General features: G+C 69.2%; 105 protein-coding genes and 1 rRNA gene. 47 read left to right on the top strand and 59 right to left on the bottom strand.

All coding sequences use genetic code 11. The features are described 5' to 3' along the window. The 4 genes from ABZV40_RS27490 to ABZV40_RS27505 form a co-directional block, all read right to left on the bottom strand. Window positions 1-544, bottom strand: a 16S ribosomal RNA gene (locus tag ABZV40_RS27490); the annotation flags it as partial. 389 nt (window positions 545-933) lie between these two features. Continuing rightward, window positions 934-2061 carry a HAMP domain-containing sensor histidine kinase gene (locus ABZV40_RS27495; RefSeq protein ID WP_355447426.1) on the bottom strand — a complete coding sequence of 376 codons (1128 nt, stop codon included), beginning with the start codon at window positions 2059-2061 and terminating at the stop codon, window positions 934-936. A 4-nt stretch (window positions 2062-2065) separates the two neighbouring features. Continuing rightward, window positions 2066-2749 (bottom strand): response regulator transcription factor, encoded by a 684-nt coding sequence (locus ABZV40_RS27500; protein WP_355447429.1) that lies wholly within the window; start codon window positions 2747-2749, stop codon window positions 2066-2068. Between the two features lie 46 nt (window positions 2750-2795). Next, window positions 2796-3236, bottom strand: coding sequence for a MarR family transcriptional regulator (locus ABZV40_RS27505; RefSeq protein ID WP_355447431.1), 441 nt, complete (start codon window positions 3234-3236; stop codon window positions 2796-2798). 64 nt (window positions 3237-3300) lie between these two features. Here ABZV40_RS27505 and ABZV40_RS27510 point away from each other — a divergent pair, with 64 nt between their 5' ends. Further along, on the top strand, window positions 3301-3690 hold the full coding sequence (locus tag ABZV40_RS27510) for a nuclear transport factor 2 family protein (RefSeq protein ID WP_355447434.1): 390 nt from the start codon (window positions 3301-3303) through the stop codon (window positions 3688-3690). On the opposite strand, the gene ABZV40_RS27515 is transcribed toward ABZV40_RS27510, so the two are convergent. From ABZV40_RS27515 to ABZV40_RS27530, 4 genes are all read right to left on the bottom strand, one after another. Beyond that, entirely contained in the window at window positions 3691-4332 is a 642-nt protein-coding gene (locus ABZV40_RS27515) for an SPFH domain-containing protein (RefSeq protein ID WP_355447437.1), read from the bottom strand. It abuts the gene before it with no gap. 230 nt (window positions 4333-4562) lie between these two features. After that, the gene (gene dxs / locus ABZV40_RS27520; protein ID WP_355447440.1) at window positions 4563-6467 is read right to left on the bottom strand and encodes a 1-deoxy-D-xylulose-5-phosphate synthase; all 1905 of its coding nucleotides are present in this window, start codon (window positions 6465-6467) and stop codon (window positions 4563-4565) included. Window positions 6468-6529: 62 nt separating this feature from the next. Beyond that, on the bottom strand, window positions 6530-7720 hold the full coding sequence (locus ABZV40_RS27525; protein WP_355447443.1) for a class I SAM-dependent RNA methyltransferase: 1191 nt from the start codon (window positions 7718-7720) through the stop codon (window positions 6530-6532). Beyond that, the gene (locus ABZV40_RS27530; RefSeq protein ID WP_355447446.1) at window positions 7717-9702 is read right to left on the bottom strand and encodes an APC family permease; all 1986 of its coding nucleotides are present in this window, start codon (window positions 9700-9702) and stop codon (window positions 7717-7719) included. The genes ABZV40_RS27525 and ABZV40_RS27530 overlap by 4 nt, the downstream gene beginning before the upstream one ends. 82 nt (window positions 9703-9784) lie before the next feature. Between ABZV40_RS27530 and ABZV40_RS27535 the strand changes: the two genes are divergently transcribed. From ABZV40_RS27535 to ABZV40_RS27560, 6 genes are all read left to right on the top strand, one after another. After that, the gene (locus ABZV40_RS27535; protein WP_355447448.1) at window positions 9785-10447 is read left to right on the top strand and encodes a TrkA family potassium uptake protein; all 663 of its coding nucleotides are present in this window, start codon (window positions 9785-9787) and stop codon (window positions 10445-10447) included. Continuing rightward, on the top strand, window positions 10447-11103 hold the full coding sequence (locus ABZV40_RS27540; protein WP_355447451.1) for a TrkA family potassium uptake protein: 657 nt from the start codon (window positions 10447-10449) through the stop codon (window positions 11101-11103). The genes ABZV40_RS27535 and ABZV40_RS27540 overlap by 1 nt, the downstream gene beginning before the upstream one ends. Next, the gene (locus ABZV40_RS27545) at window positions 11103-11306 is read left to right on the top strand and encodes a hypothetical protein (RefSeq protein ID WP_355447454.1); all 204 of its coding nucleotides are present in this window, start codon (window positions 11103-11105) and stop codon (window positions 11304-11306) included. The genes ABZV40_RS27540 and ABZV40_RS27545 overlap by 1 nt, the downstream gene beginning before the upstream one ends. A 97-nt stretch (window positions 11307-11403) precedes the next feature. Continuing rightward, window positions 11404-12876: an SPFH domain-containing protein gene (locus ABZV40_RS27550; RefSeq protein WP_355447457.1), complete on the top strand. Its 1473-nt coding sequence runs from the start codon at window positions 11404-11406 to the stop codon at window positions 12874-12876. Window positions 12877-13161: 285 nt separating this feature from the next. Then, a complete protein-coding gene (locus ABZV40_RS27555; RefSeq protein ID WP_355447460.1) occupies window positions 13162-15711 on the top strand; it encodes an AAA family ATPase in 2550 nt (849 codons plus the stop codon). A gap of 58 nt (window positions 15712-15769) precedes the next feature. Next, window positions 15770-18331: an AAA family ATPase gene (locus ABZV40_RS27560; RefSeq protein WP_355447463.1), complete on the top strand. Its 2562-nt coding sequence runs from the start codon at window positions 15770-15772 to the stop codon at window positions 18329-18331. 55 nt (window positions 18332-18386) lie between these two features. Here ABZV40_RS27560 and ABZV40_RS27565 read toward each other — a convergent pair whose 3' ends face one another. Together ABZV40_RS27565 and ABZV40_RS27570 are read right to left on the bottom strand one after the other, a co-directional pair. Next, window positions 18387-19139: a DUF3159 domain-containing protein gene (locus tag ABZV40_RS27565; protein WP_355447466.1), complete on the bottom strand. Its 753-nt coding sequence runs from the start codon at window positions 19137-19139 to the stop codon at window positions 18387-18389. Next, window positions 19136-19516, bottom strand: a complete 381-nt coding sequence (locus ABZV40_RS27570; RefSeq protein WP_355447469.1) for an OB-fold nucleic acid binding domain-containing protein — start codon at window positions 19514-19516, stop codon at window positions 19136-19138. The genes ABZV40_RS27565 and ABZV40_RS27570 overlap by 4 nt, the downstream gene beginning before the upstream one ends. A gap of 69 nt (window positions 19517-19585) precedes the next feature. Between ABZV40_RS27570 and ABZV40_RS27575 the strand changes: the two genes are divergently transcribed. Next, window positions 19586-20242, top strand: coding sequence for an alpha/beta hydrolase (locus ABZV40_RS27575; protein ID WP_355447472.1), 657 nt, complete (start codon window positions 19586-19588; stop codon window positions 20240-20242). Here ABZV40_RS27575 and ABZV40_RS27580 read toward each other — a convergent pair. After that, window positions 20239-20859 carry a DUF3710 domain-containing protein gene (locus ABZV40_RS27580; protein ID WP_355447475.1) on the bottom strand — a complete coding sequence of 207 codons (621 nt, stop codon included), beginning with the start codon at window positions 20857-20859 and terminating at the stop codon, window positions 20239-20241. The two genes, ABZV40_RS27575 and ABZV40_RS27580, sit on opposite strands and share 4 nt — an antisense overlap. A gap of 4 nt (window positions 20860-20863) precedes the next feature. After that, window positions 20864-21346 (bottom strand): dUTP diphosphatase, encoded by a 483-nt coding sequence (dut, locus tag ABZV40_RS27585; RefSeq protein ID WP_355447478.1) that lies wholly within the window; start codon window positions 21344-21346, stop codon window positions 20864-20866. A gap of 24 nt (window positions 21347-21370) precedes the next feature. Between dut and ABZV40_RS27590 the strand changes: the two genes are divergently transcribed. Continuing rightward, on the top strand, window positions 21371-21832 hold the full coding sequence (locus ABZV40_RS27590; RefSeq protein ID WP_355447481.1) for a DUF3093 domain-containing protein: 462 nt from the start codon (window positions 21371-21373) through the stop codon (window positions 21830-21832). A gap of 62 nt (window positions 21833-21894) precedes the next feature. On the opposite strand, the gene ABZV40_RS27595 is transcribed toward ABZV40_RS27590, so the two are convergent. Further along, window positions 21895-22194 (bottom strand): DUF4193 domain-containing protein, encoded by a 300-nt coding sequence (locus ABZV40_RS27595; protein WP_030464829.1) that lies wholly within the window; start codon window positions 22192-22194, stop codon window positions 21895-21897. Between the two features lie 442 nt (window positions 22195-22636). Here ABZV40_RS27595 and cei point away from each other — a divergent pair, with 442 nt between their 5' ends. Then, window positions 22637-23335: an envelope integrity protein Cei gene (cei, locus tag ABZV40_RS27600; protein WP_355447484.1), complete on the top strand. Its 699-nt coding sequence runs from the start codon at window positions 22637-22639 to the stop codon at window positions 23333-23335. Window positions 23336-23500: 165 nt separating this feature from the next. On the opposite strand, the gene ABZV40_RS27605 is transcribed toward cei, so the two are convergent. Beyond that, the gene (locus tag ABZV40_RS27605; RefSeq protein ID WP_355447487.1) at window positions 23501-24295 is read right to left on the bottom strand and encodes an inositol monophosphatase family protein; all 795 of its coding nucleotides are present in this window, start codon (window positions 24293-24295) and stop codon (window positions 23501-23503) included. A gap of 116 nt (window positions 24296-24411) precedes the next feature. Between ABZV40_RS27605 and ppgK the strand changes: the two genes are divergently transcribed. The 4 genes from ppgK to ABZV40_RS27625 all read left to right on the top strand — a co-directional run bounded on the left by ppgK (window position 24412) and on the right by ABZV40_RS27625 (window position 28075). After that, window positions 24412-25173 (top strand): polyphosphate--glucose phosphotransferase, encoded by a 762-nt coding sequence (ppgK, locus tag ABZV40_RS27610; protein WP_355447490.1) that lies wholly within the window; start codon window positions 24412-24414, stop codon window positions 25171-25173. 218 nt (window positions 25174-25391) lie between these two features. Further along, complete coding sequence (locus ABZV40_RS27615; protein ID WP_355447492.1) at window positions 25392-26723, top strand: RNA polymerase sigma factor; 1332 nt, start codon at window positions 25392-25394, stop codon at window positions 26721-26723. Window positions 26724-26937: 214 nt separating this feature from the next. After that, on the top strand, window positions 26938-27480 hold the full coding sequence (locus ABZV40_RS27620) for a helix-turn-helix domain-containing protein (protein ID WP_355447495.1): 543 nt from the start codon (window positions 26938-26940) through the stop codon (window positions 27478-27480). A gap of 412 nt (window positions 27481-27892) precedes the next feature. Next, window positions 27893-28075, top strand: a complete 183-nt coding sequence (locus tag ABZV40_RS27625; protein ID WP_189256324.1) for a hypothetical protein — start codon at window positions 27893-27895, stop codon at window positions 28073-28075. 60 nt (window positions 28076-28135) lie between these two features. Here ABZV40_RS27625 and ABZV40_RS27630 read toward each other — a convergent pair whose 3' ends face one another. The 5 genes from ABZV40_RS27630 to ABZV40_RS27650 form a co-directional block, all read right to left on the bottom strand. Continuing rightward, window positions 28136-29293 carry an ROK family protein gene (locus ABZV40_RS27630; RefSeq protein WP_355447498.1) on the bottom strand — a complete coding sequence of 386 codons (1158 nt, stop codon included), beginning with the start codon at window positions 29291-29293 and terminating at the stop codon, window positions 28136-28138. Between the two features lie 4 nt (window positions 29294-29297). Beyond that, a complete protein-coding gene (locus ABZV40_RS27635) occupies window positions 29298-30728 on the bottom strand; it encodes an ABC transporter permease (protein ID WP_355447501.1) in 1431 nt (476 codons plus the stop codon). A gap of 20 nt (window positions 30729-30748) precedes the next feature. Next, complete coding sequence (locus ABZV40_RS27640) at window positions 30749-31522, bottom strand: ATP-binding cassette domain-containing protein (protein WP_355447504.1); 774 nt, start codon at window positions 31520-31522, stop codon at window positions 30749-30751. A gap of 74 nt (window positions 31523-31596) precedes the next feature. Beyond that, the gene (locus ABZV40_RS27645) at window positions 31597-32721 is read right to left on the bottom strand and encodes a substrate-binding domain-containing protein (protein WP_355447507.1); all 1125 of its coding nucleotides are present in this window, start codon (window positions 32719-32721) and stop codon (window positions 31597-31599) included. Between the two features lie 196 nt (window positions 32722-32917). Next, window positions 32918-33493 (bottom strand): TetR/AcrR family transcriptional regulator, encoded by a 576-nt coding sequence (locus ABZV40_RS27650; protein WP_355447510.1) that lies wholly within the window; start codon window positions 33491-33493, stop codon window positions 32918-32920. 47 nt (window positions 33494-33540) lie between these two features. Here ABZV40_RS27650 and ABZV40_RS27655 point away from each other — a divergent pair, with 47 nt between their 5' ends. Next, a complete protein-coding gene (locus tag ABZV40_RS27655; RefSeq protein ID WP_355447513.1) occupies window positions 33541-34359 on the top strand; it encodes a class I SAM-dependent methyltransferase in 819 nt (272 codons plus the stop codon). A gap of 114 nt (window positions 34360-34473) precedes the next feature. Here ABZV40_RS27655 and ABZV40_RS27660 read toward each other — a convergent pair whose 3' ends face one another. Then, window positions 34474-36159, bottom strand: coding sequence for a DEAD/DEAH box helicase (locus tag ABZV40_RS27660; RefSeq protein ID WP_355447701.1), 1686 nt, complete (start codon window positions 36157-36159; stop codon window positions 34474-34476). A gap of 156 nt (window positions 36160-36315) precedes the next feature. On the opposite strand from ABZV40_RS27660, the gene ABZV40_RS27665 reads away from it, so the two are divergent. Then, window positions 36316-37419, top strand: a complete 1104-nt coding sequence (locus tag ABZV40_RS27665) for a YihY/virulence factor BrkB family protein (protein ID WP_355447516.1) — start codon at window positions 36316-36318, stop codon at window positions 37417-37419. A gap of 51 nt (window positions 37420-37470) precedes the next feature. Here ABZV40_RS27665 and ABZV40_RS27670 read toward each other — a convergent pair whose 3' ends face one another. After that, window positions 37471-37725: a DUF3039 domain-containing protein gene (locus ABZV40_RS27670; protein ID WP_355447519.1), complete on the bottom strand. Its 255-nt coding sequence runs from the start codon at window positions 37723-37725 to the stop codon at window positions 37471-37473. A 31-nt stretch (window positions 37726-37756) separates the two neighbouring features. On the opposite strand from ABZV40_RS27670, the gene ABZV40_RS27675 reads away from it, so the two are divergent. Together ABZV40_RS27675 and ABZV40_RS27680 are read left to right on the top strand one after the other, a co-directional pair. Next, window positions 37757-38647, top strand: a complete 891-nt coding sequence (locus ABZV40_RS27675) for a pseudouridine-5'-phosphate glycosidase (RefSeq protein WP_355447522.1) — start codon at window positions 37757-37759, stop codon at window positions 38645-38647. Continuing rightward, window positions 38644-39522 carry a sugar kinase gene (locus ABZV40_RS27680; RefSeq protein WP_355447525.1) on the top strand — a complete coding sequence of 293 codons (879 nt, stop codon included), beginning with the start codon at window positions 38644-38646 and terminating at the stop codon, window positions 39520-39522. Before ABZV40_RS27675 ends, ABZV40_RS27680 begins: the two co-directional genes overlap by 4 nt. Window positions 39523-39664: 142 nt before the next feature. Here the strand turns inward: ABZV40_RS27680 and ABZV40_RS27685 are convergent, their stop codons facing one another. Beyond that, window positions 39665-39979: a DUF3099 domain-containing protein gene (locus tag ABZV40_RS27685; protein ID WP_355447528.1), complete on the bottom strand. Its 315-nt coding sequence runs from the start codon at window positions 39977-39979 to the stop codon at window positions 39665-39667. A gap of 75 nt (window positions 39980-40054) precedes the next feature. Here ABZV40_RS27685 and ABZV40_RS27690 point away from each other — a divergent pair, with 75 nt between their 5' ends. The 6 genes from ABZV40_RS27690 to ABZV40_RS27715 all read left to right on the top strand — a co-directional run bounded on the left by ABZV40_RS27690 (window position 40055) and on the right by ABZV40_RS27715 (window position 47156). Beyond that, a complete protein-coding gene (locus tag ABZV40_RS27690; protein ID WP_355447531.1) occupies window positions 40055-41539 on the top strand; it encodes a helix-turn-helix domain-containing protein in 1485 nt (494 codons plus the stop codon). A 28-nt stretch (window positions 41540-41567) separates the two neighbouring features. After that, window positions 41568-43022, top strand: a complete 1455-nt coding sequence (locus tag ABZV40_RS27695; RefSeq protein WP_355447533.1) for a methyltransferase — start codon at window positions 41568-41570, stop codon at window positions 43020-43022. Continuing rightward, window positions 43019-43444, top strand: coding sequence for a D-aminoacyl-tRNA deacylase (dtd, locus tag ABZV40_RS27700; protein ID WP_355447536.1), 426 nt, complete (start codon window positions 43019-43021; stop codon window positions 43442-43444). Before ABZV40_RS27695 ends, dtd begins: the two co-directional genes overlap by 4 nt. A 249-nt stretch (window positions 43445-43693) precedes the next feature. Then, window positions 43694-44683: a sigma-70 family RNA polymerase sigma factor gene (locus ABZV40_RS27705; protein ID WP_355447539.1), complete on the top strand. Its 990-nt coding sequence runs from the start codon at window positions 43694-43696 to the stop codon at window positions 44681-44683. Between the two features lie 256 nt (window positions 44684-44939). Continuing rightward, the gene (locus ABZV40_RS27710; RefSeq protein ID WP_355447704.1) at window positions 44940-46595 is read left to right on the top strand and encodes a fumarate hydratase; all 1656 of its coding nucleotides are present in this window, start codon (window positions 44940-44942) and stop codon (window positions 46593-46595) included. Between the two features lie 204 nt (window positions 46596-46799). Continuing rightward, window positions 46800-47156, top strand: coding sequence for a glyoxalase (locus ABZV40_RS27715; RefSeq protein ID WP_355447542.1), 357 nt, complete (start codon window positions 46800-46802; stop codon window positions 47154-47156). Window positions 47157-47465: 309 nt separating this feature from the next. Here the strand turns inward: ABZV40_RS27715 and ABZV40_RS27720 are convergent, their stop codons facing one another. The 9 genes from ABZV40_RS27720 to ABZV40_RS27760 all read right to left on the bottom strand — a co-directional run bounded on the left by ABZV40_RS27720 (window position 47466) and on the right by ABZV40_RS27760 (window position 55881). Beyond that, window positions 47466-48263 (bottom strand): alpha/beta hydrolase, encoded by a 798-nt coding sequence (locus ABZV40_RS27720; RefSeq protein WP_355447545.1) that lies wholly within the window; start codon window positions 48261-48263, stop codon window positions 47466-47468. Then, window positions 48263-48781, bottom strand: a complete 519-nt coding sequence (locus ABZV40_RS27725; RefSeq protein ID WP_355447548.1) for a hypothetical protein — start codon at window positions 48779-48781, stop codon at window positions 48263-48265. The genes ABZV40_RS27720 and ABZV40_RS27725 overlap by 1 nt, the downstream gene beginning before the upstream one ends. A 94-nt stretch (window positions 48782-48875) precedes the next feature. After that, the gene (locus tag ABZV40_RS27730; protein WP_355447550.1) at window positions 48876-49358 is read right to left on the bottom strand and encodes a hypothetical protein; all 483 of its coding nucleotides are present in this window, start codon (window positions 49356-49358) and stop codon (window positions 48876-48878) included. Window positions 49359-49411: 53 nt separating this feature from the next. Then, window positions 49412-50539: a hypothetical protein gene (locus ABZV40_RS27735; RefSeq protein ID WP_355447552.1), complete on the bottom strand. Its 1128-nt coding sequence runs from the start codon at window positions 50537-50539 to the stop codon at window positions 49412-49414. After that, a complete protein-coding gene (locus tag ABZV40_RS27740; RefSeq protein WP_355447555.1) occupies window positions 50536-51795 on the bottom strand; it encodes a glucarate dehydratase family protein in 1260 nt (419 codons plus the stop codon). The genes ABZV40_RS27735 and ABZV40_RS27740 overlap by 4 nt, the downstream gene beginning before the upstream one ends. A gap of 13 nt (window positions 51796-51808) precedes the next feature. Continuing rightward, entirely contained in the window at window positions 51809-52711 is a 903-nt protein-coding gene (locus ABZV40_RS27745) for a 5-dehydro-4-deoxyglucarate dehydratase (protein WP_355447558.1), read from the bottom strand. Window positions 52712-52721: 10 nt separating this feature from the next. Beyond that, complete coding sequence (locus tag ABZV40_RS27750) at window positions 52722-53600, bottom strand: carbohydrate ABC transporter permease (protein ID WP_355447561.1); 879 nt, start codon at window positions 53598-53600, stop codon at window positions 52722-52724. Beyond that, a complete protein-coding gene (locus ABZV40_RS27755; protein ID WP_355447564.1) occupies window positions 53597-54436 on the bottom strand; it encodes a sugar ABC transporter permease in 840 nt (279 codons plus the stop codon). Before ABZV40_RS27755 ends, ABZV40_RS27750 begins: the two co-directional genes overlap by 4 nt. 128 nt (window positions 54437-54564) lie before the next feature. Further along, window positions 54565-55881, bottom strand: coding sequence for a sugar ABC transporter substrate-binding protein (locus ABZV40_RS27760; RefSeq protein ID WP_355447566.1), 1317 nt, complete (start codon window positions 55879-55881; stop codon window positions 54565-54567). Between the two features lie 124 nt (window positions 55882-56005). Here ABZV40_RS27760 and ABZV40_RS27765 point away from each other — a divergent pair, with 124 nt between their 5' ends. The 5 genes from ABZV40_RS27765 to ABZV40_RS27785 all read left to right on the top strand — a co-directional run bounded on the left by ABZV40_RS27765 (window position 56006) and on the right by ABZV40_RS27785 (window position 60538). Further along, entirely contained in the window at window positions 56006-56794 is a 789-nt protein-coding gene (locus ABZV40_RS27765) for an IclR family transcriptional regulator (RefSeq protein ID WP_236703245.1), read from the top strand. Window positions 56795-56838: 44 nt separating this feature from the next. Beyond that, window positions 56839-57666, top strand: a complete 828-nt coding sequence (locus ABZV40_RS27770) for an NAD(P)-dependent oxidoreductase (RefSeq protein ID WP_355447571.1) — start codon at window positions 56839-56841, stop codon at window positions 57664-57666. Beyond that, entirely contained in the window at window positions 57663-59168 is a 1506-nt protein-coding gene (locus ABZV40_RS27775; protein ID WP_355447574.1) for an aldehyde dehydrogenase (NADP(+)), read from the top strand. Before ABZV40_RS27770 ends, ABZV40_RS27775 begins: the two co-directional genes overlap by 4 nt. An 81-nt stretch (window positions 59169-59249) precedes the next feature. Then, window positions 59250-59519, top strand: coding sequence for a MerR family transcriptional regulator (locus ABZV40_RS27780; RefSeq protein ID WP_355447577.1), 270 nt, complete (start codon window positions 59250-59252; stop codon window positions 59517-59519). A 206-nt stretch (window positions 59520-59725) separates the two neighbouring features. Continuing rightward, window positions 59726-60538: a radical SAM/SPASM domain-containing protein gene (locus ABZV40_RS27785; RefSeq protein WP_355447580.1), complete on the top strand. Its 813-nt coding sequence runs from the start codon at window positions 59726-59728 to the stop codon at window positions 60536-60538. Here ABZV40_RS27785 and cpt read toward each other — a convergent pair. Continuing rightward, window positions 60493-61074, bottom strand: a complete 582-nt coding sequence (cpt, locus tag ABZV40_RS27790) for a chloramphenicol phosphotransferase CPT (RefSeq protein WP_355447583.1) — start codon at window positions 61072-61074, stop codon at window positions 60493-60495. The genes ABZV40_RS27785 and cpt overlap by 46 nt on opposite strands. Before the next feature lie 114 nt (window positions 61075-61188). Beyond that, complete coding sequence (locus ABZV40_RS27795) at window positions 61189-62508, bottom strand: NAD(P)-binding domain-containing protein (protein ID WP_355447586.1); 1320 nt, start codon at window positions 62506-62508, stop codon at window positions 61189-61191. A gap of 107 nt (window positions 62509-62615) precedes the next feature. Between ABZV40_RS27795 and ABZV40_RS27800 the strand changes: the two genes are divergently transcribed. The 4 genes from ABZV40_RS27800 (at window position 62616) to ABZV40_RS27815 (ending at window position 65596) form a co-directional block, all read left to right on the top strand. After that, window positions 62616-63302, top strand: coding sequence for a hypothetical protein (locus tag ABZV40_RS27800; protein ID WP_355447589.1), 687 nt, complete (start codon window positions 62616-62618; stop codon window positions 63300-63302). Window positions 63303-63312: 10 nt separating this feature from the next. Beyond that, a complete protein-coding gene (locus ABZV40_RS27805; RefSeq protein WP_355447592.1) occupies window positions 63313-64491 on the top strand; it encodes an RtcB family protein in 1179 nt (392 codons plus the stop codon). A gap of 72 nt (window positions 64492-64563) precedes the next feature. Next, window positions 64564-65148 carry a hypothetical protein gene (locus ABZV40_RS27810; protein ID WP_355447595.1) on the top strand — a complete coding sequence of 195 codons (585 nt, stop codon included), beginning with the start codon at window positions 64564-64566 and terminating at the stop codon, window positions 65146-65148. Further along, complete coding sequence (locus tag ABZV40_RS27815; protein WP_355447598.1) at window positions 65141-65596, top strand: hypothetical protein; 456 nt, start codon at window positions 65141-65143, stop codon at window positions 65594-65596. The genes ABZV40_RS27810 and ABZV40_RS27815 overlap by 8 nt, the downstream gene beginning before the upstream one ends. Before the next feature lie 70 nt (window positions 65597-65666). On the opposite strand, the gene ABZV40_RS27820 is transcribed toward ABZV40_RS27815, so the two are convergent. The 6 genes from ABZV40_RS27820 to ABZV40_RS27845 form a co-directional block, all read right to left on the bottom strand. Continuing rightward, on the bottom strand, window positions 65667-66008 hold the full coding sequence (locus tag ABZV40_RS27820) for a hypothetical protein (RefSeq protein ID WP_355447601.1): 342 nt from the start codon (window positions 66006-66008) through the stop codon (window positions 65667-65669). A gap of 152 nt (window positions 66009-66160) precedes the next feature. Beyond that, window positions 66161-69706 carry a hypothetical protein gene (locus ABZV40_RS27825; protein WP_355447604.1) on the bottom strand — a complete coding sequence of 1182 codons (3546 nt, stop codon included), beginning with the start codon at window positions 69704-69706 and terminating at the stop codon, window positions 66161-66163. A gap of 38 nt (window positions 69707-69744) precedes the next feature. Next, the gene (locus ABZV40_RS27830; protein WP_355447607.1) at window positions 69745-70512 is read right to left on the bottom strand and encodes a GntR family transcriptional regulator; all 768 of its coding nucleotides are present in this window, start codon (window positions 70510-70512) and stop codon (window positions 69745-69747) included. A 31-nt stretch (window positions 70513-70543) separates the two neighbouring features. Continuing rightward, the gene (locus ABZV40_RS27835; protein WP_355447610.1) at window positions 70544-71377 is read right to left on the bottom strand and encodes a glutamate ABC transporter substrate-binding protein; all 834 of its coding nucleotides are present in this window, start codon (window positions 71375-71377) and stop codon (window positions 70544-70546) included. A gap of 145 nt (window positions 71378-71522) precedes the next feature. Beyond that, window positions 71523-74156: a GNAT family N-acetyltransferase gene (locus tag ABZV40_RS27840; protein WP_355447707.1), complete on the bottom strand. Its 2634-nt coding sequence runs from the start codon at window positions 74154-74156 to the stop codon at window positions 71523-71525. A gap of 18 nt (window positions 74157-74174) precedes the next feature. Then, entirely contained in the window at window positions 74175-75347 is a 1173-nt protein-coding gene (locus ABZV40_RS27845; RefSeq protein ID WP_355447613.1) for an acetoin utilization protein AcuC, read from the bottom strand. 121 nt (window positions 75348-75468) lie between these two features. Here ABZV40_RS27845 and ABZV40_RS27850 point away from each other — a divergent pair, with 121 nt between their 5' ends. Next, on the top strand, window positions 75469-76071 hold the full coding sequence (locus tag ABZV40_RS27850) for a hypothetical protein (RefSeq protein WP_355447616.1): 603 nt from the start codon (window positions 75469-75471) through the stop codon (window positions 76069-76071). A gap of 89 nt (window positions 76072-76160) precedes the next feature. On the opposite strand, the gene ABZV40_RS27855 is transcribed toward ABZV40_RS27850, so the two are convergent. Further along, window positions 76161-77000 (bottom strand): sulfurtransferase, encoded by an 840-nt coding sequence (locus tag ABZV40_RS27855; RefSeq protein WP_355447619.1) that lies wholly within the window; start codon window positions 76998-77000, stop codon window positions 76161-76163. Between the two features lie 78 nt (window positions 77001-77078). Between ABZV40_RS27855 and ABZV40_RS27860 the strand changes: the two genes are divergently transcribed. Genes ABZV40_RS27860 through ABZV40_RS27875 form a run of 4 tightly spaced genes read left to right on the top strand, consistent with a single transcriptional unit; the run spans window position 77079 to window position 81955 of the window. Further along, window positions 77079-77774 carry an iron dependent repressor, metal binding and dimerization domain protein gene (locus ABZV40_RS27860; RefSeq protein WP_355447621.1) on the top strand — a complete coding sequence of 232 codons (696 nt, stop codon included), beginning with the start codon at window positions 77079-77081 and terminating at the stop codon, window positions 77772-77774. Continuing rightward, window positions 77771-78946, top strand: a complete 1176-nt coding sequence (gene galK / locus ABZV40_RS27865) for a galactokinase (RefSeq protein ID WP_355447623.1) — start codon at window positions 77771-77773, stop codon at window positions 78944-78946. The genes ABZV40_RS27860 and galK overlap by 4 nt, the downstream gene beginning before the upstream one ends. A 36-nt stretch (window positions 78947-78982) precedes the next feature. Next, window positions 78983-79945 carry a UDP-glucose 4-epimerase GalE gene (gene galE, locus ABZV40_RS27870; RefSeq protein ID WP_355447626.1) on the top strand — a complete coding sequence of 321 codons (963 nt, stop codon included), beginning with the start codon at window positions 78983-78985 and terminating at the stop codon, window positions 79943-79945. 6 nt (window positions 79946-79951) lie between these two features. After that, complete coding sequence (locus ABZV40_RS27875; protein ID WP_355447628.1) at window positions 79952-81955, top strand: S9 family peptidase; 2004 nt, start codon at window positions 79952-79954, stop codon at window positions 81953-81955. Here ABZV40_RS27875 and ABZV40_RS27880 read toward each other — a convergent pair. Then, window positions 81925-82968 (bottom strand): DUF4192 domain-containing protein, encoded by a 1044-nt coding sequence (locus ABZV40_RS27880; protein ID WP_355447630.1) that lies wholly within the window; start codon window positions 82966-82968, stop codon window positions 81925-81927. The genes ABZV40_RS27875 and ABZV40_RS27880 overlap by 31 nt on opposite strands. A gap of 182 nt (window positions 82969-83150) precedes the next feature. After that, window positions 83151-84950, bottom strand: coding sequence for a Xaa-Pro dipeptidyl-peptidase (locus tag ABZV40_RS27885; RefSeq protein ID WP_355447633.1), 1800 nt, complete (start codon window positions 84948-84950; stop codon window positions 83151-83153). Between the two features lie 106 nt (window positions 84951-85056). Here ABZV40_RS27885 and add point away from each other — a divergent pair, with 106 nt between their 5' ends. Then, the gene (gene add, locus ABZV40_RS27890) at window positions 85057-86058 is read left to right on the top strand and encodes an adenosine deaminase (protein WP_355447636.1); all 1002 of its coding nucleotides are present in this window, start codon (window positions 85057-85059) and stop codon (window positions 86056-86058) included. Then, window positions 86055-86369, top strand: a complete 315-nt coding sequence (cutA, locus tag ABZV40_RS27895; protein WP_355447639.1) for a divalent-cation tolerance protein CutA — start codon at window positions 86055-86057, stop codon at window positions 86367-86369. The genes add and cutA overlap by 4 nt, the downstream gene beginning before the upstream one ends. Here the strand turns inward: cutA and ABZV40_RS27900 are convergent. Next, window positions 86352-88289 (bottom strand): helicase, encoded by a 1938-nt coding sequence (locus ABZV40_RS27900; RefSeq protein ID WP_355447642.1) that lies wholly within the window; start codon window positions 88287-88289, stop codon window positions 86352-86354. The genes cutA and ABZV40_RS27900 overlap by 18 nt on opposite strands. Before the next feature lie 166 nt (window positions 88290-88455). Then, complete coding sequence (locus ABZV40_RS27905; protein ID WP_355447645.1) at window positions 88456-88581, bottom strand: hypothetical protein; 126 nt, start codon at window positions 88579-88581, stop codon at window positions 88456-88458. Window positions 88582-88879: 298 nt separating this feature from the next. Here ABZV40_RS27905 and ABZV40_RS27910 point away from each other — a divergent pair, with 298 nt between their 5' ends. Further along, window positions 88880-90187, top strand: a complete 1308-nt coding sequence (locus tag ABZV40_RS27910; protein WP_355447648.1) for a 6-phospho-beta-glucosidase — start codon at window positions 88880-88882, stop codon at window positions 90185-90187. An 89-nt stretch (window positions 90188-90276) separates the two neighbouring features. Further along, window positions 90277-90762 (top strand): signal peptidase II, encoded by a 486-nt coding sequence (lspA, locus tag ABZV40_RS27915; protein WP_355447651.1) that lies wholly within the window; start codon window positions 90277-90279, stop codon window positions 90760-90762. On the opposite strand, the gene ABZV40_RS27920 is transcribed toward lspA, so the two are convergent. The 6 genes from ABZV40_RS27920 to ABZV40_RS27945 all read right to left on the bottom strand — a co-directional run bounded on the left by ABZV40_RS27920 (window position 90734) and on the right by ABZV40_RS27945 (window position 95404). Then, window positions 90734-91399 carry an endonuclease V gene (locus ABZV40_RS27920; RefSeq protein WP_355447653.1) on the bottom strand — a complete coding sequence of 222 codons (666 nt, stop codon included), beginning with the start codon at window positions 91397-91399 and terminating at the stop codon, window positions 90734-90736. The two genes, lspA and ABZV40_RS27920, sit on opposite strands and share 29 nt — an antisense overlap. Continuing rightward, entirely contained in the window at window positions 91377-92342 is a 966-nt protein-coding gene (locus ABZV40_RS27925) for a DUF3500 domain-containing protein (RefSeq protein ID WP_355447656.1), read from the bottom strand. Before ABZV40_RS27925 ends, ABZV40_RS27920 begins: the two co-directional genes overlap by 23 nt. Beyond that, window positions 92342-93112: a Tat pathway signal sequence domain protein gene (locus ABZV40_RS27930; RefSeq protein ID WP_355447659.1), complete on the bottom strand. Its 771-nt coding sequence runs from the start codon at window positions 93110-93112 to the stop codon at window positions 92342-92344. Before ABZV40_RS27930 ends, ABZV40_RS27925 begins: the two co-directional genes overlap by 1 nt. Window positions 93113-93527: 415 nt before the next feature. Continuing rightward, window positions 93528-93956: a CBS domain-containing protein gene (locus tag ABZV40_RS27935; protein WP_355447662.1), complete on the bottom strand. Its 429-nt coding sequence runs from the start codon at window positions 93954-93956 to the stop codon at window positions 93528-93530. Window positions 93957-94098: 142 nt separating this feature from the next. After that, window positions 94099-94260: a hypothetical protein gene (locus ABZV40_RS27940; protein ID WP_355447665.1), complete on the bottom strand. Its 162-nt coding sequence runs from the start codon at window positions 94258-94260 to the stop codon at window positions 94099-94101. Between the two features lie 187 nt (window positions 94261-94447). Next, entirely contained in the window at window positions 94448-95404 is a 957-nt protein-coding gene (locus ABZV40_RS27945) for a hypothetical protein (protein WP_355447667.1), read from the bottom strand. A 315-nt stretch (window positions 95405-95719) separates the two neighbouring features. On the opposite strand from ABZV40_RS27945, the gene ABZV40_RS27950 reads away from it, so the two are divergent. Further along, entirely contained in the window at window positions 95720-96478 is a 759-nt protein-coding gene (locus ABZV40_RS27950) for a DUF4239 domain-containing protein (protein ID WP_355447670.1), read from the top strand. On the opposite strand, the gene ABZV40_RS27955 is transcribed toward ABZV40_RS27950, so the two are convergent. Genes ABZV40_RS27955 through ABZV40_RS27970 form a run of 4 tightly spaced genes read right to left on the bottom strand, consistent with a single transcriptional unit; the run spans window position 96475 to window position 101355 of the window. After that, a complete protein-coding gene (locus ABZV40_RS27955; RefSeq protein ID WP_355447672.1) occupies window positions 96475-97131 on the bottom strand; it encodes an EcsC family protein in 657 nt (218 codons plus the stop codon). The two genes, ABZV40_RS27950 and ABZV40_RS27955, sit on opposite strands and share 4 nt — an antisense overlap. Window positions 97132-97141: 10 nt before the next feature. Further along, a complete protein-coding gene (locus ABZV40_RS27960; RefSeq protein WP_355447710.1) occupies window positions 97142-97984 on the bottom strand; it encodes a tetrahydrofolate dehydrogenase/cyclohydrolase catalytic domain-containing protein in 843 nt (280 codons plus the stop codon). Next, window positions 97981-100467 carry a PEP/pyruvate-binding domain-containing protein gene (locus ABZV40_RS27965; RefSeq protein ID WP_355447674.1) on the bottom strand — a complete coding sequence of 829 codons (2487 nt, stop codon included), beginning with the start codon at window positions 100465-100467 and terminating at the stop codon, window positions 97981-97983. Before ABZV40_RS27965 ends, ABZV40_RS27960 begins: the two co-directional genes overlap by 4 nt. Window positions 100468-100518: 51 nt before the next feature. Then, the gene (locus ABZV40_RS27970; RefSeq protein ID WP_355447677.1) at window positions 100519-101355 is read right to left on the bottom strand and encodes an alpha/beta hydrolase; all 837 of its coding nucleotides are present in this window, start codon (window positions 101353-101355) and stop codon (window positions 100519-100521) included. A 45-nt stretch (window positions 101356-101400) separates the two neighbouring features. Here ABZV40_RS27970 and ABZV40_RS27975 point away from each other — a divergent pair, with 45 nt between their 5' ends. After that, entirely contained in the window at window positions 101401-101859 is a 459-nt protein-coding gene (locus tag ABZV40_RS27975; RefSeq protein WP_355447678.1) for a CGNR zinc finger domain-containing protein, read from the top strand. Here the strand turns inward: ABZV40_RS27975 and ABZV40_RS27980 are convergent. Next, on the bottom strand, window positions 101856-102737 hold the full coding sequence (locus ABZV40_RS27980; protein WP_355447681.1) for an ADP-ribosylglycohydrolase family protein: 882 nt from the start codon (window positions 102735-102737) through the stop codon (window positions 101856-101858). The two genes, ABZV40_RS27975 and ABZV40_RS27980, sit on opposite strands and share 4 nt — an antisense overlap. A 33-nt stretch (window positions 102738-102770) precedes the next feature. Continuing rightward, window positions 102771-103448 (bottom strand): SDR family oxidoreductase, encoded by a 678-nt coding sequence (locus tag ABZV40_RS27985; RefSeq protein WP_355447684.1) that lies wholly within the window; start codon window positions 103446-103448, stop codon window positions 102771-102773. A 70-nt stretch (window positions 103449-103518) separates the two neighbouring features. Between ABZV40_RS27985 and ABZV40_RS27990 the strand changes: the two genes are divergently transcribed. Next, window positions 103519-104307, top strand: coding sequence for a LysR substrate-binding domain-containing protein (locus ABZV40_RS27990; RefSeq protein WP_355447686.1), 789 nt, complete (start codon window positions 103519-103521; stop codon window positions 104305-104307). Here the strand turns inward: ABZV40_RS27990 and ABZV40_RS27995 are convergent. The 3 genes from ABZV40_RS27995 to nrdR all read right to left on the bottom strand — a co-directional run bounded on the left by ABZV40_RS27995 (window position 104282) and on the right by nrdR (window position 108261). After that, complete coding sequence (locus ABZV40_RS27995) at window positions 104282-104833, bottom strand: hypothetical protein (RefSeq protein ID WP_355447689.1); 552 nt, start codon at window positions 104831-104833, stop codon at window positions 104282-104284. The genes ABZV40_RS27990 and ABZV40_RS27995 overlap by 26 nt on opposite strands. 77 nt (window positions 104834-104910) lie before the next feature. After that, window positions 104911-107730, bottom strand: coding sequence for a vitamin B12-dependent ribonucleotide reductase (locus ABZV40_RS28000; protein ID WP_355447692.1), 2820 nt, complete (start codon window positions 107728-107730; stop codon window positions 104911-104913). Window positions 107731-107793: 63 nt separating this feature from the next. After that, complete coding sequence (gene nrdR / locus ABZV40_RS28005) at window positions 107794-108261, bottom strand: transcriptional regulator NrdR (RefSeq protein ID WP_053738461.1); 468 nt, start codon at window positions 108259-108261, stop codon at window positions 107794-107796. 305 nt (window positions 108262-108566) lie between these two features. Here nrdR and ABZV40_RS28010 point away from each other — a divergent pair, with 305 nt between their 5' ends. Next, window positions 108567-108986: a hypothetical protein gene (locus ABZV40_RS28010; RefSeq protein ID WP_355447695.1), complete on the top strand. Its 420-nt coding sequence runs from the start codon at window positions 108567-108569 to the stop codon at window positions 108984-108986. After that, the coding region (locus tag ABZV40_RS28015; protein WP_355447698.1) for a BTAD domain-containing putative transcriptional regulator at window positions 108959-112070 on the top strand (3112 nt) is incomplete at its 3' end. The genes ABZV40_RS28010 and ABZV40_RS28015, both read left to right, overlap by 28 nt.

The raw sequence follows: 112070 nt of genomic DNA on the forward strand, positions 1-112070 counted from the left end.
TACGCCCAATAATTCCGGACAACGCTCGCACCCTACGTATTACCGCGGCTGCTGGCACGTAGTTAGCCGGTGCTTCTTCTGCAGGTACCGTCACTCACGCTTCGTCCCTGCTGAAAGAGGTTTACAACCCGAAGGCCGTCATCCCTCACGCGGCGTCGCTGCATCAGGCTTTCGCCCATTGTGCAATATTCCCCACTGCTGCCTCCCGTAGGAGTCTGGGCCGTGTCTCAGTCCCAGTGTGGCCGGTCACCCTCTCAGGCCGGCTACCCGTCGTCGCCTTGGTAGGCCATTACCCCACCAACAAGCTGATAGGCCGCGGGTCCATCCCATACCGCCGGAACTTTCCACCAAAGATCATGCGATCCAAGGTCGTATCCGGTATTAGACCCAGTTTCCCGGGCTTATCCCAGAGTACAGGGCAGGTTACCCACGTGTTACTCACCCGTTCGCCGCTCGTGTACCCCGAAGGGCCTTACCGCTCGACTTGCATGTGTTAAGCACGCCGCCAGCGTTCGTCCTGAGCCAGGATCAAACTCTCCAATAAGGACTGTGTTTGATCGCTCCAGACGGAATATGTCTGGCAATCTGGTCTAACTTACTCAAAGGAATACCCCGACGAGGGGTATTCATATTACTGGCTGTGTTTCGGCACGCTGTTGAGTTCTCAAAGAACACGCGCTCACCGCAGTTCTTCTCCGAGGAGAGTCACTTCCGGGGCTGTGTCAAGCTTAGAAGTCTTTCGCCGCGCTCCGTTCCGGTGTTTCCCGGCCCGTTCCGCGCTGGCAGAGAGAAATTTACACGGGCGCCTCCCGAGATCCAAATCGGGGGTCACCGACCGAGTAACCGCAGGTCAGACGGCACACGGACGGCCCAAACACGGCAAGATCGACGCACAGTGTGACCGGGACCACGTCGACAATCTCGCCTCCGGTCCTAGCGAGGTGCGCTCGGCAGGTGCACGGTCACCGACAGACCACCCGTCGGCACGGCCACTGCCTGCGCAAACCCGCCGTGTGCGGCCACCGCGGCTCGCACGATCGAGAGCCCGAGACCCGTTCCGGACTGGCCGGTGCGGTCCTTCACCCCGCGGCGGAACGGTTCGAACAGCTCCTCGACGCGGTCCGGCGGGATGAGCTGACCCGACGACGACACCCGCAGCACGGACCACTGCGGCCCGCTCTCCACCACGGTCTCGATCCACCCGCCGACGTGGTTGTGCCGGACGGCGTTCTCCAGCAGGTTGCCCGCGATGCGCTCCAGCAGCGCGGGATCACCGACCGCGAGCGCCGGCCCACACCGGAACACCGCGCGCAGGTTCCGTGCCTCGGCTTCCGCGCGCACGGCCTTCCACGCGGACTCGACGACGGCCGAGAGATCGACCGGCTCACGCACCGCGAGCCCAATACCGTCCGTGCGCGCGAGCAGCAGCAGCGCGGACACCAGCTGCTCCGCACGCTCCCCCGCCGCACGCACGACTCCGGCCATGCGCCGAAGCTCCTCGACGTCGGCATCCGGATCGGACAACGTCACGTCCAGCTCCGTGCGAATCACCGAGAGAGGAGTGCGCAGTTCGTGCGACGCGTTCGCCACGAACCGGCGTTGTGAGTCGAAGGCGGCCTCAAGCCGGTCGAGCATCGCGTCGAACGTGTCCGCGAGCTCCGCCACCTCGTCCCGCGGCCCCTCCAGGCGCAGCCGGGACCCCAGCGACTCGGCGGACAACTGGCGCGCGGCACCCGTGACGTCGTGCAGAGGCTTCAGCACGCGGCCGGTGAACGTCCACGCCAGCACGGCCGCGGCCAGCACCATGCACGCGAACGCGATCAGCCCCGCGCGCAGCAGGTCCTGCCGGGCGGCCGCGGCCAGTGCGTCCGTCAACGTCTTCACGGTGACGGTGACGCCGTCCACCGTCACGCGGCTGTCCGACGGGAACGACGGCGAGGCGTCGAAGACCCGCCCGACCAGCGTCCACCCGAGGAAGAGCAGCACAGCACTCACCACCGCGACGAGCGCGGTGGTGAGGAGCGTGATCCGGAGCCGCAGTCCGGGTCCGCGCCTGCGCATGGGGCTAGTCCTCAGCTGGTCCGATCGACGCGCTCGGCACCCGGTACCCGGAGCCCACGACGGTGTCGATGATGCCCGGCTCGCCGAGCTTCTTGCGCAGGGTCATGACGGTGACGCGCACGGTCGTGGTGAACGGGTCCGCGTTCTCGTCCCACACCCGCTCCAGCAGCTCCTCGCTGCTCACCACCGAGCCCTTGGCGGCGAGGAGCACCTCGAGCACGCCGAACTCCTTGCGGGTCAGCTCGATCGGCTGACCACCGCGCGACACGGTGCGCCGCGCCGGGTCCAGTTCGACGTCCTGCGCGGACAGCACGGGAGGCGTCGCCGGCGTCGCACGCCGCGCCAACGCCCGTACGCGCGCTACGAGCTCGGGGAACGCGAACGGCTTCGCGAGGTAGTCGTCCGCCCCCAGCGACAGCCCGGCCACGCGGTCCTCGATGGTGCCGCTGGCCGTCAGCATCATGACCCTGGTCAGCGCGCCGGAGCTGAGGATCTCCTTGCACAGCTCGTCACCGGACATCCCGGGCAGGTCCCGGTCGAGCACGACGACGTCGTACCGCGTGACGGTCGACTTCTCGTGCCCGCTCTCGCCGTCGTAGGCGACGTCCACGGCCATGCCTTCGCGCCTCAGGCCGCGAGCGATCGCGTCGGCCAGAGGAGCCTCGTCCTCGACTACCAGAATCCGCACGCCACAAAGGTGCCACATCAGCCTGAGAAGGCGCTTAACGACACCTTCACGCTCGCTGGTGGTGGGTGAGCAACTGGGTGAGCAACCGCGTCAGGGTCTGCCGGTCCTCGTCCGGCAACGGTGCGAGCAGGTCGTCCTGGACCTCGCCGAGCGCCCGGTCCACGCGGCGCAGGTGCCGCGAGCCGGCCCCGGTGAGCGTGACCAGGTTGCGCCGCCGGTCCCGCGGGTCCTGCTCGCGCTCGACGAAGCCCTGCTCGGCCAGCTCGTTGACCGCCGCCACCACGTCGCTGCGGTCCATGTTGGACCGGCGGCCGAGCTCGGCCTGGCTGACCGCCCCGAACTCCTCCAGCACGGCCATGACGCGGAAGTGGTGGCCGCGCGCACCCACCTCGGCGAAGCACTCGGAGGCCAGCCGGTGCGCGTGCACGGCCAGCTGGGTGAGCAGCCAGCTCGGTTTCCCGGCCAGCCGCGCGGGGATCTCCACCATGACCTCGTCCTCGGTACAGTTGGTGACGCCAACGTTGGCGTCACCAATCATATGGGGGAGAAACGTGGACGACCGCAACGAGATCACCGACCTGTTCAGCCGCCTCTCGCACCTGCTCGACGACAAGCGGTGGGAGGACGCGCACACCGTCTTCACCCACGACGTCTCGGTGTACTCGCCCCGCAACGGCGAGCTGCACGGCCTCGACGAGCTCGTCGCGTTCATGCGCCAGGCCGAGGTCGCCGAGGAGCAGACCCAGCACGTGACCACCGACGTGGTGGTCGACGTAGATGGTGACCAGGCTGCTGCCTCGGCGAACTCGATCGTGTACTTCTTCCGCGACGGCCAGGCCCCGCACCGGACCAGCGGACTGCGGCTCGCCTGTGCCGCGGTCAGGACCGCGCAGGGCTGGCGGCTGCGCGAGTCGCGCACCACGCTCCGCTGGATGCGGTGATCAGGACTTGCGGGCCGGGCGGTCCACCACGACCGTCGAGGCCGTCTGCAGCGCACGCAGCTCCAGCAACGCCGGGTGCTCCTCCGCCAGCCGGGCCGCGTTGAGCAACGACCGCAGCGCCGCGGTCTCGCCGCGCGCCCGCTCCAAAGCCGCACGTCCCTCGGACGCCGCCACCAGCTCGGCGAGCGCCGCCCGGCGCAGCTCACCGGGCATCACGACATCGCGCACGGCCACGTCAGCGACCGAAACACCCAGCTCCTCGGCCCGCGCAGCCACACCGGTCAGGACCTCGGCAGCGATGGCGTCGCGCTCAGGGTCAATGGCGGAGTGTGCGCGCGTGAGCACCGCACCGCGCAGTGCCAGCTGCACGGCCGTGTAAAGCTCGGCTTCGGGACCAGACGCCTCGACGACGAACCTCGTCGGCGACGTCACCGCCCACCGGACGACGACCGTCACGCGGACCAGCACGCCGTCCGACGTCGGCACGTCCTGCGCGGCAGGGGTCATCGTGCGCGGACGGACGTCGACGCGGTGCAGCACGGCGTACCGCGGCAGCTTGTGCTGTCCGGGCTCCACTTCACCCACCAGCACCCCACGATCGAACCTGACCGCCCGCTCCCACGGGTACAACGTGTGCTTCATCGTCTCCACCTCCGTCCGGACAGACCACGACCCCGGCCGGCGAGGCGGCGAACGGGAGTCCACAAGGGACTCGCAAAGCTCGTCACCCCCGTGTGCGACCGGGGTCGTGGCTTTCAGGGATCGAACCTGATGCTTCATAAGGCACCCACCGCCCGCCTCGATCGCGGGACCCTGACCAGGGAGACCTGCCGGGCCGCAAAAAAGCGGGCGTGAGGTGGAGACTAGCCGACCTACTTGTCCGCGGGCGCGTCGATTTCCACGGGCAGGCACTCCAGGCGGGAAGCCCACTCGGTGACGCGACGCGCGACGTCCTGCGCGGTGATGCCGCACACCGCGAGCACCTCGCCACGCGACCCGTGGTCGTGGAACTGTTGCGGCAGAGCGATGTCGCGCAACGGCACGTCGACGTCGGCGTCACGCAGCGCGGCCGCGAAGGACGAACCGAAGCCACCGTGCCGGCCACCGTCCTCGACGGTCACCACGAGCTTGTACGACGCGGCCATCTCCACGAGGTCGACCGACATCGGGTAGATCCACCGCGGGTCGACGACCGTCACGCCGATGCCCTGGTCCTCCAGCCGTTGCGCGGCCTCAAGACCAAGCTCGCCCAACGCACCGACCGTCACCAACAGCACATCGGAACCGGACCGCCGAAGCACGTCAACGGAACCCACGCGCTCCAACGCCGGCAGGTCCGGACCGACGGAGGCCTTCGGGTAGCGGATCACGGAAGGCGCGTCCGAGATGGCCACGGCCTCGCGCAGCTCCTCGGCCAGAGTGGAGGCATCGCGCGGTGCGGCGACGTGGATGCCGGGGACCACGCCGCAGATGGACATGTCCCACATGCCGTGGTGCGACGCGCCGTCCGGGCCGGTGACGCCCGAGCGGTCCAGCACGACCGTGACGCCCTGCTTGTGCAGTGCGACGTCCATCAGCAGCTGGTCGAACGCACGGTTCAAGAATGTCGCGTAGATGGCGACGACCGGGTGCAGGCCACCGATGGCGAGACCGGCGGCGGAGGTCAGCGCGTGCTGCTCGGCGATGCCGACGTCGTAGAAGCGCCCGGGGAACGCCTTGGCGAACGCGTCCAGGCCGGTCGGTCCCTGCATCGCGGCGGTGATCGCCACGACGTCGGAGCGCTCGCGGCCGATCTCCACCAGGGAGTCGGAGAACACGTGCGTCCAGGTCCGGCCGGCCGGCTTGACGTCCTCGCCGGTGATCGGGTCGATGACGCCCGTGGCGTGCATCTGGTCCGCCTGGTGGTTCTCGGCCGGCGCGAACCCCATGCCCTTGCGGGTGACCGCGTGCACGATCACCGGGCCGCCGAACGACTTCGCGCGCTGCAGCGCGGACTCCAGCGTCGTCAGGTCGTGACCGTCGACCGGGCCGATGTACTTGAGGCCGAGGTCCTCGAACATCGCCTGCGGAGCCAGCGCGTCCTTGATGCCGCGCTTGGCGGCGTGCAGGGCGGCGTAGAGCGGTTTGCCGAAGAACGGCGTCTGCTGCAGCGCGCTCTTGCCCTTCTCCAGCACGCGCTCGTAGCCGGGACGCAACCGCAGCGAGGACAGGTGGTCCGCGAGACCACCGATCGTCGGCGAGTACGAGCGGCCGTTGTCGTTGACCACGATCACGACCGGACGCGTCTTGTCGGCCGCGATGTTGTTCAACGCCTCCCAGCACATGCCGCCGGTCAACGCGCCGTCACCGACGACCGCGACCACGTGGCCGGGCGCGCCGGTGATCTGCTTCGCCTTCGCCAGACCGTCCGCGTAGGACAGTGCCGTCGAGGCGTGCGAGCTCTCCTGCACGTCGTGCTCGGACTCCGACCGCGACGGGTAGCCGGACAGGCCGCCCTGCTGGCGCAGCCGGTCGAAGCCGTCGCGGCGGCCCGTGACGATCTTGTGCACGTACGACTGGTGCCCGGTGTCGAACACGATCGGGTCCTGCGGCGAGTCGAACACCCGGTGCAGGGCCACGGTCAGCTCGACGACGCCGAGGTTCGGGCCCAGGTGCCCGCCGGTCTTGGAGACCTTGTCGACCAGAAAACGCCGGATCTCGTCGCAGAGCTGCCGCAGCTCCGCCTCCGTCATCCGTTTCAGATCAGCCGGTCCGTGCACGGACTCCAGCAGGGTCACCACGCCCACCTCACTCCTCAAGACTTCGGCCCAGTCTACGGAGGCGCACCTGAGACGACTCCTCAGCCAGTGCCAGGAACGAGCAGCGCGATGCACTCCATGTGATGTGTCATCGGGAACGCGTCGAACGCCCGCAGCTCCGCGAGGCGATACCCCTGAACTGTGAATTCGGCCAGGTCGCGGGCCAGTGCCGCGGGGTCGCAGGCGACGTAGACGACCCGCTGCGGCCGCCGTCGTGCGACTTCAGCCACAACGACCTTCCCGGCCCCTTTCCGAGGCGGGTCGAGCACCACGACGTGAGGGTCCTCAACGGGCAGAGGGCGCGTGACGAGACGCTCGACCTTGCCCACCACCCAGTCGATCTGGGACAGACGGCGGAGGTTGCGGCGACCGTCCTCGACGGCGCCCGCGAAAGACTCCACGACCAGCACGGACCCGGTGTCGCCGACCTGGCGGGCGAGCACCGACGCGAACAGGCCGGCGCCACCGTAGAGGTCCCACGCGCGCTGTCCCGGTCCGGCCGCGGCCCACTCCCCCACGACGGACGCGAACGTGTCCGCGGCGGCGGGGTGGACCTGCCAGAAGCCGTCGGCGGAAATTCTCCACTTTCGTTGGGCGGCGGTCTCGACGGCGGTACCCGTTCCGGCGCGTCGCACGGTGTGTCGGCCGCGCACCTCACCCACATGCCGGTTTCCGTCACCGTCCTGGGTGATCGTCAGCTCCTGGGCGCGCCACCGCCGGTCTGCCACCGCCTCGACCATGCCCGGCCGGGAGATCACACAGTGGTCGACCGGGATCACATCATGGGAACGGGTGCCGCGGAACCCCGGCCGTCCGTCGGCGTCGACGGCCATCCGGATCCGGGTCCGCCACTCCAGCGGACCGCCCGGCAGCGCCTCCACGACCGCGTCCCGCTCGATCTTCGCCAGGCGGCTCAGCTGCTCGCGGACGACCTGGGCCTTCAGCTGCCGTTGCGCGTCCCACGAGACGTGCTGGAAGTCGCAGCCACCGCACATCCCCGGCCCGCTGAACGGGCACGGCGGCTCGACGCGGTCCGGCGAGGGCACCAGGATCTCGACGGCGTCCGCACGGCAGAACGATCCGCCGTTGTCCTCGTAGACCGAGGCGATGACACGTTCACCGGGCAGTGCGTGCCGCACGAACAGGACGCGTCCCTCGTGCCGTGCAACGAAGTGCCCGCCGTGTGCGACAGGCCCGACCTCGACCTCGAACTTCTCCCCAACCCAGCTCATCGGTCGTCGAGTCCCCTTCGGACGGCGCCCGGCGCGATGACGTCCTTGTCGCGGACCTTCGTCGACGACGCCAGCTGCCACGGCACGCTGGTGACCATCACACCCGGCTGGAACAGCAGCCTTCCCTTGAGCCGCAACGCGCTCTGGTTGTGCAGCAGCTGCTCCCACCAGTGGCCGACGACGTACTCGGGGATGAACACGGTGACGACGTCGCGCGGGTTGTCGGACTTGACGCGCCGCACGTAGTCGAGGACGGGTTTGGTGATCTCGCGGTACGGGGACTCGATCACCTTCAGCGGGATCTTGAAGTTCTCCTTCTCCCAGTCCTTGACCAGCTGGCGGGTGTCGCCGTCGTCGACGTTGACGGTGACGGCCTCCAGCACGTCCGGCCGGGTGGCCTTGGCGTAGGACAACGCCCGCAGCGTCGGCATGTGCAGTTTGGACACCAGCACCATCGCGTGGTTGCGCGCGGGCATCGTGCGCATCCGCTCCTGCTGGCGCAGTTCCTCGGCGACGGTGTCGTAGTGCTTGCGGATCGCCGTCATCAACGCGTAGATGGCGGCCATCGCCGCGATGGCGATCCACGCGCCTTTGGTGAACTTCGTGATCAGCACGATGATCAGCACGGTCGCGGTCATCACGAGACCGAACGTGTTGATCGCCTGCGAGCGGCGCATCCGGCTGCGCGTCTGGGCGTCGGTCTCGGTCTTCAGCAGCCGCTGCCAGTGCTTGATCATGCCGAGCTGGCTCAGCGTGAACGACACGAACACGCCCACGATGTAGAGCTGGATCAGGCGGGTGACCTCGGCGTCGAACGCGATCACCAGGACGACCGCGAACCCGGCCAGGAACAGGATGCCGTTGGAGAACGCCAGCCGGTCGCCGCGGGTGTGCAGCTGGCGCGGCAGGTAGCGGTCCTGGGCGAGGATCGAGCCGAGCACCGGGAAGCCGTTGAACGCGGTGTTCGCCGCCAGCACGAGGATCAGCGCGGTGACACCCGCGATGAAGAAGAACCCGGGCGGGAAGTTGTCGAAGACCGCGTGCGCGACCTGCGCCACCATCGTCTTCTGCTCATAGCCGGCGGGGGCGCCCGCGAGCTGCTCGTCCGGGAACTCGGCCATCTTCACGCCGGTCAGCTGGGCGAGCACGATCAGGCCCATCAGCATCGTGACCGCGATCAGGCCCATCAGCAACAGCGTCGTGGCGGCGTTGCGGGACTTGGGCTTGCGGAACGCCGGCACGCCGTTGCTGATCGCCTCGACACCCGTCAGCGCGGCACAGCCGGACGAGAACGCCCGCAGCACCAGGAACACGAAGGCGAGGCCCATCAGGTGGTCCTGCTCGGCGTGGATCTCGAAGCCGGCACTCTCCGCGCGCATCTGGTCACCGAGCACGAAGGCGCGGAACAGCCCCCACGCGATCAGCGCCATGATGCCGACCATGAACGCGTAGGTCGGGATCGCGAACGCGCTGCCGGACTCGCGGATGCCGCGCAGGTTGATCGCCGTGAGGATGACGATCGCCGACACCGCGAACAGGGCCTTGTGCGTCGCGACGAACGGGATGGCCGAGCCGATGTTCGCCATCGCCGCCGAGATCGACACCGCGACCGTGAGGATGTAGTCGACGAGCAGGGCGCTCGCCACGGTCAGTCCCGCCTGGCGGCCCAGGTTGACCGTCGCGACCTCGTAGTCACCGCCGCCCGACGGGTAGGCGTGCACGTTCTGCCGGTAGCTGGCGACGACGGTGAGCATGACCACGACCACCGCCACGCCCACCCAGGGTGCGATGGCGTAGGCGCTCAGCCCCGCCACCGACAACATCAGGAAGATCTCCTCCGGCGCGTAGGCGACCGACGACATGGCGTCGGAGGCGAACACCGGCAAAGCGATGCGTTTGGGCAGGAGGGTGTGCGCGAGGCGATCACTGCGGAACGGCCGTCCGACCAGGAGGCGTTTGGCAGCGGTGGCGAGCTTGGACACGGCCAGAGCGTAAGGGGTCCGCTCACCGGGACGGGCTAATGCTCGGTAGGTTCTGCGCAGAGTTCGCTTGAGGAGGCATGTCGTGCACGTGGTGATCATGGGGTGTGGCCGGGTGGGAGCCTCCCTGGCCAGGGCCCTCGAGCGGCTCGACCACCAGGTCGCCGTGATCGACAAGGACGGGCAGTCGTTCCGCAGGCTGGGCAGCGACTTCCACGGCCAGCAGGTCGTCGGCAACGGTTTCGACCGCAATGTCCTGATCGAGGCCGGGGTGGAGCGCGCGGGAGCGTTCGCGGCGGTCTCCAGCGGCGACAACTCGAACATCATCTCGGCGCGGGTCGCGCGCGAGACGTTCGGTGTCGAACACGTCGTCGCGCGGATCTACGACCACAAGCGCGCGGCCGTGTACGAGCGGCTGGGCATCCCGACCGTGGCGACCGTGCCGTGGACGACGGACCGGTTCCTGCGGATGTTGCTGCCCGAGGGCACGGCCACCGCGTGGCGCGACCCGTCCGGCACCGTGGCGGTGCTGCCGGTCGAGTTCAACGAGGACTGGGTCGGCCGCCCGGTGTTCGAGCTGGAAGCGGCCATCGGCGCCCGTGTGGCGTTCATGATGCGGTTCGGCACGGGTGTGCTGCCGGACGCCAAGACCGTCGTGCAGGCGGACGACACCATCTACGTGGCGGCGCTGTCCGGCACGGTCACCGACGTCGCCGCGGCGGCGCAGCAGGCACCGGAGGAGAGCTGATGCGGATCGCGATCGCTGGTGCGGGCGCGGTGGGGCGGTCCATCGCGCAGGAGCTCGTGCAGGACGGCCACCAGGTCATGCTGATCGAGCGGGACCGGACGCACTTCGACCCCAACTCCGTCGAGCAGGCCGAGTGGGTGCAGGCCGACGCGTGCGAGTTGTCCTCTTTGGAGGACGCGGGCATGCAGCTGTGCGACGTGGTGATCGCCGCGACCGGTGACGACAAGGTCAACCTCGTGGTGTCGCTGCTGGCGAAGACCGAGTTCGCGGTCCGTCGCGTCGTCGCGCGCGTGAACGACCCGACGAACGAGTGGCTCTTCACCGAGTCGTGGGGTGTCGACGTCGCCGTGTCCACGCCGCGGCTGCTGGCCGCGATGGTCGAGGAGTCCGTGACGATCGGCGACGTCGTGCGGCTGCTGACGTTGCGGCAGGGGCAGGCGAACCTCGTCGAGATCACGCTCGACGAGTCGACGCCGTTCGCCGGACGGGCGGTCTCGGAGCTGACGCTGCCCCGCGACGCCGCGCTGGTGACGATCCTGCGCGGCGGGCGGGTCATCGTGCCGCAGCCCGACGACACCCTCGAAGGCGGCGACGAGCTGCTGTTCGTCACCACGGCCGCGGTCGAGCAGGACGTCAAGAAGGCTCTCGGGTACTGATGATCGGCAAACGGGGCCGGGTGACCGGCAGGGTCGGGCCTGGCCTCGTGGGCGAGGTGATGATTTCGGTGCGGGGCGGCGCGGAGGCCTTTTACGCCTACCCCGCCGACGAATCAAGTGTGATTGAAATCGGTCAGCAAATCCTCGTCGTGGACTTCGAAGAACCCCGAACGGTCTACGTCGAGAGGTGGCGTCCGCTGTAGAGTTCTCCCTGGTGTGCCGGGAAGCCTGGTCGGCGACTTTGTTGTCGTGGGAGGCTTCCGGGCGAGGTCTCCCCGGACTGATAGGGGGACGGCGGAAATGGACGAAACTCTCTTATTCGGCATCGGTGGCGGCGTTGTCGCGGTACTGGTGCTCTTTTTGCTCCTGCGCGCTCTGTGGCGGGTGGCTGAGCCGAACGAGGCGTTGATCATCTCCGGTCTCGGCGCACGGGGACAGCGCGAGACCGCGGACAGCATGACGTTCAAGATCATCACCGGTAAGGGCGTGCTGGTGCTGCCCGGTTTCCAGACCGCGCGGCGGCTCTCGCTCGACACGCGGGTCGCGGACCTGCAGGTCTCCTGCGTCACGAGCCAGGGCATCCCGGTGCACGTGCGCGGCGTGGTGATCTACAAGGTCGGCGACGACTACGCCTCCATCGCGAACTCCGCGCGGCGGTTCCTCGACCAGCAGGACCGCATGGACGACAAGACGCACTCGCTGTTCGCGGGCCACCTGCGGTCGATCGTGGGCAGCCTGACGATCGAGGACATGCTGCACAACCGCGAGGCGCTCACGGCCCAGGTGCGGCAGTCGTCCGCGGACGAGATGAGCAAGCTCGGCCTGATCGTCGACTCCCTGCAGATCCAGGAGATCGAGGACACGACCGGGTACATCACGAACCTCGGCAAGCCGCACGCCGCGGCCATCGCGGCGTCCGCGCGCATCGCCGAGGCGCAGCGCGACCAGGAGGCCACCGAGGCCGAGCAGGTCGCCAACGCCAAGAAGGCCGCCGCGTGGCGCGACTCGCAGATCAAGACGGCGGCCTACCAGGCGGAGATCGACCGGGTGAAGGCCGAGTCCCAGCAGGCGGGCCCGCTGGCCATGGCGACCGCACGGCAGCAGGTCGTCGTGCAGGAGACGCGTGCCGTCGAGCTCGAAGCCGACCTGGCCGAGCAGAAGCTGCAGGCCCAGGTCCGCAAGCCCGCGGACGCCAAGGCCTACGAGACCCGGACCCTGGCCGACGCCGAACGCGACGCGCAGATCGCCCGCGCCGAGGCACAGGCACGGGAGATCGAGCTGCGGGCGGCCGCCGACGCGACTCGGGTGAAGGCCGCCGCCGTCGCGGAAGCCGAAGCGACGCGCGCCACCGGTGAGGCAGAGGCCGTCGCGGCCAAGGCCCGCGGTCTCGCGGTCGCGGAGGCGACCAGGGCGCAGGGTCTCGCCGAGGCCGAGGCGCTCAAGGCCCAGGGCCTCGCCGAGGCGGAGGCGATCAGCGCGCGGTCGTCGGCACTGGCCGAGAACCCCGACGCGGTCGTCGCCCAGCAGCTCGCCGAGAAGTGGCCGGAGATCGTCGAGGCGGCGTCGAAGGCGTTCGGGAACGTCGACCACATGGTCGTGTTCAACGGTGCCGACGGCGTGTCCGACCTGTTGACCAAGGCGTTGTCGATGGGTGGAACGGGGCTCGGCCTGGCCCGGCAGCTGATGGACGCGATGCGCTCCGACGGCAGCGCCTCGGGCATCGGTGACAAGGCCAACCTCGGCAACGGTGTCCCGACGAAGCTCACGTTGTAGGGGCGCCGGCGCTCGGCGAGCGTTGATATATCGCATGTTGGATATCGGATACTTGCAGGTCAGCGCATCCGACAGCCCCATGTGTGACGGTGCGATATATCGGATACTGGATATCGGTCGCGATATCCAGTATCCGATATCCGATATATCAGCGCGGTGGCGTCCGGTATCCCGCCGTGCCGGATTTCGCCGTCAAGGCATCCTCGGAGGGCCACGAGCCGTGGTCATGAGCGTGGACGTGCACTTGACGGGTATCTGCGCAACGGAAGCGAGCACTTACCAGCTGTGAGCGATCAGCTGCCCCTGGTCGGGCGCGAGGGTGAGCTGCGGGCCGCGCTGCGGGCGCTGGGCGCGGACGGCGCGGTGCTGCTGTCCGGTCCTCCAGGGGTCGGCAAGACGCGCCTCGCCGCGGAGGTGCTCGCCGCGGTGCCGCATCCCGTCGTGCGGTGCTACGCCACGGTCGCCACGTCTCGGATTCCGCTCGGCGCGTTCGCGTCGCTCGTCCCCACGGATCTGCCCGCCGGCCCGCACGGGCCGTCGATCCTGCCCGCGTCGTCGGTGCGCGCCGCCGCCGAACACCTCGCACGCGGCGGGCGGCGGGTGTTGTCCGTCGATGACGCTCATCTGCTTGATGACGCGTCGTTGTTGGTGCTTCAGCACGTTGTGCGTCACAGGTTGACGCGGGTCATCTGCACGGCGCGTCAAGGGTGGGGCATCGAGGGGATGACGGTCGTCCACGTCGACGCGCTCGACCAGGACCGCGCGGACGCGTTGCTCATCTCGGCGCTGGGCGGGCCCGCGGACGCCTCCACGCGGCACCTGGTGTGGACGAACAGCCAGGGCAACCCGTTGTACCTCAAGGAGCTCGTCGCGGCCGGGCGGCACTCGGGCGTGCTCACCGAGACCCAGGGCGGCTGGAGCTGGCGCGGGCCGCTGGAGCTGGGCGGGCGGCTCGCCGAGCTCGTCGACCTGACGCTCGGGCGCCTCGCCGAGCCGCAACGGCGGGCGTTGGAGCTGCTCGCGTACGGCGAACCGCTGGAACCGGAGCTGATGCCCGTCCCGCAGGACCTCGTGGACATGGGTTTCGTGCGCATCGGTGACGACGGACGCGCGCGGGTCGCACACCCGCTCTACAGCGCGCGTCTGAGGGCAACGTGCCCGACGTTGAGAGCCAGAGCGCATCGAAGAGCACTGGCCGACCGGCTGGAAGCGGAAGGCGCGGACCGGCCCGGCGACGCGGTGCGGGTCGCGACGTGGCGGCTGGACAGCGGCACGGCCGAGTCACCGGACGTGCTCGCACGCGCCGCCGAGCAGGCGTTGGCCGCGCAGGACTGGGAGCTCGCCGAACGGCTGTCCCGCGCGGCCGTGGCGCGTGGGGCGACCTCGCGCGTGGGGCTCGTGCTCGGACTGGTGCTGATGTATCAGCGGCAGTGCGCACAGGCCGAGGAAGTGCTCGCCGAGACGATGGCGGCAGGCGGCAACATGGTCGCGTTGCTCCAGGTGGGCTGTACGCGCGCGTTCAACCTGTTCTTCGGCCTCGGCGACGAGGCCGCGGCCATCGCGGTGCTGGACGAGGTCACCGCACGGGAGCTGCCGGCCGAGCTGGAGCACGCGGTGCTGTTCTTCGCGCTCACGTTCGCGCTGGAGTCGGCGCCGCTGCCGATCGCGCGGCTGGGTGGCGAGCTGCTCATCGCCGAGGGCGGCTGGGCGGCGACGGCGGGACGGCAGGTGCTGGCGTTCGCGGACCAGTTCGCCGGCCGCTACTCCGAGGCCATCGCCCGGATCGAGGACAACGACGAGGCGGTCGTGGCGGCGGCGGGGCGGTTCCCGTCGCTGGTGAACGCGGCGAAAGGGGTGCACAACGAGTGCATCCTGCGCTGCGGTGACCTCGCCGGGGCCGAGCTGCGGGCCGTGCGGGCGCTGGCCGAGGTGATCGAGGAGGACCGCTGGTCGGTCACCCAGGTGCCGCCGCGGGTGCTGCTGAGCCAGAGCGCGCGGTTGCGCGGGCAGGCGGCGTCGGCGGTGCGGATCACGGCCGAGGGCATTCCGGACTCCGGTGCCCTGCCGATGATGTGGGACGTGTTGCTGCTCGCCGAGTTCGCGGCCGGCGCGGCGCTGCTGGGCCAGTCCGACCGCGCGGAACGGGCGTTGGCGCGGGCCGAGGAAGGGCTGCGTCCGGCGTGGCGGATCGCGGGGTTCGCGGTGGGCGCCGCACGCTCGTGGGTGCTCGCGGGCGCGGGACGCGTCAACGAGGCGATGCAGGCCGCGTTGGACAACGCTGCCGACGCACGGGCACACGGCGCGCACTCCGAGGAGATCGGGTCGCTGCACGACGCGGCACGGTTCGGTGCGGACACCTCGCCACGGCTGCTGGAGCTGGCGAAGTCGCGCAAAGATCCGCTGACGACCGCGTACGCCTCGCACGCGCAGGCACGCGCGTTGCGTGACCCGGCGGGGTTGGAGGAGGTGGCGGCGGCGTTCACGGCGTGCGGTGCCACTTTGTACGCGGCCGAGGCGCTAGCGGAGGCCAGCCGGCTGTCCCGGTTGCACGACCGGCCGCGCGAGGCCGAACGGCTGGAACGGCAGGCTTCGGCGCTCGCGGAGTCGTTCGACGGCGCCACCACACCCGGCCTGGTCGTGACGAGCACGCTCGCCGCGTTGACGCCGCGTCAGCTGGAGATCGCGCGGCTGGCCGTGGCCGGGTTGACCAACGTGGAGATCGCCGAACGGCTGGCCATCGCCAAACGCACCGTGGACAACCATCTGCACACGACCTATGCGGCGGTGGGTGTCACCGGACGGAGTGGGCTGCGCGCGCTCTTCGGGCAAGGCTGACGTCAACACGCCCGAAACGATGTGCGCGCATGGACGAACCTTCGGCACACTGCGAGTTGTGTGGCCGTTCGTGGGCAGGGCGCGGGAGCTTCAGGACGTGATGTCCGCGCTCACCGAACCGAACGGCAGGGGCGCCGCGCTCGTCGGTCCCGCCGGAGTGGGCAAGACCAGGCTCGCGGACGAGATCGTGGCGCGGCTGGAGAGCGCCGGTGTCACCGTGCGACGTTGCTACGCGACCGTGGCGACGTCGACGATCCCGTTCGGGGCGTTGGCCGCGATGCTGCCTGCCGACATGCGCACGGCGAACCCGCTCGGTCGTGCCGTTGAGCACCTTCTGGCTGAACCGCAGCCGTTGGCAATCGTCGTGGATGACGCGCATCTGCTCGATGACGCGTCCATCGGCATGTTGCACCACCTGATCCGGCACGGACACGCACGGGTTCTGGTGACGTCACGGCCCGGTGAACGCGCCGAGTTGTGGCAGGAAGGGCTGCTGCAGCGGTACCCGATCGGGGACCTGTCCCGTGCCGAGTCCGACGAAGTGCTGGAACGCGCGCTGGAAGGCCCCGTGGAGACGCGGTCGTCGGCGCTGCTGTGGTCGGGCAGCACGGGAAACCCGTTGTACCTCAGGGAACTCGTGGCGTTCGGGCGCGCGGCCGGGTCGTTGCGCGCGACTGAGGGCATCTGGTCGTGGCACGGCGCGATCCAGCTGAGCGGACGGCTCGGCGAGCTCGTGCGGGAGAACCTCGGCCGGTTGGAGCCGTCGCACCGGCTGGCGCTGGAGCTGCTCGCGTACTCCGAACCGGTGGAGCTGGACCTGCTGGCGTCGCTGGTGCAGGAGGAGGCGCTCGACGACCTGGAGACCCGCGCGCTGATCCGGGTCGAGTCGTCGGGGCGGCGGTCCGTGGTGCGGCTCGGGCATCCCCTGTACGGCAGTCTGCTGCGGGCGACGTGTCCTCCCATGCGCGCGCAGTCGCACCAACGCGCGTTGGCCGCCTGTCTGGAGGCAACGGGAGCCCGTCGCCGCGAAGACCTCATGCGCATCGCGACCTGGCGGCTCGACGGCGGTTCGCCGATCTCGCTCGACCTGCTGGCCGCGGCCGCCGAGCAGGCGTGGGCCGCCCGGGACGTCGCTCTCGCCGAACGGCTGTGCCGGGCCGCGGTCGACGCGGGCGGGCTGAGCCGGGTCGGGCACGTGTTCGGCCAGGTGCTGATGCACGGCCGCGCGCCGGACCAGGCGGAGGCCACGCTGGCCGACGTCATGGCCGGCCCGTTGTCGGCCGCGGACCTGAGCCGCCTCGGTGCCACCAGGTCCCTGAACCTCTACTTCGCGCTGGGCGACGCGGATGCGGCGACCGCCGTGCTCGACCGCGTCGACGTGCCGGGCCTCCCGGACGAGCTGCGCGGCCTGCTGAAGGTCAGCCGCACCTTGCAGGAGGCCTACCGCGGTAACGTGGCCGCGGTTCTGCAGAGCACCTACGAGCCCCTCCCACCGCCCATGTCCGTCCACATGCGACTGGTCAGGGCGCTGTGCCTCGTCCACTCCGGCCGGTACCGCGAGGCCGGCGAGGAGGTCGACCGCTACGAGGCCGAGATCGTGGCACTGACCGGCGAGCCGGCACCGCCGGATCGGGGTGCGCTGCAGCTGCGCTGCTTCGCGCTGGCCTACGGCGGCCACCTCGCCGAAGCGGAGAGTCTTTCGCTGGCGACGCTCGACCTGTCGTTCGACGAGTTGGCCTTCATCGGCCCGACAACGCTCTACAGCGTGCTGTCGTTCTGTGCGCGCGTGCGTGGCCACGGCGCCCAAGCCCTGCGCATGGCCCGTGAAGCCAGTGCGAAGACGGAGAAGAAACCACTCACCTTCGACACGGTCGCGCTCGCGAGTCTCGCCTCGGCTGCGGCGATCTCCGGTGACACCGAGCTCGCCCGGCGGGCACTGGCCCGCGCCGAGAACGCACGCCGCCCGGTCTGGCGGCTGACCGGGCTCGCGGTGCCGCTGGCGCGCCCCTGGGTGCTCGCCGGCGCGGGCGACGTCCGCGGCGCCGCCGACGCGGCGATGTCGGCCGCCGACGAGTGCGCCGAACTGGGCGTGCACGGCAGCGAGGCCGTCGCCCTGCACGACGCCGCCCGCTTCGGCGTCGACACGTCCCTGCGCCTGGCGGCCCTCACGTCCACGATGGACGGGCCGCTGCCGTTGGCCTACGCGGCACACGCGACCGCCCTCGCGCACGCGGCACCGACGGTCCTGGAGGCCGTGGCGACCGATTTCCTGCGGGTGGGCGCCACTCTGTACGCGGCGGAAGCGCTGGCCTCAGCCGCCCGCCTGCACCGAGCCCAGGGCAACGTCCGGGCCGCGTCGCAGGCCTCGGCCCGGCAGGCGTTGCTGATGCGGGACTTCGACGGCGTCCGCACCCCGGCCCTGCGCGCGGACGGCCTCACCCACCTGACGCGCCGCCAGGTGGAAGTGGCCCGGCTGGCCACGTCCGGGCTGACCAACCAGCAGATCGCCGAGAAGCTGCACACGTCCAAGCGCACGGTCGACAACCACCTGCACGCGATCTACAGCGTGCTCGGCGTGACCGGCCGCGACGAGCTCCGCACAGTGCTCGGACCGGGCTGAACGACGCGGCCGACGCCCTGGGGGTGGCGCCGGCCGCGAAGAAACGGAACGCCGCTCAGTCCCTGGACTTGTCGCGGGACTCGGCGTCGACGACGCGCTGCAGCTCGTCCATGTCCGGCGTCAGCAGGTCGTCGGCGGTGCGGGCGAGCACCTCCTGCGCCTCGGCCTCGGCCGCGGCGGCTTCCTCGGCCTCCTTCAGGCGCTTGTCGGCCCTGCGGACCGCCCAGACCGTCGCGAGCAGGGCGACCGCCATCAGCGGGTAGCCCATGGCGAGGCGGGCGACGGCCAGCCAGCCGACCTGGTCGCCCTCGTAGAGCCACCGCTGCACCACGAAGCGGGCGAAGAACACCAAGGCCCAGACGAAGGTGGCGATGTCGTAGTCGCGGACGGTGGCCTTGTCGGCGCGCCACGAGCGGTCGCGGCCGTTGAGGAACGTCCAGAGCACGCCCGCGAGGGGCCAGCGCACGATGATCGACAGCAGGAACGCGCTGCCGTACACGACGCTCTGCCAGATGCCGAAGAGGAAGAAGTCCTTGGCCTCGCCGGTGCGGTACGCGATGAACGCGGCGACACCGACACCGAGGACGGCGGAGATCGCCGGCTGGACCGTGCCCTTGCGGACGGCCAGGATCACGCCGATCACGACCGCGGCGGCGAGAGCGCTGATGATCGCGGCCATGAGGTTCTTGGCGGCGAAGTTGACGATCACGAAGACGACGACGGGCAGCGACGAGTAGAGCATGCCGCTCACGCCGCCCATCTGCTCGAGGACGGTGGGCTGCTTTTCTTCGGTCTCAGCTGAAGTCATGAAGCGTTCTGCAACTCGTAATAGGGGTTGTAGAGCACCTTGCGCCCGTCGCGCACGGCGATGCGGCCTCGGGCCTTGATCGTCCGACCAGGCTCGATTCCGGCGATGCGACGGCGGCCGAGCCAGACGAGGGTCACGCCCTCGGTGCCGTCGTAGAGCTCGGCTTCCAGCGTGGCGATCGCGTCCCGGGGACAGAGCTCCACGCTGCGGAGCCTGCCGAGGACGGTGACCTCCTCACCGGACTTGCAGTCGCAGGCCTTCACCGCGCCGACGGCCTCCGCTTTTCGCGAGAGGTCGTCCGCGTCGAGCTCGGCTACGTCACTGGTCAAGCGACGCACCAAGCGGCGCCAATAGCCGCTCATCCCCGACTCCTGCATTGCTCAAGTGGCCCCGTGGTGTGGACCGTCTGTGAGTGAGGGTACGCACGAGGGCCGACAATCTCGGGCGTGCCTGTCGAGACCGTCGTCCTTCTGCCCGGAACCGCCTCGGACGAGGTGTTTGTCCGTTCCGTGTTCGCCGAGCCGTTGTCGCAGGTCGGCGCCGTTTTCACCGCTCCACGTGTTCGCACACTCAGTGAACGGTTGACGGCCCTCGAAAATGCCTTCACAAGCCACCCGATCGTGGTGGGTGGCGTCTCACTGGGCGCCCACGTCGCCGCCACCTGGGCCGTGCGGAACCCGGCGAAGTGCGCGGGACTGATCCTCGCTCTGCCCGCGTGGACCGGGCCCGCGAACGGCGCGCCCGCGGCCATGGCGGCGAAGGCCAGTGCGGAGATCGTCACGCGCCACGGCCTGGACGCCGCCCTGCGGGGCACGACCGGCTGGCTGCGGGACGAGCTGAGCAGGGCGTGGCGCGGCTACGGCGACCAGCTGGTGCCGCACCTCGAAGAAGCCGCCACGTCCGCGGCACCCACCCTCGACGAGCTGAAGACCCTCGACGTGCCGACGGGGATCGTCGGGTGCGAGGACGACCCGGTGCACCCGATCGAGATCGCGCGGGAGTGGGCGGACGCCATCCCGCGCGCCGTGCTCACGACGACGACGCTGGACGCCTACCCGCACGCGCTGGGGCGTGCGGTGCAGGCGTGGCACCAGGCGCGTTAGCCCTGTTGCTGCTGGATGTGCCGGGCGATCGCGTCCGGCAGCTCGATCGGCAGCGGAGTGCGGGGCGGCATCGGCTGTTCTCCGCGCACGACCACCGTGCCGCGCAGCATGTCCCGCAGCGCCGCGGAGTTCTGCGCGAAGTGCTCCTCCGGACCGGCCGCGACACCGCGCAGCATCCAGCGCGGCCCGTCGACGCCGATGAAGAGGATCTGCACGCCCTGGTTGCGCGCGGTGATCTCCTCGCCCCACTCGCCGTTCTCGCGGTTGATGCGGGCGCCGTCCTCCTTGAGGCCCTGGATCAGCTCGGCGCCGACCTCCTTCCACAGGCCACCCGACTTGGGCGCGGCGAACGCGCTCACCGTCAGCTGGCCAACGGACGTGAGGACGTGCACGGCGCGCACGGCACCGGTCTGCTGGTCCATCTCGACCTGCAGCTGGGCCTCGTCCGGCATCGGCAGCTGCACCGATCCCAGGTCGAGCCGCTGCACATCGTCACGGGGCGCCGCGGTCGAGTCCCACGGGCCCTCGACGTCCTCGTCGAACGCCTCGTCGTGCTCCGGACCGGTGTCGACCGCCCCCGCGGAGTGACGACCGCGCTTGCGGCGCCTTCCGAACATTCCACTACCCCTCTGACTGTGAGCACTGCGTGCGGGCGAGCACCGCGTGCCCGCCGGTCGAGCCATAGCCTCCCGCACCGCGTGCCGTCTCCGGCAACTCGGTGACCTCGCGGAACACCGCGTGCTCGACGCGTTGCACGACGAGCTGGGCGATCCGGTCGCCGCGCGACAGCGCGATCGGCTCACGGAGATCATGGTTCACGAGGCAAACGCGGATCTCACCGCGGTAGCCCGAGTCGATCGTGCCGGGCGTGTTGACCACGCTCAGCCCGGCGCGCGCGGCCAGTCCGGAACGGGGGTGCACGAACCCCGCGTACCCGTCGGGAAGCGCGATCGCGACACCGGTGCCGACCACCGCGCGCTCGCCTGGTGGAATGACCACGTCCGACGTGGTGACCAGATCGGCGCCCGCGTCGCCGGGACGGGCGTAGGCGGGCACGGGAACCCCCGGATCGAGCCGGGTCAGCAACACCTCGACGCTGGACACGGCGGCCGAGATTACCCTGACGACGTGAGTGAGACTGCCGTGACCGCCACTACGACCTTCCGCGAGCGCCTGTACGTGACGCCGTGGATCTGGCCGCTCCCGCTGCTGGCGGCGGGGCTGCTGGCCGCCGAGGTGCACATGGGCTTCCCCGGTGTCCGGTCCTGGCTGCCGTACGTGATCCTGCTGCCCCTGACGGTCGTGCTGATCGTGAAGATGGGGTCGGCGAAGGTCGAGGTGTCCGGCGGCGAGCTGAGGGCCGGCGACGCCCACATCCCGCTGAACCTGCTCGGCGAGGCCGAGATCATCGCGCCCGAGGACCGCCGCAAGGCGATGGGCCCGCACCTCGACCCGGCCGCGTACGTGGTGCACCGCGGCTGGGTGAAGCCGCTCGTGCGGGTGCGGGTGAACGACCCGGACGACCCGACGCCGTACTGGATGATCAGCACGCGGCGTCCGGAAGAGCTCGTCGCCGCGATCAAGTCCTGAAAGACACAACTGGGCGCCACCCGTGCGGGTGAGCGCCCAGTCTTGTTCGGCGGATTTCCCGCTCAAGCACAGTCGCGGCAGATGTACACGCCGTTGTTGTCCTCGGCGAGCCTGCTGCGGTGGTGCACCAGGAAGCACTTCGAACACGTGAACTCGTCGGCCTGCTTGGGCAGGACCTTGAACGTGAGCTCCTCGCCGGACAGATCGGCGCCGGGCAGCTCGAAGTTCTCCGCGCTCGCGTCCTCGTCGACGTCCACGACGCCGGACTGCGTCTCGTTCCGCCGGGCCTTCAACTCCTCGAGGGAGTCCTCAGCGAGTTCGTCCGCCTCGCTGCGACGCGGCGCGTCGTAGTCGGTCGCCATCTTCTTCACCCCTGCGGTCTACGGAGACTGTTCGTGTCGCTGGTTAACGCTCCAGCGCCCTCTTTTGTGCCCCACGTCAAGGTGACGTAGGTCTCCCTCACCCGGTGGCAAGCCAACCCCCTAGACGTGACCGTCGGCTTGATCCACATGTGTGCGGAGCGCGCAGAGGGTAGCTCATTGTCCGAGTGACTCGACATCGGGTTACCCCTTACCGACCGGACGGGTGACACAACCTTTCTACGCTGGACCGATACCCTGTGCGGGAGCACGTGAACCCCGGCGTGCAACCTGGCGCCGGACCGGTACCGTCCTGACTGTGAGCAATCAGGCCGGTGCGTTGGGTCACGCCCGCCGGGGCGCGCGACAGCCGGGCAGGGCCTAGGCTGATCACAGGGGACGGAACACGGGGAGGGCTTCGGACGTGGGACCCGCATCGGGAAGCTTGACGCCCTACAAGCGGCGTCGGCCCGTACCCGCGCTCGTCCTGTTCGCGGTGCTGTTGGTCAGTTCCGTGTTCGTGTGGGTGAAGGTGCTGGGCAACGCAGGCGACGTGGACGCGGCCATCAAGTGCAACGCGCCCGGCCACGTGCAGACCTCGAACACCCCGGGGGCCGACCCCGCGGCCACCACGACGGCGCCCGCGCCCGCCCTCGGCACCGTGCTGGAGCACGACGCGCTCGACCGCACCAACCCCGTGCCGGTCGGCGAGGTCAACTTCAAGGTCGTCAACGCCTCGACCCAGCGCAACCACGCCAAGACCGTCGCGACGCAGTTCACCGAACTCGGCCTGAAGCAGGCGGCCGACCCCGGCAACGACCCGATCTACCCGGCGGGCGACATGAACTGCCGCGGTCAGATCCGCTTCGGCGCCCCCGGCGCGCAGGCGGCCAGAACGGTCTCGCTGCTGGAGCCGTGCCTGGAGCTCGTGCGCGACGACCGCCAGGACGCCACCGTCGACATCGCGGTCGGCAAGAAGTTCGACGAGGTCAAGCCGAACAGCGACGCCCGCAAGGTGCTCGACCAGCTCAAGGAGTGGGCCGAGCAGCAGCCGGAGCAGCAGGGCGGCCAGGTCGCGGCGCCCACCCCGCCCACGCTGAACCCGGACAACCTGGCCGGCGCGCGCGACGTCAACTGCGGCTGACTTCCGCTCGGCATGGCGCTACCTCGCGCACATGGGGATTGATCTTCTTCGGGGTGAACGCGTCCGGCTGTCGACCTCGATCTCCTGTCCACGTTGACTGCACGGACACCCGTCAATGTTGACTGGATCAACATCGGTGTTGATCCAGTCAACATTGACGGTGGCTCAGACCTTGCCGAAACCGGACTCGACGAGCGCGTCGTGCATCGCGCCGGCGATGCCGGGCGCGGCCGCGAACGTCGCGTCCTCCCCCAGTTCCGGCGACGACCCCGGCAACCGCACGACGGCACCGGCCTCGGCCGCGACCAGCGCGCCGGCCGCCCAGTCCCACCGCCCCAGGCCGTGCTCGGCGTAGGCGTCCAGCCGTCCCGCGGCGACCGAGCAGAGGTCCAGCGAGGCCGCACCGGCCCGGCGCATGTCACGCACACGCGTCGCCATCGCCGCCCACGCTTCGGCCTGCCGCTGACGGCGTTCCGCCCGGTAGGCGAAGCCGTACCCGAGCAGCGACAGCGGCAGGTCCGTGGTGGCGGACACCTGCAGGGGCTCCCCGTCGAGAAAGGCGCCGTGGCCTCGTGCGGCAGTCCACACGCGACCCGTCGCCGGTTCCACGACCGCGCCCGCGACCGACTCGCCGTCGAGCTGCGCCGCGATCGACACCGAGTACCACGGGATTCCGTAGAGGTAGTTGACGGTGCCGTCGATCGGGTCGACGACCCACGTGAGGCCCTCCACGACGGTGCCGCCCTCCTCCTCACCGAGCACCGGCTCACCAGGGCGCAACTCGGACAGACGCGTCCGGACGAGTTGTTCTGAGGCGCGGTCCGCTTCTGTCACGACGTCTGTCGAGGTGCTCTTGGTGTCGAAGGACACGACGGCGGAGGCGCGCATGCGCTGAACAAGAGCGCCTGCTTCCCGTCCGATGGCTGTGGCGATGTCGACGAGTGGCCGGGGATCGAACACGACCGGTTCCCTCCTGCGTCACTAGCACGGGACTATCGGACAACGTCAGGCTAATGTCTGCGCACCACGGTTACTGAATCGAAGCCAGCAGGATCTAGTAGGAAGGACCACGGGGCATGGGCATCACCCGCGGGTTCGGTGTGGACATCGGCGGCTCCGGCGTCAAGGGCGGCCTGGTCGATCTCGAAGCAGGAGCACTGGACGGCGAGCGCATGCGGATCCCCACGCCTCAACCCTCGACGCCGCAGGCGGTGGCCGAGGTCGTCGCCGAGATCGTCGAGAAGTTCCAGTGGGACGGACCGGTCGGCATCACCCTTCCGTGCGTGGTCAAGCACGGTGTCGCCCTGAGCGCGGCGAACGTGGACAAGGGTTGGATCAACTGCGACGCGCAGGCTCTCTTCGCCGAACGCCTCAAGCGCAAGCCCGAGGACGTCGTCGTGATGAACGACGCGGACGCGGCCGGCATCGCGGAGATGTCGTTCGGCGCGGGCGTCGGCAAGGACGGGACCGTGGTGCTGCTGACGTTCGGCACGGGCATCGGCAGCGCGGTGTTCCTCGACGGCAAGCTTGTCCCCAACACCGAGTTCGGGCACCTGCAGGTCGACGGGCACGACGCGGAGTCCCGCGCGGCCGCCTCCGTGAAGGAGGAGAAGGGCCTGTCCTGGGAGGAGTGGACGCCGCGCGTCACCCGGTACATCAACGTGCTGGAAGACCTCATCTGGCCCGACCTGGTGATCGCCGGCGGTGGCGTGAGCAAGAAGGCGCACAAGTGGTTGCCGTTGCTCGAGGTGCGCACCGAAGTGGTTGCTGCTGCACTGAAGAACGACGCGGGCATCGTCGGCGCCGCGTGGGCGTCCGCGCACGGCGTCAGGCCGTAGCGGCCGTTCGACACCGAAACGTGTCCGACTGGATCTAGCTGCGAGAACGCAGGTGAGAGCGCCTCGATGGACCTCGGGGCGCAACACCGAGTCACCGACGTCGTTACAATGGAACGCACACCCGCCAAGCAAGATCGGCGGGGAGATCCCCTGAACTCTGGCGACCGAGGTTTCGCGCCCTCTGGTTTGCCTTGAACGACCGTCGCGAAAGGGCGTACGTGGCAGCCGCAGAAACCGCAACCCGACGCTCCAGCTCCGCCGCGAGCGCCGCCAAGACGACCAAGGCGACCGCGGCCGGCGAGGCCGAGGAGAAGCCGAAGCGCAAGACGACCGCGACGGCAGCGAAGAAGCCCGCCGCCAAGGCCGCCGGCGCCAAGACCCCGCGCAAGCCGGCCGGCAAGGCCGACCCCGCCGCGAAGGGTGCCACCAAGAAGGCCGACGGCGAAGAGCCGGAGGACATGGAAGGCGCTCCGGGCGCCGAAGACCTGGTCGACGACGTCGAACTGGTCGACGAGCCCGTCGTGGACGAGCCGGAGGAGGCGGAGGACCCCAAGAACGAGGGCGACTTCGTCTGGGACGAAGAGGAGTCCGAGGCCCTGCGCCAGGCGCGCAAGGACGCGGAGCTCACCGCTTCGGCCGACTCCGTTCGCGCCTACCTCAAGCAGATCGGCAAGGTCGCCCTCCTCAACGCCGAGGAGGAGGTCGAGCTCGCCAAGCGCATCGAGGCCGGGCTCTACGCCGCCGAGCGCGTGCGCCGCTCCGAGGAGGAGGCGGAGAAGCTCACCCCGCAGCTGCGCCGCGACCTGCGCTGGATCGTCCGCGACGGCGAGCGCGCCAAGAACCACCTGCTCGAGGCGAACCTCCGCCTCGTCGTGTCGCTGGCCAAGCGCTACACCGGCCGCGGCATGGCGTTCCTGGACCTGATCCAGGAGGGCAACCTGGGTCTGATCCGCGCCGTCGAGAAGTTCGACTACACCAAGGGCTACAAGTTCTCCACGTACGCCACCTGGTGGATCCGGCAGGCGATCACCCGCGCGATGGCCGACCAGGCCCGCACCATCCGCATCCCGGTGCACATGGTCGAGGTCATCAACAAGCTGGGTCGCATCCAGCGCGAGCTGCTGCAGGACCTGGGCCGCGAGCCCACGCCGGAAGAGCTCGCCAAGGAAATGGACATCACGCCGGAGAAGGTGCTGGAGATCCAGCAGTACGCGCGTGAGCCCATCTCACTGGACCAGACGATCGGTGACGAGGGCGACAGCCAGCTCGGTGACTTCATCGAGGACTCCGAGGCCGTCGTGGCGGTCGACGCCGTCTCGTTCACGTTGCTGCAGGACCAGCTCCAGTCGGTGCTCGCGACGCTGTCCGAGCGCGAGGCGGGGGTCGTCCGGCTGCGCTTCGGCCTCACCGACGGCCAGCCGCGCACGCTGGACGAGATCGGCCAGGTCTACGGCGTGACGCGTGAGCGCATCCGGCAGATCGAGTCCAAGACCATGTCGAAGCTGCGTCACCCGTCGCGCTCGCAGGTGCTGCGCGACTACCTCGACTAGGTCTCCCACTCGGGTATACGCAGAGATCCCCGCACCGGTTCGGTGCGGGGATCTTCTTTTTCTCGCCGTGACCAGGCGTGATCGAACGCATGCGAAAGATGAGTACCCATGTACTCATGTGCCGCCCATGCACCTCACGACAGCATCAGTGTGTGGCTGTGCCGGAGGGGTGCACAGGGACAGTTCCGGACATCGGAACGAGGGGGCAAGAAACATGGGCAGGTCTGTACTCGAAGGGGCGTTCTCGCTGCTGGACGAGCTGATGGACGCCGGTGAGCTGGGGCTCACGCAACTCGCCGACCGCTGCGAGATGCCGAAGACCACGGTGCATCGCCTTCTGGACCAGATGGAGGTGCTCGGCGCGGTCGAGAACGTGCGCGGCCGCTACCGCATCGGCGCGCAGATGTTCCGGCTCGGGCAGGCCTGGGAACCTGCGCCGGGCATCCTGCAGGTGGCGCGGCAGCCGCTGCGCGCGTTGTCCGCGACGATCAGGACGTCGACGATTCTCGCGGTCCCCCGGCGCGACCGGGTGCTCGTGGCCGCGGCGAGCATCGTGCGCGCGGAGGACGTGGCGCGGCTGCGTCCCGGCGCCACGGTGCCGGCGGGCATGGAGTTCGTCAGCGCTCCGGTGCGCACGCCGTCCAGCAGTGTCATCGGCACCGTCTCCGCGGTGCTCGACAGCGGCCGCAGCGCCGCCGCGCTGAGGGAGGCGGTCGGACACGCCGCACGGGCGATCAGCGCGGCCCTCGCGAGCTGATCGACTGAGCCGAACGGCCGTACGACCGGGAGTTCGATCACGGTGCCGCGTCCGAATCGTGGGACGTTCGTGACCTGTTCGCTGCGGGCGGACAAAGGCAACCGATATCACACTCCCGGTCGCACGCAACCGACCGAACAGCCCGAATCCACTGCTCCACCAGCGGCTTTCCGGTTGCTCACAGTGCCTGTCAAGACGGTGAACCGGTGGCGAACACAGGTGTAAGCCTGCTGCAGACGGGTAAATCGCAGAGTGACGCGAGTCGCCACGCACACGGGAACACTGACTATCGCCAGAACGTCTGTCAGAGTGGAGCCAGCGAGCACCGCGCACCAGCCAGGGGCGCCGTGGTCGCAGCTTGGTAAGAGGGCACCGAAACACTCAGTTCCGGTGCTGGGACGGAGGGAGATTCATCATGACTGCAGCACTCACCCGCCCCGAGTTGACCGCTGCCGACCGCTGCGACCGCTGCGGGGCTGCTGCCCAGGTTCGCGCCGTTCTCCCGTCCGGGGGCGAGCTGCTGTTCTGCGGGCACCACGCCCGTGCGCACAGTGAGAAGTTGCGCGAGCTCGCTGCTGAGATTCAGCAGGGCTGATCCACCCCACCTAGCCGCTCGGGGCGGAGATCCTTCACGGGATCTCCGCCCCCTTCGCTTCTACAGGGCGTCCAGGACGGGTTCGAAGGCCAGCTCGGCGGCGCCGATCAGCTTCGCGTCGCGGCCCAGCGGTGACGTCACGACCTGGGTTCCGCCGACCGCACGCGACACGAGGCTGCGTCGCTGCACGACAGCGCCCACCGAGTCCACGAGCGACGTCGGCAGCGCGGTGTAGAGGTCGCCCAGGACCACCAGTTCCGGGCCGAGGACGTTGACGATGTTGGCGAGCCCGAGGGCCAGCCAGTCCGCGAACTCACCCAGCGGCGAGGGGTCCTCCAGCGCCCGCAGCGCCGCCACGACGGCGCCGCGAGGCGCGTCTTCCGGCAGCCCCAGGGCCCGGCACAGCGCCGGTTCGCCGACCTCGGTCTCCCAGCAGCCGTCACAGCCGCAGTAGCACCGACGGCCGCGCGGGTTCACCACCATGTGCCCGAGCTCACCGACGTAGCCGCCGCTGCCGCGCAACGGTTGCCCGGACAGGATCACGCCGCCGCCGACACCGACGTCCGCGGAGATGTAGACCATGTCCGAGGACGCCCGCGCCGCGCCGCGCACGTGTTCGGCGAGCGCGCCGAGCTCCGCGTCGTTGCCCACCTGGACGGGCAGCTTCAGCACCGCCTCCAGGCGTTTGCCGAGCGCGACACCCGTCCAGTGCAGGTTCGGCGCCTCGTGCACCTGGCCGTCCGAACGCCGGACGACCCCCGGTACCGACACGCCGACCCCGACCGCGGTGACGTCGAGGTCGTCGGCCATGAGGCGCGCCGACTCGACGATGTGCGTGATGACCTCTCCCGGATCACGCGTCCGGTGATGCAGGTTCCAGCTGTCCCGCCCGAGGATCTCTCCGCCGAGGCCGACGAACCCCATCGCCACCTGCTCCACCCGCACGTCGATCGCGATGACGACCGCGGCGTGCGGCTGGGGCAGGACGAGCAACGAGGGGCGGCCCGCACCGCTGCGCAGGGCGGGCACGCGTTCGGCGACCACACCGGCTTCGGCGAGGCCGTCCACCAGGGCCTTGATCGTGCTGCGGTTGAGCCCGAGCTCAGCCGCGAGCGACGCCCTGGTGGACGGGCCGTCGACGTGCAGGCGACGCAACAGCGCCGTCCTGTTGTGCCTGCGGATCTCGTCTGGACGGGTGCCGGACGTAGGTCCTGTCACCTCGTCAGCGAGCCGCGTTGGCCGCCCGGCGGCGGGACAACGCGTCGACGCTCGCGGCGAGCAGCAGGACCAGGCCGGTCACGATGAACACGACCGCGGCGGGCTGCTTGAGCAGGCCCATGCCGTTCTGGATGATCGCGAGCACCGCGCCACCGATGACGGCGTCGCGCAGCCGGCCCTTGCCACCGAACAGCGACGTGCCACCGATGACGGCCGCGCCGACCGACAGCAGCAGCGTGTTGCCGGCACCGGCGTTCGGGTCGACCGAGCCCACCTTGGACGAGTACACGATCGCGCCGACCGCGGCAGCGGAAGACGCGATCACGAAGACGCTCATGCGGATCCGCTCGACGTTGATACCGGCGCGGCGGGCGGCTTCCTTGTTGCCGCCGACGGCGTAGATGTGCCGGCCGTAGCTGGTGCGGTCGAGCACGAACGTGCCGATGACCAGCAGCACGAGCACCAACGGCACCACGTACGGCACGCCTTCGATCACCACGAGGTTGCTCGGCGCGCGGTTCAGCGAGAGCGCGTAGGTGATGACCGCGGCCAGCACCGCGAGGGCGCCGATCTTGGCCAGCACCAGCGCCGTCGGCTGGGCCACGAGTCCCTTGCGCAGGCGGGAGAAGTGCCGCGTGAGCACGACCGCCGCGTAGCCTCCGACGGCGATGACGAACAACGCCCACGAGCCCAAGAAGTTCAGGTTGCCGTTGGCGACGTTGAAGATCGTGTCGTCGCGCAGGCCCAGCGTGCCGCCCTGGCCGATGAGCTGCAGCACGACACCGCCCCAGACCAGGAACAGCGCCAGCGTCACGACGAACGACGGGATGCCGACCTTGGCGACCAGGAAGCCGGTGATGCAGCCGATGGCCGCGCCGACGCAGACCGCGAGCAGCATCTCCAGCCAGGCGTTCGCGGGAATGCCGACGACCGCGATCAGGAACGCGACCAGCGACAGCGCCGCTCCGGCCCAGATCCTCATCAGCACCGCGAGCACGATCGCGACCAGCAGCAAGCCGCAGAACACGTAGAACACCGTGTCGCCCATGCCGCCGAGCAGGTTGCCGTTGTGGATCAGGTGCAGTGCCATCACCGACGCCGTCACACCGGACGCGGTACCGGCGGACAGGTCGATCTCGCCGAGCAGCAGCACGAACACCAGGCCCATCGCGATGATCGTGATGCTGGCGCCCTGCTGGAGCAGGTTGGCGAGGTTGCCGAGGGTGAAGAACGTGTCGGACAACGCGCTGAACACGAGGAGCAGCACGATGAGCCCGAGCAGCGCGGGCAGCGAACCGAGCTCGCCGCCGCGGACCCTGGCCCAGTAGTCGCGAACGGCCTCGCCCGTGGACTGGGACGTCGTGTCGATGCCGAAGTCGGAGATCGCGCCCTGTGCCGGGGTCTCCTGCTCGGACGTTTCGGTGGTGTCGGTCATGCTCGCCTCTTCGGAACTCATCAGATCGTCGCCGCCTCGGGGCGGGCGATGCCCAGGTCACCGGAACGCCCGGCGGTGATCAGCTCGACCACCTGGCCGTGCGTGACGTCCTTGGACCCCACGACCGCGGCCATGCGACCCAGGTAAAGGCACGCGATCTTGTCGGCGACCTCGAACACGTCATTCATGTTGTGGCTGATCAACACGACCCCCAGGCCCTGCTCCGCGAGCCGGCGGACCAGGTCGAGCACCTGCCGCGTCTGGGCGACACCGAGTGCCGCGGTGGGCTCGTCGAGCAGCACGACCTTGCTGTTCCACAGCACGGCCTTGGCGATCGCGACGGTCTGGCGTTGACCACCGGACAGCGACGAGACCTGCGTGCGCACCGACTTGACCGTGCGGACCGACAGCGACGCCAGCGTCTTGCGCGCGGCCTGCTCCATGTCCGTCTCGTCGAGCAGGCCGTGCTTGGTGCGCTCGCGGCCGAGGAACATGTTCTGGACGATGTCGAGGTTGTCGGCCAGCGCGAGGTCCTGGTAGACGACCTCGATCCCGAGCGCCGCGGCGTCGCGCGGGCCCTTGATGTGCACCGGGTTGCCTTCGAACAGGATCTCGCCTGATTCGGCCGGGTGGATGCCCGCGATGCACTTGACCAGCGTCGACTTGCCCGCGCCGTTGTCGCCGACGAGCGCGGTGACCTCACCGGGGTTGACGGTGAAGTCGATGTCGTGCAGGACGTGCACGGGACCGAAGCTCTTGTTGATGCCGCGCAGCTCGAGAATCGGCTCGCTCACTGGGGTTCCTCCGTGGTTACCACGCGCCGAGGCGGGGTGCGCAGGTTCCGCACCCCGCCTTGACGCAAGCGGTCCTACTTGATGCCGAGCTCGGTGCAGGCGGCCTGGGTGTCGGCCACGCAGATCTCCGAGGCCTTGACGAAAGCCGCGTCGACCACCGACTTGACCTTGTCCTTGGTGATCAGCTGCGGCGTCAGCAGGACGGACTTGACGTCGCGGTTGCCCTTGTTGTCCTTGGTCTTGCCGGTCGCGAGGGCGTCGGCGGCGGCGGTGTCGCCCTTGGCGAGAGCGGCAGCCAGCTTGGCGGTGGCCTCGGCCTCGTCCTTGATGGGCTTGAACACGGTCATGTACTGGTCACCGCGGAGAACGGCCTGCAGACCGTCCGGGGTGGCGTCCTGGCCGGTGACCGGAACCTTGCCGTTCAGGCCGACCTTCTTCAGGACCGTGATCACGGCGCCGGCGAGACCGTCGTTCGCGGCGACGACGCCGTCGACCTTGCCGCCGTTGCTGGTCAGGATCTGCTCGAAGACCTGACCACCCTTCTGGTTGTCCCAGTTGTCGATCGGCTGGGACTGGACCAGCTTGAGCTTGCCCGAGTCGTAGAGCGGCTTGAGCACCTTCTGCTGGCCGTCGTGGAACAGGGTCGCGTTGTTGTCCGTCGGGGCGCCCTCGATCTCGATGACGTTCGCGCCCTGCGGGGCGTTCTTCATCCCGTCCGCGAAGCCCTGGCCCTGCAGCTCGCCGACCTTCACGTTGTCGAACGACACGTAGTAGGACGAGGAGCCACCGAGGTTCAGGCGGTCGTAGTCGATGACCTGGATGCCCTGGGCCTGCGCCTTCTTGGCGACGGAGGCACCGACCTCGCTGTTGGGCGTCGCGATGATCAGGACCTTGACGCCGGCGTTGATCATGCCGTCGGCCAGGGTGCTGAACTTCTGGACGTCACCCTGGGCGTTCTGGATGTCGGGGTCGAGCCCCTCCTTCTTCAGAGCCGCCTCGAGCAGCGGCTTGTCGAAGCCTTCCCAGCGAGCGGAGGAGGCGGTCTCGGGAAGGATCACGCCGACCTTCGCCCCACCCGTGCTGCCAGAGTTCGTGTTGCTGGTTCCCCCGTTGCCGGAGGACGTGTTGGCGCCACACGCCGAGACCGCCAGGGCGAGGCCCGCGGTAACGGCGATGGAAGCGAGGCTCTTGCTGCGCATCCGCCATCCCTTTCACTGCGCTGTGTCACAGAGAATGTTGTGGCGCACAACGTATGCCCGACATATGCGTGACCGGAACCACACTGGATCGATTAAGTCGTAACGATGCGGCAACCTCGGCGAAATTTGGTCACCGAGAGTTGTGAGAGCGTAACCACGGCGCTACTGCATCCAGTGGCGATATATCGGATATCGGCTACTTCGCGTTCAGGACGGACCGGACCATGCGCCGCACCGCATCCGGCGTCGGTGGGGTGTCGCGGTCGGCGAAGAGCAGGTGACCGGTGCCGATGAGCATGGGCGCGGCGGCGTCCGGCTCGACACCGCTCACACGGCCGAGCTCGCGCTCGCGCTCCAGGTAGTCGCCGATCATGATCGCGGCGTCGGTCAGCACCGGCACACCGGCGGGCCAGGTCTCGCGCAACCGCCGGCGCAGGTCGTCGCGGAAGGTCACGAGGGCCACGATCGCGACGGCGACCGAACCGAACACGGCAATGATCGCTTCGGCCAGGTTGTCGACGACGGACCCGGTGCCCGCCGCCTCCAGGAGCGCCTTCGCCCGCGCGTCCATCTTGTCCGCGCGGTCCATCACGAACTCGGCGAGAAACGCGTCGAAGTCGTCGAAGTGCCGGTGCAGGACCCCCTTGGCGACGCCGGCCGCAGTCGTCACCGCACGACTGGTGAGCGCACTCGGCCCGCCCTCGACCAGGAGTCGCTCCGCCGCGTTGAACAGCTGTTCTCGCACGTCACGCAGGTGCACACCGGTCGGCACGCCGAATTCTCCTAGCTGAGTGGGCAGTTGCCCACTATGGTGGGCGCATGCCCACTTTAGGTGAGAAGCCAGAGCAGGTGGACTCCGGCAAGAAGCTCAGGGAGAAGCTCGCGGGCTCGTTCGGCTCGGAGGCGGCCCGCTACGACCGCACCCGGCCGCCGTACCCGGACGAGCTGGTCGCGCGGATCGTGAAGGCGAGCCCCGGCCCGCGCGTGATCGACGTCGGCTGCGGCACCGGCACGCTGTCCCGGCAGCTGAAGGCAGCCGGTTTCGAAGTGCTCGGTGTCGAGCACGACGAGCTCATGGCCGAGGCCGCCCGCGCGACGGGCATCCCGGTGGACGTGTCGAAGTTCGAGGCCTGGGATCCCGCCGGCCGCGAGTTCGACGCCGTCGCCGCCGGCCAGTCGTGGCACTGGGTCGACCCCGAGCAGGGACCGCGCCAGGTCGCACGGCTGCTGCGACCTGGCGGCCTCTTCGTCGCCCTGTGGCACGTGTTCTCGACGCCGGACCCGATCGCGCAGGCGCTCGCCGGCGCCTACGAGGAGGTCGCGCCCGACGCGAAGCTCCTCGTCGGCCACAGCCGTGACGAGGCGGTGGGCTTCTACCGGGCAGGCTGCACACGCACCGCTGACGCCTTCGTCAACACCGGCGAGTTCTCGAACCCGGACCAGTGGAGCGTCAGCTGGGACCAGTCCTACACCACCGCCGAGTACCTCGACCTGTTGCTCACCATGAGCCCGCTCGCCCTCCTGACGAGCGATCAGGTCACCGGCCTGCTGGAGAAGGTCAGCGCCGCTATCGACGCTCACGGCGGCACCTTCACCTCGAACTACGAAACCGTCGCCGTCGCCGTCACCCGCAACTGATATATCGCATATCGCCCACCCAGCTGATGCAAAAAACGTTTGCGGACGAAGTCAAAAGACTCATTGCAAAGGTGCATACGTAGCCCTACCAGGGCTTTCCTGGCCGGGCTGATCTCACCAGGAGCGGAGGGTGGCGATGCGTTCCTCCAGCTGCTCGATGCTCGCCATGGCGGTAGGTGGCCCGCCGCAGTACTCGCGCAGCTGGTTGTGGATCTTGCCGTGCGGTTTCTTGGTGCGGTGGTGGTGCATCGCGACGAGGGTGTTGAGCTCCTTGCGGAGTGAGGCGAGGCGTTCCTGGACGCTGGCGGGCCTCGCCTCGCGCACCGCCACCTCGGGCTTGGGGCGCTTGGCCGCGAGGGCCATCTGCTCCTCTTGGCGTTGCAGCAGCAGCGTGCGCACCTGGTCCGGTTCCAGCAGACCCGGCAGGCCGAGGTACTCCTGCTCCTCCTCGGAGCCCGCCATGGTCGGGGCACCGAACGACGAGCCGTCGAAGATCAGCTGATCGAGCTCGGCCGTGGTGCCCAGGGCGGTGAAGGCGCGCTCGTCCTCCCCCGGCTCGTCCTTGGCCTGGTTCGCGGCCGCCATCAGCTCGTCGTCCCAGCCGTCCTTCTCGCGGTGCGGCTTGCCCAGGACGTGGTCGCGCTCGGCCTCCAGCTCGGACGCGAGCTGCAGCAGCACCGGCACCGACGGCAGGAACACCGAGGCGGTCTCGCCGGGCTTGCGGGCGCGCACGAAGCGTCCGATGGCCTGGGCGAAGAACAGCGGGGTCGACGACGACGTCGCGTACACGCCGACCGCGAGGCGCGGCACGTCGACGCCCTCCGACACCATCCGGACCGCGATCATCCAGCGTTCGGTGGTGGCGGCGAACTCGGCGATCTTGCCCGACGCCTTCGGGTCGTCGGAGAGGACGAGCGTGGGGACGTGGCCCGTGACGCGCTGGAGCACCTGCGCGTAGGCCTTCGCCGTCTCCTGGTCGGTCGCGATCACCAGACCACCGGCGTCCGGCAGGCCGTTTTCACGCTTCTGGGTGAGCCGCTGGTCGGCGGCGCGCAGCACGGACGCCATCCAGTCGCCGGCCGGGTCCAGGGCGGTGCGCCACGCCCGCGCGGTCTGCTCCTGCGTCAACGGCTCGCCCAGGCGTGCGGTGAACTCCTCGCCCGCGCTGGTCCGCCACGACGCCTCACCCGAGTACGCCAGGAACAGCACGGGCCGGACGACGCCGTCGCGCAGCGCGTCGGAGTAGCCGTACGTGTGGTCGGCCTTGGACGTCTTGAACCCGCCGGAGCTCTCCTCGTAGGTGACGAACGGGATGGGCGAGTCGTCCGAGCGGAACGGCGTACCGGTGAGGCACAGCCGGCGCACCGCGGGCGTGAACGCCTCGCGGATCGCCTCACCCCACGACTTGGCGTCACCGCCGTGGTGGACCTCGTCGAGCAGCACGAGCGTCTTGCGGTTCTCCGTGCGCACCCGGTGCAACGACGGATGGGCGGCGACCTGCGCGTACGTCACTGCCACGCCGTGGTAGTCGCGGGAGGTCATCGCGTTGGTGTTGCGGAAGTTCGAGTCGATGTGGATGCCCTGCTCGGCGGCGGCCTTCGCCCACTGGTGCTTGAGGTGTTCGGTGGGCGTGACGATCGTGACGGCCTCGATCGTCCGGTCTGCCAGCAGCTCGGCGGCGACGCGCAGTCCGAAGGTCGTCTTGCCGGCACCGGGCGTGGCGACGGCGAGGAAGTCCTGGGGCTTCGCGGCCAGGTACTTGGTCAGCGCGCGGCGCTGCCATGCCCGCAGCGGTCGCATTGCTGCTGTCGCTGTCACAGACGTGTTTCTCCTCGTTTTTGCAGGTCAGACATGGCAGTGCCCTCAGGCAGGCCGGTGCCGAGGGCACTGCGACTCTACCTGTTCTCGGCGTCAATGCCGCGAAACGTGGCGGTATGCACCATGCTTGTCACTGCGATGGGTTCGCCTACCGACAACGACGCACGCAGGTCCGGCCGCAAGGGGCCGCTGCGTCTACTCGCGCGCACGCTGTCGAAAGCGTGGGAAGGCAACATCTTCTCAGAAGCCGCCGAGGCCGCGTTCTGGCAGACGCTGTCGTTCCCGCCACTCCTGCTCGGTGTGCTGGGCGCCATGGGCTACCTCGGCGACTGGTTCGGCCAGGAGGTCGTGTCCGCCGTCCAGGCGAAGATCATCGGATTCACCCGGACGATCTTCAGCGCGGACGTCGTCAACGGCGTGATCCAGCCGACCGTCGCGGAGATCCTCAGCACCGGCAAGGGCGAGATCGTCTCCGTCGGCTTCCTCATCTCGCTGTGGGCGGGCTCGTCGGCGATGTCGTCGTTCGTCGACGCGATCACCGTGGCGCACGGCCAGTACGGCGTCCGCAACGAGCTGTGGCAGCGCATCTTCGCCCTGCTGCTGTACATGGTGTCGTTGGTGGCGCTGGTGATCGGCCTGCCCGTGCTCGCGCTGGGCCCGGACATCCTGCCGCAGTTCTTCCCGACGTCGTGGCAGCCCTACATCTCGACGTGGGTGGGCCGCTTCTACTACCCCGGCGTCGCGCTGCTGCTCGTGCTGTCGCTGTCGATGCTCTACAAGCTCGCACTGCCGCGGAAGCTGCCGTACCACCGCGTGCTGCCGGGGGCGATCCTCGCGATGGCCGTGTTCATCCTGTCGTCCATCGGCCTGCGCCTGTACATCCAGTGGATCACCACCACCGGCTACACCTACGGCGCGCTGGCGACGCCGATCGCGTTCCTGCTCTTCGTGTTCTTCATCGGCCTGGCGATCACCATCGGCGCGTACTTCAACAGCGCCATCCAGGACATGTGGCCGGCCCGCATGACCCGCCGTCAGCGCCGCCGGTGGCGCCGCCTGGAGATGGAGCGCGCGGCGTCCCGCATCCGCGAGGAGAACGCGCAGCCCAAGCAGGAGACGAACAACAACAGCTACTCGGCACCGTCCCCAGCCGACACGCAGCTGACGTCGCCGCTGAAGATCCAGCAGCCGCGGTCTCAGCCTGAGGGGGAAACGAGCGCGGACGACCGCAGCCGCGCCTGACGCCTCGTGTTGCCGAGGCATCGAGCGCGGCCGCGTTGCGCTCGTGGAGGCTTACTCGCCGCCGTCGCCGCCGTCGGGCAGGTTGTCGTAGATCTTCTTGCACTCCGGGCACACCGGCGACCCCGGCTTCGGCGACCGCGTCACCGGGAAGACCTCGCCGCACAGTGCGACCACGTGGGTTCCCATCACGGCGCTTTCGGCGATCTTCGCCTTGCGCACGTAGTGGAACATCTTCGGGGCGTCGTCCCCGGTGTGGTCGGTGCCTTCCGGCCGTACGTCGACCTCGGGGAGAGTCTGGGTGCTCACCTGCCCAGGGTACCTGGGATGATGTCCCCTCGTGACCACGCTGCACATCGCCGAAGAAGTAGCCACCGCACTGGCCGAGAACCGGCCCGTCGTCGCTCTTGAGAGCACCATCCTGTCCCACGGGCTGCCCGCGCCGCGCAACCTCGCGGTCGCCGCACGCCTGGAGAAGGTCGTGCGGGAGGCCGGTGCCGTCCCCGCGACGATCGCGGTGCTCGACGGCGTGCCGCACATCGGCCTCACCTCCGCCGAGCTGGACCGCGTCTGCAACTCGGGCGAGCTGCTGAAGCTGTCGTTGCGCGACCTCGGCGCCGCCTGCGCCCTGGGCCGCAGCGGTGCGACGACCGTGGCCTCGACCACCGCTCTGGCCCACCAGGCCGGGATCCGCGTGTTCGCGACCGGCGGTCTCGGCGGCGTGCACCGCGGCGCGCGCGAGACGTGGGACGTGTCCGCCGACCTCGACGTGGTGGCGACGACGCCGGTGCTGATCGTCTGCTCGGGCGTGAAGTCGATCCTGGACATGGGAGCGACCCTAGAGGTCCTGGAGACCCGCTCGGTGCCGGTCGTCGGCTACCAGACCACCCGTTTCCCGGCGTTCTACCGCCGCGAGTCGGAGTTCGACGTGCCGTGGCGCGTCGAGAACGCCGCCGAGGCCGCCGCGGTGTTCGCCGCCGGTGGCCGGGGCATGCTGCTGGCGAACCCGATCCCCGCCGACTTCGAGATGGACGCCGCCCTGCACGACCGCCTCCTCGCCGAGGGCCTGCAGAAGCTCGTCGACTGCGACGTGCGCGGCAAGGACGTCAGCCCGGTCCTGCTGGAGCACTTCCACACCGCGAGCGAGGGCGTCAGCCTCGACGCGAACGAGGAACTGGTCGTCAACAACGCCTCCGTCGCCGCCGCCGTCGCCGCCGAGCTGTTCCGGTGAGGCCGGTTGTCGTCGTGGGCGACGCCGGCCTGGACGTCGTCGCCCGCCACACCGGCCCCATCGCCCACGGCGGCGACGTCCGCGCCAAGGTGACGATCGAACCGGGCGGCGCGGGCGCGAACACTGCCGTCTGGCTGGCCGCGTGCGGCGCCTCCCCGGTGCTGGTCGCCCGCGTCGGCGCCGACTCGGCGGGCCGCCAGGTGCACGCCGAACTGACCTCCGCGGGCGTCCGGTGCGCCTTCGCCGTCGACCCGGACCTGGCAACGTGCTGCGTCGTCGTCCTCGTCGACGAGAACGGCCAGCGCTCGATGCTGCCCGACCGCGGTGCGAACGCCCGCTTCTCCCCCGCCGACCTCGACCCCGGCCTGCTCGCAGGCGCCGACGGTCACCTGCACCTGTCCGGCTACGTGCTGCTGGACGCCACGTCCCGTCCGGCCGGGCTCGCCGCCCTGCAGGCCGCCCGCGACGCCGGGTGGACCACCTCGGTGGACCCGCAGGCGGCGGCGCTGATCCACTCCGCCGAGGCGTTCCTGGAGGACATCCGCGGCGTCGACATCCTCATGCCGAACGCCGACGAACTGATGGCCCTGACCGGCTCGGCCGACCCGTCCGGTGCCAAGAGCCTGCTGACGCACGTCGGCACCGTCGTCGTGACCTCGGGCGCGGACGGCGCGTCGTGGATCGACACCGACGAGCTGATCTCGGTCCCCACTGAACCCACTGAGTGCGTGGACTCCACCGGCGCCGGTGACGCCTTCGACGCCGGCTTCCTCGCCGCCTGGCTGTCCGGCGCCTCGAAGCGCGACGCCCTGCTCGGCGGCGTCCGCGCAGGTTCGCGAGCCGTCAGCCTCGTCGGCGCTCAGCCGCCCCGCTAGCCCTCAACCGATATATCAGCCGATATATCAGTCCTCCGTGGCTCGTCCGCATGCAAAAAACGTTTGCGGACGAAGTCAAAAGACTCATTGCAAAGGGGTGGGCGCCCGGCAACGGATCGGCCGGGCGGGCTTGGAGTGCGTGTCAGCCGTCGATGACGGTGGTGCTCTTGGGTGCGATGACGCGGCGCTCGGCCTCGTAGCGGTTGGCCTTCTCGGCCTTGCGCGGCGGGCGGTCGTTGGCGATCAGCACGGCCATCCACGGCAGCGGCACGGAGAGCACGATGAAGAAGAGCGCGAGCCACCAGGTGTGGGCGAACAGGGCCGCGAGGATGAGGCACGGGAAGCGCAGGCTCATCATGATCGCGTACTTGCGGCGCCGGGCGGCGTGCTGTTCCTCGTAGGACGGGGCCGCCTCGGTGATCAACACCGGGGTGTCGTTCCGATCGGGACTGCTCACGACACCACCTCCGGATCATATGGTCCCACGTCCGAGTGACCCTCGGGACACCCGGTCGGCGGTTAACATCCGCGCGTGGTCGCCCTTGATCGGCTCGTGGACGTGCTCGGCAGTCTGGGCACGCATCTGGCGTGCGCGCCGAGGGGCAGGGACGTCGAACTCCGTGGGGTTGCCCTGCACGACCCCGCGGAAAACACGCCGGCCGCCGCCGGGGACGTCCTGCTCGGGCTGGGCACACCTTCGGTGGCGGCGGCGGCGCGGCTCGCGTCCTCGACGGCCGCGTCCGCGCTCGTGCTGCACGGCAAGCCGCCGCTGGACGAACGCGTGGTCGCGGCAGCCAGGAAGTCCGGGGCGGCTGTGCTGCTCGTGGATCCTTCGGTGCCGTGGAGCCAGCTCGCCAACGTCACGCAGACGCTCGTCAACGGTGGCACTCGCACCGGTGACCTGTTCGGTCTCGCCGACGTGATCGCGGGCGTGGTAGGCGGCCCGGTGACGATCGAGGACCAGCAGTCCCGCGTGCTCGCCTACTCCTACCGGCAGGAGGACGTCGACCCGGTGCGGGTGCAGACGATCCTCGGCCGTCGTGTCCCGGAGGAGGCTCGGCGGGCGCTCGACGAGTTCGGCGTGTTCACGCACCTGGCGTCGTCCGACGAACCGATCTTCGTGCCCAAGCTGACCCCGCAGCTCGGCAACCGGCTGGTCGCCGCGGTCCGGGCCGGGCGGGAGCTGCTCGGGTCCGTGTGGGTCGAGGTGACCGGGCCGGTCGATGCCACCAGGTCCGCGGCATTGGTGGACGGCGCGCGCACAGCGGCGTTGCACCTGTTGCGGTCGCGGGCGTCGACGGATCTGGAACGGCAGGCGGAGGCGGATCTGGTGATCCGGTTGCTGGAGCAGCCGGAGTCCGCCGACGTCGCCCGGCTGGGACTGCCGTCGGCCGACCTGCGGGTGATCGCGGTGCAGGCCCACGCGGGCGAAGGTGAGCACGGGGCGGCGGTGCTGGCGTTCCAACGGGCGACAGCGGGCTTCGGGTGGTCGCGGCCAGGGCGCAGCGCGTTGTTCGGCAACGTTCTCTACACGATCATCCCGGCGTCCGACGACGCCGTCGCGTGGGTGCGCTCGCTGGTGCGCGAGCTGCCCACCGAGGCCACGGTCCTGGCGGGGATCGGCGGGCCGGCGGAGGCCGCGCAGCTGCCCACCTCGCGGCAGGAAGCCGATGAATGTCTCGCGCTTTCCACCGGTGCACCGGTGGTGTACGACGAGGCTTGGGCGCGGGTGCTGTTGCAGCGGCTCGCCACCGTGGCCGAGGCCGGACGCCTGCCGACACGCGGTCCGATATCCAGCATATTGCGGTACGACGCCGAGTACGGGACGCAGTACGCGGCGACGTTGAAGGCCTGGCTCGCGGCTCAGGGCGATGTGCGGGCGGCGGCGCGCGAGCTCAACGTGCACCCGAACACGTTGCGGTACCGGATGCAGAAGATGGCGGAAGTGACCCCACTGCCCCTCGACGACCCCGAACAGCGCCTGGCGATGGCCATCGCCCTCCAGATCACGCGTTGATTTCGCCGGCGTGAAAGCATCTACCTCCGTGCACCCTGATCTTTCCGTTGACCTGTGCGCCCGTTTGCGCGAAGCGTTCGAGAACGCCGGCTACACCGCGGACGGCGTCGTCGACGCCCTCGGCCCGCAGGCCCACGCCGCGCTCGGCCGGGGCGAGCCCGAACCCGCCCGCCGCGCCAGCAGGGACGCCGGGACGCTCGGCACGTTGATCCGCCTGTTCCTGCTGGGCGACCAGGAACCGGAGCAGGACGTCCGCAAGGCGCTCGCCGGTGTCGACATCGACGACGCCGTGGCCAACGAGATCCTCACGAAAGAACTCAAAGCCGGCCTCGACGTCCGGCCGTACGAGGACAACTGGTGGGTCATCGCCGACCTCGACTCGGATCTGCGCGGCGGAGCGGTCCCGGAAGACCACGTGCTCGGCGTCGGACACGCGTCCATCAGCCTCGCCCGCGCCACCAAGCGCACGCCGGTCGGCACGCTGCTGGACCTCGGCACCGGCTGCGGTGTCCAGGCCCTGCACGCCAGCACGCACGCCGACCGCATCACCGCCACCGACCTGTCGGAGCGCGCGCTGAGGCTCGCGCAGGGCACGTTCCGCATCAACGGACTCGACGTCGAGACGCTGCGGGGCGAGTGGTTCGGGCCGGTCCGCAACCGGCGGTTCGACCAGGTCGTGTGCAACCCGCCGTTCGTCGTCGGCCCGCCGCGCGTGGACTACGTGTACCGGGACTCAGGGCTCGGCGGTGACGACGCGTCGGCGCTGGTCATCCGGCAGCTGCCGGCGTTCCTCGACGAAGGTGGCGTCGGTCAGCTGCTGGCGTCGTGGCTGCACCGCAAGGGCGAGGACTGGGCGGACCGCGTCTCCGGCTGGCTGCCGCGCGGCGGCGTCGACGCCTGGTTCGTGCAGCGCGACATCGCCGAGCCGGCGCTGTACGTCGGCACGTGGCTCAAGGACGCGGGCGTCGACCCGCGCAGTCCGGAAGGCCGTCAGAAGGCCGCGGCGTGGCTGGACTGGTTCGAGGAGAACCAGGTCGAGGGGGTCGGCTTCGGGTACGTGACGTTGCGGCGCACCGACGAGATGCACTCCCAGGTCGTGTGTGAGGACCTGCGCCACGCCTACGACGACCCGCTGGGCCCGGAAGCGGCGCGGTGGCTCGACAACGTCGCGTGGCTGCGCGCGAACCCGGACCTGCTGGGCCACCGGTTCCGGGTCGCCGGCACCGTGCTGCTCGAAGAGGTGTCCGAGCCGAGCGAGGACGGCTGGCGCAAGGTCGTCGCCCGGCTGCACCGCACCGACGGGCCGGGCTGGCAGCACGAGGTCGACGAGGCGACCGCCAAGCTCGTCGCCGGGTGCACGGGTGCGCTGCCCCTGGAGGACCTCCTCGCACTGCTCGAGTTCGCTTACGGAGAAATCGATGCAGAAGCGGCGTTGCCGATCGTTCGTGATCTCATCCTGCACGGAATGTTGATTCCCGCGTGAAAGCAGTTGTGGCACGCGTCACAGAGGCGAGCGTGGAAGTCGGCGGCGCGATCGTCGGCGCGATCGACGAACCGGGATTGCTGGTGCTGCTCGGCGTCCACCACGACGACACGGCCGAGCACGCCCGCAAAATGGCGCAGAAGCTGCACGGGCTGCGCATCCTCGACGACGAGCAGTCGTGCGAGTCCACCGGCGCTCCGCTGCTGGTCGTCAGCCAGTTCACCCTCTACGGAGACACGCGCAAGGGCCGCCGTCCGTCCTGGACGGCGGCCGCCCGGCCCGAGCACGCGGAACCTTTGGTGAACGCCGTCGTGCAGGAACTCCGCCAAAAGGGCGCGCGGGTCGAAACGGGACGTTTCCGGGCCGAGATGAAGGTGCGGAGCGTGAACGACGGTCCGTTCACCGTGCTCGTCGAGGTGTGACTAAACGGTTCTCAGCCAATCCTCAGATTAGTCGCGCAACCGCTGTGACAGCGGTGACGTCTTCAGGTCAGGAAGTCGGGAACGAATTCGGAATCGTCTTCGTTACCCAGGTATCAGCCAGCTAGCGATGGGATCCCGAGCGGGCCCGCCGCAACCGGCAACCAGGGCGCAGCGACGCGCCGCCTTGACCGCCACGCGCGACTGTCCTGACCGACAGCAGCGTCGCCCGCAGCAGGGGGAGGGAGATCCATGACCGTCACGAGGATCTCCGACCGTGAAGTCGGAGAGAACACGCCCGCCGTCGTCGATCACGACCTCGACGCACAGGGACCAGCAGCCGACCTCGTTCGAGTCTACCTGAACGGAATCGGCAAGACCGCGCTGCTCACCGCCGAAGAGGAGGTGGAGCTCGCCAAGCGCATCGAGGCCGGCGTGTTCGCGCAGCACGTCATGGAGACGGCCAAGCGACTCACGCCCACCCGTCGCGAAGAGCTGGGGGAGCTCGTCCGCGACGGCCGCCGCGCCAAGGACCACCTGCTCAAGGCCAACCTGCGTCTCGTCGTGTCGCTGGCCAAGCGCTACACCGGCCGCGGCATGCCGCTGCTGGACCTGATCCAGGAGGGCAACCTCGGCCTCATCCGCGCGGTCGAGAAGTTCGACTACACCAAGGGCTTCAAGTTCTCGACCTACGCGACGTGGTGGATCCGCCAGGCCATCACCCGCGGCATGGCCGACCAGGGCCGCACCATCCGCCTCCCCGTCCACCTCGTCGAGCAGGTGAACAAGCTCGCGCGGATCAAGCGCGACCTGCACCAGACGCTCGGCCGCGAGGCGACGAACGAGGAGCTCGCGAAGGAGTCGGGCCTGTCCGTCGACAAGGTCGTCGACCTGCTCGACCACGCTCGTGACCCGGTATCGCTGGACATGCCGGTCGGCACGGAGGAGGACGCTCCCCTCGGTGACTTCATCGAGGACTCGGACGCGACCGACGCCGAGAGCGCCGTGATCTCCGGACTGCTGCAGGACGACCTGCGCCGCGTGCTGGCGACCCTCGAACCGCGCGAGCAGGCCGTGATCCGGCTGCGCTACGGCCTCGAGGACGGCCAGCCGCGCACGCTGGACCAGATCGGCAAGCGGTTCGGACTGTCGCGGGAGCGGGTGCGGCAGATCGAGCGCGAGGTCATGTCGAAGCTGCGCCAGGGCGAGCGGGCGGCGAAGCTGCGGGCGTACGCCTCGTAACTCACCCGTCCGGCAGTATTGACTTGTGAGTCAACTCACGGCACGGTCGGGCGTTACCAGAGCCACGCGACGCCCCTCGTGAGTCGGGTTTCGCACACGAAGGAAGGTCGGGGCAGCCGGGGGCTGCCCCGGCCTTCCGCCGTCTGACGGGCGTGCGGGCCACGACGGGGATCACACCTCGGCCCGCGCCCGTCCGGTACGCGCCGGGTATACGGTTTCCAGATCCGAACTGCACACCGTTGGAGCTGTGTACGCCGTGCCCACCACTTTCGAGTACACCGATGTCCTGCCGCTCGCGAAGGACACCGAGACCGAGTACCGCCTCGTCACCTCGGACGGGGTGAAGCTGATCGAGGCCGGTGACCGCAAGTTCCTCCAGATCGCCCCCGAGACGCTGACACTGCTCGCGAAGGAAGCGATCCGGGACATCCAGCACCTGCTGCGCCCGTCGCACCTCGCCCAGCTGCGCAAGATCATCGACGACCCCGAGGCGTCGGGCAACGACCGCTTCGTCGCGATGGACCTGCTGCGCAACGCGGCCATCTCGTCCGGTGGCGTGCTGCCGATGTGCCAGGACACCGGCACGGCGATCATCATGGGCAAGCGCTCGGAGACGGTGCTCACCGGCGGCGACGACGAGCAGGCCCTGGCCCGCGGCGTCTTCGAGGCCTACCAGGAGCTCAACCTGCGCTACTCGCAGATGGCGCCGGTGACGTTCTGGGACGAGAAGAACACCGGCACGAACCTGCCCGCGCAGATCGAGGTGTTCCACAAGCCGGGGCAGGATCCCGTCTACGAGTTCCTGTTCATGGCCAAGGGTGGCGGCAGCGCGAACAAGACGTTCCTCTACCAGGAGACGAAGGCGCTGCTGAACCCGAAGCGCCTCGCGTCGTTCCTCGACGAGAAGCTGCGCTCGCTCGGCACCGCGGCCTGCCCGCCCTACCACCTGGCGGTCGTCGTCGGCGGCCTGTCCGCCGAGCAGAACCTCAAGGTCGCGAAGCTCGCCTCGGCCCGCTACCTCGACAACCTGCCCACCGAGGGCTCGCCGCTGGGCCACGCGTTCCGCGACACCGACCTCGAACAGCAGGTCCTGGAGCTGACCCGCAACTTCGGCATCGGCGCCCAGTTCGGCGGCAAGTACTTCTGCCACGACGTGCGCGTCATCCGTCTCCCCCGCCACGGCGCCTCGTGCCCGGTCGGCGTCGCGGTGTCGTGCTCGGCCGACCGTCAGGCCAAGGCCCGCATCACGCCCGAAGGCGTGTTCCTGGAGCAGCTGGAGCGCGACCCGGCCCAGTTCCTGCCCGACGTGGAGGGCGAGGACCTGTCCGACGAGGTCGTGCGCATCGACCTCACGCGCCCGATGGCGGAGATCCGCGAGGTCCTCACCAAGCTCCCGGTGAAGACCCGCGTCTCGCTGACCGGTCCGCTGGTCGTGGCCCGCGACATCGCGCACGCCAAGATCAAGGAACGCCTCGACGCCGGCGAGGAGATGCCGCAGTACCTCAAGGACCACCCGGTCTACTACGCCGGTCCGGCCAAGACGCCCGAGGGATACGCCTCCGGCTCGTTCGGCCCGACCACCGCGGGCCGGATGGACTCCTACGTCGAGCAGTTCCAGGCCGCGGGCGGCTCGCTGGTGATGCTCGCCAAGGGCAACCGCTCCAAGCAGGTGACGAACGCCTGCGCCTCGCACGGCGGTTTCTACCTGGGCTCCATCGGCGGCCCCGCCGCCCGCCTGGCCCAGGACTGCATCCGCAAGGTCGAGGTGCTCGAGTACCCCGAGCTCGGCATGGAGGCGGTCTGGAAGATCGAGGTCGAGGACTTCCCCGCCTTCGTCGTCGTCGACGACAAGGGCAACGACTTCTTCGCCGAGACGTCCGCTCCCACCCTGCAGATCAGCTTCAGGCGCTAGCCACCACCGCAGCCGGGCCGGCCGATATGCGATATATCGGTTAGCCCGGCTGTCTTGCCTCTCGACCTTTGCAACAGGTCTTTTGACGACGAAGTCAAAAGAGTCATTGCTAAGCCGCAGGTGGAAGCCCTGGCGATTGACATAACATCGGCGAGCGACTAGCAGTACGCTTGTCCTGTATTCGGATGAGCGGGGGTCGTCGCGATGATTCATCACGTGCAGGTGGCGTGTCCGGCGGGTGCGGAGGACGAGCAGCGGGCGTTCTACGCCGGGGTGCTCGGGTGGGCCGAACTGACGAAGCCGCCGTTGCTCGCCGCACGGGGCGGGTGCTGGTTCGAGGTGCCCGGCGGTGGCGAGGTGCACGTCGGCGTCGAGGAGGACTTCCGGCCCGCGCGCAAGGCACACCCGGCGTTCGTGGTCGACGTCGAGAAGGTCGCCGAGGCGGTGGAGGCGGCGGGGTATCCCGTTGTGTGGGCCGACCCGGCGGAGATCCCGGGGCGGCTCCGGTTTCACACGTTCGACGCGGTCGGCAACCGGGTCGAGTTCCTCGCAGACGCCTAGCTGACGGCCCGGCTGCTCAGGAACTCGACGTTGCCGCGGCCGGCTTGGCCCGATCAGACGACGTGCCGTCGGTCGCCCTTCCGGGTCAGCGTCAGCCGTGGTCGTCCAGTCGCTGCCGGATGTCGGCAGCGGCGTCGTCGCCGAACGTCGCCAGTCTCTCCAACGGGCCGGTGTCCTTCGTGTTGAGCGCGCGACGTAGGCGTCGACCGCGGCGCGGGGCGTGCCCGCTCCCGTGATCGCTTGCCCTGCACATCCAGCGAGCAGGCCGAAGCCCGCGATCGCAGGCTCCCGCCAGCGCGCGTACGCGTGCTAGTGAGCGAGGAGCCAGTCGAGCGCGGCTCGGGCGTGGTCGAGAACTGAGATGTGGCCGTCGCCAGGGGTCAGGCGGAGCTCCGCGCCGGGGATGCGGGAGGCGAGCCACCGGCTGTGCGAGGGCGGGTTGATGCCGTCGCGGTCGCCGTGCAGCAGGAGGGCCGGGGCGGTGATGGAGGCCGGGTCGAAGCCCCACGGCCTGACGTAGGCGAGGTCGTCGTCGATCAGCGGGCCGGGGCCGTTCGCGAGAGCGGGGCCGACGACCTTGCCGAACCACGACCACGAGCCGTTCAACGCGGCCAGGTCGGCCTCGGAGAACTCCATGTCGTACTCGACGCCGGACGCCTCGTGCCGTTCCTTCGCCTCGCGGCCCGCGGCGGCTGCCCGCAGCGAACTCTCGGCCCCCGGGACCATGCCGGCGAACCAGTCGAGGCCGTCGGCGCCGAAAGGCGCGAGAGAGGCGCCGGCGACTACCGCGGTCACGCGGTCCGGCAGCAGGGCGGCGCACGCGAGGGCGTGCGGTGCGCCGCCTGAGTGACCGAAGACCGCGAACCGCGAGATGCCGAGAGCATCGGCGATATGCGATATATCAGTCGCCGCCGACGCCACCGGACGATCGGGCACCGGAGTGGAGCCGCCGTAGCCGGGGCGGTCGTAGGAGATCCAGCGGACACCTTCGCGGAACAGCGGTTCGGGCGGCAGGCCCAGGTTGGGCGTGCCGTGGTGCCAGAACACCGGTACACCGTCGCCCGCTTCGTACACGCGCAGCACACGACCGTCGAGCTCGAGATCCATCAGCCTGTTTCCTCGCGGGACTCCAGGACCAGGCGACGGGTGCCCAGCGGGGCGGCCAGGCGCACGGTCAGCGGCACCTGGCGGACCTCCTGGGTGCACACGGTGCCCGGCGGCTGCTTGGTGATCGTGACCAGCGTGATCTGGACGAGGTCGGCGGACTCGCCGGACACCTCCGCACGGGCCTCCTTGCAACCCCCGCCCAGACCGAAGACCTCGACGTCGCGGCCGTCGCCGAAGACGTAGGCCTCGTCGCGGTAGGTGTCTGACAACGATGTCGTGTCGACTTTGTCCTTCGGTACCGGCGTGACGTCGGGCGGGACGACCGGCTTCTGCTCCGAGATCGAGACCGGCGGCTTCACCGGGGTGTTCGTGGCATTCGAGCCGGACGAGCCGGTGGAACCCGGCGCGGACGTTCCCGTCGTGGACGCGCCGCTGGACGAGGGCGCGCCGGACTGCGTGCCGGACGAGCACCCGGCCAGCACCCCGCAGAGAGCAACGGCAGCGATGACGTTTCTCATGCGCACCATCCTCGCAAACCTGGCGAGTGGCCAGGTGAAGAAGAGATGCCCGGCCGGCGGGGCAGAAGCCGACCGGGCACCGTGGGAGAAAGGTCTACTTCTGTTCCTGCCGCGAGGTCAGCACGACCGTGCGCTCGCCGAGAGGCTCGGACAGCTGCACCGTCAACGGAGGGAAGCGGATGTCCATGGTGCACATCTGCTTGGTCAGCGGCGTGGTCTCGACGAGCTCGATCTTCACCGCGGTCGCGGACTGCTCCAGCACGGACGCGCCGGCCTTCCCGCACCCGCCCTCCTGGGCGATGACACCGACGGTCCGGCCGTCGCCCTGCGTCCAGACCGTGTGCGGATACTCCGGCGACAAGGCGCTGGTGTCGAGCTTCGTCACGGGTTTGCCGTCCGGCGGCACCTCTCCGGGGGCGATGCCCGGCGGCACTCCGGGAGAGGATTCGGAAGGGGAGGTGGCGGTCGGCAACGTCGGACCGCCACCTGCCCCGGTGCCTTGATGTCGCGCACCGCCGCAGGCCGAGATCACCAGCAGCAGGACGCCAGTGCCAACTACGGTTCCAATGTGCCTCATGGTCAGAGGACGGAACCGCGGTCACAACGGGTTGCAGTGACTTCCCTTCACAGTTACCGGGAAACGGCGGCGACGGCCTCCCGCAACGCCTCCAGGCGAGCCGCCGACGCCAGTCCACCGTGGTAGACGTGGAACTCCTCCACCCCGGCGTCCAGGTAGGCCAGCCACTCCTTGGACAACGCCGCGCCGTCCGCGGGCTTCGGGGGCAACCCCAGCACATAGGCGGCGATCCGCGTGCCCGGAGCAGCGGCGCGCAACGCCTCGATGCCGGGCACCGCGACTTCGGGACCAGGCCAGCACATCGTCGTCAGCACGTCGACGTCCACGCCCAGACCACCGGCGACGGTCGCGAACGGCCCTGTCCCCCAAGGGTCAGCGGTGGCGTGCAGGCCGACCCGGACATCGGACGCGGCAGCACGGATCTCGGAGACCAACCGGGACCGCAACGACCGCACAACACCGGTGCGCACGGCCTGAACGTCGTCCACGAGCGCACCCAGCGCTTCCTCGACGCTGGACGCGCCCCCGTCAACCCCGGCCCGAACCGCGTCACGCAAGGCATCCGAATCGGCGTACAACGCGGCGCACGACGAGCAGAAGCACAGCGACAACAGCTTCTGCTGCACCGGGTTCCAGTCCGTGCCGTCGGTCTTCTCGTGGTGCCCGCCGTGGACGAACCCGAGCGGCCCCGCGGCTTCCAGGACGATCCCGTCCGGCGCACCGAGCTCCAGCACCTCCGACACCAGCACCGACGTGTACTCGACGACATCGGGCTGAGCGGTGCACAACGCGTACGGGTAGCGATCCCCGAACGCGTTCACCACCGTCACGTCCGGGTGCAGATCACCCAGCCGCGAGTTGTGCGTCAGCACGGTCCACGCGTACACGGGAAGCCCTGCCGCGCGAACGAGATCGGCAGCCTCTCCGAAGGAGTTCGGACCGTCCGTCCAGGACGGTTCCGCGGGCACCAGCCGGCCGAACCTCTCCGGCCGCACGGGCAGGTAGAAGGCGGCGTGCCGGGCGTCGACCAGCCGGTGCCGCGGGTGCAGCGGCGTCGCGGCCCGAACGGTGTGGTACGACGCGGCGAGAGCGATCGCGTCCACCCCGAGATCCCGGTACCGCGCAACGGCCTCGGGGTCCCCGATCAGGTCCCACGGATAGGCGTGGACAACCGACTTCACCACCGGGGACGCTTCCTCTCGTAGCTGGGGTCGAACTTCTGCATGTAGCCCGTGTCGTCCCGCGAGGTGAGCCCGCACCGGGTGTAGTTCTCGGCCATGCGCGCCAACGCGTCGCGGTCCAGCGACACACCGAGCCCGGGCCCGTCGGGCACCGGCACTGCACCATCCACAAAGGACAGCACGCCCGGCTCGACGACCTCGTCCGCCGCGTTCCACGGGTAGTGCGTGTCGCACGCGTAGCTCAGGTTCGGCGTGGCAGCGGCCAGATGCGTCATCGCGGCGAGGGAGATGCCCAGGTGCGAGTTCGAGTGCATCGACAGTCCGATGCCGAACGTCTGGCAGATCATGCCCAGCTGCCGCGACCGCTGCAGACCACCCCAGTAGTGGTGGTCGGACAGCAGCACCTGCACGGCGTCCTGCTCCACCGACGGCCGCAGATGCTCAAAGGCGACCACGCACATGTTGGTGGCCAACGGCATCGGCGCCTTCGCGGCCACCTCCGCCATCCCGGAGATCTCCGGCGTCGGGTCCTCCAGGTACTCGAGCACGCCGTCCAGCTCGGCCGCGACCTTCAACGACGTGGCGGGCGACCACGCCGCGTTCGGGTCCAGCCGCAGCGGGTGGTCCGGGAACGCCTCGCGCAACGCCCGGATCGCCTCGATCTCCTGCTCCGGTGGGAACACCCCGCCCTTGAGCTTGATCGACCCGAACCCGTACTCGCCGATCATCTTGCGCGCCTGCGCCACGATGCCGGCGGGGTCGACCGCCTCGCCCCACTCGTCGGCGTCCGCGCCGGGGTGCCCGTCCCACTTGTAGAACAGGTAGGCGGAGTACGGCACCGCTGAACGAACAGCGCCGCCCAGCAGGTCGTGCACCGGCCGTCCGAGCGCCTTGCCCTGGATGTCCAGGCACGCGACCTCGAACGGCGAGTACACCCGGTCGACGGTGCTTTCCGCGGTGATCTGCCCGGTCAGCCCGTGCTTGTCCGGCGCGGCCTCGCCACCCAGCAGAGCGGCGACGCGCGCGTGCATCTCGTTCAGGGCGAAGACGTCGAGGCCGATCAGGGAGTCCACAACGGACCGCGAGCGCTCGATGTGCCCGAGGTCGCCGTAGGTCTCCCCCAGCCCGGAGATGCCCTCGTCGGTGTGCACCTCGACGATCGTGCGCAGCGCCCACGGCTCGTGCACGCCGGCCGCGTTGAGCAGCGGCGGGTCGCGGAACGCGATCGGGGTCAGAACGATTTCGGTGATCTTCACAACCAGCGCCCCTTCAGGACAGCAGAGCCTTGCCCGCAGCGATGATCTTGTCCAACGCGGCCAGGTGCTCGTCGGTCGGGTCGATCAACGGCGGCCGCACGCCGCCGACGTCGAGACCGTTCGCGCGCACCGCGGCCTTCACCAGGGCGACGGCATAGCCGGGAACCTTGTCGCGCAGCTCGACCAGCGGCTTGTAGAACTCCAGCAGGAACCGGTTCACCAGCTCGGTGTCGCCGGCCTGCACGGCGTGGTAGAAGCCCAGCGAGATCTCCGGCGCGAAGCAGAACACCGCCGACGAGTACAGCTCGACGCCGATGCCGCGGTACGCGAGTTGCGTCATCTCCGCGGTCGGCAGGCCGTTGAAGAACTGGAACGGCTTGTCGACTCCCGCGCGGACGGCGAGCACGATCCGCTGCATCTGGTCGAGGTCGCCGATGCCGTCCTTGAAGCCCACCACGTTCGGGATCCGCGCGGCCTCGACGGCGGTCTCCGGCGTGAACCGCGCGTTGTTGCGCTGGTACACGATGATCGGCAGCTCGGTGGCACCCGCGACCTCGGTCACGTACCGCACGAGTCCGGCGGCCGGGTTGGTCACGAGGTATGGCGGCAGCAGCAGAATTCCCTGCGCACCAGCGCGTTCGGCCGCCTGCACGAACTGCTTGGTCGCCACGACCGAGCCGCCCGCACCGGCGAAGACCGGCACCTTGCCCGCGGTCGCCTCGACCGCCACCGACACCGCGCGCTCGAACTCCTCCAGCCCCAACGCGTGGAACTCGCCGGTGCCGCAGGCGACGAACACCGCGCCCGGGCCGGCGGAGACACCGTGCTTGATGTGCTCAGCCAGCACGTCGAACGCGATGTTCCCCTCGGTGTCGAACGGGGTCACCGGAAAGAACAGCACACCATCGAGTTGCATACCTACACACTCATCCCTTGATCGCTCCGGTGGTGATCCCACGCAGGAAGGACTTCTGCAGCGACAGGTACACGACGAGGCTCGGTACCAGCGCCAGCAACGCTCCGGCCAGCACGATGCCCGGCCCGACCTGGTCGTCGGATCTGAGCGCGAGAAGTGCGACCGTGAGCGTGTAATCGGAGGGGTCAGCGGCGACGATCAGGGGGAGCAGGTACTGCTCCCAAATCATGTTGAAGCCGAACACGGCGATCACGCCGAGCGCGGGCCTGCACAGGGGGAGGATGATCTGCGCGAAGAGACGCAGCTCCCCGGCACCGTCCACTTTGGCCGCCTCCTCCAGTTCGGCGGGGATCTCCCTCATGAACTCGGTCATGACGAAGATGGAGAAACCCCACGCCCCCAAGGGGAGGATGACGCCGAGCAGGGTGCCCTTGAGACTCACGTGCACCAGTGGTAGGTCTCCGATCACCAGCGACAGCGGGATCGCGATGACCTCCTCCGGCAACATCATCGTGGCAAGGATGACCAACAGCGCGATGGCCTGACCGCGGAACTTCTTGCGCGCCAACGCGTACGCGGCGAAAACACTCACCGACAACTGCAACAGCAGGGCACCGCCGGCGATGACCAACGAGTTCGCCAGGTAGTGCCAGATCTTGTTCTCCGTCGCCACCTGGAAGTTGATGAGCGACGGTTTGTCCGGGATGACCGACAGCTGGGTCGGGTCCGGGTTGTTGTCGAACGCGCCGGAGAAGATGACCAGCAGCGGACCGCAGAAGAGGATCACCGCGAGGGCGCTCAGAAGGACCCGGACGCCCTTGCTGAGCCACGCGTCCGGACGGGTGGACCAGCCGATGGCGCTGTCGAAGCGGCTCGAGTTGACGCTCATCGCGCCTCCTTCCTCCGGCGGTACACCTGCACGCTGACCGTGAGGACCAAGGTAACCAGGAACAACAGCACGGAACCAGCCGAGGCGAGGCCGGCTTCGGACTGCTCGAACGCCGTGGTGTAGACGCGGGTCATCCAGACGTCGGTCGAGCCCGCGGGACCACCGCCGGTCAGCACGTAGACCTCGGTGAAGACGCGCAGGCCGCGGATGGCCGCCAGCGTGAGCAGGATCGTGATGACCGGGCGCAACGCGGGCAGCGTCACGTTCCAGATCCGTTGCCGCGCCGAGGCGCCGTCGATCGCGGCGGCCTCGTACTGCTGGCGGTCGATGCCGGCGAGCCCGGCGAGGATGAGCACCATGTCGTACGGCGCGTTCTTCCAGATGCCGACGAACATGACCGACACCAGCGAGGTGTCCGGGTTGCTGATGTACTCCCACGGCCCCAGTCCGACCCACGAGATGAGGTCGTTCAGGAACCCCTCCGGCGCGGGGTAGAAGAACAGCCGCCAGATCTCGCCGATGACCGCGGTCGCCGCGACCACCGGAAGGAACACCGCGGACCGGACGAACCACAGCGACTTGGCGTGGCCTTCCAGCAGCAGTGCCAGCAAGAAGCCGATGAGCATCGCACCGAGCGTCTGCCCACCGGCCAGGACCAGCGTGTGCCAGCTCGCCGTCAGGAACTTCTCGTCCTGCAGGATCGTGGCGTAGTTCTTGACGCCGACGAAGATGTCGCCGAGGAAGGGCCGGACCTCGAACAGCGAGAGCCGGATCCCCTCCGCCATCGGGATGAACTTGAAGACCAGGAAGATCAGCGCGGCGGGAAGCAGGAACAACCACGGGATGAAGGTGGCTCCCGTGAGGCGGCGCCGGCGGCGCCGCCTCACGGGGTGGGTTTCGACGGCACCGCCGCCACTAGCCGTCGAGCCCACGTCTCGGGTGTCGCTGTGATGCTGAACCGCCGTCACTGCGACGCCTTCTGGTTCTCAAGCTCCTTCTTCAGGGCGTCCGCCAGGGACTTCAGCTCGGCCGAGGAGTCGGCCGGGCACTTGGCGAAGATGGAGTTCAGGGTCTCCGAGGTCTTCTGCCGGAAGGGCGTGAAGTTCGGGACGCTCGGGAACGGCCGCGACTCGCTCTTGTACACGCCCGCCACGGTCGCCCAGCGCGGGTCGTTGTACGTCGCGTTGACGTCGACGTTCTTGTTGACGGGCAGGCGGACCACCGGCTGCGGGTCGCCCTTCATGCCGGCCTGCTGCGCCTCGGGCGTGATCAGGTACTCGGCGAGCTTGCGCTGGTCGGCGGTCTTCGCGGAACCGGCCATCAGGTAGATGTCCTCGCCCTCACCGAGCACGGTGGCACCGGCCGGGCCGCGCGGCGACGCGATGACCTCGTACTTGTCCTTGCCGATCGACTTGTCGAAGCGGCCGATCATGTACGGGCCGGTCAGGTAGATGCCGCTCTTGCCCGACTCGAACAGCGGGTGCGCATCGTTCGTGCTCAACGTGAGCGAGCCCGGCTGCATGACCTTGTCCTCGCAGAAGAGCTTGCGCAGCCGTTCGATCGCCTTGGTCGACTCCGGCGAGTCGATGCCGACGGAGAACTTGCCGCCGCCTTCTTCTTCGAGGATGTCGCCGCCGCCCTGCCAGATGTAGCTGGCCGCCCACCACGCGAGGTAGCCGCGGTCGACCGTGCCGGGCACGAGCATGCCGTAGGTGTCGTTCTGCCCGTTGCCGTCCGGGTCGTCGCGGGTGAACGCGCGGGCCAGGTCGTCGAGCTCCTCCCACGTCGTCGGGATCGGCTTGTGGAGCTTCTCCCGCCAGTCCTTGCGGATCAGCGTGACCATCGCCTGCGTGGAGAACGGGACGCCGTAGTACTTGCCGTCCGCGCCCTTGCCGTTGTTCCAGGCCCGGTCGACGACGTCGCCGCCGCCCGCGAGGTCGTCGCGCTTGATCTCGGTCGTCCAGCCCTGCTTGACGAAGTTGCCCAGCGAGCCGGTGTCGGTGATGACGACGTCGGGGAGGTCCTTCGACGCGGCGCGCTGCTGCACCTGCTTGTCGAAGTCGTTGTAGATCGGCTTGTAGTCGACCTGCACACCGGTCTTCTCGGTGAACGTCTTGAAGATCTTCTCGTAGACCTTCGCGGTCGCCTCCGTCGAGCGGGTCCACACCTCGAGGGGCTTGTTCGGGTCCTTGTTCGAGGCCGCCGGGGTCGAACTTCCACAGCCCGCGAGCAGGGCGGCCACGCCGAGCGTGGCGATCGTTGTGGCAGTTCTACGGCGCATCGTCGCAGCCCTTCGCTTTCACGTATGTGAACCGGGGTCGTACTTGTGAACCTGGTGCAGGACTGTAAGAATCAGCACAGCAGCGTGTCAAGGGCAAGTTGCTTGACGGTTTCAAGGAGGCCAGGTGGCGTCGCCGATCGACAAAGGCACGGCTCGTCCGGGTGCGGTCAAGTCCGCCGACCGAACGGTGGAGCTGCTGGAAGTGCTCTCCGCGTCAGATCGCAGGCTGACGCTCACGGAGCTCCACCGCGAGCTCAGCTACCCCAAGTCGAGCCTCTACATGCTGCTGCAGACCCTGGTGGCGCGCGGCTGGGTGGAGGTCGACTCCGATCGCGGCACGTACGGCATCGGCGTGCGCGCACTGCTCGTCGGTACGTCCTATTTGGACCACGACCCGGTGGTGCGCGCGGCGATCCGCGTGATGGAGCAGGTGCGGCAGGAGATCAACGAGACCGTGCACCTCGCCCGTTTGGACGGCGCCGACGTCGTCTACCTGGCGAGCCGCGAGTCCGAGCACCACCTGCGCGTCGTCTCCCGCGTCGGCCGCCGGCTGCCCGCGCACTCGACGTCGCTGGGCAAGGCCGTGCTCTCGACGCGGACGCCGGAGGAGGTCGACCTGATCCTCCCGGACGTGCTCACGCCGCTGACCCCCAACACCGTGACCGATCGGGCCGCGTTGCACGAGCAGCTGGCCGGGTTCCGGAATGTCGGATATGCCCACGAACGTGAGGAGAACACGCCGGGACTGGGCTGTTTCGCCGTCGCGCTGCCCTACCGGAACCCCGTTCTGGACGCTATGAGTTGCTCGGTGCCGCTGGGCAGACTGGACCCCGAACACGAGCGGCAGGTCGTCGCCGCCCTGCTGGACGCCGCCCGGACCATCACCGAGCTTCTCCGCCAGTTCGGTAGGTGAAAAGGTTTACTGAAACATCTGCACACGACGGAGGGGTCCATCCCGTGACCGCACGCATCCTGATCACCGGCGCCGGTGGCGGGGTGGGAACGCTCATGCGTTCTCGCCTCGCGGCGGACGGCCGCGTCCTGCGGCTGCTGGACATCGCGGAGCTACCCGCGGCCGCTGACGGCGAGAACGTCGAGCTCGTCCAGGCGTCGGTGACCGACATGGCCGCGATGGAGGCGGCGATGAAGGACGTCGACGCCGTGATCCACCTCGGCGGCCACAGCCTCGAGGAGGCGTGGGACAAGATCCTGTCCGTCAACATCGACGGCACCCACACCGTGCTCGAAGCCGCGCGGCGGTCCGGGGTCAGCCGAGTCGTGCTGGCCAGCTCGAACCACGCCGTGGGGTACGTCGAGCGGGCCGGCGGCGAAGCCGGCGACTACCTGTTCCCGCGCCCGGACACCTACTACGGCGTGTCCAAGGTGGCGCTGGAGGCGCTGGGGTCCCTGTACGCCGACCGCTACGGCATGGACGTGATCGCGATCCGCATCGGCTCGTGCTTCGAGAAGCCGCGTGACGTGCGGATGCTGTCGACGTGGATGTCACCGGACGACGGCGCGCGCCTGTTCGAGGCGTGCCTTTCCGTGCCGTCACCGGGGTTCCGGATCGTGTGGGGCGTTTCGGACAACAAGCGCGGCTGGTTCTCGCTGGACGAGGCCCGCGCGCTGGGCTACGAGCCGCAGGACGACTCCGAGGTGTACGCCGCCGAGGTGCTCCAGCGGAACGGCGGTGAGCTCGATCCCTCGTCGTACGCGGCGAAGTACGTGGGCGGGGCCTGGTGCGGCCCCGATTTCGACACGGCAGTCAAGGAGGCAGGGCGTTGAGCCACGTCGTGCAGGGATACAACCCGCGCACCGGTGAGCCGTTCGGCGAACCGGTTGCGAAGACCCCCGACAGCGAGGTGGACCGGATCGCCTCGGCCGCGGCCACCGCGTTCTCGGCGTGGTCGGTCGTTCCGGCGGCGGATCGCGCTGTCGTGCTGGAAAAGGTCGCGGACGCGCTGGACGCGGAGTCGGACCTGCTGGTCGCGACGGCCGACGGCGAGACCGCGCTGGGTGTGCCGCGGTTGACGACGGAACTGAAGCGCACCACGAACCAGCTGCGCCTGTTCGCGGAGGTGCTGCGCGAGGGCAGTTACGTCGAGGCCACTTTGGACTCGGCGAACCCGGACATCATCCCGCCGCGGCCGGTGCTGCGGCGCGTTCTCCGTCCACTCGGGACGGTCGCGGTGTTCTCCGCGTCGAACTTCCCGTTCGCGTTCTCGGTGGCCGGTGGTGACACTGCTTCCGCGCTGGCGTCCGGTTGTTCCGTTGTGGTGAAGGCACATTCGGCGCATCCGTCGACCTCGCGCGAGACCGCGCGGGTCGTCGTGGACGCGTTGCGGGACGCCGGTGCGCCCGAGGGCGTGTTCGGCATCGTGTACGGCACCGAGGCCGGTGTCGCGCTGGTGCAGCACCCCGTCGTCCGCGCGGTCGGGTTCACCGGGTCGACCGGTGGCGGGCGCGCGCTGTTCGACCTGGCGCAGGGCCGGCCGGACCCGATCCCGTTCTACGGCGAGCTGGGCAGCGTGAACCCGACGGTGATCCTGCCGGGTGCGGCCGAGCGCGACGACATCGCCGCCGGGTTCGCCCAGTCGCTGACGATGGGGGTCGGGCAGTTCTGCACGAACCCCGGCCTGGTGTTCGCACCTTCGTCGCTGGTGCCGGCGCTCGGTGAGGCCGTCGCGGCGACCTCCGGCGGCGCGATGCTGAACGAGCGGATGTGCGAGTCCTACACGGCGTCGACGGACGCGCTGGCCGCGTCGGACCTCGTGTCGGTCGTGTCCACGGGTACGCGTCCGGACGAGGCGTGGGCGGTGTCGCCGCGCCTGTTCAGCGTTCCGGTGTCGGTGTTCGAGGACAACCTCGAGAAGCTGACCGAGGAGCACTTCGGGCCGGCCGCGCTGGTCGTGACCTACGAGTCGCCGGCCGAGCTGCACTCGGTGCTGGCGAAGCTGCCGGGCACGCTGACCGGCACGGTGCACGCGGCCGAGTCGGACCACGCGGAGGCCGGCGAGATCGCGGAGATCCTGCGGCGCGTCGCGGGCCGGCTGATCTTCAACGCCTGGCCGACCGGTGTCGCGGTGGCGTGGGGCCAGCACCACGGCGGGCCGTGGCCGTCGACGACGAACCCGCTGCACACGTCGGTGGGCGCGACGTCGATCCGCCGGTGGATCGCGCCGGTGACGTACCAGTCGTGGCCGGACGCGTTGCTGCCGCCGGAGCTGCAGGACGCGAACCCGCTCGGCATTCCGCGCCGGGTGGACGGTGTGCTGGGCGTGCACTGATCGTTTCGCGGGCGGGGCCGCCGATCTTCGGCGGCCCCGCTTTCGTTCGCCTTGACCTCGGAGTGCGCTCGCAGGTTCAGCGTGGTCTGCAGGAAAGTCGCCGAGCTCGCACGGCAGGTCGGGGTCCGGCCCGACACGGTCCGCTACTACGAGCGCGCGGGCCTGCTCGCGCCGCCGCCGCGCACGTCGTCGGGGTATCGGCAGTACCCGGACTCGGCCGCCGAGCGGATCCGGTTCGTCCGCGACTGTCAGCGCCTGGGCCTGAGGTTGCGCGAGATCTCGTCGCTGCCCGGCCTGGTGGACCTCGTCGGCACCGACTGTCCACCGTGGTGCCCGCCTGAGAGGAGGTGATCGGAGTGGACGACTGCTGCACGTGTTGCGACTGCTGCTGACCGATTGATCGGTTCACACCAATCCGGTGAGGCGCCCGCCGGATTCGTGTCGAGGACATGTCACCGAGCCAACATCAGTTCGATGTTTAAACGAATTCGACAGCTCCATTCGCGACTCTCCGGGGCAAAATGGTGATCGCACGGCGACGTCCAGGGGAGCGGGACATGACCGACCTGCGTTTCGCATGGCTCGAGATCACCGGAAAATGTCAACTGAGCTGCACGCACTGCTACGCGGACTCCGGTCCGCGCGGCACAGAGGGCGCGATGACGACACGGGACTGGTTCCGCGTCATCGACCACACCGCCGAGCTCGGCGCTCGGTCGGTTCAGTTCATCGGCGGGGAACCGACATTGCATCCCGATCTGCCCTCGTTGGTGGACCGGGCGCTCGACGCCGGGCTCACCGTCGAGGTCTTCAGCAATCTCGTGCACGTCGGCCCGCGCCTCTGGGACACCTTCTCCCGTCCCGGTGTGCGCCTGGCGACGAGCTACTACTCCGACACGGCGGCCGAGCACGAGGCCGTCACCGGCCGGCGCGGCAGCCACGCCCGCACCAGAGCCAACATCGCCGAGGCGCTGAGCCGCGACATCCCGTTGCGCGCCGGTGTCATCGATGTCAGCTCGTCCGCTCGCATCGGCCGGCAGCGCACGCACGCCGCCCAGGCCGACCTCGCGTCGCTCGGCGTCACCGCCGTCGGTGTCGACCGCCTGCGCGGAATCGGTCGCGGCGCAAACGCTTCCCCAGACCGGGACCAGCTGTGCGGCCGCTGCGGTCATGGCGCCGTGGCCATCTCCCCCACCGGTGAGGTGTGGCCGTGCGTGTTCGCGCGCTGGATGTCGCTGGGCAATATATTGGATACTGATCTGCCGACGATCCTGTCCACTACGGCCATCACGTCGCCCGCGACCGCCGGCCCCTCCTGCTGGCCTCAGGGCGGCGGCTCCTGCGCGCCGAACGATCCTCCGCGCCTTTGACCGATCCACTCCGCGATGGCCTTCGCGCACGCAATGGCCTCGGTGCGCGTCGTGTCGACCTCGATGTCGTAGGTCATCCCGCGATGCACCAGCTCGGCCTGCACCGCGGCCATCCCGGCAACCCTGTCGCCGCGGGCGAGCTCCCGGCCCGCGGCGACGGTGGCGTCACACCGCACTCCGACCCACACCACGTCGAGGCCCCGCAGCGCCTTCTCCCACCGCTGCCGCGACTCGGTCCCGCCGAGGAACACGTCGTCCACGATCACCCGCGCCCCCGCGCGAACCATCGCGGCAACCCCCTCCATCCACGCGTCTTCCAGCATCCGGAACTCAGCTCCGACGGTGACCTCACCGTCGTCGGCGAACCCGATCCCCTCGGTCCCGAGCCGCAACCGCGGCGGCATCACGTCGATCAGCGTGTCGACCCCGATCGCCAGCCACGCCTCGGGCAGCACGGCCTGCAGACATCGCGCGATCCCCGACTTGCCGGAGCTGGATCCGCCGTTGAGCACGATCAGCTGAGCACTTGATCCCACACGCCGACCGTACCCAGTGCCGGCGGCACCTTTGCAATGAGCTTTTGCGGACGAAGTCAAAAGACTCATTGCTAGGGTGCAGGTCAGGCTGTGTATCGAGCGCGATATATCAGTTCAGCGGCGGGCAGCGCCGGCTCGGCGCTCCTCCGCGAGCTCGCGGAGGTAGCCGAGGAAGTCGACCTCCAGGGTGTGCCGCTTCGACTTCACGTACTTGCTGCGCAGCGACTCGCGGTAGGCGGTGATCTCCGCCTTCATCTCCGGCAGCGGGGGCAGCGCCGCTCGCCCGGACACCAGATCCGCGATCCACTCGGCCTGAGCCTCGGCCAGCGGCATGATCGCCCCGAGCGGCTGGATCAGCCCGAGGAAGTACAGGCCGGGATGCGCCGGGTCCACGACCCGCCGGTACAGCGACACCTCGTTGTCCGCGGACGACACGGCCGGGAACTCGGCGGCGTCCAGGAACGGGAAGTCGACCTTGTAGCCGGTGCAGTAGACGATGATGTCCACGTCCTCGCGGCTGCCGTCGGCGAAGACGACCCCGGAGCCGTCCAGCCGGGCGATGTTCGGCTTGACCGTGATGTCCCCGTGCCCGAGCCGGGTCAGCAGGTCGTCCGACACGGTCGGATGCGCGGCGAGGATCCCGTGCGAGGGCTCCGGCAGCCCGTAGTCCGAGAGCTTGCCCCGAGCCAGCCTCAGCATCGCCCGAACGGACAGAGCCTGCAGCCAGGCGGGCGCGAACCGGGCGAGCGGCGACGTCGTCAGGTGGTCCGTCGGCATCCCGAACAGGTACTTCGGCATGATGTGCGCGCCGCGCCGCATCGCCAGAAAGGTCCGCGAAGCGACCCTGGACGCCTCGACCGCGATGTCGCACGCGGAATTACCTATGCCGAGAACCAGCACTTTCTTGTCCGCGAAACGTTCCGGCGTCTTGTAGAAGTGCGCGTGCAGTTCTTCGCCGTCGAACGAACCCGGAAACGCCGGTTCCGGCAGTCGCGGCGACCAGTGGTGCCCGTTCGCGACGATGACCGAACGGTACGGCGTGGAAACTTCCGAACCGGTATCGCGATCGCGAGCGGTGACCGAATAGCCACCGGATGCGACGGAAACCGAAACGACCTCGGTCCGGAATCGGATGCGGTCGCGGAACCCGTGGTGCTTCACGAAGTCGTCGAAGTACTCCGCGATCTGGAAGTGCGAGGGGTAGACCGGCAGATGCGCGGGCATCGGAAACGACTTGAACTCCATCATCTGCCGCGAGGTGTTGATGTGCAGCGACCGGTAGGCCGACGACATGCCGTTGTCGTTGAGGTAGCGCCAGTTGCCACCGATCTCGGACCCGGTCTCGTAGCAGTCGTACTCGATACCGCGGGCGCTGAGCACCTGACATGCGGCGATGCCGGAAGAGCCTGCCCCGATGACGCACACGCGGTCCATGACCCTGAAGTATTTTCACGTTCAATGCGGCTGTCAATCACCTGATGCAGGACCACTCAGTGGAACGGGGTGTGGCTCCAGCACCCAGGGCCAATACGTTGTCGCACATGCGAAAGCTTCTGGTGGCAGTCACGTCGGTACTGGCGATCACGGTCTCCACGGGCACGGCGGCGGGCGCACCGCTGCCGTGCCCGGAGATCTTCGCGACGAACAACACCGCGATCATCACCGATCCGAACGACCCGCGTCTGCAGGACAGGCTGGTCGGGTTCGACCGGGAGGTCCGCGGCATCGTGCTCGCCAACGGCGGCCTCACCACCCGCTCCACGCTCCTCGACGGCGTGTTCTGGTCGAGCAGCCTGAACCGGACGACGTTCGAGCGCTCCCGCAAGTTCGACGTCACGCTCGACGAGGAGAGCCTGCGCCACACCGCCTCGACGATCAGCAAGCAGTTCCGGCAGGAGTCGGTGCTGACGTTCCGCTTCCTGCCCGCGAACTCGCCGAAGGTCGACGCCGTGCAGGTCGAGGTCGGCGGCGTCACCGCGCAGCAGGTCCGCGACGGGCTCCTCAAGGACGCCGTCGCGCGCGAGAAGCTCGGCGGCGGCAGCGTCACGTTGCAGCACAAGGCGATCCTCATCGCGGACGTCAACGACCTGCCGACGGTGCGCGCGTTCGTCACGAACATCGGCGGCGACATGGGCAAGGCCAAGGTCCGCAAAGGGGTGTGGGAGTTCGTGAGCGCGAACGAGACCTCCCGTGAAACTCCTTTGTGGATCGGGCAAAACGCCGCCTAACCTCGTGGGCATGGCAGCAACCGTCGTCCGCGGCCAGAACGTGGACATCCGCATGTGGACTCGACCGGACGAGGTCGAGGAGTTCGCCATGCGACAGCTTCAGAACATCTCCGCGCTGCCGTGGGCCGTCAAGCACATCGCCGTGATGCCGGACGTGCATTACGGAAAGGGCGCCACGGTGGGATCGGTGATCGCGTTGCGCGACGCCGTCTCCCCCGCGGCCGTCGGCGTGGACATCGGCTGCGGCATGGCCGCCGTGCTCACCTCGCTCACGGCGAGCGACCTTCCGGCGACACTGCGCGGCCTGCGGTCGCGCATGGAGGCTGTGGTCCCCGTCGGTTTCGCCCAGCACAAGGCGACCGCGTTCACCGAGCGCGACGCGGCCGACTGGGCGCCGTTCTGGCGGAAGTTCGACGACCTGACGCCTGCCGTGAAGGCGCGTGCCGACAAGGCGATGCACCAGATGGGCACGCTCGGCGGTGGCAACCACTTCCTCGAGGTCTGCCTGGACACCGACCAGCGGGTGTGGGTGATGCTGCACTCCGGGTCGCGCGGCATCGGCAACGAGCTGGCGCAGCACCACATCTCCGTGGCGCGCACGCTCGCGCACAACGCCGAGCTGCCGGACCCGGACCTCGCCGTGTTCCTCGCGGGCACGCCGGAGATGGCGGCGTACCGCCACGACCTGTACTGGGCGCAGGACTACGCACGCCGCAACCGCGCGGTCATGCTGCGCCTGGTCTGCGACGTGCTGCGTGCCGAGTTCCCGCACGTGCGGTTCGAGGAACCGATCTCCTGTCACCACAACTACGTGGCGGAGGAGACGCACTTCGGCGAGGACGTCCTGGTGACCCGCAAGGGCGCGATCCGGGCCGGGCGCGGCGAGCTGGGCATCATCCCCGGCTCGATGGGCACCGGCTCGTACATCGTGCGCGGTCTCGGGAACCCGGACTCGTTCGAGTCGGCGTCGCACGGCGCGGGCCGGAGGATGTCGCGCAACAAGGCCCGCAAGACGTTCACGGAGCAGGATCTCGCCGCCCAGACAAGTGGTGTCGAGTGCCGCAAGGACGCCGGTGTGGTCGACGAGATTCCCGGCGCCTACAAGGACATCGACACCGTGATGGCGAACCAGTCCGACCTCGTGGAGATCGTCGCCAAGCTCAAGCAGGTGGTTTGTATCAAGGGTTGATGTTTCCCTTGCACGCACGGGGGAAAGCCTCCAGGACAGCAGAGTTCCGAAGCCTGTCTTGGAGGTTTTTCCATGTCAACGGGCGCCATCATCGGTCTGGTGGTCGCGGTTCTCGTGGTGCTGGCGATCCTCGCCTTCGTGCTGAGGCCCGCCTTGCAGCGCAAGAAGCTGCGCGACCGCTTCGGCCCCGAGTACGACCGCGCGGTCTCCCACAGCGAAAGCAGAACCGCCGCGGAGAAGGAGCTCGCCGAGCGGGAACACCGCCACAGCGAGTTCGACCTGAAGCCGCTTTCCCCTTCGGCACAGGAGAGTTACCGCCGGCACTGGGCCGACGTGCAGGCGAAGTTCGTGGACTCGCCGGACAGCGCGATCGCGGACGCCGACCGGCTCGTGACCGACCTGATGGCCGAGCGCGGCTATCCCACCGAGGGTTACGAAGCGCAGCTGAGCGTGTTGTCCGTCGAGCACGCGCGCACCCTCGAGCACTACCGCAAGGCCCACGACATCTCCGAACGCCAGGAGATCGGCGAGGCCAGCACCGAGGACCTGCGCACCGCGATGGTGCACTACCGCGAGTTGTTCACCGACCTGCTCGAACGTGGTGCGGCTCCGAGGAAGGACCGCGAGGCCGTGAGGAAGGAGAAGACGGATGTCTGAGGCTCCCGTCAGGAAGGCACCGGTTACCCACGACCCCGCGTCCGCTCCTCCTCAGCAGTCTGCTCACTCCCAGCAGCAGCAACAGCAGCAGCCTGTGACGCCGCAGCAGCGGCCGGACTCGCCCCGCGATCGAGCGGACGCCCAGCATCAGCGAACGGACATGCCCCAGCAGCGGGAGGACACGTCGCAGCACTCGGCGGCCCCGGAACGGGCGGCCGGTCGGCTGGAGGACGAGTGGCAGGCCGTGCAGTACGAGTTCGTCGACGACCCGAAGGCGGCCGTGCGCAAGGCCGACGAGCTCGTCAAGCGGGCGATCGACGAGCTGACCACCCGGCACCGTTCGCTCTCGCAGCAGCTCGAGGGAAACGGTGATCCACAGACGGAAGACCTGCGACTGGCTCTCCACCGCTATCGGGAACTGTTCAAGTCGCTCGTCGCCGTCAAATGACGCAGTGCTCGACCAGTGGGCCCCGGCGCCGTGACCGTGACAGGTGACGGCGCCGGCAGGCACCAATGGATCAACTGGGCAGCTCGCGGATCTCCATCTCCAGCACGTCGATCTCGTCGCTGATGGCCTCGTCGAGCATGTCGTCGAGCAACTTGCGGCACTCCGCCGATCCGCAACGCGGCAGTCCCGCACCGAACCGCGGCACCTGTTCCCACCACACCGCCGGGTTGTTCCAGAACGACCCCGAGCCCTGATCGACGCCTTCGAGGCACCGCAGCCGCTGGTCGCTTTCCGGGAGAGCTCGCACGAACTCGATGAACAATGCGAGAGCATCGGGATTTCTCACCGGGACCGCGCCGTAGCCGCGCAGACAGTCCTCGAGCTCAGCGAGGAACTCCGCCTTGAAGGACACGGCACACCCCCGCTCCTCCGCACCGTCGCGGACATCCTGAGTCAGTATCACCAACAGTACCGCCGCGACTTGAGCGGGAAACGAGTGCGAACGGGCGGTGTTCTCCTGCGCTCCCACCGGCTGCGGTGACCCGCAGTCACTTCGCCGAACCGTTACGAACCCTCGTGGGCCACGTATCGCGACACGAGAATCCCGTTGTCCAGCTTGACGATCTGGCCCACGACCAGCTTGTCGACCGGGTCCGCGCCGGACAGGCCCGCGGGGGCGGGCTGGGCGAACGTCAGCCTCCCGGACGCGCCGGGGAAGTCACTCAAAGTGCGCAGCTGCTTGAAAACGTCTTCTCGTGACGACCCAACGAGGGTCGAGCGCGCGACGATGCTGACGGCGTCATAGGCAAGGAGAATGTGTCCGTTGGGGCCCGAAAGGAAAGCCTTGTGCGCATACCGCTTCTGCGCCGACTCGTAAGTGGTGAAGAACTGTTGCGTCGGCTGGGGAATCGGTTCGCTGCCGGGTGTCCACGCGAACGTCGTGAAGTAGAGCCTGCCGTCGGCGAATCGTTTGACGTCTTCCAGGTCCGTGAAGCTGGTCGTCTCCAGCTGCGTCAGGTCGTCACCGCCGAAGACCACGGGATCGGTGCAGTTGCTCCGGCTAAGCTCGGTCAGCAGCCCTCCGACCTCCGCCGTGCGGCCGGTGTAGAGGATGAGCGGGTTCGGTGACTTCTGGCAGATGTCCGTCACCGCGTTGCCCAGCTGCGCGGCCACCTCGTTCGCCGTCTCGTCGTAGTTGTGCACTTCCGGCTTGACCACGGCCAGGAACCCTTCCGAGAGATCCGAGCTGTACTCGTCCCCGGTGCTGCGCAGCAGGTGCAGCGGACGGCCGCGCAACGCCTCGGTGCGGTCGATGATCCGGGCGGCCACCTGAGCCTGGCGCTTGTTGGCCGGCGCGACGCGGAAGAAGTACGGCTTCTGGCTGAAGTTCGTGGACGACAGCGACGACCCGACCATCGGGATGCCGTTCGGGTGGTCCTTCGACGGTCCGAGGACGCCGAGCGCGGACAACGTGGTGCCGCGGCTCTGCCCGAGTCCGGTCACGGCGATCACCGACGGTTCCCGCTCGGCGTACGCGCGGATCTGCTCGGCGACCTTCTCCGCGTATTTGGACTCGCCGCCGAAGTTCGCGAGCACGAGGCGCACCAACGGGTTGCGGCCCAGCCCGTCGAGCTGGTTCCAGTCGCGCTGGGCGAGGTACGCGCCGCGCAGCTCGTTCACCCCGGCGGACAGGTCGCGCTTCACCCGCTCGGTGGAGCTGAGCATCGTGGCGACGACGATGGTGACGACACTGCGGTCCGACACCTTGGCGACGCGGTCGTTCTCCTCGGCGATGAGCTTCGCGAGCTCCTCGACCTCGGCGTCGTCGTTGTTCTGCAGCGTCGGGTCACCGTAGGCGAACCGGCCTGGTTTCTCGCTCAGACCGATGCACTGCACTCCATCCATTTTGGACAGACGTGGCCGCCGGCCGGCCAGGTCCGCGACGAGATCTTTGGGTTCGTAGATGCCGTAGCGCAGGCAGTTGTTGCTCGTCTGGAGGTAGAAAGCCGCGCCGTACAACACGAGCAGGGTGGCGATGAGGTAGACCGCCACGCGGCGCAACGCGTTGCGGCCGGGCCAGCTGCGCGGGTACGGGTAGCGGGCGACGGTGGACGAGCGCGGCAACGAGGCCGGTGGCGATGCGGGTGTGTTGTGTTCGAGCGCTCGTTTCGTTGCACGATAAGCGGTCAGGCGTTCCTCCGCGCCGTGGAGGTCCTGGTGGGTACGCAGCACGCGGTCGTACATCTCGACCGTCGGCCGCACGATCCGGCTGCGGGAGCGCAGTTCCCAGGTCGCGATGACGGCGTCTTCGAGCAAACCGGTCTCGGGCCGAACGACGCGGTCGTAGCGGCGGTGCAGGTTGCGCCTCGTCCCGCCGCTTCTGATGTCGCTGCGCAGGCGTTCCCACCAGGTGCTGGGCTGATCCTCGAACTCCGGTTCGCCCTCCCCCGGTGGCATCGGGGCCTCGGCGATGGCGGCGAGCTCGGTGATCCAGCGGTCGCTGCGTTCGTCGACGTGCGGGCGCAGGCGATGCGCGACGAGGTGGACTTCGCCGAGAGCGAGAGCGTGGTAGAGCGCGTCCTCGCGTTGCCCGAGGCTGTCGTAGCGGTCCTTCAGCAACCGATGGACGTTGAGGTGGGAGAACGGCTGACCTTCCGGAACCTCGCGCAGCCGGCGCACCAGCAGGTCCCGCAACAACGGGTGCAGCACGAAGTTCTCGCCCTGCTGGCTCACGAAGCTGAGCTGGGCCAGCAGATCGCGCATGTTCTCGGCCGACCACGTCGCCGGCAGCAGCGCGCGGATCACGTGCCGGTCGAGCACACGCGGGGCGGCGAGACGGGCGAAGATCTCGCGCGCGGCCTCGCGCTCCGGCATTTCCTCCGCGCCGGGAATCCGTTGGAAGAAGCGCAGAAGCAGGTAGTCGCCGACAGTGGCGTCCTGGAACGTCGTGGTCTCGCCGACCGGCAGCCGTTCGTCGAACACCGAGCGCACGGACGGCAGCACCTGGTCCCGCGCGAACACGAACTGCACGAGCTGGATGGCGAGCCGGACCGCGAGCGGATGGCCGTGGGTGACCTCCTGCAGCTCTTCTACGAGCGCCTCGGACTCGACGGTGCTGTTGCGGGCGCGGTTCCACTCGGCGAGGAACTGCCGCGTCTGCGCGAGCGTGAAGGGTTCGAGGCGCACCGGTTTGAACACCGGCGAGTCCGGCAGGGACGGCGCCGACTGCTTGGTGGCGATGACGAGCAGTGGCACATGTGGTTCCTGGGCTCGTCTTTCGGCCAGCAGGCTCAGGAAGTCGGTGGCCCGCGCGGCGGGACGCGGCCGCTTCGGCGGCAGGTAGGAGTCGATGCCGTCGAGCAGGTCGGCGCCGTCGATCAGCAGCAGGCTGTTCAACCTGCGGTAGCGGCGGAACCGGTAGGCGGCGGTGATGTCGGCGAGGAACGCCGCGACGAGCAGCCGATCGATCTCCAGCGTGTCACCCGCGCGGTTGAGGCTCCACATGTGCACGAGCGCGGCGTCGAACTTCGAGCGCCCCGCGTAGTTCTCGAACCACCGCAACGCGCCCGCCACGCGCGGCCCGCCGAGCAGCCAGCGCAACGGCCGCGGCGCGACGACGGAAAGCCCGATGAGCCACAGCAGAAGCGGCCTCAGCACCTTCCCGAGGCCATGGGCGGGCGGCAGCACCTCGACGACCTCGGCGGCGTCGGCGACCGCGACGAGCCGGGTCATCTGCTTCGCGGCGAGCTCGCGGGCGCGGTGGTGCGGGTCGTCGCCGATGTCGGTGAACAGCGCGAGCCGCGCCAGGTCGTAGCGCGGCAGCCGCAGGCGGCCGAACTCGGCGTGCCGGTAGGACCGCAGCTGCTCGGCCGCGACGTCGAGGATGTCCTTGCAGGAACGGGAACCGGCCTTGTCGAGGTCGACCCTGGCCGTCGGTGCGTCGCGGTAGCGGCGGTGGACGTGGTCGAGCAGCGACGTCTTGCCGCTGCCGCCGGGCCCGAAGGCGACGATCACCGGCAGGGTGTGCTTCTTGCGGCGTTCCACCAGGGACTCCACCAGTGCGGTGAGGTCGTCCCTGCCGACGAGCCCGATCTCCGGTTCCAGCGCCATGATCCTCAGACGCTTCGGAGACCGATTCTGTTCCGTGGCTAACGGTCGGCGTGCAACCTGGCCACGAAGCTGAAGCGGTCGCCGCGGTACAGCGATCGGGCGCGTTCGATCGGGTGTCCGTCGACGTCGTAGGAGACGCGGTGCAGCAACAACATCGGCAGTGCGGGGTTCGTGCCGATCAGCAGCGCCTCGCGGGGCGTGGCGAGGACGGTCTCGACGCGTTCCTCGGCCTCGGCGAACCGCACGCCGAGCCGTTCGGTGAGGCACGCGTAGAGCGACCCGGCCGGGTCGAGCTTGTCCATCAGCTCCGGGAAGCGGCGGCTGCTCAGGTACGTCGACTCCAGGCCGATGCGTTCGTCGTCGGCGAGCAGGACCCGTTCGAGGTGGACGACGGGGTCGCCCGGTTCGAGCATCAGGTCGCGCGCGAGGCCCTCGTCGGCACCGAGCTGCTCGACGGTGATCACGGTCCGGTTCGGCTCGACTCCCTGACGCCGCATGCCTTCGGTGTAGCTGACCAGCGACAACGGCTGGACGAGCTTCGGCGGCGCGACGAACGTGCCGCTACCCTGGCGGCGGATCAGCTTGCCTTCGAGCACCAGTTCGCTGACGGCCTGGCGGAGCGTGACGCGCGAGACGGCGAACCGTTCGGCGAGCTCGCGTTCGGACGGCAGCACGGTGCCTTCGCCCAGGGTCTCGACGAGGTCGAACAGCTCGGCCTTGACCGCGTAGTAACGCGGGACCCGGCCGTGTTCTGGAATACCCGCGCGAACGGGTCGATCAGCGCGGTGCGGCGGCACTCGGTTCACGCGGCGTGAGCATACGTCACGGCCTGTGTGATCAGGGTGCGAGCTTCGGCGGGTCCGGGATCTTGTAGCCGGAAGATCCGATGTTGGCCTCCAGCGACTTGCGCCAGGCACCCGTGTCGATCATCTTCTGCAGCGCCGCGTGGACCTTGGACTTGCTGGTGGGGTCGTTGCGGCGCAGGCCGACGCCGTACTCCTCCTTGCTGAACGGAGCACCGACGACCCTCAGGAGCTCGGGGTTCTGGGCGGCGTACCCGGCGAGCAGGACGTCGTCGGTGGTGACGGCGTCGACGTTGTTGGCCAGCAGCGCCGTCACGCAGTCGCTGAACTTGGCGTACTCGACCAGGTTCACGTCCTTGGCGAACTGGTCCTTCACGTAGGCCGCGGACGTGGAGCCCGCCGTGGAACACAGGTTCAGCCCCTTGACGAGCGACTTCGGGCCGTCGATGCGGTTCTCGTGAATGCGCACCAGCAGGTCCTGGCCGGCGACGAAGTACGGGCCGACGAAGTCGACGAGCTGCTTGCGCTTTTCCGTGATCGAGTAGGTGGAGACGACCATGTCGGCCTCACCGCTGGTCAGCAGCGTCTCCCTGTTGCCGGGCTGCGCTTCCTTCCAGGTGATGTCCTGCTCCGCGACGCCCAGCTCGTTCGCGATGAACTTGGCGACGTCGACGTCGAAACCGCGGAAGCTGCCGTCGAGCCTGCGCAGCCCCAGGCCGGGCTGGTCGAACGACACGCCGATCGTCATGTGGTCGGCGGAGCTGACCTTGCCGGCCATCGTGGACTTGTCACCACCTGCGCACGAGGCGAGGAGGAGCACGGCCGCGCATGTCGTCGCCACCAGGCGGAGGAGCGCTCTCGGCGTCATTCTTCCCTCTTACAGCGTTATTCCACGGGCATGCGCCGACGCACCTTGGCAGCGTTGCTCGGCGATGCCGGAAACCTAGGCGGCGATCGGACGCATGTCCATACCTCGGGGCGAATGAGACCTCGGAATCGTTGCGGTGAACCGATCAGCGCAAGCGGCGTGGACCGGCGTCGTGCAGGGACGGCGGAGGGCCGATGACCACGCGCGCGCTGCTCACGAAAGCTCCTGCGGCAGAAGCGAGAACGGGTTCGAGCTTCAGCGAACGGACCTCGGGGAGATCTTCGGCCAATGCCGCCAAACGGAGTACGAGGTCCTGAAGTGCTTTCAGGTCCGCGGGTTCGTCACCGCGGTAACCGGTGAGCAAAGGCGCCGCTTTCGGTGCGGCAACGAGTTCCGCGGCGTCGGTGTCGGTGAGGGGTACCGCCCGGTAGGCGCGGTCACCGAGGAGATCGCTGACGAGGCCGGACAGTCCGAACCAGACCAGCGTGCCGAAGCTCGGGTCGTCCTGCAGTCCCAGGACGCAGCTGACTCCCTTGGGCGCCATGCGTTGCACGTACACGCCCGGTTTGCCGCTCAGTGCCGCGAGATCGTGGTACGCGGCCATGACGGACTCCTGTTGCGCGATGTCGAGTCTGACACCGACGAGGTCGGTTCGGTGGCGCAGGCGTTCGCTGGTGGCTTTCATCGCGACCGGATAGCCGAGCTCCTCGGCGGCGGCCGCGGCCTCCTCGGCGCTCCGGGCGATGCGGAACGGGACGACGTCGATGCCGTAGCAGTTCAGCAGTTCGACGGCGGTGTGGTCGTCGAGCAGCCGCTCGGAGCCGGTGTTGTCCACAATGGACCTGGCTCGCTCGGCGTCGATGCCGTCCGGCCGGGTGAAGTTGCCCTGGGGTGCGGCGCGCCAGCGTGCGTAGCGGATCACGCGGGCCAATGCGAGAACGGCGCGTTCCGGGCTGGCGTAGCTGGGGATCGAGCCCTTTCCCGGCATTTTCAGCTCGTCCGGGATGCCCTCGACGGCGAGGAACGTGGAGACGATCGGCTTCGTGCCGTACACGGCTTCCTTGAGAGCGCGGGCGTAGGCCGCGCCGGGAACCGCGATCGGCGGCACGAACACGACGACGAGGGCGTCGGTGTCGGGACGGCTGAGCGCCTGCTGGACGGCCTTGGCGAACTCCTCGGGGGTGGCCTGGGCGCCGACGTCGACGGGCTCGCCCGCGAGCTCCAGGCCCTGGGCGAGCAGCGTGTCCGCGGCGAGCAGGCCGATGGCGGTGGAGTTGCCGACAATCGCGACGCGCCTGCCCTTCGGCAGCGGCTGGTGGGCCAGCAGCAGCGCGGTGTCGAACATCTGGGCCAGCGAGTCGACCCTGATCACGCCGGCCTGCTCGAACAACGCCTGGACGCTCGCCTCGTCGACCTTCGCGGCGGTGGCGGCGAGACCGGGGACGACGGCGTGCCGGCCGGACTTGACCGCGACGATCGGCTTGGTGCGGCCGAGCCGCCGGGCGAGCCTCGCGAACTTGCGCGGGTTGCCGAAGGACTCCAGGTAGAGCAGGACGACGTCGGTGGCGGGATCGGTCTCCCAGTACTGCAGCAGGTCGTTGCCGGAGACGTCGGCGCGGTTGCCGGCCGAGACGAACGTGGACAGGCCGAGGCCCCAGCCCGCGGCGTTGGCGAGGATGGCGGTGCCGAGGGCGCCCGACTGGCAGAAGAAGCCCGCGCGGCCGCGTGCCGGGAGCTTCGGGGCGAGGCTCGCGTTGAGCCGGACCTTGGGGTCGAGGTTGACCACGCCGAGCGCGTTGGGACCGACGACACGCATGCCGTGCGCTCTCGCCTCCGCCGCGAGCCTGCGTTCGGCCGACAGCCCGTCCGGACCCGTTTCGCCGTAGCCCGAACTGACGACGACAAGCGCTTTCACGCCTTTGGCGAGGCATGCGTCCATGACCTCGTCGACGCTGGCGGCGGGGACGGCGACGACGGCGAGGTCGACGTCGTCGGGGATGTCCAGCACGGTCGGATAAGCCCGGACGCCCCGGACCGCGCGGTGCTCGGCGTTGACCGGGTACACGGGCCCGTTGAAGTCGGCTTCGAGGAGGTTCTTGAGGACCGCGTGCCCGATCTTGGTCGGGTCGGTGGAGGCGCCGATGACCGCGACCGACTTCGGGTGCAGCAGGTTGTGCACGCTGCGGGCCTCGGCGGCCTGCTCGCGGGCCCTGGCGACGGCGACGGACTCGTCCGTGGGGTCGATGGCGAACTCCAGGTGCAGCACACCCTCCTCGAACGCCCTGCTGACCTGGTAGCCGGCGTCGCGGAACACCCGGACCATCTGCCCGTTCTCGGCGAGCACCTCGGCCTCGAACCGCGCCAGCCCGACCTCGCGCGCGGCCGCCGCGAGGTGTTCGAGCAGGATGCTGCCCAGCCCGCGCCCCTGATGTCCGTCCTCGACGACGAACGCGACCTCGGCGCTCTCCCCGTGATGCAGCCGGTCGAACCTGCCGACGGCGACGATGTCGTCGCCGAGCAGCGCGATGAGCGCCACCCGGTCGTGGTGGTCGACGGTGCTGAACCGCTCGAGGTCGCGCTGCGGAATCCGCGGGTAGGGCCCGAAGTAGCGGAAGTACCGCGTCCGCTCGGACAGCCGCCCGTGGAACTCCCGCAGCTTCTCGCCGTCGCCCGGCGTGATCGGTCGCAGATGGACGGTGCCGCCGTCGCTGAGGACGACGTCCGCCTCCCACTGCCGCGGGAAGTCGAACGGATCTCTGGCGGTCTGTTCTGCCGGCACTTTCTCTGGCACTGGCCGTCAGTCCCTGGGGTCGTCGGGATCAAGTCCGTGCAACGGGAACACCGCGCGACGCGTGTCGCGAATCGCCTTGTCCACCGGCTCCTGCGCGTCCCCGCCCCACGGCTGGTGCCCAGGGTCGCACTCATCGGTCATCGACGCAGGCAAAGGCCAGTCAGGCGCGATGCGTGTCGCGTATGCCACCCAGTCAGCGGGCAACGACCGGTTCGGGTCCACGTCGCGGTCCAGCACCGTCGCGAGCAGGTGCGTCCACGACCGCGGCACCACCCTGAGCAGTTCGTACCCGCCTCCGCCGAGCGCCAGCCACTTGAACCCGTGCTCGTTCACCAGGTCCCGGAACGCCCGGTAGATCGCCCGATGCCCGTCCACGCTCAACGCCAGGTCCGCGAGCGGGTCCTCCTTGTGAGTGTCCACACCGCATTGCGTGACGAGCACCTGCGGCCGGAACGCCTTCAGCAACGCCGGCACCGTCGCGTGGAACGCCCGCAACCACGCCCCGTCCTTCGTCCCGGCGGGCAACGCGACGTTGACCGCATTCCCCTCGGCCCCCGGACCACCGACTTCACCGGCCCACCCGGTCCCCGGCCACAGGCTCATCGGATGCTGATGCAACGACACCGTCAACACGCGCGGGTCGTCCCAGAACGCCGTCTGCACCCCGTCCCCGTGATGCACGTCGACATCCACGTACGCAATGCGCTCCACCCCGCTGCGCAACAACCACTCGATGGCCACCGCGCAGTCGTTGTAGACGCAGAACCCCGCCGCGCTGTCCGGCATCGCGTGGTGCAGCCCACCGGCGATGTTGACCGCCCGATCCGCCTCCCCCGACGCAATGGCGCGAGCCGCCGCAAGCGACCCGCCGACCATCAACGCCGAAGCCTCGTGCATCCGCTCGAAGACCGGGTTGTCCGGCGTCCCGAGCCCGTGCCCGACGTCCCACCCGGCCGTGGGCGCCGCCTGCACGGCGCTCAAATAGCCGGGCAGATGCACCAGCTCGATCTCTTCGTCGCTGGCCGCCTCCGGCACCCTCATGTCGACGCCGTCAAGCACGCCGAGCGCCGTGGCGAGCCGTACCGTGAGATCGAGCCGAACGGGATTCAGCGGATGGTCGCCACCGAGGTCGTACCCGAGGAAGGACCGATCCCAGACAACCGCGGCTGGCTTACCCATGGCCAGCAACCTACCTACCGACCGGCACAACCGGCGATCACACCGCCTACAGTCCCTCCCCGCCAGACCGCAATCACCGGCGCCAAGGAACCGATCTCACCGAACAGGGGTCAGAGGCGACATGCACCTGCGACCAACGGCCGTCCTCCTCGCACTGGGCCTGACCCTCGCCGCCGTCACGGGCTGCAGCGAACAGGTCAAGGGCACAGCCTCGGCCGATCCCAACGCCGCCGAGGCCACGACCACCGCACCCTCGACCTCGAAGAAGCCCTCCACCAGCAGCTCCCCCTCGAAGCCCGCCGACCCCACCGCGAAACAGCAGGGCGACATCAAGATCACCAAAAAGAAGAAGACGGCCGGCCTGGAAACCTGCGGCGTGCTCACGAAGGCGGACATCGAGGCCGCCACCGGCGGCAAGTCCTCAGCGGACGGCGGCTGCATCCACACCACCACCGGCCCGTCCACCGTCATCACCCAGATGGTCACGGTCCCCGAGGTGGCGGACCAGGACGGCGAGAAGAAGCGGATCGAAATCGGTGGCAACACCGCCTGGCAGATCAGCTCCTCCAAAGAGGACTGCCAGGTCACCGTCATGCTGACCGACGACCCGTCGGCCATCACCTCGGCCTTCTCGGTGAGCGTCGTGGCCATCGAGGAGCTGGACGCCTGCGCCACGGCCTTGAAGCTCGCCACCCAAGGCTTCGAACGCATCCCGGACGCCTGACCACCAAGTCTCCGTGACACGGCCCGCTGACGACCTCACGTCCGCGGGCGCGGCGCACCACCCAGACCGCGCCCGTCGTCCCACCGGCGTCAGCCGCCGGTGGCGACCTCCCGGTCCAACGCGCACCAGTTGGACCACGACCCCGCGTACAACGCCGCCGGCTTCTCGGCCGACGTGATGCCCGCCACCTCCAGCGCCAGCACGACGGACGAGGCGGTCACGCCGGACCCGCAGTACGCCCCCACGGCCACGTCACCCGGCACCCCGATGCGTTCGAACCGCTCCGCCAGCTCGGCCGCACGGAGCCAACGCCCGTCCGCACCCACATGCCCGGTCGTCGGCGCGTTGAGCGCGCCCGGAATGTGCCCGGCCTTGGGGTCCACCGGCTCGGTCTCGCCGCGGTAGCGCGCCGCAGCCCGCGCGTCGAGCAGCACGCCCTCCCGCGCGAGCTCCGCCGCCCCGTCCGCGTCCAGCACCGGCATCTGCCCAGGCCGCACCACCACGTCACCGGCCACGGGCGCCGGAACCTCCGCCGTCACCGGCAGCCCCGCCGCCTCCCACGCGGCGAACCCGCCGTCCAGCACCGCGACCTCGCTGTAACCGGCCCACCGCAGCAGCCACCACACCCGCGCGGCCACCGAGCCATCCCCCGCGTCGTACGCCACGACCTGGCCGCCCTCGCGCACGCCCGCGCGGCGCAGCACCTGCTGCAGCAGCTCCGGATCCGGCAGCGGATGCCGGCCGCCGACGCCCGGCGGTGCCGAGAGCTCGGTGTCCAGATCCAGGTACGTCGCGCCGGGCACGTGGCTGACCTCGTAGTCTTGGCGTCCGGGTGGTCCACCGAGACGCCACCGGACGTCCAGCACGACGGTGGCCGGCCGCGCACTCAGCGCGTCGGAAAGGTCCTCAGGAGTGATCAAGGGATGCACGACTCACATCCTGCACCCGCGCGGACACCTGTGTCCCCCGGCACGACTACCATTGACACCATACGAAGGGGAGCGGGTGTGAACGACCTCATCGACACCACGGAGATGTATCTCCGCACGATCTACGAGCTCGAAGAAGAGGGCGTCGTGCCTCTGCGCGCCCGCATCGCCGAGCGTCTGGGCCAAAGTGGACCGACGGTGAGCCAGACCGTCGGCCGCATGGAGCGGGACGGCCTGGTCGTCGTGGCTGAGGACCGCCACCTCGAGCTCACCGAGCAGGGTCGCAACCTCGCGATCGCGGTCATGCGCAAGCACCGGCTCGCCGAACGCCTCCTCGTGGACATCATCGGGCTCGAATGGGAGCACGTGCACAGCGAGGCGTGCCGCTGGGAGCACGTGATGAGCGAGGCGGTCGAGCGCAAGCTCATCAAGCTGCTCGGCAACCCGACCACCTCCCCCTACGGCAACCCGATCCCGGGCCTCGACAAGCTGGGCGACGGCGAACCCGCTCCGCCCGCCGAGGCGGACCTGGTGCGCGTCGACGAGGTCGCCCGCCGCGGTGGCGGCCGCGTCGAGGTGCGCCGCATCGCCGAGCACGTCCAGCTCGACCCGGACCTCATGTCCGAGCTGAAGGACGCCGGTGTGGTGCCCGGCGGCACGGTGCAGGTCGAGGCGCTCGGCGGCGCCAAGGTCGTCCACGTCCGCGGCGGCAACGGCACCACGGCGGAACTCGACCCCGCGGTCGCCCACGCCGTCCTGGTGCTCGCCCGGTGACCCAGGCGTCGGCACCGGCGAAGAAGGCGGCCGAGGCGTTCCAGCGCCTGCACGGACGCGCTCCCGAGGGGGTCTGGTCGGCACCGGGCCGCGTCAACCTCATCGGCGAGCACACCGACTACAACGACGGCTACGTGCTGCCGTTCGCGTTGCCCCACCGCCTCGCGGTCGCGGCGTCGCCCCGTGCTGACGGTCGGCTGACCGTCAGCACGCTCGGTGACGACGGAGGGGTGCAGGACGCGGACCCGGTCGTGGTCGCCGACCTAGTCCCCGGAACCGTCAAGGGGTGGGCCGCGTACCCCAGCGGTGTCGCCTGGGCACTGAGGGAGCAGGGGATCTCCGTCACCGGTGGAGCGGACCTCGTCCTCGCGGGCGACGTGCCCGCGGGGGCCGGTCTCTCCTCGTCGCACGCTCTGGAATGCGCCGTCGCCCTCGCTCTGCTCGGTCTCGCCGGCGTCGACGCCGAGCGGCTCGAGATCGCCCGCTGGGTACAGCGTTCCGAAAACGACTTCGTCGGCGCGCCGACAGGAATCCTGGATCAGACGGCATCGCTGTGCTGCATCGAAGCGCACGCCCTGTTTTACGACGTGCGCTCCGGCAAGTCGGAGCAGATCCCGTTCGACGCGGCTGCCAGCGGCCTCGAGGTGCTGGTGGTCGACACCCGCGCCAGCCACTCCCTCGTCGACGGCGGCTACGGCGCCCGTCGGGCAGGCTGCGAGCGCGCCGCGAACCTGCTGGGTGTCCCCGCGCTGCGTGACGTCGACATCGCCGAGCTCGACGCCACGCTCGTCCGGCTGCCCGAAGAGCTGCGTCCGCTGGTGCGGCACGTCGTGACCGAGAACGACAGGGTCCTGCGCACCGTCGAGCTGCTCCGCGCGGGTAGGCTCGCCGACATCGGCCCCCTGATCTCGGCCTCCCACGCGAGCCTGCGGGACGACTACCGCGTCTCCTGCCTGGAGCTCGACGTCGCCGTCGACTCCGCTCTGGCGGCCGGGGCGCTCGGCGCCCGCATGATCGGCGGCGGCTTCGGCGGCTCGGCCATCGCTCTCGTCCCAGTCGAGCGACGCGACGAGGTCGAAGGCCGGGTGATCGCCAGCTTTGCGTCTCGCTCGCTGACGCGGCCGAGGCTTTTCAAGGCGGTTCCGTCCGCGGGCGCGGGCAGGGACCGGTAGCGAAGAACGATCCTGATCAGGAATGCGAGGACTGCGGTGAAGCTGCTCGTCACGGGCGGGGCCGGATACGTCGGCAGCGTGTGCGCTGCCAGGCTGCTCGAAGCCGGACACGAGGTCGTCGTCCTCGACGACCTGTCGACCGGGCACGAGGACGCCGTCCCCACGGGAGCGCGCTTCATCCGGGGTGACATCGCGGAGGTGATCAGCGACGTCCTCGCAGAAGGGTTCGACGGCGTTCTGCACTTCGCGGCCAAGTCCCTGGTTGGCGAGTCCATGCAGGACCCCGGCAAGTATTGGACGGGTAACGTCCTCACGGCGATTCATCTGCTCGACGCGATGAAGGATCACGGCACGCCGAAGCTCGTCTTCTCCTCGACTGCCGCGACGTACGGCGAGCCGCGGGAGGTGCCGATCCCCGAGACCGCGCCGACCGCGCCCACCAACACCTACGGCGCCACCAAGCTGGCCATCGACCACGCGATCACGTCGTACGCCGCCGCGCACGGCCTGGCGGCGACGAGCCTCCGGTACTTCAACGTCGCCGGCGCCTACGGCAGCATCGGCGAGCGGCACGCGACCGAGACCCACCTCATCCCGCTCGTCCTCCAGGTCGCCCTGGGACAGCGGGAGCACATCTCGATCTACGGCGAGGACTGGCCCACCGAGGACGGCACCTGCGTCCGCGACTACATCCACGTCACGGACCTCGCGGACGCCCACCTCCTGGCGCTCGCCCACGCCACCCCCGGCGAGCACCGGATCTACAACCTCGGCAACGGCACCGGCTTCTCGGTCAAGCAGGTCATCGACACCTGCCGCGAGGTCACCGGCCACCCGATCCCCGCTGTCGTCGCCCCCAGGCGCGCCGGTGACCCGGCCGTCCTCGTCGCCTCCGCCGAGCGGGCCCGCACGGAGCTCGGCTGGAAGCCCGAGCGCGCCGATCTCGCCGGCATCGTCCGCGACGCGTGGGAGTTCACCCGCGCCCGGCACGGAGCCTGATCCGACATGACCGACTTCGCCTCCTTCGAGAGCTACAACGCCACACCGAGGCTCACGTCGCTCGCGCTGTCCCCGGACGGCACGCGACTCGTCACGGTCGTCTCCTCGCTCGCTCCTGACGGCAAGACGTGGCAGGGCGCTCTCTGGGAGGTCGACCCCACCGGCGAGCGGGACGCCGTCCGGCTCACCCGCTCCGCCAAGGGCGACTCCTCCCCCGTCTTCGCACCGGACGGGTCGCTGCTGTTCCTGTCGGCGCGCCCGGATCCGCTCGCGAAGCCGGGCGAGACCAACGAGCGGAAGGCGCTGTGGCGGCTTCCGGTCCGCGGTGAGGCCGCCGAGGTCCTGCGACCGGGAGGCGGAGTCGGCCACATCCGCGCCGCGGGCGAGACGCTGCTGTTCACGTCGTCGGCGTACCGCTTCACGGAGTTCGGCGACCAGGACGACGCCAAGCGCAAGGCCCGCGAGGACGCCGGCGTGACAGCGATCCTGCACGAGTCGTACCCGATCAGGTACTGGGATGCGGACCTCGGTCCGAGCTACCCGCGCCTTTTCTCGGCCCCTCTCACCGACATCGCCACCGGCAACATCACCACCCTCAGCGAGGACGCCGAAAGCAGGCTCAGCGACGAGGACATCGCGCTGAGCCCGGACGGCAAGTGGGCCGTCCACGGCCACGGCGTCGACGTCAGCGCTTCCTACGGCCGCAGGACCGAACTGCGGCTCGTGGCGACGGACGGCAGCTCCTCGCGCGCCATCGCCTCCGAGGACGGTTTCTCCTTCTTCGAAGCCGCCTTCACCCCGGACGGCGCCGCCGTGATCGCGATCCGGTTCCGCGAGTCCACAGCGGACTCCCCGTACCGGCGCGACCTGGTGCGCATCGACCTGGCGGACGACTCGATCACGCCACTGGCGCCCGACTTCCCGGAGGAACCGGATCACCTGGTGGTGAACCCGGACGGGTCCGCGGTGTTCTTCACCGCGAGCCACCGCGGTCACCAGCCGGTGTGGCGGCTGGACCTCGCGACCGGCGAGATCACGAAGCTGACGGTCTCGGGTTACTACAGCGACGTGGTCGTGAGCCCGGACGGCAAGACGCTGTACGCACTCCGCAACTCGATCGACCACCCGCCACAGCCCGTGCGGTTCGCCTCCACCGGAGCCGACCAGGATCCAGAACGGCTGCGTGCGCCCGGCGCCATCGCCTCGGTGCCCGGCACCCTCACGGAGATCTCCACGGTCGTCGCCGACGGCAGGACCGTCCGCGCCTGGCTCGTGCTGCCCGAAGGCGCCTCCGCCGACTCGCCCGCTCCGCTGGTGCTGTGGGTCCACGGCGGCCCGGTGATGAGCTGGAACGGCTGGACCTGGCGCTGGAACCCGTGGCTGATGGCTGCCCGTGGTTACGCCATCCTGCTGCCCGATCCCGCCCTGTCCACCGGCTACGGACCGGACTTCATCAAGGCCGGCTGGGGCCGCTGGGGCGCCGAGCCCTACACCGACCTCATGGCCATCACGGACGTCGCAGTCGAGCGGGCCGACATCGACGCCTCCCGGACCGCCGCCATGGGTGGTTCGTTCGGCGGCTACATGGCCAACTGGATCGCCACCCAGACCGACAGGTTCCGCGCGATCGTCACCCACGCCTCGTTGTGGCACCTCGACGCGTTCACCGGCGGCACCGACAGCTCCTACTTCTGGATGAGGGAGATGGGCGACCCCCTCACCCAGCCGGAGCGGATCCAGGCCAACTCCCCGCACCTGCGGGTCGCCGACATCAAGACCCCGATGCTCGTCATCCACGGGGACAAGGACTACCGGGTCCCCGTCGGTGAGGGGCATCGGCTGTACTTCGACCTCCTCCGCCACGGGGTCACTGCGAAATACCTCTATTTCCCAACCGAAAACCACTGGATCCTCACCCCCGGAAACTCTCGAGTCTGGTACGAGACGGTGTGGGCGTTCCTGGCCGAGCACGTCCTGGATCAGGACTGGGAACGGCCAGAACTGCTCTGAGCGTTGGTGTCGAGCAACTTGCGGGCGCTGTCCATGTACGTCGTGGACAGCGCCCGCATGTCCTCCGGCGGGATCGCGGCGCTGACAGCCGCGCGCAGAAGCTTGGCCAGCGCGTGGCCGGGGCAGGCGTCCTCGGCCGCGTCGAGCGCGATGGACGCGATCCCTCCGTCACCACGCTGGTAGGCGTAGAACGCGAGCAGGCACGCGGGCTCCGCGCGTTCGGGAGCCGGACACGACCTGGTGAGCTCCAGCCACAGGCGTTCGGCCGTTCTCGACCTCGGCTGCGTCGCGAACGCCAAGCTCGCGTCCCGCACATCGGGCACCGCCAACGCCCTCGCCAGCGCGACGATCTCCGCGTCGGGCAACGGTCCTTTGCGCTCTGCCGTGGCGTCGATCGCGTCGAGCACCCGACGCAGCTCCGTGCTCGGGTCAGGCTCGCCGGAGTTCGCCACGAGCTCGTCCAGCAACGCGGATCTGCGTTCCAGCGCCTCAGACGAGTCCAACGCGGCGATCGCGGCCATCGCCGCACGCGACTCGAATGTCACGTTGCCTTCGTGCGCAGACGCGGCGGCAACCGCGGACAGTTGAGGATCGGGCAGCGTTCCGTGACAGTCGACGTCCAGGTAGCACAGCCAGTGCGCGTCCTTCTGGCACGACGGCAGCCACACCGCCTCGACGACCTCGATGCCGACGCCGCCCAGCTTGTTCCTGAGCGTGGTGACCAGTGGTTCGTGCGGCAGTTCTTCGGGCATGTGCACGGACGGCGGGCACACGACCACGAGGATCACTTCCGCGGCACCGTGTTCGAGCAACGGCGCTTCCAGTTGGGCCGCGAGCATTCCCCTATGTCGTGGACGCGGCAGGTCGACACGCATGGTCATGCTGATCACGTGGTCCTTCAGCACCAGCACGACGAGCGAGTCGGCCGGGTGAAATCCCATCAGGTGCGGGATCGCGGCGTAGAGGTCGCCGACGCCGCGGACTCGGATCGGTTTCGGGAGGGTTGTGGGCATGGTGCCCACTTTGGCGGGTGGGAGGGGTGGGCGATCGGGCGTGACGGGAAGTTGTGGACAACTCAGCGGTTGTGGACAGGTTGAGATCTTGAACCGCTCGGGAGCGGGGTTCTGTCGGGGGTGGGTGGTAGGTTGCCGCGCCGCGGTCCCTGGTGACCAGGAACCGCGGCGCGGCGTCGCCGTCAGAACGTCTGGAACACCGCGCGCCAGCCACCGACGACCGGCAGTTCGACCGACGTGCGGGCGAGGTCCAGCGAGAGGCCCGCACCCGGCTTCGGGCGCAGCGTGTAGTCGTAGTCGCTGGAGATCAGCACGAACTCCAGCCGGTGCCCCGTTTGCAGGACGTAGTCGTCCGGCACGATCGGCACGGCGACGTCGTAGAACTTGCCCGGCTTGATCGGCGACGTCCGGTCCGGCCGCTCGCGGTTCTGCGGGTCGGTCGACCCGCGGGTGATGACGTGCGACTTCCCGTCCGGGGCGCGGTCGACGAGCAGCGCGGTCACGTTGGCCGCGGGACGGTCGAAGGCGATCCGCAGGTTCGCGGTCGACTTGCCGGACAACCGCACCGGCTTCCGCGTCGGCTCCGTCGCGTAGGACAACCGGTTCGGCGACGTCGCCTGGTCGATCAACGACTCCGCCGTCTTCGTCGCGTCGTCGGTGAGCGTCTCGACGCCGTGGCCGGGCCAGATCCCGAGACCACCCTTGGCAGATCCGCCGGAGGACAGCCGCAGCCGCACGTCAGACGTGCCGGGAGCCGGCCAGTCCTTCTCGTCGACCCACGTCTTGTCCTCACGCTGCAGCGTCGCGCGCGGCTCCTTGTCGATGCCGTTGCGGTGACCCCACAGGTACTGCGTGAACCAGCGGTTCAGCGTGCGCCGCCACTCGGCCGAACGCAGCGTGTCGGGGTCGGTGTGCCCGGACTGGTGCAGCCAGATCTTGTGCGGCACACCGACCTTCTTCAGCGCCGAGTACCACTGCTCGACGTGCGTCATCTTGACGTTCCAGTCGTTCAGGCCGTGCACCGCCAGCACGGCCGCGTGGACCTTGCCGACGTCGTTCAGGTAGTTCCGCTTGTCCCAGAACCTGTTGTAGTCGCCGGTGATCCGGTCCTGGTCCTTCGCGATCTCGGCGATGACCGGCTTGCAGATCTCCCGGTCCGCGCGGGTGTAGACGTACTCGGCGAGCACGTCGGCGTCCTCGCCCTGGAACGTTCCGGGCGCGACCACTGCACCGTCCGCGCGGTAGTAGTCGTACCAGCTGGAGATCGCGGCGATCGGCACGATCGCTTCCAGACCACGCACACCCGTTGAGGCGACGGCGTTGGGCAGCGTTCCGTTGTAGGAGACGCCCATCATGCCGGTCTTGCCGGTCGTCCACGTCGCCTTGATGTCCTCGCCAGTAGCAGTGCGCGCCGACGCACGGCCGTTGAGCCAGTCGACGACGACCCGCGCGCCGATCGTCTCGTTGACGTCGCCCGTCGTCGGGCAGCCCGTCGACTTGCCGGTGCCGAGCGATTCGGCGTAGACGACGGCGTACCCGCGCGCGATGAAATAGGCCTCGTAACGAGCCGATGTGATCGGGTTCGGGCCGAGGGCGGCGGTGACGCGTTCGTCGGAGGAGGCCTTCAGCAAACGGCCGTTGCGCTTGTCGGGCACGTACAGCTCGACGTCGACGTTGTGGTTCGCGACGTCGTTGCCGCCGGAGAAGTACGGACTGACCATGTAGACGACGGGGACCTTGAGGCCGCGTTCGGTGGCGCGTGGACGGACGACCTCGGTGTAGACCTCGTCGTCCTTGCCGTCGCGGTCGCTGTCGACCGGCGCCCGGACCCAGAGGCTTTCCTTGATCACGTCCTTCGGGTCGAAGACGGGTTGCGCCTCTCCGTCTGAGAACACCGGCCCTTCGGCGGCCTGGGCCGTCGCCGGCAGGAAAGGCAGGACTAGCACCGCCGTCAGCAGTGCTGCTCTTCGTGCGCCCCTCACAAGGCACCCCCAATGCAGGGCAGGTACAGAGATTCGTCCTGAACCCTTCCCGTTGACCGCAAGACATGTCACCCGTCGATCGGCTCTTGACCTGAGAGCATGGGCCGTGCACATTTCCGATTTCGTCCACGCGCTGCCGAAGGCCGAGCTGCACGTCCACCTGGTGGGCGCGGCTTCTCTCGACACCGTCCTCGCGCTCGCCCGCAACCACCCCGGTGGGCCGGTGCCGACCGACGAGGCCGCGTTGCGGAAGTTCTACGAGTTCAAGGACTTCCGGCACTTCATCAACGTGTACAGCGTCGTCAACGACCTCGTCACCACCGGAGAGGACGTCCGGGCACTCGTCGTCGGATACGCGCGGGACGCCGCGCGAACCAACATCCGATATGCGGAACTCACCATCAGCGCGACGAGCCACCTGCGGGCGGGCATCGCCCCCGACGAACTCGTCGAGGCTCTCACGGCAGCGCGTGAGGAAGCACTCGCCGTGCACGGCGTGGCGCTGCAGTGGATCTTCGACGTGCCCGGCATCTGGGACCGCGACTGGGGCATGACGAGCGCGCGGTTCGCATCCGAGTACCGGCCCGAGGGGCTGGTCGGCTTCGGGCTGGCCGGGTTCGAGTCGGACTCGCCGAGGACGAAGTTCCGCGAGGCGTTCGCTCTGGCGCGCGACGCCGGGCTGCACTTGGTGCCGCACGCCGGCGAGACGACGCCGCCCAGCGAGATCTGGGCCGCGCTACACGATCTGCGTGCCGAACGGATCGGGCACGGTGTGAGCGCGGTGCGGGATCCCGATCTGCTGCGGCACCTCGCCGACGAAGGGATCGTCGTCGAGATGTGCCCGACCTCGAACATCCGCACCGGAGCGGTGGCGTCGCTGGACGAACACCCCCTGCCACGGCTCCTGGAGGCCGGGGTGCCGGTGACGATCAGCACCGACGACCCCGGCATGTTCCACACCGACCTCGACCGCGAGTACCTGGTGTGCCACGAGCAGTTCGGCTTCGGCCGGGACGAGCTCGCCGGCCTCGCACGGGCCTCGGTGCGGGCGTCGTTCGCACCGGTCGAGTTGAAGGACCAGCTGCTGAAGGAGATCGACGCGCTGTGAACGACACGAGTGTGGTGACGACGACCGCCGACTCGGCCGAGGCCGCGGAGTCGTTGGCGAAGGGAATTGTCGAGGCGCGGCTCGGGGCGTGCGTGCAGATCGTGCCGATTCGCAGCGTCTACCGGTGGGACGGCGAGGTGCGCGTCGACGCGGAATGGCAGTGCGTCGTGAAGACGTCCGCCGTCCGCGTCGACGACCTCGTCGCGCACATCAAGGCACATCACACCTACGACGTGCCCGAGGTCGTCGTCACCCCCGTGGTCGGGGGCAACGACGACTACCTCGCGTGGGTCTCAGAGGAGACCTCGTAGGTGACGCGGCAACGGCTCGGTGTGCAGGACGCCGAGCCGTTGCGTCGCCCTCGTCAACGCCACGTACAGCTCGCTGGGCGACATGCGTTGCGGTTCGACGACGAGGACGACGTCGAACTCCAGTCCCTTCGATGCACGTGGCGGCATCCATCCCTCGCCGATGACCGCGATCGTGCGTCCGTTGCGTTCGTTGGCGTGTGCGTCGAGCTCGTCGCGCACAGCCGCCGATATATCAGTGACGCGGCGGGCCCACGGGCGGATGCCGGTCGTGCGCACAGACACCGGCGCCGACGCGTCGTGGTCGACGAGCTTCAGGACCGGCGTGGCGACGGCCATGATCTCGCCGGGCGTGCGGTAGTTGACCTCGAGCCGGCGGTAGGTGAACCGGTCGAACACCGAACCCCAGCTGCGGACGCCGCCCGCGGCCTGACGCTGGGCCAGGTCGCCGACGACGGTCATGGACCTGTTGGGGCACCGGCGCAGCAGCACGCGCCAGTCCATTGCGGACAGTTCCTGCGCCTCGTCGACGACAACGTGGCCGTAAGTCCACGTGCGGTCTTCGACGGCGCGTTCGGCGAGAGTGCGGTGATCGCGCACCTCGTGCCGGACGGCCAGCACCTCGGCGTCGACGAAGTCGGTGACGATGTACTCGTCGTCATCGGCGCGCTCGTCGATCGACAGGACGTCCATCACGCCGCGGGCGTATTCCAGCTGTTCCTCTTCTTCTCGCCTGGCGGCGCGTTCCGCGGCGCCATCGGATCCGAGCAGTTCGGCGAGCTCGTCGAGCAACGGCACGTCGGACACCGTCCACGCATCGGCGCTCTCCCGGTACAGCTCCGGCACCCCGATCCGGAAGCAGCGGCCCGCGTACAGGTCGGCGAGCAGCTGTTCCGGCGTGAGCTGCGGCCACAACCGGTCGACGGCGTCGCGCAACGCGGTGCTGTGCCGCAGCTCGTGGCGCACGTCTTCCTCGATCTCCGGCCAGTCGACGCCGATCAGTTTCAACGCCGGTGCGACGAGCTCCTCGGCGAGCGCGAGGAAGAAGTACTTGCGGGCGGCGTTGTGCGGCAGGCCGTAGTACCGCGTCTTCTCGCGTGCGACGGCGGCGATGTGTGCGTCGAGCGGGATGACGACGTCCTCCAGCTCGATCTGGATGGGCTCGTCGGGAAGCTCCTGCCGGTCGGCGACGGCGACCGCCAGCAGGTCCAGCACTGATATATCGCCTTTCAGTCGTTGCAACGGCGGAGTGTCCTCGACGTCGGTGCTGACACCCGGGTAGAGCTCGCCGGGCGTTGCGAACACGACGTCGGTCTCCCCCAACGACGGCAGGACTTCGCCGACGTAGTTGAGGAAGCCGGTGTTCGGGCCGACGATCAACACGCCGTGCCGGGAGAGCCGTTCACGACGCGTGTACAACAGGTATGCCACGCGGTGCAGGGCCACGGCGGTCTTGCCGGTGCCGGGACCACCCTCGATCACCAGCACGCCGGGGCCCGAATAGCGGATGATCTCGTCCTGCTCGGCCTGGATGGTCGAGACGATGTCGCGCATCGTCGCCGTTCGCGGCGCGTTGAGGGCGTTGAGCAGCGCTGTCGTGTCGGTCAGCAGCTCGTCGTCGTGGAAGTCGCGCAGCTCCCGGTCGCGGACGCGGAAGTGGCGGCGCAGCACCAGGCCTTCCGGGTTCGCGGCGGTCGCCGTGTAGAACGGCCGTGCTGCCGGCGCCCGCCAGTCCAGCAGCAGTGGTTCGAAGTCGTCGTCGAACAAACCGACGCGTCCGATGTAGGTGCGGGCGCCATTCTCCGAGTCGATGCGACCGAAGACCAGCCCCTCCTCGGCCGCCCGGTACTTCCCGACTTCCCTGGTCAGCACGTACACGGCGGCTTCGCGGTCCAGCCTCTGGGTGGTGGCGTCCCGCAGCACGGCCGCAAGGTCCGCGGCCGCTTTGTTCCGTTCCTGGTCGAGCTTTTCATACAGAGAGGTGATTCGTGCCTGTTCGCTCGCCAACACCTTGCCCCCTGTGATACAATAGATCTGTCTTCCCGGAAAATTCATCCCGAAAATACAAAGCCATTCTTTGTATCACAGATCAGGCGCGCACGGCACCCTTTGCGAGATCCTCGATGAAATTGCGTACGCCGACGAGGAAGACGATCGGTACGGCGTAGTCCGTGTTGTGCGCGTTGAGCCGACCCACCGCGACCTGCAGCGTCACCTGGTCCGATTCGGCCAGGACGACGAGCGGCGACGCACTGGCGGGTCCAGCAGATGCCGAACGCGTTGATCACCGCCAACTCGGCGTTCAGCATCGACCCGAAGAAATCGATCGCGTCGAACACCTTGCCGACGTTGCGAGCGGCTCGCCGCCGGGCGGCAACTCGATGATGTCCTTCGTGGCATTGGTCGCCATTACGGTCATCTAGTAGAACAGGAACAACGACACCAACACGCCCAGGACCAGCACGATTGCAGGAGGCCGGAATGGACGTGACCGAAGTGGACATGGGGAGCGCATGAAGCTGGTCATCCTGGGCGGCGGAGGCTTCCGCGTACCGCTGGTGTACCGCGCGTTGCTCGCCGATCGGTCGCCCGGCCGCGTCACCGAGGTCGTGCTGCACGACCTCGACACCACGCGGCTCGCGGCGGTCCGCGGCGTCCTCGCCGAGCTCGCGGCTGATATGTCGGATACGGGTTCCAATGCCGTATCGGTGACAGCGTCGACGGACCTCGATGAGGCGCTTCGCGGGGCCGGCTTCGTGTTCTCCGCGATCCGGGTCGGCGGCCTCGACGGACGTGCGGCCGACGAGAGCGTCGCGGCGGGCTGCGGAGTGCTCGGGCAGGAGACCGTCGGCGCGGGTGGCGTTGCATACGGTCTGCGTACCGTGCCTGTCGCGCTCGACATCGCACGCCGTATATCGGTTCACGCGCCGGAGGCGTGGGTCATCAACTTCACGAACCCGGCCGGCATGGTCACCGAGGCGATGTCGGCGTACCTCGGCAACCGCGTCATCGGCATCTGCGACTCGCCCGTCGGGCTCGGTCGCCGGGTGGCGCGCGCAGTCGGTGCCGATCTCGAGGACGCGTGGCTCGACTACGCCGGGCTCAACCACCTCGGCTGGCTGCGCGGTGTTCACGTGCACGGACGCGATGTGCTACCGGAACTGCTCGCGGACACCGAGCGGCTGGAGTCGTTCGAGGAGGGCAAACTCTTCGGGGCGGAGTGGCTGCGGACGTTGGGCGCCATCCCGAACGAGTACCTGCATTACTACTACTTCACGCGCGAGGCGGTGGAGTCCGGTGCGTCACGCGGGGCGTTTCTGCGGGAGCAGCAGAAGCAGTTCTACGCGGCACCTTCGCTGGAGAGCTGGGAGCGAACCCGCCTCGAACGCGAGCAGACCTACATGGCCGAGACACGCGACGACGAACGCGACACGAACGACCTCGACGGCGGTGGCTACGAACAGGTCGCGCTGAAACTGATGCACGCGATCGCGTCCGACAAACGCACGACCCTGATCCTCAACGTGCCGAACAAGACCACGTTGTCATGTGTGGACGCCGATGCCATCGTCGAGGTACCCAGCCTCGTCGACGCCAACGGCGCGCGGCCAGTCGCGGTCAGCCAGGTGCCGGACGAAGGCGTCGGACTCGTCACCGCGCTCAAGGTCGTCGAGCGCGCCACCATCCAGGCCGCTATCAGCGGCGAGCGCGCACATGCGGTGAAAGCGCTGGCGCTGCATCCCCTCGTCGACAGCGTCACCGTCGCCCGGAAGATCGTCGACACCCACCCGCTCCTGTCTGGGACATTCCGCCCACGTTGACCTGTGCCTTGCCGAGACCGCGGCGCCGCGCGGTTTGATTGCGGGGTCTGATGCCGAGCGGCATCGTCCTTAACTACGCTCGTCCGCAAATGGACACCACCACCTCTCGCCGCGTGCCGCTCGTGATGGGCATCGCCGTGTTCGTGCTGCTGCTGGACCAGGCCACGAAGTTCTGGGCCGAAAGCGCGCTGACCGGTCGCGCGCCCATTCCGATCCTCGGGGAGTTCCTGCAGCTCAGGCTCCTCTACAACCCCGGCGCCGCGTTCTCGATCGGCGCGGGGTCGACGTGGGTCTTCACCATCGTGGCGGCTGTCGCGGTCGTGCTGCTCGCACGGTACGGACTGCAGCCGCAGACCAAGCTCCGGGCGTCCGCGCTCGCGATGATGCTGGGCGGCGCGACGACGCACCTGCTCGACCGGCTGTTCCGGCCGCCGGGCTTCGCGCGCGGGCACGTCGTCGACTTCATCGACTACAACGGCTGGTTCGTCGGCAACGTCGCGGACATCGCGCTGGTCTGCGGCGCGATCCTGCTCGTGCTGCTGAGCTTCAGCCCGACGAAGCAACCCGCCTCGTGAGCGCGTCCGCGCGACGGGTGGTCTCGGGCAGGCGGTAGCGCGGAGCGAGACGCAGCACCTCGGCACACGCCCGGTCCAGGTCGATCTTGTGGCCGATCGACACGAAGACCGGCTTCACGCCGTCCTGCGTCCGCAACGCCCTGCCGACGACCTCGCCGTCCATGACGAGGTCGCTCGTCGACCCGCGGACGTGGCCGGGCGGGTCGAACGCGCCCATCGCGTTCTTCGCGACGCCGATGCTGGGAATGCCGGTGTGCACGCCGAGATGGCACGCCAGACCGAACCGGCGCGGGTGCGCGAGGCCCTGACCGTCCGCGACCAACAGGTCCGGGGTGACTGTCACCTGATCGAGCGCCCGCAGCAGCACCGGCATCTCGCGGAACGCGAAGAGCCCGGCGACATATGGGAAGTCCGTCGTCCCTTCGACGACCACCTCGTCCAGGACGGCCAGCGTCTTTGCATCGAACACCACGCAGACGCCCGCAACTGTGTCATTGCTGCGGTAGCCGACGTCGAGGCCCGCGACGGTGTCCACACGCAGGTCAGGGGCGCTGACCGTGATCACTTGAGTGCGCAGGCGTTCTTGCAGCGCGACGGCGGCGTCGATACTGAGATCAACCGTTCTGGGCCACTCCACGGCCGACAGTGTGCCGTGACGCCTCGTAGTGCGAGGCGAGGAGGTCGTCGCCGAAGTCACCCGAATGACGGCGCCAGACGGTGTGGACGTGGTTGGCCTCGTTGGCCGTGTTGTCGTACTCGATGAGCAGTTCCGGACCCTGGACGCGGTAGTAGTGGCCCTCGCCGCGGCGCAGTGAACCCTCCCACGAGAAGTGCAGGCGTTCGAGGTCGATGCGTTCGAACTCGTCGTCGGCGAGCTCGAACGCGAGGCGGTCGAGGTAGAAGCGGACGATGTCGACGAGCAGCTCTCCGGCCGGCTTGCCGAGTTGCGCCGGCGTCACACCGACGGGTTCGGACGGGTTGACGCGCGGAGAGTTGCCGCTGCGGATGTCGTGCGGCGCGGTGTCCGACACGACGGCCAGGCGCCGCGCGGTCGGGCCCATGCGGTCGAGCAGTTCGCGGGCGAGTTCTTCTTCGAGCCGCAACGGCTGGCCGACGACGCGGCCGCGGTAGGTGACGCGGGCCGGGTTGGCGCCGAGGAAGAACGGTGTCGCCGAGACGCGGCCGTCGGCGACGACGACGTTCACGGACAGGTGGTGACCCTCGACCCGCCACCCCCACGGTTCGTCGCCGCCGGGCGTGCCGAAGAGCACCGTCCAGAAGTCGCCGCTGTGCCGGTCGCGGTGCCCGCCCTCACGGTGGTCGAGGACGTCCTCCAACGCCATCACCGCCGCGGCCTGCGCGTAGGCGTGTGGGCTGAGGACGGTGGCCAGCATCCCGTGGACGGCCTTGCGCTGGTCACGCCGGAGCTCACCGAGCACGAGGCCAGGTCGTGCACCGGGTGTGTACGCCCAGCGGTGCCTCAGGTCGTCGTCGGTGACCGCGCGAATGCCGTGTTCGCGCTGGTCACCGTCGAGCAAACTAATATATTGGTGCGTGGCGTCGGCGACGTCGTGCAGCATCATTCGAACTTATATGCCTTGAGGTTGCGGAGCAGCAGGTAGCAGTTCTGCAGCGAACCCGAGGTGTCGCCGAGCGAGCGGTAGATGCCCCACTTGGGGCGCAGCCGGTCGTCGAGCCACGTGTCGACGTTGTTCTTCGTCGCGTCGACCACCGTGCGGCCGCCCTCGCGCACGACCCAGCGGACGCGCCCCGTGCCGTTGCCGACTTTGATCTCCACCTCGGTGTCGATCCACTTGTTGTGCAGCGGTTCGAGGTCGACGTCGCCGACGAGGACGTTGCCCTCGGTGACCTTGAACTCGATCTTCTGCACACCACCGGTGCGGCGCAGTGACATCACCGTCACGGGCGCGGACCCGAGGCCGGGCATCTTCGTCTGCATGATGTGGGTGAACGACGTCGTCGACTTCAACGAGCTCGGGATGAACATGGAGTAGGTCCACTTCCACGTCTCACCGTTGTCGATCACGAGGTTCTGCCCGTCCGCTTTCATGCCGCGGACCTCGTTACGCTGCCGGTCGGTCGACGTGTCGCGGTCGCGGGTGTGCATGTCGAACCGGTAGTCGTTGCCCGACACGTAGATGTGCTTCGTACCCGGATGCGACCCCGCCCGGTCGTCCTCGACACCCTCGAAGGCGCCGAGCCCGTCCTTGTTCGCCTGCGGGCTCCACCTGAGCTTCCAGCCGGCCGCCTGCGCGAAACCCGAACCAGCCGCGAGCAGCGGAACAGCCACCGCTCCGCCGATCAACGCCGAACGCCGAGAGATCTCCACGCCCGTTCCTCCCCAACATCCATGGCGGCGGATTTAGGGAAAAGGTCTGCACCACCTCAGGGGTGCGGGCGTGATCACATCATCGACTGACCCAAGAGTCAATCTTCAGCGGCGGGTCGACCTCGATCATCCGGCTGACGTCTCGTCGCCGCGCTCAAGGGGGTGATCGAGTCCGGTGGCGCCGGTGCGGGCCCGGCGCCGACAGACGCACTGAACGTGAATCCCCTTTTGGCAATGAGTCTTTTGACGACGAAGTCCAAAGAGTCATTGCCAAGGTGCTGGTCAGCAGGGGTTGATAAACCGATATATCAGTTGCGGTCGCCGAGGCGGCAACGTGGTGCGCGCCTCGGCGAGGTCCGCGAGCGGCGAAGTCCCTGGGCGGGATTCACCCGATCAAGCGTCAGCGGGCAGGCGGTCAGCCCTGGACGATGTAGGCCTGCAGCTGGTCCTGCGACTGCTCCAGCTGCCCGATCCGGCTCTTCACGACGTCGCCGATGCTGACGATGCCGACCAGCTGTCCGTCGGACATCACGGGTACGTGACGGAAGCGCCGCTCGGTCATGACGACCGTGAGGCTGTCCACTGTGTCCGACGGGGAGCAGGTGAAGACGTCGGCGGTCATGATCGCCGACACGGGTGCGGACAGCAGGTCAGCGCCCGATTCGTGCAGGCGGCGCACGACGTCGCGTTCGGACACGATCCCCTCGACGCCCGACGGGCCGACGACCACGATCGCGCCGACGTTGTGTTCGGCCAGGGCTCTGAGCAGTTCGGTGATCGGTACGTCCGGGTCGATCGTCGCGACCGCAGATCCCTTGGTCCGCAAAACGTCAGCGATCCTCATCTGGCGCCTCCGATCCTGTCGGTCCGGTAGCACCTCAGGCTAGATCGGATCCGGACAGAACGGGAGATCGAAGCCACGAAGGGAGCAGGGGACGCATTCGGGTGAATGCGTCCCCTGCGGCGTCGCGCCTGGTTCGGCGTCGCTACGCGGTTCCTCCGCGGCGACGGGTCGCGAACTGGCGCGGCTGGACCATCGGCACTCGCTGCTGCGGCAGCGGGAAGTGCGCGTTCTGGTCGGTCTTGCCCCGCTTCTGCGCGCGGCGCGCAGCGCGGTTGGACGGATCGGGCGGGGTGGTGGCAGGCATGCCAAAGCCTCCTCACGAAGAGGGCGTGCAAGGACACGGCGCAACACGGCCGTGGGAGAAGGACCCGCAGATAGGGTCACCTAGGCGACAGCGGAGTCATGAGGGCAGCGTCGAGAGCGCTGCGGAGCTTCATCAGATGAAGAACATGCCGCAACGGTAGCGACGCCGCCGGATCACGCCAACCGATTTATCGGCGAGCTCGGGCAGCGGCCGCGCCGGCGCCCAGCATCACGAGGACGATCGTGGCCATCGCCCACTTGCGGGACTTCGTCAGCGGCGTGGACTCGGCCTGGACCGCGATCTTCTTGACTGGCTGGGGTTTCTGGCGCGCGACGCGCACCGGGACGGGCTGCGGCCGCACGGACGGCGGTGGCGCGGTGGTCGTCACGGGCGGCGGCGGAACCACCGGAGCCGGAGTCCGTGCGGGAGGAGGCGCCGGTTTCGGTGCGGGCGGCGGAGGCGGCACCTCGGGGCGGGGCGCGGGCGGCTCGATGCGCGGCGGCATCGGGTTCGGCAGGCAGCCCGCCGCGTCGATCATGCCCTGCTGCGGGCCCGCCGACAGTTCGACCGCAGTGGTGCCGGTGATCCGGTAGACGCGGCTTCGGCCCTGATAACCGTTGTTGACGGCGAAGACCGTGCCCGTGGAGTTGATCACCACGGCGCCGTAGGTGGTCTTGCCGGGCAGGTCCTTGATCTCCCTGCGGCTCAGCACACGCCCGGTCACCGGGTCGAACGACACGACCTCGCCGGGGCCGTGGCCCGCGGCCGACACGCCGGTCAGCCCGCCGGCCGGGTCGGCGGTGAAGTCGTCGAGCGCGAGGGCGGGCCAGTCCAGCACGACGGTGCGCACGATCTTGAGGTAGGAGGCGCTGGCAGGGTCGATGTCGATCGCGTGCAGGCGGGCGTTGTCGCGCACGTAGAACGTGGTGCCGACGACCGTTCCCGCGGACACGTCGTCCGCGGGGAACCAGTGGGTGTCAACGGGTCCGAGGTCGCTGACCGCGCCCTTCTGGTCGATCAGGACGACGTGCGACGGGTTCTTCCACCAGGCGTGCCCCTTGGAGGTGAGTCCAACCAGTCGGCCCAGCGCGGCGGAGTACCCCAGCGCGTTCACCGCGTAGTCCAGCCGAGCTATCTCCGTCACCCCACCGGATGAAACGTCCAGTTTTGTGAACATCGACAGTGCGCCCCGATCGGATGAACGAACTTGAAATGCGTCACAGTTCGGCGGTGCGGCCTGGGCGCCAGCGCTGGTGAACGGCACGGAAAGCACCAGCAGAGACGAGACGGCGCTCAACACGAGCAAATCGTGCCGCCACCGGGACGGCGCAGTCCAATACGACAACCGGGTATCTCTGCTGTTGCCGCGCATTTCCACCTGACCATTGCTCGTTCACCAGACCGTGCTGTACCGGTCACAGTAGACCGTGGTCTAATCGCACACCAGAAAGGAGCCGAATTGAGTATTTACGTCTCCGGCCTGCTCTGGGTTCTCGGTGCGGCCGCCGTCTCGTCCATCATCGTCGTCATCACTCGGCGATTCGGCTCGGAGGAGGTCGGCGAGAAGAACCTCGGTGCCGGCGGCTCGGTGTTCAGCATCGTCGCGGGCCTGCACGCCGTACTGGTCGCGTTCATCCTCATCTCGCTGTTCGACGCGGCCAACAACGCCGGGGACCAGGTGCAGAAGGAGGCCAACGCGCTCGTCGCCGTCGACTGGGCGTCCGACTCGCTGCCCGACCCCGCGAAGTCCAAGGTCGAACAGCTGATCAGGGACTACGTCGCCACCGTCGTGGACGACGAGTGGCCGCGCATGCGCGAGGGCGAGAGCGTCGGCAACCAGGGCTGGACCACGTTGAACCAGCTCAGGGACACGATCGCGGCGGCGGCACCGGACGGTGACTGGCAGCAGGACCGCAAGACCGAGGCCGCGAACCAGTTGTGGCAGGTCTACCAGGCCAGGCAGGAGCGGCTGGACGCGGCGGGCAACGGGGTCAACCCGGTCGTGTGGCTCGCGCTGCTGATCGGCACCGCGCTGTCGTTGCTGTTCCCGTACCTGTTCGGCGGGCCGAACCTGATCTCGCAGCTGCTGGTCACGATCACGCTGAGCTCGACGCTGGTTCTGCTGCTGTTCGCCATCTACCAGCTGCAGAACCCGTTCAGCGGGGGTGCGCACGTCCCGCCGGACGCGTTCAGCGCCGCACTGGACCGGCTGAGCTAGCGCGAATCGGTCATTCCGTCCGCATCTTCGATCTCCACGGACAACACCTCGCCGTCGATGACCTTCGGCAATGGGTCCGCGCTGGCGAAGTAGCGATTTGCGAATGCGCCGACCGCTCTGGTAGAGGCGGCGTCGACGCCACCACCGATGACGCCGCCCAGCACCGGAACACCCTTCGCCGCGAGGGTGCCGATTTTCTTTGTACCGTATTTTGTGATGAGTGCCGACGCGGCCTTCTTGGTGAACTGCTTGATGCCGACTTTCTTGAACAGCTCGGTTCCGGCGTTGCCGAGCAGACACAGCAGGATCGCCGTCTGCACCTCTTCGCTGTCCACGTCGTGGCCGCGCAACGACGCGATGGACGCGATGAGGTGCGTCTGGATCACGTAAGCGGCCGCGACGTTGGAGGGCAACGAGATCGGCAGCGTGATCAGGCCGCCGAGGTTCGTGATGAAGCCCTGCGCACCGGCCAGCGCCACGTGGGTGCGGATCAGGTGCTTGATCGCGTCGGTCTCGCCGCCCTTCTTGACCAGCGCGTCGGACGCGGCCTCGCGGGCGCTCTTGAACGGGCCGAACCCGTCCACACCGGCGCGCAGCAAGTAGTCGGCGATGCCCTGCTGGACCTTGTTCAGCTCACCTTTGGACTCAGCCACGAACCCGACATTACGCGTCCAGGTGGCGCCACGCGGCGTCAACGGTCTGTTCCAGCAGTACCGCGATCGTCGTGGGACCCACTCCCCCTGGCACGGGTGTTATCAGGCCCGCGTGGGCGCACGCGGCGAAGTCGACGTCACCGACGTTGCCCTCGTTGTAGCCTGCGTCGATCACGACCGCGCCCGGCTTGATCCAGTCGCCCTGGACGAACCGCGGCTTGCCGACGGCGGCGACCACGATGTCCGCCGTGCGCACGATGTCCGCGAGGTCAGCGGTCTTGGAGTGGCAGATCGTGACCGTGGCGTCGCGGGCCAGCAGCAGCATGGCGGCGGGCTTGCCGAGGATCGGGCTGCGCCCGATCACGACCGCGTGCCTGCCCGCGATCTCCACGTCGTACGCGTCCAGCAGGCGGACGATGCCGCCGGGAGTGCAGGAGACGAACTCGTTGTAGCCGAAGGACATTCCGGCGAACGAGTGCATGGTCACGCCGTCGACGTCCTTGTGCGGCGCGATCGCCTCGAACGCCGCCCGCTCGTCGATGTGGTGCGGCACGGGGTGTTGCAGCAGGATGCCGTGCACCGCCGGGTCGTCCGACAGCTCGCGGATCTTCGCCACGAGCTCGCCGGTCGTGGTCTCCTCCGGGAGGGCCACGTGGCGGGACTCGATTCCCGCCTTGTGGCACCGGTTCTGCTTCATCCGCACGTAGGTGACCGACGCGGGGTCGTCGCCGACGAGCACGGTGGCGAGGCACGGCCTGCGACCCGTGTGCTTGGTGTAGTCGGCGGCCTTTTCGGACGCCTGCCGCACGATGTCGCGCGCGAGTTCGGTTCCCGGCATCAGATTCGTCATCAGTCGTCGATTGTAATGACCGCGCCCGTGCTGCCGTCCACGGTGATGCGTTCGCCGGTCCTGATGCGCGTCACGGCCTCCCGCACGCCGACCACCGCCGGAATGCCGTACTCGCGCGCCACCACCGCGCCGTGCGAGTTCGCCCCGCCCATCTCCATCACCAGGCCGCCCGCCGTCAGGAACAACGGTGTCCAGCCCGGATCCGTCGACGGCGCCACCAGGATCTCGCCGGGTTCGAGGTGCGCGCCGACCGGGTCCATCACGACCCGCGCGATCCCCGTGACGGTGCCCGCCGACGCCGGTGTGCCCACGAGGTCACCCTCGGCCGGGGTGCCGTGGTGCACGGCTTCGGGTTCCGTGCCGTCCGACAGCAGCACGCGCGGGATGTGCCGCCGCCGCATCTCGCGGTCGTAGACCTCGCGCCGCTCCGCCACGATCGCCCGCAACTCTCCTTGCAGGGAGCGCATTTCCTCGAAGTCCAGGAAGAACACGTCCTCCGCCGCGTCGAGGCGACCGTCCGCGGCGAGCTGGGCGCCGATCTCGGACACCCGCTTCCGCAGGGCACCGAACAGCGTGATGACCAGGTACTTCGGGTACTCCCGCAGACCGGCGAGCAACCTGGTGCGGCGCAACGCGAAACGCACGAACCAGCCCCGGCCCCAGGCCCGGCGGGCCAGGGTTTCGATCATCGCTTCGGCCTCGGCGGCTCCACGGGCGAAAACCACGTCCGGTGCGGCGTTCTCGTCCTCCACGCGCAGGAAGTTCCGCACGACGCCGATGACGTGCGTCGGGTCGTCGGACCACCGCGGCAGGCCGAGGTCGATCTCCGCGACGGCCCGGTGCCCCCACTTCGCGAGGAACCGGTCGAGGGCCGCGGGGCGTTCGCCGTTCTGGAACTGTTGCAGCGCTACGGGATCACGACGGATCTCCTGCGCGAGGTCCCACATCGCCATGTCCATCTCGGTGGTGATGTTGTTCGGCAGGCCGCGCAGCACGGTCTGGAGCTCGCCCGGCCGCACCTTCACGACCTTGCCGACGAGGCCGAGCATCGCGAAGCCCACCAGGGCGGTCGGCGCGAGCCGGGGCAGCATCGGAACGACGCACCGGCGCAGCGCCTGCTCGACGGGCAGGGCCGCCGACCTCTCCAGGACCTCGCGCTCCATGAGCAACGCGTTGCGCACCGCCTTCTCCGGGTTCACCAGGGCTTTCACTGCCGTGACCGGCAGGCTGAAGCGGCGCGCGAGCCGCAGCACGCGCTTGAGCGCGGGCGTCGCAGACGAGTTCCTGATGGCGAACCGCGGATCGTCGAACAGGCTGCGCAACACCTCGGACGAGCGCGCCTCCATCACGCCGAGCAGCCGCGTCACGACCTCGCGGCCGACCCGGCTCTGCAGAACCTTGGTGAAGTCGAAGAAGATGCGCTCGCCGCTCTCCACATAGGACTGACTCGCCGGGTCGCCGATCACGATCTCGAAGGCGGACCTGGCGATCTCGCGGAACGCCGCGCGGCCCATCGGCGTGATCGGGCGTTCGAGTCCCTGCGCGAGGCTGAAGCAGAAGTAGACGTGCGCGCCGCCGTCGGGGTTGTCCGGCAACGGGAACAGCGTCGTGATCGGGCGCGCCTGGGTGAGGTGCAGCTCGCCGTCGGCGTCGATCGCCCACTCGGTGTCCTGCGGCGAGCCGTAGTGCGCCTGCACCTTGCGGCCGAGGACGGCGAGCGCGTGGATCTGTCCGTCGGCCAGGCACGGCTCCTCGTTCTCGCCGGCCTCGACGTGCTCGGTTCCGCCGCCGGGCAGCGAGCGGATCAGGAACCTCTTGTCCCCCAGCCGCTTTTCCACGATCTCACCGCCGTCGACGACGAAGTGGTCCGGGTTGACCGCGCCCGACACCACCGCCTCGCCGAGACCGGGGCTCGCGTCGATGACGATCTGGTCGCGCTTGCCGGTGACCGGGTTCGCGGTGAACATCACGCCCGAGACCGCGGACTGCACCATCCGTTGCACCACGACGGCGAGGTACGTGGTGGTGTGGTCGATGCCGTTCGTCTCGCGGTAGCTGACCGCGCGATCGGTCCACAGCGACGCCCAGCACCGGCGCACCGCGTCGACCACCGCGTCCTCACCGACGACGTTGAGGAAAGTGTCCTGCTGGCCCGCGAAGCTCGCGAACGGCAGGTCCTCGGCCGTGGCACTGGAACGCACCGCGACCGGGACGCCGTCACCGAGCTCGCGATACGCGATGACGATCGCGTCCCGGATCTCCTGCGGCACAGGGGTTTCGAGCAACGTCCGGCGGGCGTTCTCCGGCGTGGTGCTCGCGAGCTCATCTGCCTCCGCGACGACGCGGTAGGCGTCCGTCGTGACGCAGAAGCCCTGCGGCACGGGCAGACCGGCCTTCGTGAGCTCGCCGAGGTTGGCAGCTTTGCCGCCCACGGTCGCGAGCATGGTGCCGTCGATGGCCCCGAAGTCCACGCAGTAGTCGTCCATGACGCTGAGGCTACGAGCGTCCGGCCAAAAACTCAACACGTGATGAATAAATCACACGGTCGGAGCGAAGTCCCTGATCAGAGCCGCGATCTCGGCCAGATCCTCTTCCAGCGCGAAGTGCCCGGTGTTCAGCAGGTGCAGCCGCGCGCCGGGCAGGTCGCGCAGGTACGCCTTCGCGCCGGGCTCGATGAAGAACGGGTCGCCCTTGCCCCACGCGATCAACGTCGGCGGCTGGTGCTCGCGCAGGTACGCCTGCCATTCCGGGTACCTGGCCACGTTGGAGTGGTAGTCGAGGAAGAGGTCGATCTGCGGTTCCGGGCGCAGGTCGAGGTAGTGCTGGTCCAGCGTCCACGTGTCGGGCGAGATCGTCTCGGGGTCGCGTGCGCCTTCCAGGTAGCCGAACTTGGTGTACTCCAGCGCGAGCATGTCGCGGGCGGCCTGCGGGTCGCGGTTGGCGATGAAACCGCGGGCGAGGTCCGACAGGCCGTCCTCGTAGGCGTTGCCGTTCTGCACGATCAAGCCCTTGATCCACTCGGGGTGGCGGGTGGCGACGCGGAAGCCGACCGGGGCGCCGAAGTCGAAGACGTACATCCGGAAGCCCGTGAACCCGATGGCCTCCAGCAACTTCTCGAGCGTGTCGGCGAGGAAGTCGAACGTGTAGGGCCGCTCGGGTGCGTCGCTGTGGCCGGAACCGGGGTTGTCGGGCGCGACGATGTGGAAGTCGCCCTTGAGCTCCTCGATGAGCCGCGCGTACTGGTGCGAGGCGGACGGAAACCCGTGCAGCAGCAGGAGCTTGGGCGCGTCCGGGTCGCCGGCCTCCCGGTAGAAGACCTTGATGCCGTCGACGTCGGCGAACCGGTGTCGTGTCACATGCCTCTTTGTCGTCATGACGCATTAGGCTAATGGGTAAGTACAATGATGTACAGTTAGTTTGTGCTCGCGATCGACTTCGTCAACACGCTGACGTCCGAGGACGACCGCTTGGACGAGTGGCTGTCGTCGCAGGGTTTGCCCTGGTCGGAGGCGTTCAGGGACCTGCGCGGCCACGTCGGGGCGGCGGTGCTCGCGGTGCGGGACGGCCTGGAGCCGGACCTGGCGCCGTTGAACGCCGCTCTGCGCGGCGCCCCGTCGTTCGAGGTGCTGACGTGGTCCGGTGCCGTGGAGGTCACGCGAGAACGGGAAGGCGACGAGGTCGCGCGGGGGCTCGCGCTGCTGGCGGACGCGGCGGCGGAACTGCTGGCGTCACCGGCCGCGCGGAAGGTGAAGACGTGCGAGGCACCGGGATGCCGGCTGCTGTTCGTGCCCGCGCACCCGCGGCGCCGGTGGTGTGATCCCGCGACGTGCGGGAACCGGGTGCGGGTGGCGCGGTACTACCAGCGGCACAAGGACTAGCGCAGCGCCCAGTCCGGGAGGGCTTCGCGTTCGGCGACCCACTCCGGCGGTGGCGCGGCGACGATGCCGCCCACGATCGCGGCGGTGGTGTCGACGTCTCCCCCGGCCCGCACACAGGTCGTGATGGCCGCACGGTAGTCCCCGAGGTGGTGCGCCGCGACCCAGAGCGTGAACGGGACGGTGTCCTGGGCCGTCACGCGGGAACCGTTGCCGAGGACGTACGCGGCCTCATCGGCGTCGGTGATCTTGCGCGCCTTCGCGATCCCCTTGCGCACGAACGAGTTCCCGTCGAGGTGGTCGAGTACGCCGCCGAGGAGATCCTGCTCCGTGCCCGTCAGGCGCGCTCTCGCCGCGATGGCCGCGGCGTGCGCCACGGCCACCCCGCCCGCGATGCCCTCCGGGTGCTGGTGGGTGACCTCGCTGGCCTGGATCGCTTTCACCGTCAGTGTTTCCGGCTTGTCGGCGAAGTACGCGCCGAGCGGCGCGATCCGCATCGCGGCCCCGTTGCCGCACGAGCCCTGGCCGTCGAACGCGCTCGCGGCCGCCTCTTTCCACGGCGTGCCCTGCCGGATCTTGCGCAGGATGGTGAAAGCCCCTGCGCCGTAACCGCGATAGGGCTCGCAGCGGTCGGCGAACGTCGCCGCGAGCCGGTCGGGATCGACGTCGCCGTGGTCACGGAGCTCGGCGACGAGGTTGCAGGCCATTTCGGTGTCGTCGGTCCACTCCCAGGGCCCTCGTGGCGGCTCGCCGGCCACGAGGTCGGACAGCGAGCGGCCGACCATGAAGAACTGTGCGCCCAGAGCGTCGCCGACGGAGAGCCCGTCGAGCGAGCGGTATGCGAGGTCAAGGCGCGCACGTGCATGCAGAACTATGCGCATCACGTGCGACTTTACCTTGCCGCGCGGCGGATTTCAGGCGATCACGGTGCCGCCGTCGACCGTGAGGATCGTGCCCGCGGTCCACGGCTGCGTCATCAGGTACAGGTACGCGTGCGCGATCTCCCCGACCTCGCCGACCCGCCCCAGAGGCAGCGTCCTGCCGACGTCGGCGTAGAGCTGCTCGGCGTCCGGTCCCCACAACGGGCTGCGCACCACGCCGGGACTGACCGCGTTGACCCGCACCGGCGCGAGCTCGACGGCCAGGGCCTTGGTCAGCGCCTCGACCGCGCCGCAGATGCTCGCCGCGACCGCCCAGCCCGGTCCCGGCCGGTCCTTCGCGATGCCCGTGGTCAGCGTGATGGAGGTGGTGACGTGCGCGGCTTTCACCGCGTCGAGCACGCTGAAGTACCTGAGACCGAAGAACGTTCGGGCGCGGTCCCGGTCGAGCGCGCTGATCTCCATCAGCTCCAGCGGCTCCCCCGCGGTGTAGACGAGGTGGTCGATCTCGCCGAGCGCGCGGAACGTCTCCGCGACGGCCCCGGGGTCGGTCAGGTCGGCCGCCCGTGTTGCGATGCCGGGCTGGGACTGTGGTGTGCGCGAGACGATCGTGACGTCAGCGCCCGCGTCCCGTGCTGCCCGGGCCGTGGCGAGGCCGATTCCCGAGGAGCCGCCGAGGACCGCGACCTGTTGTCCGTCCAGTGTGGATTTCATGGTGTCAGCGTGCTCGCGGGAGGGGTGCGCGGTCCAAGACCTGTCCGGTCGTCTGCCATACCCTGGAGGTATGGACCTGGACCTGCGGAAGCTGCGGTACTTCGTGGCGGTCGCGGAGCACCTCGGCTTCGGCCGCGCGGCCGAGGCGTTGCACATCGCGCAGCCCGTGCTGTCGCGGCAGATCCGCGCGTTCGAGGCGGAGCTGAAGGTGCGGCTGTTCGAGCGGTCCTCGAAGGGCACCACGCTGACACCGGCCGGCACGCAGCTGCTGGCCGACGCACGCCCGTTGCTGGCACAGGCTTCGGCGTTGCTGCGGCGGGTCGGCGCGGCGGACACGTTCACGATCGGGTTCATGCCGGGCCTGATCGTGACGCCGGCGGTGCGCGTGCTGGCGTCGCGGCATCCCGGCCTGCGGGTCGACGTCCTGCGCACGACGTGGGAGGACCAGGTCGAGGTGATCCACGACGGCCGCGTGGACGTGAGCTACGTGCGGCTGCCGGTCGCTCTGGACGGGTTGTGCTGCGTCCCGTTGTTCACCGAGCCGCGGGTGGCGGTGGTGCCGGCGACGCATCGGCTGGCAGGCAAGGAAAGCGTGCTGGAGGCGGACCTGTCCGGCGAGCGGCGCGTGCAGCACACCGACCCGCCGGGGTTCCGGTCCGTGGAGGAGAAGCTGGAGCACGTGGCGATGCACGGCGGGGTGGCGATCCTGCCGTTGTCGACCGCGGTGTTCTACTCGCGCGACGACCTGGTGCACGTGCCGATCGAGGACATCGCGCCGAACGAGGTCGCGCTGGCGTGGGCCGAGCACCGGCACACGCCGCTCATCGCGGAGTTCAGCGAGATTGCCCGGCAGGGGTGAAGACGAAGCTGTCGCGGAACCCGCCGTCCCCGCGCCGCGTCGCCATCAACCGCAGCTCCGGCATGAAGTGGAAGAACACCAGCGATCCGGACCGGTCCGGATAACCGAGCGTCTTCGAGTACTTCGGGTTGGTGCCGCCCAGCCACAACGGCGGCTCGCCGTACTCGGAGATCACGTCGTCGAGCACGCAGTCCTGTTCGCTCAGCACACCGGGAATCCGGCTGTCCGCGTCGAGCGACAGCCAGCCCTGCCGATGCGCGAGATCCGCGTACACCGAGGCCATGACGTCCTCGCTGCGGTGACCGAGCACCTCGTGCACCGCACCGCTCACCATCGCCGCGTTGGCCGCCCCGCGCGCGACGAGGGCGTCGAGCTCGGTCTGCCAGCGGTCCGTGCGGTCGTCGGCGAACGCCAGCGCGTCGAGCAGGGTGAGGATCACCGGCTCGCCGCCGTACATGCCGGGGCGCCGGACAGCCGCGTTCAGCTGGCCGAGCAGGTAACCGCGTAAGTCGTCGAACGAGCGCATTTGCGTTGTTCTATCACCCGGTGGGTCTGACGCCGGATGGGCGGTCCCCCGCGGGACCGCCCATCCGTCACTTCAGATCAGCTGCAGCCGGACGTGCTGCCGCAGCCCTCGCACAGGTAGCAGGACCCGGCCGGACGCATCTTCGTGCCGCAGGTCATGCACAGCGGCGCGTCGGCGGCCTTGCCCAGGTGCAGTTCCAGCAGCTCGGTCGAGCTGCCGACCTGCTTCGGCGCGGCGGTCTCGACCTGAGCCGGAGCCGCCTCCACCGAACCGCGCAGGCCTTCGAGGTCCACTTCGGACGACGCCGGCGTGCCGTAGTCGCTGGCCACCTGTGCGGAACGCTCGTCGGCGGTGAAGATGCCGAGCTGCGCGCGCTTGTCGTACGGCAGGTAGTCCAGCGCCAGGCGGCGGAACAGGTAGTCCAGCACCGAGGTCGCGATCCGGACGTCCGGGTCGTCGGTCATGCCCGCCGGCTCGAAGCGCAGGTTCTGGAACTTCGAGACGTAGAACTCCAGCGGGATGCCGTACTGCAGGCCCACCGAGATGGACATCGAGAACGCGTCCATCACACCGGCCAGCGTCGAGCCCTGCTTGCCGAGCTTGACGAAGACCTCGCCGAGGCCGTTGTCCGGGTAGGAACCGGCGGTCAGGTAGCCCTCGGCACCACCGACGGTGAACGACACGGTCTGCGACGGGCGCTTCTTCGGCAGGCGCTTGCGGACCGGGCGGTACTCGACGACCGTGTCCGCCTTCTTCTCCTCGGAAGCCTTCGCGGACTTGCCGGCCGACAGCGGCTGGCCGACCTTGCAGTTGTCGCGGTAGATCGCGAGCGCCTTCAGGCCGAGCTTCCAGCCCTGGTAGTAGATCTCCTCGACGTCCTCGACGGTCGCCGTCTCCGGCATGTTGACCGTCTTGGAGATCGCGCCGGACAGGAACGGCTGCGTGGCCGCCATCATCCGCACGTGGCCCATCGGTGCGATGGAACGCTCGCCCATCGCGCAGTCGAAGACCTCGTAGTGCTCGCGGCGCAGGCCCGGCGCGTCGACGACGTGGCCGTGCTCGCCGATGTACTCGACGATCGCCTCGATCTGCTCTTCCTGGTAGCCCAGCGCCTTCAGGGCGCGCGGCACGGTCTGGTTGACGATCTGCATCGAGCCGCCGCCGACGAGCTTCTTGAACTTGACCAGGGCCAGGTCCGGCTCGATACCGGTGGTGTCGCAGTCCATCATCAGGCCGATGGTGCCGGTGGGGGCCAGCACGGACGCCTGGGCGTTGCGCCAGCCGTTCTTCGCGCCGATCTCCAGCGCCTGCTGCCACGCCTCGGTCGCGACCTTGTGCACCGACGAGTCGTTCGCGTGGTAGGTGCGGATCAGGTCGTTGGCGGCGGCGTGCTTGCGCATGACGCGCTGGTGCGCGGTCTCGTTGCGCTTGTAGCCCTCGTACGGGCCGACGATGCCCGCGAGCTCCGCGGAACGGCGGTACGACACACCGGTCATCAACGACGTGATGGTCGCGGCGAGCGCGCGGCCGCCCTCGGAGTCGTACGCGTGGCCGGTCGCCATCAGCAGCGCGCCGAGGTTGGCGTAGCCGATGCCGAGCTGGCGGAACTTGCGGGTGGTGTCCGCGATCGGCTCGGTCGGGAAGTCCGCGAAGCAGATCGAGATGTCCATCGCGGTGATGATCAGCTCGACGGCCTTGGCGAACGTGACGGCGTCGAACTTGCCGTCGTCACCGAGGAACTTGAGCAGGTTCAGCGACGCGAGGTTGCAGCTGGAGTTGTCCAGGTGCATGTACTCCGAGCACGGGTTGGACGCGGTGATGCGGCCCGACTCCGGGCAGGTGTGCCAGTCGTTGATCGTGTCGTCGTACTGGATGCCGGGGTCGGCGCACTCCCACGCGGCCTTCGCGAGCTTGCCGAACAGCGTCTTGGCGTCGACGCGCTCGATGACCTCACCGGTCTGGCGGGCGCGCAGGCCGAAGTCCGAGCCGCTCTCGTAGGCGTGCATGAACTCGTCCGACACGCGGATCGAGTTGTTCGCGTTCTGGTACTGCACCGACACGATGTCCGCGCCGCCGAGGTCCATGTCGAACCCGGCGTCGCGCAGCGCGCGGATCTTGTCCTCCTCGCGCGCCTTGGTCTCGATGAACTCCTCGACGTCCGGGTGGTCGACGTCGAGCACGACCATCTTCGCGGCACGACGGGTGGCGCCACCGGACTTGATGGTTCCCGCGGACGCGTCGGCGCCGCGCATGAACGACACCGGGCCGGACGCGGTGCCGCCGGAGGACAGCAGCTCCTTGGACGAACGGATGCGCGAGAGGTTCAGGCCGGCACCGGAGCCGCCCTTGAAGATCAGGCCCTCCTCGCGGTACCAGTTCAGGATCGACTCCATCGTGTCGTCGACCGCGAGGATGAAGCACGCGCTGACCTGCTGCGGCGACGACGTGCCGACGTTGAACCACACCGGCGAGTTGAAGCTGAACACCTGGTGCAGAAGCATGTAGGTGAGCTCGTGCTCGAAGATCTCGGCGTCCGCGTCGCCTGCGAAGTAGCCGTGTTCCTTGCCCGCGCCCACGTAGGTCTTCACCACGCGGTCGATCAGCTGGCGCAGCGACTGCTCGCGCTTGTCACTGCCCACCGCACCGCGGAAGTACTTGCTGGTGACGATGTTGGTGGCGTTCACCGACCAGAAGTCGGGGAACTCGACACCGCGCTGCTCGAAGTTCACCGAGCCGTCGCGCCAGTTCGTCATGACGACGTCGCGGCGCTCCCAGGTGACCTCGTCGTAGGGGTGGCGGCCTTCGGTGGTGTAGACGCGCTGGACCTTCAGCGCGGCAGGCTTGGCAGCCGCCCGTGCGGCTGTCTTCTTCGCTGAGCCGCCGACGGTCTCGGTCACGGTGGATCTCCCTCGTGCTGGTGCTTGGAAAAGATGATGTGGGCGCGCGCTCGTGCGCGCGGATCACTGCTCTTGAGCCGCTTCGGCCCGGGCAGTGCGAAGATCAAGGATTTCCTTCTCGAAGTCCTCGACGGACGAGAAGGACCTGTAGACGCTCGCGAAGCGCAGATAGGCGACCTCGTCGAGCTCGCGCAGGGGGCCGAGAATGGCGAGGCCCACCTCGTGACTCGGGATTTCCGCACATCCCGTCGACCGGATCGACTCTTCCACTCGCTGGGCGAGCTGCTGGAACGCGTCCTCGTCGACCGGGCGGCCCTGGCACGCCCTGCGCACACCGACGACCACCTTGTCGCGGCTGAAGGGCTCCGTCACCCCGGAGCGCTTGACCACGGCGAGAACCGCTTCTTCGACCGTGGTGAACCTGCGGCTGCAGCTGTTGCAGGAGCGACGACGACGGATCACCTGACCCTCGTCGACCTCACGGGAGTCCACCACCCGCGAGTCCGAATGGCGGCAGAACGGACACCGCACGCCAACTCACCCCTTCCCCAGCGCAGCACCCGTCACAGCAGCCACACTGGTCGGGTTACCCACAACCTGTGGACTACTTACAACGGTGTAACCACTAGATGTAGGGGTAGAACCTAGATCGCCACGCAAGAGGTTGCAACTCGACACGGCGTGTCGGCCGACACTCGGATGGAGGAATCCGAGATGAACTGCGACTACTACGCACCGACGTCGGCACGTGACCGTCGCGCAACCTCCGAGGCGACGCGCACGTCGTATTTTTGTGAGGCGTCACTCTAGTGGCGCAACGACCAGAGGAGATCTTCTTGGGGTCTGGGGCGAAGAGGGCCGGGCTGGCGGCCCTGCTGGTGGCCGCGAGCAGCGCACTGGCACCGGCGGCGCAGGCCGCCACGTCGTCGGTGACGGCCACGTGCACGGAGGGTGACTTCAGCGGCAGGTTCACGCTGAGCTACGACATCGGCGCGGAGTACCGGCTGAAGACGGGCAGAGGCGCGGCGGGCCCGTACATCGCCGACACCGGTGCGATGCGCGTCCGGGTGATGCACCGCGAGGGAGCCATGCAGACCACTCTGCTCACGCGGTCGAAGTCCGGCCTGAAGTCGGACGAGGTCGGCGAGGTGCCCGTCAACGGCACGGACGCGCCGCGCTCGGGGCGTGCCTGGGTGGAGGTGCGGTTCTCCGACAGCAGCGGCGTGAAATGCACGGCGGAGAGGGACCTGCGCTGAAATATCTCCTGCTCGGACCGGTCACGGTCCTCGGGCCGGCCAGACCCGTGCGCCCGGCCGGCCCGAAGCAGGCGTCGGTGCTGGCGGCGCTGCTGCTCAGCCCGTGCCGGGTCGTGCCGGAGGACCGGCTGATCGACCTGACCTGGGGTGAGCAGGCGCCGCGCAGCGCCCGCGGACGGTTGCAGGTGCACGTGTCCGACCTGCGCAAACTGCTCGGCGCCGAGGTGATCACGCGCAGCGCGTCCGGCTACTCGATCGAGGTCGCGCCGGGCTCACGCGACCTCGACGTGGTCGACGACGCCGTCGCCCAGGCCAGGACGCTCACCGGCGAGGCCGCCATCGCGCGGCTGCGCGAGGCGCTCGCGTTGTGGACGGGCACGCCGCTGGACGGCGTGAGCGACGAGCTGGCCGAGCTGGAACGCCCCGCGCTGGTCGAGCGACGGCTCGCGATCGCCGAGGAGCTGCACGAGCTCCAGCTCGCCGAGGGCCACCACGCGGAAGCGGCCGGCGGTCTGCGCAAGCTCGTCGACGAGCACCCGTACCGCGAACGGCCGCGCGCCGCGCTGATGCTCGCGCTGCACCGGTGCGGACGGACCGCCGAGGCGCTGGAGGTGTACTCCCAGGGCCACGAGCTGCTGGCGTCCGAGCTCGGCCTCGAGCCTGGACAGGCGTTGCGGGACGCGCAGCTGCACGTCCTGCGCGGCGGGGAACAGGCTCCCGCCCGGACGTTCACCGAGGTGCGACCGGCCGAACTCCCTTTTGCCGCAAGGGGTTTCGCGGGTCGTGCCGCTGAGCTTGCGGCGCTGGAGGACGGCGAGGACGGCGTGTGGCTCATCACCGGCACCGCGGGCGTCGGGAAGACCGCGCTCGCCGTGCAGTGGGCACATGCCGCCCGCGACCGCTACCCCGACGGGCAGCTGTACGTGAACCTGCGCGGGTTCGACGCCGACGACGAACCGCTCAGCCCGGCCGCCGCACTGGCGCAGCTGCTGCGCGCGCTCGGTGCCACACCGTCCGAATCGGACGACCAAAGTGGACTTTTCCGGTCACTGCTGGCCGATCGGAAGGCTTTGGTGGTGCTGGACAACGCACGTGACGCCGCCCAGGTGCTGCCGCTCCTGCCGTCGTCCGGACGCGTGCTGGTGACCAGCAGGCACCGGCTGAGCGACCTGGTCGCCCGCACCGGCGCCCGCACGATCACCCTGGCGCAGCTCCCCGCACAGGACTCGCGCGCACTGCTCGTCTCGGCGCTCGGTGCGGACCGCGTCGCCGCCGAACCCACCGCCGCGGCCGACCTGGCCGAGGTCTGCGGCCACCACCCGCTGGCGTTGCGCATCGCCGCGGCGGGCGTGGGCACCAGCATCGGATCAGCGGTCGCGGAGCTGCGCGCCGACCCGCTGCTCGCCTTCGACGGGGCGGAGCGCAGCGCGGTCGCCACGGCGTTCTCCGTGTCCTACCAAGCACTTCCCGCCGATCAGCAGCGGCTGTTCCGGCTGCTCGGGGTCGTGCCCGGGCCGGACTTCACGCCGCACGACGCAGCCGCGCTGCTCGACGCCGGGGCCGGTGTGGCGACCCGGCTGCTGCGCGGTCTGAGCGCCGCGAACCTGGTCGAGGCGCATGCACCCGGCCGCTACCGGTTCCACGACCTGGTGCGCCGCTACGCGGAGGAACGCTCTGACGCGGAAGAGGCCACGCCGGCGTGGGAGAGGTTGTTCTCCGGCTATCTGGCGGCCGCCGACGCGGCGGTGGCGCAACTGGGCAAGCGGGTCGTGTCCCTCCCGCGCGACGACGAACCGGCCGAGAGCCCTGTGCGGTTCGCGAACAGCGCGGAAGCCGTGGCGTGGCTGGACGTCGAGGCGCCCAACCTGGTCGCCGCCTTGCGGCGGGCCGCGGTGACCGGGCCGCGCCCGCAGGTCTGGTATCTCGCCGACGCGGTGCGGCGGTTCTTCCACGACCACGGCAGACGTGCCGAGTGGCTTGAGCTCGCGACGGTGCTGTTGCCCGCGGCCCGGCGGCACGAGGCGCACGCCGCGGAAGCGTTGCTGCACCTGACCACGGGCGGCGCCGCCTTCCGCGAGGGACGGCACACCGACGGTGTCGCGCACACCGAGGACGCGGCGCGGGCGAGCCGGACGTGCGGCTGGCGCGAGTGCGAGGCGACGGCGGTGTCGAACCTCGGGTCCATGCTGGACTGGACGGGCAGGCTCGCCGAGGCGGTCGAGCACAGCCTGCGCGCGATCGAGCTGTTCCGCGAGCTGGGCAACCCGTCGGGCGAAAGCCACGCGCTGAACTCATTGAGCTGTCACTACCGGCAGCTCGGCAGGCTGACCGAGGCCAGGAAGTGCCTCGACGAGTCGGTTCGGTTGTGCCGCAAGAACTCTCTCGCTTTCTGGGAAGCCGCCAACCTGGCGGATCTGGGATCGGTGCTGCTCGCGCTCGGCGATGTCGCGGACGCCGAGCACACGCTGCTGCTCGCGCTGGAGTCGTTCCGCGAGCAGGGATCCCGCTTCGGTGAGGCGACGGCGCTGAGCGGGCTGTGCGCCGTGCACCTGGCCCGCGACGACCACGACACCGCCCGCAGGACCGCCGCCGAGGCGCTGGAGTGCGCCCGGCAGGACGGTGACAAGCAGGCGGAAGCCGTGGCGTTGATCGGACTGGGCCGTGCGACGCCGGCACGGGAACACCTGGTGCGGGCGTTGGAGATCGCGACGCGGTCCGGCCTGCGCGGACTGGAGGCGGAAGCGTCCGCCGCACTCGCCCACGTCCTCGCCGCTGCCGATCCGGCGGTGGCGCGGCCGCACGCGACCACCGCTCTCGACGTGGCGCGAACGGGCGGGTTCCGGCTCCTGGAAGCGGAGGCGCTGCTCGCCGTCGCCGCCGTGGAGTCGGCCTCCGGTGCGCAGGCGCAGGCCGGACACGCGGCGCGGGAGGCCCTGCGCATCTGGCGCGAGACCGGGCACGTCACCGGCGTCGCACGCGCGACGCGCATGCTGGAAGGCCTCACCGCGCGGTCGGGGAAGGGGGGCCGCGGGGCCCCGGGAACAACCGGAGAACCCGGGGGCGCCGGCCGGGGGGGTGGGGGCC

Origin of the sequence: Lentzea sp. NPDC004782 (assembly GCF_040609115.1) — a bacterium.
Lineage (GTDB): Bacteria > Actinomycetota > Actinomycetes > Mycobacteriales > Pseudonocardiaceae > Lentzea.

Bases quoted from the DNA above. Each gene is read 5' to 3' on its own strand.
- ABZV40_RS27495 (WP_355447426.1), bottom strand. From the start codon at position 2,061: ATGCGCAGGCGCGGACCCGGACTGCGGCTCCGGATCACGCTCCTCACC.
- ABZV40_RS27505 (WP_355447431.1), bottom strand. From the start codon at position 3,236: ATGGTGGAGATCCCCGCGCGGCTGGCCGGGAAACCGAGCTGGCTGCTC.
- ABZV40_RS27515 (WP_355447437.1), bottom strand. From the start codon at position 4,332: ATGAAGCACACGTTGTACCCGTGGGAGCGGGCGGTCAGGTTCGATCGT.
- ABZV40_RS27525 (WP_355447443.1), bottom strand. From the start codon at position 7,720: ATGAGCTGGGTTGGGGAGAAGTTCGAGGTCGAGGTCGGGCCTGTCGCA.
- ABZV40_RS27540 (WP_355447451.1), top strand. From the start codon at position 10,447: ATGCGGATCGCGATCGCTGGTGCGGGCGCGGTGGGGCGGTCCATCGCG.
- ABZV40_RS27545 (WP_355447454.1), top strand. From the start codon at position 11,103: ATGATCGGCAAACGGGGCCGGGTGACCGGCAGGGTCGGGCCTGGCCTC.
- ABZV40_RS27550 (WP_355447457.1), top strand. From the start codon at position 11,404: ATGGACGAAACTCTCTTATTCGGCATCGGTGGCGGCGTTGTCGCGGTA.
- ABZV40_RS27565 (WP_355447466.1), bottom strand. From the start codon at position 19,139: ATGACTTCAGCTGAGACCGAAGAAAAGCAGCCCACCGTCCTCGAGCAG.
- ABZV40_RS27570 (WP_355447469.1), bottom strand. From the start codon at position 19,516: ATGCAGGAGTCGGGGATGAGCGGCTATTGGCGCCGCTTGGTGCGTCGC.
- ABZV40_RS27580 (WP_355447475.1), bottom strand. From the start codon at position 20,859: ATGTTCGGAAGGCGCCGCAAGCGCGGTCGTCACTCCGCGGGGGCGGTC.
- ABZV40_RS27595 (WP_030464829.1), bottom strand. From the start codon at position 22,194: ATGGCGACCGACTACGACGCGCCGCGTCGCAGCGAGGCGGACGAACTC.
- ppgK (WP_355447490.1), top strand. From the start codon at position 24,412: ATGGGCATCACCCGCGGGTTCGGTGTGGACATCGGCGGCTCCGGCGTC.
- ABZV40_RS27620 (WP_355447495.1), top strand. From the start codon at position 26,938: ATGGGCAGGTCTGTACTCGAAGGGGCGTTCTCGCTGCTGGACGAGCTG.
- ABZV40_RS27635 (WP_355447501.1), bottom strand. From the start codon at position 30,728: ATGACCGACACCACCGAAACGTCCGAGCAGGAGACCCCGGCACAGGGC.
- ABZV40_RS27645 (WP_355447507.1), bottom strand. From the start codon at position 32,721: ATGCGCAGCAAGAGCCTCGCTTCCATCGCCGTTACCGCGGGCCTCGCC.
- ABZV40_RS27655 (WP_355447513.1), top strand. From the start codon at position 33,541: ATGCCCACTTTAGGTGAGAAGCCAGAGCAGGTGGACTCCGGCAAGAAG.
- ABZV40_RS27660 (WP_355447701.1), bottom strand. From the start codon at position 36,159: ATGCGACCGCTGCGGGCATGGCAGCGCCGCGCGCTGACCAAGTACCTG.
- ABZV40_RS27665 (WP_355447516.1), top strand. From the start codon at position 36,316: ATGGGTTCGCCTACCGACAACGACGCACGCAGGTCCGGCCGCAAGGGG.
- ABZV40_RS27705 (WP_355447539.1), top strand. From the start codon at position 43,694: ATGACCGTCACGAGGATCTCCGACCGTGAAGTCGGAGAGAACACGCCC.
- ABZV40_RS27715 (WP_355447542.1), top strand. From the start codon at position 46,800: ATGATTCATCACGTGCAGGTGGCGTGTCCGGCGGGTGCGGAGGACGAG.
- ABZV40_RS27720 (WP_355447545.1), bottom strand. From the start codon at position 48,263: ATGGATCTCGAGCTCGACGGTCGTGTGCTGCGCGTGTACGAAGCGGGC.
- ABZV40_RS27725 (WP_355447548.1), bottom strand. From the start codon at position 48,781: ATGAGAAACGTCATCGCTGCCGTTGCTCTCTGCGGGGTGCTGGCCGGG.
- ABZV40_RS27730 (WP_355447550.1), bottom strand. From the start codon at position 49,358: ATGAGGCACATTGGAACCGTAGTTGGCACTGGCGTCCTGCTGCTGGTG.
- ABZV40_RS27745 (WP_355447558.1), bottom strand. From the start codon at position 52,711: ATGCAACTCGATGGTGTGCTGTTCTTTCCGGTGACCCCGTTCGACACC.
- ABZV40_RS27750 (WP_355447561.1), bottom strand. From the start codon at position 53,600: ATGAGCGTCAACTCGAGCCGCTTCGACAGCGCCATCGGCTGGTCCACC.
- ABZV40_RS27760 (WP_355447566.1), bottom strand. From the start codon at position 55,881: ATGCGCCGTAGAACTGCCACAACGATCGCCACGCTCGGCGTGGCCGCC.
- ABZV40_RS27785 (WP_355447580.1), top strand. From the start codon at position 59,726: ATGACCGACCTGCGTTTCGCATGGCTCGAGATCACCGGAAAATGTCAA.
- ABZV40_RS27795 (WP_355447586.1), bottom strand. From the start codon at position 62,508: ATGGACCGCGTGTGCGTCATCGGGGCAGGCTCTTCCGGCATCGCCGCA.
- ABZV40_RS27800 (WP_355447589.1), top strand. From the start codon at position 62,616: ATGCGAAAGCTTCTGGTGGCAGTCACGTCGGTACTGGCGATCACGGTC.
- ABZV40_RS27805 (WP_355447592.1), top strand. From the start codon at position 63,313: ATGGCAGCAACCGTCGTCCGCGGCCAGAACGTGGACATCCGCATGTGG.
- ABZV40_RS27810 (WP_355447595.1), top strand. From the start codon at position 64,564: ATGTCAACGGGCGCCATCATCGGTCTGGTGGTCGCGGTTCTCGTGGTG.
- ABZV40_RS27815 (WP_355447598.1), top strand. From the start codon at position 65,141: ATGTCTGAGGCTCCCGTCAGGAAGGCACCGGTTACCCACGACCCCGCG.
- ABZV40_RS27825 (WP_355447604.1), bottom strand. From the start codon at position 69,706: ATGGCGCTGGAACCGGAGATCGGGCTCGTCGGCAGGGACGACCTCACC.
- ABZV40_RS27835 (WP_355447610.1), bottom strand. From the start codon at position 71,377: ATGACGCCGAGAGCGCTCCTCCGCCTGGTGGCGACGACATGCGCGGCC.
- ABZV40_RS27845 (WP_355447613.1), bottom strand. From the start codon at position 75,347: ATGGGTAAGCCAGCCGCGGTTGTCTGGGATCGGTCCTTCCTCGGGTAC.
- ABZV40_RS27850 (WP_355447616.1), top strand. From the start codon at position 75,469: ATGCACCTGCGACCAACGGCCGTCCTCCTCGCACTGGGCCTGACCCTC.
- ABZV40_RS27875 (WP_355447628.1), top strand. From the start codon at position 79,952: ATGACCGACTTCGCCTCCTTCGAGAGCTACAACGCCACACCGAGGCTC.
- ABZV40_RS27880 (WP_355447630.1), bottom strand. From the start codon at position 82,968: ATGCCCACAACCCTCCCGAAACCGATCCGAGTCCGCGGCGTCGGCGAC.
- ABZV40_RS27910 (WP_355447648.1), top strand. From the start codon at position 88,880: ATGAAGCTGGTCATCCTGGGCGGCGGAGGCTTCCGCGTACCGCTGGTG.
- lspA (WP_355447651.1), top strand. From the start codon at position 90,277: ATGGACACCACCACCTCTCGCCGCGTGCCGCTCGTGATGGGCATCGCC.
- ABZV40_RS27925 (WP_355447656.1), bottom strand. From the start codon at position 92,342: ATGCTGCACGACGTCGCCGACGCCACGCACCAATATATTAGTTTGCTC.
- ABZV40_RS27935 (WP_355447662.1), bottom strand. From the start codon at position 93,956: ATGAGGATCGCTGACGTTTTGCGGACCAAGGGATCTGCGGTCGCGACG.
- ABZV40_RS27940 (WP_355447665.1), bottom strand. From the start codon at position 94,260: ATGCCTGCCACCACCCCGCCCGATCCGTCCAACCGCGCTGCGCGCCGC.
- ABZV40_RS27965 (WP_355447674.1), bottom strand. From the start codon at position 100,467: ATGGACGACTACTGCGTGGACTTCGGGGCCATCGACGGCACCATGCTC.
- ABZV40_RS27970 (WP_355447677.1), bottom strand. From the start codon at position 101,355: ATGACGACAAAGAGGCATGTGACACGACACCGGTTCGCCGACGTCGAC.
- ABZV40_RS27980 (WP_355447681.1), bottom strand. From the start codon at position 102,737: ATGCGCATAGTTCTGCATGCACGTGCGCGCCTTGACCTCGCATACCGC.
- ABZV40_RS27985 (WP_355447684.1), bottom strand. From the start codon at position 103,448: ATGAAATCCACACTGGACGGACAACAGGTCGCGGTCCTCGGCGGCTCC.
- ABZV40_RS27990 (WP_355447686.1), top strand. From the start codon at position 103,519: ATGGACCTGGACCTGCGGAAGCTGCGGTACTTCGTGGCGGTCGCGGAG.
- ABZV40_RS27995 (WP_355447689.1), bottom strand. From the start codon at position 104,833: ATGCGCTCGTTCGACGACTTACGCGGTTACCTGCTCGGCCAGCTGAAC.